This window comes from Glycomyces sp. MUSA5-2 (genome assembly GCF_037034145.1).
In the GTDB taxonomy this organism is placed as follows: Bacteria; Actinomycetota; Actinomycetes; order Mycobacteriales; family Micromonosporaceae; genus Glycomyces; species Glycomyces artemisiae.
Genome location: NZ_JBAGKG010000001.1, coordinates 1,083,714 through 1,196,703, shown reverse-complemented (window position 1 = coordinate 1,196,703; position 112,990 = coordinate 1,083,714). Strand labels below are relative to the sequence as shown.

At 71.0% G+C, this 112,990-nt stretch carries 110 protein-coding genes and 1 pseudogene (1 of these 111 running past the window's edge); 67 read left to right on the top strand and 44 right to left on the bottom strand.

Features of this window, described 5'->3' with window-relative positions; translation table 11 throughout:
- From WA640_RS05650 to WA640_RS05530, 25 genes are all read left to right on the top strand, one after another.
- On the top strand, positions 1 to 251 hold the end of the coding sequence (locus WA640_RS05650; protein ID WP_335986523.1) for a hypothetical protein. Its footprint begins 262 nt before the window's first position; the window shows 251 of its 513 coding nt (coding positions 263-513); the start codon falls outside the window, past its left edge; its stop codon occupies positions 249 to 251.
- Entirely contained in the window at positions 251 to 484 is a 234-nt protein-coding gene (locus tag WA640_RS05645) for a hypothetical protein (protein ID WP_335986522.1), read from the top strand. The genes WA640_RS05650 and WA640_RS05645 overlap by 1 nt, the downstream gene beginning before the upstream one ends.
- 86 nt (positions 485 to 570) lie before the next feature.
- A complete protein-coding gene (locus tag WA640_RS05640) occupies positions 571 to 1,182 on the top strand; it encodes an NUDIX domain-containing protein (RefSeq protein ID WP_335986520.1) in 612 nt (203 codons plus the stop codon).
- Positions 1,183 to 1,279: 97 nt separating this feature from the next.
- Positions 1,280 to 1,753, top strand: a complete 474-nt coding sequence (gene ssb, locus WA640_RS05635; RefSeq protein WP_335986519.1) for a single-stranded DNA-binding protein — start codon at positions 1,280 to 1,282, stop codon at positions 1,751 to 1,753.
- 134 nt (positions 1,754 to 1,887) lie between these two features.
- Positions 1,888 to 2,394: a hypothetical protein gene (locus WA640_RS05630; RefSeq protein ID WP_335986518.1), complete on the top strand. Its 507-nt coding sequence runs from the start codon at positions 1,888 to 1,890 to the stop codon at positions 2,392 to 2,394.
- Positions 2,391 to 3,056 carry a GGDEF domain-containing protein gene (locus WA640_RS05625; RefSeq protein ID WP_335986517.1) on the top strand — a complete coding sequence of 222 codons (666 nt, stop codon included), beginning with the start codon at positions 2,391 to 2,393 and terminating at the stop codon, positions 3,054 to 3,056. Before WA640_RS05630 ends, WA640_RS05625 begins: the two co-directional genes overlap by 4 nt.
- On the top strand, positions 3,057 to 3,641 hold the full coding sequence (locus WA640_RS05620) for an RRQRL motif-containing zinc-binding protein (protein WP_335986516.1): 585 nt from the start codon (positions 3,057 to 3,059) through the stop codon (positions 3,639 to 3,641).
- Positions 3,638 to 3,823: a hypothetical protein gene (locus WA640_RS05615; protein WP_335986514.1), complete on the top strand. Its 186-nt coding sequence runs from the start codon at positions 3,638 to 3,640 to the stop codon at positions 3,821 to 3,823. Before WA640_RS05620 ends, WA640_RS05615 begins: the two co-directional genes overlap by 4 nt.
- Positions 3,823 to 4,365, top strand: coding sequence for a hypothetical protein (locus tag WA640_RS05610; RefSeq protein WP_335986513.1), 543 nt, complete (start codon positions 3,823 to 3,825; stop codon positions 4,363 to 4,365). The genes WA640_RS05615 and WA640_RS05610 overlap by 1 nt, the downstream gene beginning before the upstream one ends.
- A complete protein-coding gene (locus WA640_RS05605; RefSeq protein ID WP_335986512.1) occupies positions 4,362 to 5,648 on the top strand; it encodes a DUF2637 domain-containing protein in 1,287 nt (428 codons plus the stop codon). Before WA640_RS05610 ends, WA640_RS05605 begins: the two co-directional genes overlap by 4 nt.
- A 92-nt stretch (positions 5,649 to 5,740) precedes the next feature.
- Positions 5,741 to 5,947, top strand: coding sequence for a hypothetical protein (locus WA640_RS05600; RefSeq protein WP_335986511.1), 207 nt, complete (start codon positions 5,741 to 5,743; stop codon positions 5,945 to 5,947).
- A 12-nt stretch (positions 5,948 to 5,959) separates the two neighbouring features.
- Entirely contained in the window at positions 5,960 to 7,855 is a 1,896-nt protein-coding gene (locus WA640_RS05595) for a hypothetical protein (RefSeq protein WP_335986510.1), read from the top strand.
- Positions 7,856 to 7,948: 93 nt separating this feature from the next.
- Entirely contained in the window at positions 7,949 to 10,093 is a 2,145-nt protein-coding gene (locus WA640_RS05590) for a hypothetical protein (RefSeq protein ID WP_335986509.1), read from the top strand.
- 216 nt (positions 10,094 to 10,309) lie between these two features.
- Complete coding sequence (locus WA640_RS05585) at positions 10,310 to 10,474, top strand: hypothetical protein (protein ID WP_335986508.1); 165 nt, start codon at positions 10,310 to 10,312, stop codon at positions 10,472 to 10,474.
- 312 nt (positions 10,475 to 10,786) lie between these two features.
- The gene (locus tag WA640_RS05580; protein WP_335986507.1) at positions 10,787 to 10,924 is read left to right on the top strand and encodes a hypothetical protein; all 138 of its coding nucleotides are present in this window, start codon (positions 10,787 to 10,789) and stop codon (positions 10,922 to 10,924) included.
- Positions 10,925 to 10,980: 56 nt separating this feature from the next.
- Positions 10,981 to 11,148, top strand: a complete 168-nt coding sequence (locus tag WA640_RS05575) for a hypothetical protein (protein ID WP_335986506.1) — start codon at positions 10,981 to 10,983, stop codon at positions 11,146 to 11,148.
- Between the two features lie 25 nt (positions 11,149 to 11,173).
- The gene (locus WA640_RS05570; RefSeq protein WP_335986504.1) at positions 11,174 to 11,392 is read left to right on the top strand and encodes a hypothetical protein; all 219 of its coding nucleotides are present in this window, start codon (positions 11,174 to 11,176) and stop codon (positions 11,390 to 11,392) included.
- Positions 11,393 to 11,421: 29 nt separating this feature from the next.
- Positions 11,422 to 11,883: a Pycsar system effector family protein gene (locus tag WA640_RS05565; protein WP_335986503.1), complete on the top strand. Its 462-nt coding sequence runs from the start codon at positions 11,422 to 11,424 to the stop codon at positions 11,881 to 11,883.
- Positions 11,884 to 11,903: 20 nt separating this feature from the next.
- Positions 11,904 to 12,086, top strand: a complete 183-nt coding sequence (locus tag WA640_RS05560; RefSeq protein WP_335986502.1) for a hypothetical protein — start codon at positions 11,904 to 11,906, stop codon at positions 12,084 to 12,086.
- Positions 12,087 to 12,143: 57 nt separating this feature from the next.
- Positions 12,144 to 12,380: a hypothetical protein gene (locus tag WA640_RS05555; RefSeq protein WP_335986501.1), complete on the top strand. Its 237-nt coding sequence runs from the start codon at positions 12,144 to 12,146 to the stop codon at positions 12,378 to 12,380.
- A 17-nt stretch (positions 12,381 to 12,397) separates the two neighbouring features.
- Positions 12,398 to 13,300, top strand: coding sequence for a bifunctional DNA primase/polymerase (locus tag WA640_RS05550; RefSeq protein WP_335986500.1), 903 nt, complete (start codon positions 12,398 to 12,400; stop codon positions 13,298 to 13,300).
- 53 nt (positions 13,301 to 13,353) lie between these two features.
- A complete protein-coding gene (locus WA640_RS05545; RefSeq protein ID WP_335986499.1) occupies positions 13,354 to 14,367 on the top strand; it encodes an AAA family ATPase in 1,014 nt (337 codons plus the stop codon).
- 163 nt (positions 14,368 to 14,530) lie between these two features.
- Complete coding sequence (locus WA640_RS05540; RefSeq protein WP_335986498.1) at positions 14,531 to 14,785, top strand: helix-turn-helix transcriptional regulator; 255 nt, start codon at positions 14,531 to 14,533, stop codon at positions 14,783 to 14,785.
- A 14-nt stretch (positions 14,786 to 14,799) separates the two neighbouring features.
- Positions 14,800 to 16,248: a tyrosine-type recombinase/integrase gene (locus tag WA640_RS05535; protein ID WP_335986497.1), complete on the top strand. Its 1,449-nt coding sequence runs from the start codon at positions 14,800 to 14,802 to the stop codon at positions 16,246 to 16,248.
- A 541-nt stretch (positions 16,249 to 16,789) separates the two neighbouring features.
- Positions 16,790 to 17,005, top strand: a complete 216-nt coding sequence (locus WA640_RS05530) for a hypothetical protein (protein WP_106364115.1) — start codon at positions 16,790 to 16,792, stop codon at positions 17,003 to 17,005.
- Between the two features lie 54 nt (positions 17,006 to 17,059).
- Here the strand turns inward: WA640_RS05530 and WA640_RS05525 are convergent, their stop codons facing one another.
- The 3 genes from WA640_RS05525 to acs all read right to left on the bottom strand — a co-directional run bounded on the left by WA640_RS05525 (position 17,060) and on the right by acs (position 21,334).
- Complete coding sequence (locus WA640_RS05525; RefSeq protein ID WP_335986495.1) at positions 17,060 to 18,202, bottom strand: amidohydrolase; 1,143 nt, start codon at positions 18,200 to 18,202, stop codon at positions 17,060 to 17,062.
- A gap of 141 nt (positions 18,203 to 18,343) precedes the next feature.
- Positions 18,344 to 19,264, bottom strand: coding sequence for an alpha/beta fold hydrolase (locus WA640_RS05520; RefSeq protein ID WP_106364114.1), 921 nt, complete (start codon positions 19,262 to 19,264; stop codon positions 18,344 to 18,346).
- A 111-nt stretch (positions 19,265 to 19,375) separates the two neighbouring features.
- A complete protein-coding gene (acs, locus tag WA640_RS05515) occupies positions 19,376 to 21,334 on the bottom strand; it encodes an acetate--CoA ligase (protein ID WP_335986494.1) in 1,959 nt (652 codons plus the stop codon).
- 353 nt (positions 21,335 to 21,687) lie between these two features.
- Here acs and WA640_RS05510 point away from each other — a divergent pair, with 353 nt between their 5' ends.
- Positions 21,688 to 22,449 (top strand): oxidoreductase, encoded by a 762-nt coding sequence (locus WA640_RS05510; RefSeq protein ID WP_106364112.1) that lies wholly within the window; start codon positions 21,688 to 21,690, stop codon positions 22,447 to 22,449.
- 81 nt (positions 22,450 to 22,530) lie between these two features.
- Here the strand turns inward: WA640_RS05510 and WA640_RS05505 are convergent, their stop codons facing one another.
- The 4 genes from WA640_RS05505 to tnpB form a co-directional block, all read right to left on the bottom strand.
- The gene (locus tag WA640_RS05505) at positions 22,531 to 22,770 is read right to left on the bottom strand and encodes a DUF4229 domain-containing protein (protein ID WP_335986493.1); all 240 of its coding nucleotides are present in this window, start codon (positions 22,768 to 22,770) and stop codon (positions 22,531 to 22,533) included.
- Positions 22,767 to 23,174, bottom strand: a complete 408-nt coding sequence (locus WA640_RS05500) for a hypothetical protein (RefSeq protein ID WP_335986492.1) — start codon at positions 23,172 to 23,174, stop codon at positions 22,767 to 22,769. Before WA640_RS05500 ends, WA640_RS05505 begins: the two co-directional genes overlap by 4 nt.
- Before the next feature lie 20 nt (positions 23,175 to 23,194).
- Positions 23,195 to 24,370, bottom strand: coding sequence for an aminofutalosine synthase MqnE (gene mqnE, locus WA640_RS05495; RefSeq protein ID WP_106364109.1), 1,176 nt, complete (start codon positions 24,368 to 24,370; stop codon positions 23,195 to 23,197).
- Between the two features lie 152 nt (positions 24,371 to 24,522).
- Positions 24,523 to 25,851, bottom strand: coding sequence for an IS607 family element RNA-guided endonuclease TnpB (tnpB, locus tag WA640_RS05490; RefSeq protein ID WP_335986490.1), 1,329 nt, complete (start codon positions 25,849 to 25,851; stop codon positions 24,523 to 24,525).
- Between the two features lie 244 nt (positions 25,852 to 26,095).
- Here tnpB and WA640_RS05485 point away from each other — a divergent pair, with 244 nt between their 5' ends.
- From WA640_RS05485 to mqnC, 6 genes are all read left to right on the top strand, one after another.
- Positions 26,096 to 27,454 (top strand): C40 family peptidase, encoded by a 1,359-nt coding sequence (locus WA640_RS05485; protein WP_335986489.1) that lies wholly within the window; start codon positions 26,096 to 26,098, stop codon positions 27,452 to 27,454.
- 108 nt (positions 27,455 to 27,562) lie between these two features.
- Entirely contained in the window at positions 27,563 to 29,824 is a 2,262-nt protein-coding gene (locus WA640_RS05480; protein ID WP_335986487.1) for a hypothetical protein, read from the top strand.
- Between the two features lie 138 nt (positions 29,825 to 29,962).
- The gene (locus WA640_RS05475; RefSeq protein WP_335986486.1) at positions 29,963 to 30,265 is read left to right on the top strand and encodes an HPr family phosphocarrier protein; all 303 of its coding nucleotides are present in this window, start codon (positions 29,963 to 29,965) and stop codon (positions 30,263 to 30,265) included.
- Between the two features lie 76 nt (positions 30,266 to 30,341).
- On the top strand, positions 30,342 to 31,193 hold the full coding sequence (locus WA640_RS05470) for a menaquinone biosynthetic enzyme MqnA/MqnD family protein (RefSeq protein ID WP_335986485.1): 852 nt from the start codon (positions 30,342 to 30,344) through the stop codon (positions 31,191 to 31,193).
- Between the two features lie 42 nt (positions 31,194 to 31,235).
- Complete coding sequence (locus WA640_RS05465) at positions 31,236 to 32,006, top strand: FAD-binding oxidoreductase (RefSeq protein WP_335986484.1); 771 nt, start codon at positions 31,236 to 31,238, stop codon at positions 32,004 to 32,006.
- Positions 32,007 to 32,086: 80 nt separating this feature from the next.
- Positions 32,087 to 33,238: a cyclic dehypoxanthinyl futalosine synthase gene (gene mqnC / locus WA640_RS05460; protein ID WP_106364104.1), complete on the top strand. Its 1,152-nt coding sequence runs from the start codon at positions 32,087 to 32,089 to the stop codon at positions 33,236 to 33,238.
- A 51-nt stretch (positions 33,239 to 33,289) separates the two neighbouring features.
- Here the strand turns inward: mqnC and WA640_RS05455 are convergent, their stop codons facing one another.
- The 4 genes from WA640_RS05455 to WA640_RS05440 form a co-directional block, all read right to left on the bottom strand.
- Positions 33,290 to 34,558: a trypsin-like serine peptidase gene (locus tag WA640_RS05455; RefSeq protein ID WP_335986483.1), complete on the bottom strand. Its 1,269-nt coding sequence runs from the start codon at positions 34,556 to 34,558 to the stop codon at positions 33,290 to 33,292.
- Between the two features lie 196 nt (positions 34,559 to 34,754).
- Positions 34,755 to 36,566: a potassium channel family protein gene (locus tag WA640_RS05450; RefSeq protein ID WP_335986482.1), complete on the bottom strand. Its 1,812-nt coding sequence runs from the start codon at positions 36,564 to 36,566 to the stop codon at positions 34,755 to 34,757.
- Positions 36,567 to 36,650: 84 nt separating this feature from the next.
- Entirely contained in the window at positions 36,651 to 37,676 is a 1,026-nt protein-coding gene (locus WA640_RS05445) for a GNAT family N-acetyltransferase (protein WP_106364101.1), read from the bottom strand.
- Positions 37,677 to 37,747: 71 nt separating this feature from the next.
- Positions 37,748 to 38,602: a lytic transglycosylase domain-containing protein gene (locus WA640_RS05440; protein WP_335986481.1), complete on the bottom strand. Its 855-nt coding sequence runs from the start codon at positions 38,600 to 38,602 to the stop codon at positions 37,748 to 37,750.
- A gap of 590 nt (positions 38,603 to 39,192) precedes the next feature.
- On the opposite strand from WA640_RS05440, the gene WA640_RS05435 reads away from it, so the two are divergent.
- From WA640_RS05435 to ccsB, 8 genes are read left to right on the top strand one after another with little or no spacing between them, the layout of a single operon-like run.
- The gene (locus WA640_RS05435; RefSeq protein ID WP_335986480.1) at positions 39,193 to 40,929 is read left to right on the top strand and encodes an adenylate/guanylate cyclase domain-containing protein; all 1,737 of its coding nucleotides are present in this window, start codon (positions 39,193 to 39,195) and stop codon (positions 40,927 to 40,929) included.
- A complete protein-coding gene (hemL, locus tag WA640_RS05430; RefSeq protein ID WP_335986479.1) occupies positions 40,926 to 42,230 on the top strand; it encodes a glutamate-1-semialdehyde 2,1-aminomutase in 1,305 nt (434 codons plus the stop codon). Before WA640_RS05435 ends, hemL begins: the two co-directional genes overlap by 4 nt.
- Complete coding sequence (locus tag WA640_RS05425) at positions 42,227 to 42,880, top strand: histidine phosphatase family protein (RefSeq protein ID WP_106364097.1); 654 nt, start codon at positions 42,227 to 42,229, stop codon at positions 42,878 to 42,880. The genes hemL and WA640_RS05425 overlap by 4 nt, the downstream gene beginning before the upstream one ends.
- Positions 42,881 to 42,903: 23 nt before the next feature.
- The gene (locus WA640_RS05420) at positions 42,904 to 43,473 is read left to right on the top strand and encodes a TlpA family protein disulfide reductase (RefSeq protein WP_106364096.1); all 570 of its coding nucleotides are present in this window, start codon (positions 42,904 to 42,906) and stop codon (positions 43,471 to 43,473) included.
- Positions 43,473 to 43,682 (top strand): hypothetical protein, encoded by a 210-nt coding sequence (locus WA640_RS05415; RefSeq protein ID WP_335986476.1) that lies wholly within the window; start codon positions 43,473 to 43,475, stop codon positions 43,680 to 43,682. Before WA640_RS05420 ends, WA640_RS05415 begins: the two co-directional genes overlap by 1 nt.
- A gap of 40 nt (positions 43,683 to 43,722) precedes the next feature.
- Entirely contained in the window at positions 43,723 to 44,475 is a 753-nt protein-coding gene (locus WA640_RS05410) for a cytochrome c biogenesis CcdA family protein (protein ID WP_106364094.1), read from the top strand.
- Entirely contained in the window at positions 44,472 to 46,058 is a 1,587-nt protein-coding gene (resB, locus tag WA640_RS05405; RefSeq protein ID WP_335986474.1) for a cytochrome c biogenesis protein ResB, read from the top strand. The genes WA640_RS05410 and resB overlap by 4 nt, the downstream gene beginning before the upstream one ends.
- Positions 46,055 to 47,029, top strand: a complete 975-nt coding sequence (gene ccsB, locus WA640_RS05400) for a c-type cytochrome biogenesis protein CcsB (protein ID WP_335986473.1) — start codon at positions 46,055 to 46,057, stop codon at positions 47,027 to 47,029. The genes resB and ccsB overlap by 4 nt, the downstream gene beginning before the upstream one ends.
- A 118-nt stretch (positions 47,030 to 47,147) precedes the next feature.
- On the opposite strand, the gene WA640_RS05395 is transcribed toward ccsB, so the two are convergent.
- The 5 genes from WA640_RS05395 to WA640_RS05375 all read right to left on the bottom strand — a co-directional run bounded on the left by WA640_RS05395 (position 47,148) and on the right by WA640_RS05375 (position 51,977).
- Positions 47,148 to 48,761, bottom strand: a complete 1,614-nt coding sequence (locus WA640_RS05395) for a hypothetical protein (protein ID WP_335986472.1) — start codon at positions 48,759 to 48,761, stop codon at positions 47,148 to 47,150.
- A gap of 2 nt (positions 48,762 to 48,763) precedes the next feature.
- A complete protein-coding gene (locus WA640_RS05390) occupies positions 48,764 to 49,474 on the bottom strand; it encodes a hypothetical protein (protein WP_335986471.1) in 711 nt (236 codons plus the stop codon).
- Positions 49,475 to 49,485: 11 nt separating this feature from the next.
- Positions 49,486 to 49,815, bottom strand: a complete 330-nt coding sequence (locus tag WA640_RS05385) for a hypothetical protein (RefSeq protein ID WP_335986470.1) — start codon at positions 49,813 to 49,815, stop codon at positions 49,486 to 49,488.
- A 201-nt stretch (positions 49,816 to 50,016) separates the two neighbouring features.
- Positions 50,017 to 51,093 (bottom strand): MHYT domain-containing protein, encoded by a 1,077-nt coding sequence (locus WA640_RS05380; protein ID WP_335986469.1) that lies wholly within the window; start codon positions 51,091 to 51,093, stop codon positions 50,017 to 50,019.
- Between the two features lie 80 nt (positions 51,094 to 51,173).
- Positions 51,174 to 51,977, bottom strand: a complete 804-nt coding sequence (locus tag WA640_RS05375; RefSeq protein WP_335986468.1) for an MHYT domain-containing protein — start codon at positions 51,975 to 51,977, stop codon at positions 51,174 to 51,176.
- Between the two features lie 637 nt (positions 51,978 to 52,614).
- Here WA640_RS05375 and WA640_RS05370 point away from each other — a divergent pair.
- From WA640_RS05370 to WA640_RS05355, 4 genes are all read left to right on the top strand, one after another.
- The gene (locus tag WA640_RS05370; RefSeq protein WP_335986467.1) at positions 52,615 to 55,737 is read left to right on the top strand and encodes a sensor histidine kinase; all 3,123 of its coding nucleotides are present in this window, start codon (positions 52,615 to 52,617) and stop codon (positions 55,735 to 55,737) included.
- A 45-nt stretch (positions 55,738 to 55,782) separates the two neighbouring features.
- Positions 55,783 to 56,181 (top strand): roadblock/LC7 domain-containing protein, encoded by a 399-nt coding sequence (locus WA640_RS05365; protein ID WP_030161947.1) that lies wholly within the window; start codon positions 55,783 to 55,785, stop codon positions 56,179 to 56,181.
- A gap of 215 nt (positions 56,182 to 56,396) precedes the next feature.
- The gene (locus WA640_RS05360) at positions 56,397 to 56,774 is read left to right on the top strand and encodes a DUF742 domain-containing protein (RefSeq protein ID WP_106364086.1); all 378 of its coding nucleotides are present in this window, start codon (positions 56,397 to 56,399) and stop codon (positions 56,772 to 56,774) included.
- A 6-nt stretch (positions 56,775 to 56,780) separates the two neighbouring features.
- Positions 56,781 to 57,368, top strand: coding sequence for a GTP-binding protein (locus tag WA640_RS05355; RefSeq protein ID WP_335986464.1), 588 nt, complete (start codon positions 56,781 to 56,783; stop codon positions 57,366 to 57,368).
- Positions 57,369 to 57,531: 163 nt separating this feature from the next.
- Here the strand turns inward: WA640_RS05355 and WA640_RS05350 are convergent, their stop codons facing one another.
- From WA640_RS05350 to deoC, 8 genes are all read right to left on the bottom strand, one after another.
- Positions 57,532 to 58,101: a hypothetical protein gene (locus tag WA640_RS05350; protein WP_335986463.1), complete on the bottom strand. Its 570-nt coding sequence runs from the start codon at positions 58,099 to 58,101 to the stop codon at positions 57,532 to 57,534.
- 387 nt (positions 58,102 to 58,488) lie between these two features.
- Positions 58,489 to 60,096: an HNH endonuclease signature motif containing protein gene (locus tag WA640_RS05345; protein ID WP_335986462.1), complete on the bottom strand. Its 1,608-nt coding sequence runs from the start codon at positions 60,094 to 60,096 to the stop codon at positions 58,489 to 58,491.
- 315 nt (positions 60,097 to 60,411) lie between these two features.
- A complete protein-coding gene (locus tag WA640_RS05340; RefSeq protein ID WP_091048495.1) occupies positions 60,412 to 60,837 on the bottom strand; it encodes a roadblock/LC7 domain-containing protein in 426 nt (141 codons plus the stop codon).
- The gene (locus WA640_RS05335; RefSeq protein WP_335986459.1) at positions 60,834 to 62,369 is read right to left on the bottom strand and encodes a hypothetical protein; all 1,536 of its coding nucleotides are present in this window, start codon (positions 62,367 to 62,369) and stop codon (positions 60,834 to 60,836) included. Before WA640_RS05335 ends, WA640_RS05340 begins: the two co-directional genes overlap by 4 nt.
- 310 nt (positions 62,370 to 62,679) lie before the next feature.
- Entirely contained in the window at positions 62,680 to 63,513 is an 834-nt protein-coding gene (locus tag WA640_RS05330) for a hypothetical protein (protein WP_335986458.1), read from the bottom strand.
- Positions 63,514 to 63,654: 141 nt separating this feature from the next.
- A complete protein-coding gene (locus tag WA640_RS05325) occupies positions 63,655 to 64,527 on the bottom strand; it encodes an aldehyde dehydrogenase family protein (protein ID WP_335986457.1) in 873 nt (290 codons plus the stop codon).
- Positions 64,520 to 65,938 (bottom strand): aldehyde dehydrogenase family protein, encoded by a 1,419-nt coding sequence (locus WA640_RS05320; protein ID WP_335986455.1) that lies wholly within the window; start codon positions 65,936 to 65,938, stop codon positions 64,520 to 64,522. The genes WA640_RS05325 and WA640_RS05320 overlap by 8 nt, the downstream gene beginning before the upstream one ends.
- Positions 65,939 to 65,940: 2 nt before the next feature.
- Complete coding sequence (deoC, locus tag WA640_RS05315; protein WP_106364079.1) at positions 65,941 to 66,855, bottom strand: deoxyribose-phosphate aldolase; 915 nt, start codon at positions 66,853 to 66,855, stop codon at positions 65,941 to 65,943.
- A gap of 94 nt (positions 66,856 to 66,949) precedes the next feature.
- On the opposite strand from deoC, the gene upp reads away from it, so the two are divergent.
- Positions 66,950 to 67,582, top strand: a complete 633-nt coding sequence (gene upp, locus WA640_RS05310) for a uracil phosphoribosyltransferase (protein ID WP_106364078.1) — start codon at positions 66,950 to 66,952, stop codon at positions 67,580 to 67,582.
- Positions 67,583 to 67,629: 47 nt separating this feature from the next.
- Here upp and WA640_RS05305 read toward each other — a convergent pair whose 3' ends face one another.
- Together WA640_RS05305 and WA640_RS05300 are read right to left on the bottom strand one after the other, a co-directional pair.
- Positions 67,630 to 69,303 (bottom strand): phospho-sugar mutase, encoded by a 1,674-nt coding sequence (locus WA640_RS05305; protein WP_335986454.1) that lies wholly within the window; start codon positions 69,301 to 69,303, stop codon positions 67,630 to 67,632.
- A 56-nt stretch (positions 69,304 to 69,359) separates the two neighbouring features.
- Entirely contained in the window at positions 69,360 to 71,306 is a 1,947-nt protein-coding gene (locus tag WA640_RS05300; protein ID WP_335986453.1) for a serine/threonine-protein kinase, read from the bottom strand.
- Positions 71,307 to 71,482: 176 nt separating this feature from the next.
- On the opposite strand from WA640_RS05300, the gene WA640_RS05295 reads away from it, so the two are divergent.
- Positions 71,483 to 73,069 carry an acyl-CoA mutase large subunit family protein gene (locus WA640_RS05295; protein WP_335986452.1) on the top strand — a complete coding sequence of 529 codons (1,587 nt, stop codon included), beginning with the start codon at positions 71,483 to 71,485 and terminating at the stop codon, positions 73,067 to 73,069.
- Between the two features lie 551 nt (positions 73,070 to 73,620).
- Positions 73,621 to 74,811, top strand: a complete 1,191-nt coding sequence (locus tag WA640_RS05290; RefSeq protein ID WP_106364075.1) for an amidohydrolase — start codon at positions 73,621 to 73,623, stop codon at positions 74,809 to 74,811.
- A gap of 170 nt (positions 74,812 to 74,981) precedes the next feature.
- On the opposite strand, the pseudogene WA640_RS28780 reads toward WA640_RS05290, so the two are convergent.
- A pseudogene (locus WA640_RS28780) lies at positions 74,982 to 75,371 on the bottom strand (gamma-glutamylcyclotransferase); the annotation flags it as partial.
- Positions 75,372 to 75,479: 108 nt separating this feature from the next.
- Here WA640_RS28780 and WA640_RS05280 point away from each other — a divergent pair.
- Positions 75,480 to 76,865: an NAD(P)H-quinone dehydrogenase gene (locus WA640_RS05280; protein ID WP_335986449.1), complete on the top strand. Its 1,386-nt coding sequence runs from the start codon at positions 75,480 to 75,482 to the stop codon at positions 76,863 to 76,865.
- A gap of 62 nt (positions 76,866 to 76,927) precedes the next feature.
- Here WA640_RS05280 and WA640_RS05275 read toward each other — a convergent pair whose 3' ends face one another.
- From WA640_RS05275 to WA640_RS05265, 3 genes are all read right to left on the bottom strand, one after another.
- The gene (locus WA640_RS05275) at positions 76,928 to 77,938 is read right to left on the bottom strand and encodes a hypothetical protein (protein ID WP_442904663.1); all 1,011 of its coding nucleotides are present in this window, start codon (positions 77,936 to 77,938) and stop codon (positions 76,928 to 76,930) included.
- Between the two features lie 152 nt (positions 77,939 to 78,090).
- Positions 78,091 to 78,846, bottom strand: coding sequence for a hypothetical protein (locus tag WA640_RS05270; RefSeq protein ID WP_335986448.1), 756 nt, complete (start codon positions 78,844 to 78,846; stop codon positions 78,091 to 78,093).
- Entirely contained in the window at positions 78,843 to 79,574 is a 732-nt protein-coding gene (locus tag WA640_RS05265) for an ABC transporter ATP-binding protein (protein ID WP_335986447.1), read from the bottom strand. The genes WA640_RS05270 and WA640_RS05265 overlap by 4 nt, the downstream gene beginning before the upstream one ends.
- Positions 79,575 to 79,683: 109 nt before the next feature.
- On the opposite strand from WA640_RS05265, the gene WA640_RS05260 reads away from it, so the two are divergent.
- On the top strand, positions 79,684 to 80,547 hold the full coding sequence (locus tag WA640_RS05260; RefSeq protein ID WP_335986446.1) for a sensor histidine kinase: 864 nt from the start codon (positions 79,684 to 79,686) through the stop codon (positions 80,545 to 80,547).
- On the top strand, positions 80,544 to 81,188 hold the full coding sequence (locus tag WA640_RS05255) for a response regulator transcription factor (RefSeq protein ID WP_335986444.1): 645 nt from the start codon (positions 80,544 to 80,546) through the stop codon (positions 81,186 to 81,188). Before WA640_RS05260 ends, WA640_RS05255 begins: the two co-directional genes overlap by 4 nt.
- On the opposite strand, the gene WA640_RS05250 is transcribed toward WA640_RS05255, so the two are convergent.
- From WA640_RS05250 to WA640_RS05235, 4 genes are all read right to left on the bottom strand, one after another.
- Positions 81,183 to 82,598, bottom strand: coding sequence for an ATP-binding protein (locus tag WA640_RS05250; RefSeq protein ID WP_335986443.1), 1,416 nt, complete (start codon positions 82,596 to 82,598; stop codon positions 81,183 to 81,185). The two genes, WA640_RS05255 and WA640_RS05250, sit on opposite strands and share 6 nt — an antisense overlap.
- 143 nt (positions 82,599 to 82,741) lie before the next feature.
- Positions 82,742 to 84,178, bottom strand: coding sequence for a GuaB1 family IMP dehydrogenase-related protein (locus WA640_RS05245; protein WP_106364067.1), 1,437 nt, complete (start codon positions 84,176 to 84,178; stop codon positions 82,742 to 82,744).
- Between the two features lie 186 nt (positions 84,179 to 84,364).
- Entirely contained in the window at positions 84,365 to 86,107 is a 1,743-nt protein-coding gene (locus WA640_RS05240; protein WP_335986442.1) for an acetyl/propionyl/methylcrotonyl-CoA carboxylase subunit alpha, read from the bottom strand.
- Positions 86,108 to 86,260: 153 nt separating this feature from the next.
- Positions 86,261 to 86,935: a PadR family transcriptional regulator gene (locus WA640_RS05235; protein WP_335986441.1), complete on the bottom strand. Its 675-nt coding sequence runs from the start codon at positions 86,933 to 86,935 to the stop codon at positions 86,261 to 86,263.
- A gap of 151 nt (positions 86,936 to 87,086) precedes the next feature.
- On the opposite strand from WA640_RS05235, the gene WA640_RS05230 reads away from it, so the two are divergent.
- The gene (locus WA640_RS05230) at positions 87,087 to 88,055 is read left to right on the top strand and encodes an ATP-binding cassette domain-containing protein (RefSeq protein WP_335986440.1); all 969 of its coding nucleotides are present in this window, start codon (positions 87,087 to 87,089) and stop codon (positions 88,053 to 88,055) included.
- A gap of 2 nt (positions 88,056 to 88,057) precedes the next feature.
- On the top strand, positions 88,058 to 88,819 hold the full coding sequence (locus WA640_RS05225) for an ABC transporter permease (RefSeq protein ID WP_106364063.1): 762 nt from the start codon (positions 88,058 to 88,060) through the stop codon (positions 88,817 to 88,819).
- A gap of 59 nt (positions 88,820 to 88,878) precedes the next feature.
- On the opposite strand, the gene WA640_RS05220 is transcribed toward WA640_RS05225, so the two are convergent.
- Entirely contained in the window at positions 88,879 to 90,165 is a 1,287-nt protein-coding gene (locus WA640_RS05220; RefSeq protein ID WP_335986438.1) for a nucleotide sugar dehydrogenase, read from the bottom strand.
- A 338-nt stretch (positions 90,166 to 90,503) separates the two neighbouring features.
- Between WA640_RS05220 and WA640_RS05215 the strand changes: the two genes are divergently transcribed.
- Positions 90,504 to 91,607: a glycosyltransferase family 2 protein gene (locus WA640_RS05215; RefSeq protein WP_335986437.1), complete on the top strand. Its 1,104-nt coding sequence runs from the start codon at positions 90,504 to 90,506 to the stop codon at positions 91,605 to 91,607.
- Here the strand turns inward: WA640_RS05215 and WA640_RS05210 are convergent.
- Positions 91,524 to 92,948, bottom strand: coding sequence for a glycosyltransferase family 2 protein (locus tag WA640_RS05210; protein ID WP_335986435.1), 1,425 nt, complete (start codon positions 92,946 to 92,948; stop codon positions 91,524 to 91,526). The genes WA640_RS05215 and WA640_RS05210 overlap by 84 nt on opposite strands.
- 9 nt (positions 92,949 to 92,957) lie before the next feature.
- Complete coding sequence (locus WA640_RS05205) at positions 92,958 to 94,457, bottom strand: glycosyltransferase (protein WP_335986434.1); 1,500 nt, start codon at positions 94,455 to 94,457, stop codon at positions 92,958 to 92,960.
- Between the two features lie 163 nt (positions 94,458 to 94,620).
- Between WA640_RS05205 and WA640_RS05200 the strand changes: the two genes are divergently transcribed.
- From WA640_RS05200 to WA640_RS05180, 5 genes are all read left to right on the top strand, one after another.
- The gene (locus WA640_RS05200; protein ID WP_335986432.1) at positions 94,621 to 97,083 is read left to right on the top strand and encodes a glycosyltransferase; all 2,463 of its coding nucleotides are present in this window, start codon (positions 94,621 to 94,623) and stop codon (positions 97,081 to 97,083) included.
- A 14-nt stretch (positions 97,084 to 97,097) separates the two neighbouring features.
- Positions 97,098 to 97,427, top strand: a complete 330-nt coding sequence (locus tag WA640_RS05195) for a hypothetical protein (protein ID WP_106364056.1) — start codon at positions 97,098 to 97,100, stop codon at positions 97,425 to 97,427.
- A gap of 130 nt (positions 97,428 to 97,557) precedes the next feature.
- Entirely contained in the window at positions 97,558 to 98,412 is an 855-nt protein-coding gene (locus WA640_RS05190) for an ABC transporter ATP-binding protein (protein WP_106364055.1), read from the top strand.
- Positions 98,409 to 100,391: a CDP-alcohol phosphatidyltransferase family protein gene (locus WA640_RS05185; RefSeq protein ID WP_335986431.1), complete on the top strand. Its 1,983-nt coding sequence runs from the start codon at positions 98,409 to 98,411 to the stop codon at positions 100,389 to 100,391. The genes WA640_RS05190 and WA640_RS05185 overlap by 4 nt, the downstream gene beginning before the upstream one ends.
- A gap of 106 nt (positions 100,392 to 100,497) precedes the next feature.
- Complete coding sequence (locus WA640_RS05180) at positions 100,498 to 100,938, top strand: hypothetical protein (RefSeq protein WP_146148060.1); 441 nt, start codon at positions 100,498 to 100,500, stop codon at positions 100,936 to 100,938.
- Position 100,939: 1 nt separating this feature from the next.
- Here the strand turns inward: WA640_RS05180 and WA640_RS05175 are convergent, their stop codons facing one another.
- Positions 100,940 to 101,845: a polysaccharide deacetylase family protein gene (locus tag WA640_RS05175; protein WP_335986430.1), complete on the bottom strand. Its 906-nt coding sequence runs from the start codon at positions 101,843 to 101,845 to the stop codon at positions 100,940 to 100,942.
- A 52-nt stretch (positions 101,846 to 101,897) separates the two neighbouring features.
- Here WA640_RS05175 and WA640_RS05170 point away from each other — a divergent pair, with 52 nt between their 5' ends.
- Together WA640_RS05170 and WA640_RS05165 are read left to right on the top strand one after the other, a co-directional pair.
- Entirely contained in the window at positions 101,898 to 102,515 is a 618-nt protein-coding gene (locus WA640_RS05170) for a UbiX family flavin prenyltransferase (RefSeq protein ID WP_335986429.1), read from the top strand.
- Between the two features lie 3 nt (positions 102,516 to 102,518).
- The gene (locus tag WA640_RS05165) at positions 102,519 to 102,770 is read left to right on the top strand and encodes a hypothetical protein (protein WP_335986427.1); all 252 of its coding nucleotides are present in this window, start codon (positions 102,519 to 102,521) and stop codon (positions 102,768 to 102,770) included.
- Here WA640_RS05165 and WA640_RS05160 read toward each other — a convergent pair.
- On the bottom strand, positions 102,767 to 104,161 hold the full coding sequence (locus tag WA640_RS05160) for a UDP-glucose dehydrogenase family protein (protein WP_219926722.1): 1,395 nt from the start codon (positions 104,159 to 104,161) through the stop codon (positions 102,767 to 102,769). The two genes, WA640_RS05165 and WA640_RS05160, sit on opposite strands and share 4 nt — an antisense overlap.
- 306 nt (positions 104,162 to 104,467) lie before the next feature.
- Here WA640_RS05160 and WA640_RS05155 point away from each other — a divergent pair, with 306 nt between their 5' ends.
- Positions 104,468 to 105,634, top strand: a complete 1,167-nt coding sequence (locus WA640_RS05155) for an acyl-CoA dehydrogenase family protein (RefSeq protein WP_106364049.1) — start codon at positions 104,468 to 104,470, stop codon at positions 105,632 to 105,634.
- A gap of 47 nt (positions 105,635 to 105,681) precedes the next feature.
- Here the strand turns inward: WA640_RS05155 and WA640_RS05150 are convergent, their stop codons facing one another.
- Positions 105,682 to 106,578 carry a sulfite exporter TauE/SafE family protein gene (locus WA640_RS05150; RefSeq protein ID WP_335986425.1) on the bottom strand — a complete coding sequence of 299 codons (897 nt, stop codon included), beginning with the start codon at positions 106,576 to 106,578 and terminating at the stop codon, positions 105,682 to 105,684.
- Positions 106,579 to 106,843: 265 nt separating this feature from the next.
- Between WA640_RS05150 and mdh the strand changes: the two genes are divergently transcribed.
- On the top strand, positions 106,844 to 107,794 hold the full coding sequence (mdh, locus tag WA640_RS05145) for a malate dehydrogenase (protein WP_335986423.1): 951 nt from the start codon (positions 106,844 to 106,846) through the stop codon (positions 107,792 to 107,794).
- A 66-nt stretch (positions 107,795 to 107,860) separates the two neighbouring features.
- On the opposite strand, the gene WA640_RS05140 is transcribed toward mdh, so the two are convergent.
- On the bottom strand, positions 107,861 to 108,034 hold the full coding sequence (locus WA640_RS05140; protein WP_335986422.1) for a DUF397 domain-containing protein: 174 nt from the start codon (positions 108,032 to 108,034) through the stop codon (positions 107,861 to 107,863).
- 4 nt (positions 108,035 to 108,038) lie between these two features.
- Positions 108,039 to 108,809, bottom strand: coding sequence for a helix-turn-helix domain-containing protein (locus tag WA640_RS05135; protein WP_335986420.1), 771 nt, complete (start codon positions 108,807 to 108,809; stop codon positions 108,039 to 108,041).
- Positions 108,810 to 109,055: 246 nt separating this feature from the next.
- Between WA640_RS05135 and WA640_RS05130 the strand changes: the two genes are divergently transcribed.
- The 5 genes from WA640_RS05130 (at position 109,056) to WA640_RS05110 (ending at position 111,924) form a co-directional block, all read left to right on the top strand.
- Positions 109,056 to 109,256 carry a hypothetical protein gene (locus WA640_RS05130; RefSeq protein ID WP_335986419.1) on the top strand — a complete coding sequence of 67 codons (201 nt, stop codon included), beginning with the start codon at positions 109,056 to 109,058 and terminating at the stop codon, positions 109,254 to 109,256.
- A gap of 182 nt (positions 109,257 to 109,438) precedes the next feature.
- Complete coding sequence (locus WA640_RS05125) at positions 109,439 to 109,705, top strand: hypothetical protein (protein WP_335986418.1); 267 nt, start codon at positions 109,439 to 109,441, stop codon at positions 109,703 to 109,705.
- 113 nt (positions 109,706 to 109,818) lie between these two features.
- A complete protein-coding gene (locus WA640_RS05120) occupies positions 109,819 to 110,073 on the top strand; it encodes a hypothetical protein (protein WP_335986417.1) in 255 nt (84 codons plus the stop codon).
- Entirely contained in the window at positions 110,070 to 110,237 is a 168-nt protein-coding gene (locus tag WA640_RS05115; RefSeq protein ID WP_335986416.1) for a hypothetical protein, read from the top strand. Before WA640_RS05120 ends, WA640_RS05115 begins: the two co-directional genes overlap by 4 nt.
- Before the next feature lie 133 nt (positions 110,238 to 110,370).
- Positions 110,371 to 111,924, top strand: a complete 1,554-nt coding sequence (locus WA640_RS05110) for an AAA family ATPase (RefSeq protein WP_335986414.1) — start codon at positions 110,371 to 110,373, stop codon at positions 111,922 to 111,924.
- 287 nt (positions 111,925 to 112,211) lie between these two features.
- On the opposite strand, the gene WA640_RS05105 is transcribed toward WA640_RS05110, so the two are convergent.
- Positions 112,212 to 112,523: a hypothetical protein gene (locus WA640_RS05105; protein WP_335986413.1), complete on the bottom strand. Its 312-nt coding sequence runs from the start codon at positions 112,521 to 112,523 to the stop codon at positions 112,212 to 112,214.
- Between the two features lie 127 nt (positions 112,524 to 112,650).
- Positions 112,651 to 112,830, bottom strand: a complete 180-nt coding sequence (locus WA640_RS05100; protein WP_335986412.1) for a hypothetical protein — start codon at positions 112,828 to 112,830, stop codon at positions 112,651 to 112,653.
- Positions 112,831 to 112,990 lie beyond the last annotated feature (160 nt).

The window sequence follows — 112,990 nt, the reverse complement described above, 5'->3', positions numbered from 1 at the left end:
AGGTCGCGGTGATGCGTCGCCGCGGCGTCTCAGCGACTCGCGCCCGGCGCCTGCTGTCGCGGCACGTGACCGTGATCGACGCCCTCGGCGCCCCCATCGAATCTCCCCTGCTGGCTGCGGTTGTCGCCGGACACGTGTCCAGCCCCGCCCGCGTCGTCGCCCTCGCCGCCTCGCGGCGCCTGCGCCGCCGGAGCGAGCGCCGGGCGGCGTTCTTCGCCGCCGCCGGGGCCGCTGGGGAGCTGGTGGCGTGATGGCGGCCGGTATCTGGATGTCCTCCGAGGACCTTGCCGAGATCGACGCGCAGGCCGAGGAGACCGGCAGGGAGATCGAGCGTCTCGCCGCCCAGGTCGAGCGGCTCGAAAGCGGGATCGTCTCCGCTGCGGCCCTGTTCAACCACCTCATCATGACCGGCCAAGTCGCCGACGAAGCGACCGTCGCCGAGGTCGACAACTGGCTGAGCCTCTACGAGATCGACTCCGACTGAGGGCGAAACGCAGGCGTCGCCTGCGTCCGGTGCCGGGTGGCCCCCGGCCCGCTGACGAGCCAAGCCGCAGACCACGAGGAGCTTGCATGTACAACACCACCTGCCACGGCGGCCCCGACGCCACCGACCCGGCCGCGATCGACTGGGACCTGCGCCGCCGCCGCGCGGTCATCGGGTTCAGCCTCGACGCGAACGGCCTGCCGGTCAACCCGATCCAGCCCGACCTCCCCGAGGGCCGCGGCGAGCTGTGGCACTGGGGCGAGGCCGCCGCCTCCGACGCCGTCGTGACCCTCATCGACGCCGACGGGCGCCGCTGGCTCCTGGTCATCGAGCGCGACGACGACTACGGCGTCGGCGTCCCCGGCGGCGGCCTGGAGCCCGACGAGACCCCCGAGGCCGCCGTGGTCCGCGAGCTGTGGGAGGAGACCAACCTCGACCTCACCGAGGCCGCGTTCACCCGCCAGCGGGCCCGCTACGTCCCCGACCCCAGGGCCGGGCGCAACGCCTGGATGGTCACCGTCCCGTTCACCGCGGTCCTGCACACCTCCACCTTCCCCGAGGTCGAGGGCCGCGACGACGCGCGGCAGGCGCTGTGGCTGCGCGCCGACACCTACGCCGACTTCGCCGCCGCCGTCTCGGCCCGCGGCGAACACGTCTTCCCCGCGCACGTCGACATGCTCCGCGACCTCCTGTCCTGACCGGCGAAACGCGCGCCCTCCGGGGCCGCGTCCGGTGCCGGGTGGCTCCCGGCCCGCTGACGAGCCAAGCCGAACGTGCAGAAGGGAAGTGGTGCCCGTGACGGCGGGAACCAGCGAAGTCACCGTGGCCGGGAACCTGACGGCCGACCCCGAGCTGAAGTACGCCGCGTCCGGGAAGGCGTGGGCGCGGTTCACCGTGGCGCAGACCCCGCGCCGGTACGACCAGGCCGCCGGGCGGTGGATGGACGGCGACACGCTGTTCATGCGCTGCACCGCCTTCGGGCAGATCGCCGAGAACACGGCGAACTCGCTGTCGAAGGGGCAGCGGGTGATCGTGGCCGGGAAGCTGCGCCAGTCGGAGTGGGAGACCGCCGAGGGGCAGAAGCGCTCGGCGATCGAGCTGGTCGCCGATGAGGTCGGCGCCTCGCTCCAGTGGACCACCGTGCAGCTGTCCAAGACCTCCCGCGGCAGCGGCGCCGCGCCCGCGGAGGACCCGTGGTCCCAGCAGGCCCCGCGCGAGAGCGTCGGCGCCGCCGCGGGCGGCGGCTTCGACGTAGAGCCCCCGTTCTAGCCCCCAGTGAGCGGGGCTCCGTCCCCCATCGCCCGGCACGGGGCGCGCGATGGGGGAGCGGTGGCCGCTCACGACCGACGAGCGAACCAATCGAGTCAGAACGCAAGCGCAGCAAGGGAAAGCGAGGTGAGGCAGTGAGCGACTACGAGGAGCGCGAGCCGCTGGAGCAGGCCGCGAGCCGCCTGCGGGCCGGAGACCAGGTCTTCACCCCGGCGCACCGCTGGGAGACCGTCGACACCGCCGAGCACGTCGGTGACCGGATGTATGTCCAGGTCGCCACGCGATTCGGCCGCAAGACGTGCCGGTGGCGCTTCGAGTCGTGGAAGGCGTACCCGGTCCTCCCTGCCTCGTACACCGCCCGCGAGCCCAAGGCCCGCCTGTGGGACGGCGGACGGCACCTCAAGAACGTGGTTGCCGCGGTGTGGGACTGGGAGTACAGCGTCCACCAGGGCTACCACCTCGCCGCCGCGTTCGGCAAGACCGGCGCGGGCTGGGAGGTCTACGACTACGGCGCGGGCGTCCCCGCCGCCCTGGTCGCCCAGGGCCTGACGAAGGCGCAGGCCGTCTCGCAGGTCAAGCGGATCGCCCGCGAGCGGGCCAAGGAACTCGGCGTCGCCGTCGACTTCGGAGGCGCGCAGTGAAGCCCTCCTCGCGCCTCCTTACCGCCGCGTCGGCGGGTCTGCTCGCCGCCGCGGCGACCGCCGGGCCGCTGGGCTGGAAGCTCGCCGTCCAGCACCGGGCCGCGCATCGCGACGCGCTGACCGGCCTGCACAACCGCGCCGGATTCGCCCGGGCCCTGCGCCGCGTCTCCGGCTCGGCGGTGTGGCTGGTGGCCGCGGACTGCAACCGGTTCAAGGCCGTCAACGACGCCCTCGGCCACGCCGCCGGGGACGCGGTGCTCCAGGCCCTCGCCGCCCGGATGCGCCGCCTGGTCGCGCCCTCCGGGGCCGCGGCCCGCTTCGGCGGCGATGAGTTCGTGCTCGCCTGCACCTCAGAGCAGCTCGCCGCCATCGGCGCCGGAATCCTCGCCGTCACCGCCACCGGGCCCGACGGGCAGTCCCTGCCGGTGACCATGGCGGCCGGAGCGGTCGGCTACGACCCCGCCGCGCCCTTCGGGGCGCAGCTGGCGCGCGCCGACGCGGCCTCCTACCGCGCGAAGTCGACCGGCGCGCCGCTCGCGGTGTTCGACCCCGCCGCCGACGACCACCCCGCCGCCCCCGCGAACACGCGCCCGGCCGTGCGGGTGCGCGACCTCGACCGGTGGGGCGCGGCCGATTCCCAGACCCGGGAGGCGGTGGCGTAGATGGGCTACCTGGCGCGCTTCGACGACCCGACCGGAGAGCGGCACGGCGGACTGCCGACGTTCAACTACCGGCACGCCCCGAAGGGCCTGTCGACCCGCCGCCAGCTCGCCGCCCGCGGCTTGACGCCCGGCCGCCAGCCGATCGCCGCCCAGATCCGGTGGCGCTGCGGGCGCCGCTTCGCCTACCTCTACCGCGACGACCTCGCGCAGGCCAAGCGCCCCGCGACGGACGCGCAGCTCGCCGCGCTCCTAAAAGCGCATGTCGCGCAGTGCATCTGCCCGACGTGCGGGCGCGAGTACCCCCACTACATCCCCCGCAGCCTGGGTGAATGCCTCGCCTGCCACGAGAACGGAGGACCCATGTCCAGCTACCCCACCGCCGACGGCGAGTACGTCGGCTACGGCGACGCGGTCTACCTCGACGGCGGCCGATACGCCGTCATCGAGGACGTCAGCGCCGACGAACCCATGGTCCTGATCGCCGACCCCGAGACCGGCGAACAGGAATGGGTCTGGGCCGCCGACTGCTACGCCGACCCCGACAACGACCCCGACTACATCAACACCGCCGAGGAGGACCAGTGACCAGCGGATACACCGACTGCGCCTGCCGCGACTGCTTCGACATCGCGGTCTCGGCGGACACCGACTACCCCGAGCTGTGCGGGCTGTGCGACGACGCCGGATGCGACCCGGGCTACAGCGAGTGCTACCGACCCGACGCCTACGACCCCGACTACTGCGAAGACTGCGAGGACTACGCCTGATGCACATCGACATCCACAACAGCAAGGTGTCCGTGAACGGCGGGACGCCGTTCACCATGGCGCCGGGCACCAGCGTGACCGTCGGCGCCGCGACGCTGCACTGCGACGCGCACGGCATGGTCAGCGTGGTCGGCGGCGGCGAGGGCGTGTCGGTCTCCTCCCGGATCGACCACGTGCCGCCGGGCGCGAACATCGTCGGCCTTGTCATCGGCACCGACACGCCCCGGGTTCCCCGGCAGCGCCAGCCGGTCACCGAGCCGGACATGGACGAGGTCTACCGCGCCGTGCGCGACGGGAATGTCAGCGAGGCGCACTCGCGGGTGATCGCCCGCGACTACCCGCACCTGGCGGCCCTGACCGCCTCGGACTGGGTCCGGCTGGTCGCGGCGATGGACGCCGCCGACGCCGACACCGAGGCCGGGGAAGGCGCCGAGGCGCTCGGCCGCGTCCTGCGCGTGGCCGACGACCTCGGCGCCGGGACCGACTTCCTGCGGTTCCTGCTCGCCATGCTCCGCACCGACACCGCCGGGGAGGGCCGATGAGCACCGCGACCCCCGCCCCCGAGCCCGGCCCCGTCGACTGGGACGCCCTCAACGACGAGGTGTTCGGCAACGACACTGAGGCCACCGCGACCGGCACCGAGCCCGCCGGGCAGGCCGAGGAAGCCGCGCCCGCGACGGGCCGCGCCGAGGCCGACCGCCAGTACGACGAGTGGAGCGCGGCCAACTCCCTCGCCACCCGAATGGGCCTGTACGGCGCCGACCGCGACTCGATCGCGCGAGCGGTGAACGCGGCCTACCCGGACGTGCGCCTACCCGGCTACGAGCTTCCCGAGGGCGACTCCGAGCCCGTTGCGGCGCCGTCCGAGGACGCCGGGCCGCGCCCGCTGTCGCTGGGCATGTGGGTCGTGGTCAGCCTGGTCATCGGCGCCGTCGGCGCCCTCGCGGTGCTCGGGTTCATCATCTCGTTCGGCACCCAGGTGGCGGCGCTGTCGCCGTTCTTCGGCGACACAGCTTGGATGATCCCGGTCGGCATCGATGTGGGGATCGTGGCGTTCGCCGCGCTCAACCTGGTGCTGGCGCGCATCAACATCTCGATGCCGTGGCTGCGGGCCGTCCCGGCGGTGCTGACGGCGGCGACGCTGTACATCAACGTCAACGCCCATGACGAGACGCTGGCACGCATCGCGCACGTGGTCCTGCCGGGCCTGTGGGTCATCGCCTCCGAGGTCGGCACGCACGTGGTCAAGGTCCGCGCCGGACTCGCCGCGGGCACCCGCACCGAGTCCCTGGGCCTGGCGCGGTGGCTGCTGGCGCCGGTCACGACGGCGCGGCTGTGGCGGCACATGCGCCTGTGGGGCGTGCGCACCGCCGATGCGGCCCGCGAGGTCGAGTCGACCCGCCTGGAAGCCAAAGCGGCCCTGCGGTTCCGCTACGGCCCGGCCTGGCGCCTCAAGGCCCCGATCCAGCTCCGCGCGGCCTACCGGCTCCGCAAGCTCACCGACACCGCCGTCTACACGTTCGTGCCGCCCCAGATCGCCGACGAGGCCACTGCGGACGAGACCGTCACCGAGGCGGCCCCGGTCGCGCCCGTCGCGCCGGTCAAGCCGCGCAAGGCGCCCGCGAAGGCCGCCAAGCGCACCGGCCGCGCCGCCGCCCGGCTGGACGACGCCGAGGCCCTGTCCCTGCTCAAGGGCCTGGAGCGCGACGAGGCGGGGCACGTCTCGATCAAGCGGGCCCGCCTGGCGCTGCGCTGCGGCTCCGACCGCGCCAAGCGCCTGCTGGGCGACGCCGGGCTCCTCGCCCCCGAACCCTCCACCGACTGACCCTCCGGTGGGGCCGGGCTGCTGCTCGACCGGCCCCACCACCTCGACACCGAAACACCAACGCACGCAACCACATCAAAGGAGACACCCTCATGAACACCGCTCTGATCATCATGGTTTCGATCGGCCTGCTCGCGATCGGCCTGTTCACCCTGCGCCGCTACTTCTGGGCGGGCCAGATCCTGTTCACCCTCGGCGTCGTCGGCTTCATGGCTGCCATCCCCGGCTTCGGCGACTTCTCCACCGACGTCGTCTACGGCCTCGCCTCCGGCGTCACCGCGTTCATCGCCCAGTTCTAGAGGGGCCCCAACATGACTGACGAGAACACCAGCCAGCCCGCCCCGGCTGACGCCGCCGGGGCCCCGGGGCCCGAGCGCCCCAATGCCGCGCCCGCGCCGGGTGCGACCCCGACCGGCCCGGCGGCCGGTCCCCGCGGCACCGCCGCCGCACCGAGCAAGCCGGGCGCGAAGCCGAAGCCCTCGCCGCTGCGGCGGTGGGCTGCGCCGCTGGCGCTCGCCGGGACCCTGGTCCTGATCGGGCTCGTGCAGGCCGGGATGTCGTGGTGGCTGGCGGCCCTGGTCGTCGCCGCCCTCGGCATCCCCGCCCTGGTCGCGCTCATCGCCCGCACCCGCCAGCACCGCAAGGCCCTCCGCGAGGCCCGCCCCGGCGGGCCCGGCGGCCCGGGGCCGGGCGGGCTGCGCGGTCGCCGCGCCGGAGTCCCCGGCGGTGCCGGTGGCCCCGGCGCCCGCCCGGGAGGCCCCCGCGGCGGCATGGCCGCCGGAGCGGGACGCGGGCCGGTGCCCGCTGGCGCCAAGGGCAAAGGCGCGGGCCCCGGCGGCAAGCCCGGCATGGCCGCCGCCTCCCCGGGAGTGGGCGGCAGGCCCGGGGCCAAGCCCGGGGGTCGCCCCGGCGTGCCGGGTGCGGGCCGCAAGGGAGGCCCGGCCGGGGCCGGTGGCGCGGGCCGGGCCGGGCTGATGGGCCGCCTCATGCCCGGCCGGGGCAAGCGGGCCGGTGGACCGGGCCCGGCCGGTGCGGGCACCCCCGGAGGGCCCGGCCGTGCCGGTGCCCGCCCCGGGGCCGGTGGGGCCCGGCCGGGCGCGCGCCCGGGAGCCGGTGGCGGCCCGGCCGGACCCGGGGCACCGGGGCGGCCCGGGGCGGCCGGGGGCGCGAGGCCGGGCCGAGGCAACCTCTTCAGCCGGTTCACCCGCCGGGGCCGCCAGACCCCGCCCGGCGGGCCGGGTGCGCCCGGCCCCGGTGCGGGAGGGCCCGCGGGCCGCCCGCACCCCGGCGCGGCCGGTCGGCCCGGCCCGCAGCCGGGGGCGGCGCGCGGCAACCGCGACACGGGCGCCGCACCCGGGCCCGGCGAGCGGAAGAACCGGTACGGCGTGTCCGACCCCGAAGGCAACATCCCCACGGACGGGGAGCGGCGGCGGTACAAGGCCCGGAAGTTCGCTGAGGGGTTCGCGATGTTCAGCGCCCGCACCGCCGGGCGCACCTGGCGGGCCGCCCGGCAGGAGGCATCCGACACCGGCCGCGCCGGAGCCTGGGTCGCGGGCGCCTTCGGCGACTGGCTCGGAGACCGCAGGCGCCGCCACGACGCCAGCAGCGAAGCGCCGCCCGCCCCGGCCGCTCCCGCCCCGCCGCGGACGCCGGACCCGATCGTCCTGGATGCCGCCCCCGTCGCGTCGACGGGGCCCGCCCCGGCGGGCCTGGGCTCGCCGCCGCCGCGCCCGGCGCCGCGGCAGGCGACGCCGGGCCCGTCCATGGGGCCGATCGCCACGCCGCGCCCGGCCGCCCGCCCGATCCCCGCACCCCGATCGAATGTCCAACCCGCACAACGAGAAAGGCACCACAAGATGAGCAACTACCACCCCGTCGTCCAGGGCGCGTCCGAGTCGGTCGCGAGTCTGGGTGGCTACCAGTTCCGCAACTACCTCGACATCAAGGGCATGGTCAACGCCACGCCGGGCATGTTCGCGAACTTCGCGGCCTCGTTCAACGCCGTCGCCGAGCAGATGGAGCAGACCCCGGCCGGGGCCGAGACCGCCGCGAACTACCGGGCCATGGCCGCGCAGCTCCAGTCGCTGTCCCAGGGCGCCGAGACCACGGCGCAGATCTTCGCGGCCGTCCACGCCGAGGACGACAAGCGCCTGTCCAACCCGCGCCCGAACGAGCAGATGGCCGACTTCTCCGCCAACCAGGACTGACCGACCGGCCCGGCCGTCACTTGGCGGCCGGGCCCCGCCACCCGGCACGGCGGCACCCCGCAGATCCACCACTGAGCAAGGGAGACAACCACTATGAGCACCACCAGCAGCGGCAGCGGGACGCGCGAATGGGATGTCGCGGCCTGGTCCAACCCCGTGACCGGCGTCCTGGTCCTGTACATCGTCGGCATCATCCTCTACGTCGCCGGGCTCCCCTGGCTCATCATCGCCGCGATCGGCGCCGTCGCCGGGGCGACGCTCACCTGGGCTGTCCGCAAGGCCGGGTTCCGGCCGCTGGGCGTCGCCTACACCGCCGCGTGCTCAGCGGTCGCGACCGCGTGGTCCGCGTACGCCTCGACCACGCTGACGTTCGACATCTTCCAGATGCAGCAGACCCTGACCCACCTGGGTGTCCTCGCCGGGGCGTGCCTGCCGCTCGCGATCGTCTACGCCCTGCTGCTGGCAGGCGAGGCCCGGTCCCACCAGGTCCGCTACGTCGCGCAGCAGACCGTGACCGACCGGCGCTCGACCACCGCCGTCGCCGTCGCGAAGGCCGGGATTAAGGCGTGGACCATGGTCGGCGAGGACGCGAACGCCGACCGCATGGTCTGCGACTTCGAGATCGCTCCCGGCGGTACCACGTTCCGTCAGGCCCTGGGCCTCATCGAGCCGTTGGAGATCGCCCTTCGCGCCCCGTTCCGCGGCGCGGTCCGCCTGGAGCAGCCCAAGGGCTACCACGTCGGGCGCGTCCGCTTGACCTGCGCCCGCCGCTCGATCCTCGCCGACGTGCTCCCCATGCCGCCGGTCCCGGCCGACCCGCGCTCCATCCTCGACCCGCTTGCGACCGGGAAGTTTGAGGACGGCGAGGACGCCGCCGAGGTTTACGCCTACCAGACCAGCTCCGCCATCGGGCAGCGCGACGCAGGCAAGACGGGCCTTCAGAACGTCATGATCGACAACTACGCCTCCTGCGCCGACTGCCTGGTCTGGATCATCGATTTCAAGGAAGGCAGCGTGGTCCGCCACTGGCTGGAGCCCTTCGCGCGCGGGCAGGTCCCTGCGCCCGTGTTCGACTGGGTCGGGTTCACGCCCGCCGACGTGCTCGCCATGGCCTTCGAACTCGACCGCATCGCCGCCATCCGCGCGCGCGGGCGCCGCGGCGACAAGATCCAGCCCTCGATGGAGCTGCCCGCGATCCGGCTCATGATCGATGAGATCGCCGACCTCACCGCCGAGGCCATGACCGACCCCCTCAAGGCCAAAGCCGTCGACCTGCTTATTCGCGTGGTCCGCAAGCACCGCTCCGAGGGCCTGGACGTGGACTTCTACTCCCAGCGGGCGACCATGTCGTTCCTCGGCCCCCGCGCCCGCGACCTGCTCTCCCAGACCGGGATCAAGAACATCCTGCGCGTCGACTCCTCCTCGGAGGTGTTCAACACCCTCACCATCGCGTCGGGAGACCTCGGCGGCGTCGACCCGGCCGCGTTCACCGAGCCCGGGTCGGTCCTCACCCTCGCCCGCGGCTCCCGCAAGGCCGCCCGCCGGACCTTCTACCTGCCCACCGAGGACATCCCCGAGCGCGCCCGCCACTACGCGATGTTCCGGCCCGCCCTGGAGGACTCGGCTGCGGCCGGGGCGACCCGCGCCTACCGCGACCGCTGGTCCAACCCGCGCATGGCCGCATTCCTGAACGCCATCCGCGACGGTGCCGCGTTCACCCTCGACCACCCGGCCGACGCCGCGGCCGACGACCAGCCGCACCAGGCCCCGGCCGCTCCCGCCGAGGCGACGGCCGCGACCGGGGCTGCGGTCGCGGTCGCCGCCCCCGGCGGGCCCGGCAACGACCTGCTGCGGCTGCGCGCGGTCTTCCACACCCGCTTCGGCACCGAGGACGGCGAGGCCCGCTACCACCTCGCCCGCGGCAAGGTCGCGCTGCGCGTCATGACCAACCACATCCGCGCCACCGGGCACGACGCCGCCCCGACCCGCGACCTCCTCGCCGTCCTCGACGCCGCCGACACCGCCTTCGCCGGGCTCGACTCCCGCGGCCTCGCCGCACTCGCCGCGCCCTACGGCGTCGAACCCGTCCAGCTCGGCCGCGCCTGGGAGGGCAACCCCCGCGGCTACCGACTCGCCGACATCGCCGCCGGACTCGACCGCGAACCCGCCGCCGACACCGGCCAGGCCGACCCCGACGCGGCCGAGACCGCGCCGCGAAAGGAGGCGCTGACCCGGTAGCAGCAGGCGGTAGCAGCACCCGTAGCAGCAGATAGCAGCACGGACCCGCTACCAGCCGCTACCAGCATCCGCTACCGCCCCCGACCTGGGGTGTAGCAGCAAACCCGACCAGACAGCACAGACCCCGAACCCGGGGCCTGGAGCCCTCTGCGCCCAAAAACAGGGGCCCCGGAGCCATCCGCTACCAGACCCCACCCGACCCGAACGGAGACACCGATGGACGACATCTGCCCTGACTGCGGCTGGCCCTACTTCGACAACGGCTCGTGCAACTGCTGCCCGATCTGCGGGGGCTTCCTCTCCGACCACACCCCTGATGAGTACAACGCCTGCGACGTGCTCGACGACCTCGACGAGGCCCTAGACGACGACGGCTACTAGCCACCCCGCCCGGCCCGATGAGGGCCGGGCCCCATCCGAGAGGAGCACCGACATCGACTACGACACCGACCCGGCCGAGGACGACGACACCTGCACGGTCTGCGGCGAGCTTCGCGACAGCGCCGAGTGCTGCGGGCTGTGCCTGTCGTGCCAGCTCGACACCGCCGACTACAACGGCGACTTCTGCCAGCCCTGCCACGACCTGTACGGCCTCGGCAACGACGAGGAGTACCGCTACAGCCCCGACCTCGACTAGCCACACCGCCCAGCCCCAACACCGGGGCCGGGCCCGATCCGAAAGGAAGCGCCCGCATGGACGACGAATTCCTCACCGACGACGAAGGCCCCATCTGCCACTGGTGCCGGTGCGAGATCTACCCGCCCGACGGGGAGTGCGGCTGCGGCTGCTGCTCGATCCACGACGAACTCGACTGCGACTGCGACTACTAGCCACCCCGGGCCCGGCCCCGCGAGGGGCCGGGCCCGAACCGAGGGGAGACACCCGCGTGGACGGCACCTATACCGACACCTGCACCGAGTGCGGTTTCTACTTCGAACCCTCCGGTCGCTGCTACTGCTGCATCCTCTGCTACCGCCCCTACGACGACCACACCGCCGACGAACTCGCCGCCTGCAACGAACACTGCGCCTGGCTCTACGCCGACGAGGACTAGCCAGCACGACCAGCGAAGGAGACCCATGGACTACTGCGAGAACGGCTGCGACACCCAGACCAACGCCCTCGGCCTGTGCCTGCAATGCGGGCACCTCAACACCGGATACGGCCCCGACCCGGACGACGACGAACCCGTCTGCCCCGACTGCGGCGACCTCCCCGCGCCCGGAGTCTTCTGCGACGGCGGCGGGGGCTTCCACCACGGCACCGACTGCGAGTGCGACTGGTGCCTCTACAGCTAGCCCACAACGACCCGAACGGAGCGACCGCCTTGGACCCCACCGCGATCGACACCGAGCTGCGCGAGCGCCGGGCGCACGCCCGCACCCAGACCCAGCAGGCCGACACGAAAGCCGCCGCCCTCGCCGGGGCCGTCGTCCCCGGGCTCGCCGCCGCCATCGCCGCCGGAGCCCTCGTCGGCCTCCCCGGACCCGTCGCCGCCGTCGGCTGGGCCGCCGCCGCACTCGGGTTCGCCGTCCTCGGCGAACTCGGCGCGGTCCTGTGGCCCCGCCGCGGCACCGCCCCGGGCAAGCGCCACCGCGACAGCGATGCCCTCCTGGACTTCCTGGAAGGCAACGACCCCCGCGTCCTGCGCGCCTCCCTCGCCGCCGAAGTCTGCGACCTCGCCGCGATCCTCGACCGCAAGTACAGGTGGCTGCGCCGCGCCCTCACCACCGCGACCGCCGCCGCGGCCCTCGCCGCCCTCACCCTCATCCTCGCCGCCACCACCTGACACACCGAAGGAGCACACCCATGACCACACCCATCGCCACGACCGACGAGTGCCCCGTCTGCGGGACCACCGAGGACTGCCGCTGCTGCCTCGACTGCGGCGGGACCTTCGAGCACGGCGGCGGCACCTACGGGTGCGTCTGCTGGGACGAAGGCGACCACAGCCCCTCGTGCGACTGCGACGACTGCACCGGCTGGTACTAGGCCCGACCGGCCCGGCCCCGCGAGGGGCCGGGCCCCAACCCGAGAGGAGACACCGCCGTGATGGCCTTCTGCGCTGAATGCCAGCTCGTCTACGACCCCTTCGCCGAGGCGTGCCCGCACTGCCACCCGTCGGCCCGCACCTGCCCCCGGTGCCTGACCGACCTCGACCCGGACGGCGAATGCGACTGCTGCCCCTGGTGCCTCGACCTCACCTGGGGCGAGTGCGGCTGCGCCGACGACCTCGCCTACGCCGCCTACGAACGCGACCTCCGCGACCCCGACGACGACTACTAAATCGAGGGAGCACACCCATGACGACCAACGGACTGCTCGACGCCGCGCTCGACCTCGCCGCCCGCGGCTGGCCCGTCTTCCCCCTCGCCGAAGGCGGCAAGCGCCCCGCAATCAAGCAGTGGGAGACCCGCGCGACCACCGACCCCGACCGCATCGAACGGTGCTGGCGCGCCGGGGCGTGGAACATCGGCCTCGCCACCGGCCCCGCCGGACTGCTCGTGATCGACCTCGACCGGCCCAAGCCCGGACAGCAGCGCTACAACCCCGACGGCTCGATCTACACCGGCGCCGTCGGCTATGACGCCCTCGCCGCCGAAGCGGGCGGCGAGACCGGCTTCGGCGAGACCTTCACCGTCCGCACGCCCTCCGGCGGCTGGCACCTGTACTTCGCGCGCCCCGACGACCTCGCCGCCCGCAACACCGCCTCGAAGCTCGCCTACCTGGTCGACACGAGGGCAGGCGGCGGGTACGTCGTCGCGCCCGGGTCAGCCACCGACACCGGCACCTACGACACCGTCAACGGCGGCGAGCCCGCGCCGCTCCCGGCCTGGCTCGCCGACCGCCTCACCCCTGCCGACCGGCCCGCCCCCGCGGCGGCGAGGACCGTGCCGGCGCCCGCGCGACTGGCCCGCCGCGAGCGTCGCTCGGCCCGCCTCGCGGCCTACCTCGCTGCCGCGATCAACCGCGAGACGACCGCCGTCGCCACCACTGCCGAAGGCGGGCGCAACCACCGCCTCTACTGCGCCGCGGTTGCTCTCGGCCAGCTCGCCGCCTCCGGCTACCTCACCGACACCGAGGCCGCCGAGCCGCTCACCGCCGCCGCCCGCGCCGCGGGCCTCACCGAGCTGGAGACCGCCCGCACCATCACCTCCGGCCTCACCGCCGGAGCGAAGAACCCGCGCGTCTTCGACCTCGACTGAGCACCGCACGGCAGCAAAGCACTTAGGTATCTGCGACACCGAAGGAGCGCACGATGTTCGAATCCGGCCCCGACGGCCTCCCGCCCGACGACCCGGGCGTCTTCGCACCGCCCAAGCGCCAGACCTCCTGGAGCGCCGCCGAACTCGCCGCCGCGGTGTTCCCCGAACCGAAATGGGCCGTGCCCGGCATGATCTGCGAGGGCGTCAACCTGCTGTGCGGGCCCCCGAAGGTCGGCAAGTCCTGGGCGGGCTTCGGGCTCGCCCTCGCCATCGCCCGCGGCGACGACGCCTTCGGGTCCATCCCCGTCGAACAAGGCGAAGTCCTCTACCTCGCATTGGAAGACACCGCGCGCAGGCTTCAGGCCCGGATGCGGACCATCCTCGCGGGCTCGGCCGCTCCCGAGGACCTCACCATCGTCACCGAGTGCCCGCGCCTCGACCACGGCGGCGCCGACGCGATCGACGCCTGGCTGACCAACCACCCCCGGGCCCGCCTGGTCGTGGTCGACGTGTTCGCCAAGATCCGACCCGCCGCCGCGGGCCCGGGCACGAACGCCTACGACGCCGACTACGCCGCGATCGGCGCCATCAAGCGCCTCGCCGACAAGCACGCCGTCGCCTTCGTAGTCGTCCACCACGTTCGCAAGGCCGGGTCCGACGACTTCCTCTCCGAGGTCTCCGGCACCAACGGCATTGCAGGCGCCGCCGACGCAACCCTGGTCCTCAAGCGAGGCCGCGGCAAAGCCGACGGGCTCCTGCACATCACCGGCCGCGATGTGGAGGAAGTGGAGCACGGGTTCGCGTTCGACCCCACCCGCGGCGCCTGGACCCTCCTCGACGGCGACCCCCGCCGCCTCACCCAGACCGACAACCACACCACCGTCTACGACTGGCTGCTGGAGAACCCCGAGTCTGGGCCCGGCGCCATCGCGACCGGTACCGGGCTCAATCCCGAGTCGGTCAAGACCGCGCTGCGCCGCGGCGCCAAGGATGGCTGGTTCACGCCCAAGGAGCGTGGGCGGTGGGTCGCTGTCGAGTCCGGCGTTGACGCCGAGGGACTGTTCTGAACCCCTTTGAAACTTTGAACCCTTTGAACCCTTTACCGGTATAAGCCCAGCTAGATGCGGGTTCATCGAAAGGGTTCAAAAGGGTTCAACCCGAGAACGACACAGGCCCCGGCGCGAGTTGGAAGCCCGCCGAGGCCCGATCTAGAAAGGTTGTGACCCCAGCATGACACAGAGGAGCGCAAGGGAGATCGGCGCCCGGCGTCGCGCCGCCCGCAGAGAGCACTACCGGGCCCGGCTGCTCGGAGTCTCCGAGATGCTCGAACTGCTCGGCGTCTCCCGCCGCACCTGGCAGGAGTGGCGCGCCTGCGGCAAAGGGCCCGACTGCTACAAGCTCCCGAACGGTCGCGTCGTCTGCCGAGAGGACGACTTCGACCGCTGGCTGGAGAGCCTGCGCGAGGAAGCGGAGGTCCGCGCGTGAGCACCACCCGAGACGTGGTCATCTTCAAGACGAGGATCGTCAAGCGCGCTACCCGGCGCCCCCACAATGTCCGCTGGCGCACCGGCAAGGGCACCAAACCGCACAGCGAGTACTACGCGACCCCAGGCCAGGCAAAGGGTCAAGTCGCGATGCTGGAGTTCTGGCGCGGCAAGGGCGTCGAGTTTGACATGGAGACCGGACTGCCCCTGCCGGTCCTGGAAGAACGCAAGGCGAAGGAACAGGCGCAGGCCGAACTAGAGGCGCGCACTGCGCGGATGAGCGTCTACGAGCATCTGGAGGAGTTCGCACAGTACAAGTGGGGCAAGCGGTCCGGGAACTACCACACAGCCATCTCGGACTACGCCCGGGACATCATGGTTGCGCTGCTGCCACCGAGACCCGATTGGATCACGCCGAAAGCCCTCAACCTCGCGTTGCGGAACTGGGCGTTCAACCCGTCCAAGAACCTCGATGACGCCGATGACCTCACCATCGACATCCTCGGCTGGGTCGAAGAGTCCAGTCCGCCAATCGACATCCTGTCCGACCTCGACGTGCTCTCCGCGCTCCTGGACGAGATGACCATGAAGTACGAGGACCGCTCGTACACCGTCCGCATCCGAGCCTCCCCCAAGACCTTCGAGAAGCGCAAGACGCTCCTGCTCGGCGCGCTCAATTACGCGGTGATCAAAGACCGACTCGACGCCAACCCGCTGCACCACCCGAAGCTTGACTGGGAACGACCGACCGGGTTTCGGGTCGTGGACGAGTTGGACGAACGCGAGGTCGGCGACATTGAGCAAGCCGAATCGATGTTCGCGGCCGTCAGCTATGTGTGGCCGACCGGGCTGCGGTACGTTGCGGCCTTCGCCTGCGAGTACTACTCGGTCATGCGCCCCGAGGAGGTCGCCAACCTCCGCGACTACCAGTGCATCTTCCCGCCCGACGAGGCCGGTCCTGACGCCTGGGGAGACCTCGACCTCGACGGGGCACTGACCTACGTCGGCAAGGACTGGACCGACGACGGGCAGGCGCACGAGGCGCGGCCACTCAAGGGTCGCGCGATCGGACAGGTCCGGCATGGCATCATGCCGCCGCCGCTCGTGCGGTACCTGAAGTGGCACATCGCGACCTTCGGCGTGCAGCCGGACGGCCGCCTCTTCGCCACGCCTTCAGGCGGGCCCATCGTGCCGGGCACCATGTGGCTGCTATGGACGCTCGCCAGGGCCTACGGGCTCGGTCCGGTTGAGCAGAAGCGGAAGGTCCTGAAGTCGCCCTACATGCTCCGGAAGTCGGGCATCTGCCTACTGCTGTACCTTGGCGTGCCGCCTGCTGAGGTCGCCGAGATCGCCGGGCACACCGTGGAGATGCTCCACCGGGTCTACGACAAGGTCATTCGCAAGCTCCAGAACAAGTGGCGCGAGCGGGTCGGCAGGTTCTTCAAGACCAGGGATCTTGGGTAGAACACCACCCCTGTGGATACCCCGTGGATACACTCCGCGGGGTATCTGCATTCATGCAGGTCAAGCCCTATTTTTGAAATCGTAGGTTCTCGGTTCGAGTCCGAGGGGGCCCACCATCTTGGACGGTGCGGGGCCGCGGCCCGCGCCGTTCTTTTTCGTTGTCAGGGCCGGATGCCGTTGAGCAGGAGGTCCAGGAATCCCGCGGCGCCGCCAGAGACCGGTTCGGGGATCAGCGAGCGGTAGGGCATCGTCCCTGGGATCGCGTCGGTCGCCGCGAGTCGAGGGCGACGCGGCGGTCTCGCGTAAGTACCGGGCGCTGGCGGTGATGAGCGGGTTTCCCGCGGCCTCGGAGCTGTGACGTGGGGCATGATCGGCACCTTGGTGTTCACGAGGCTTGCCCGAGGGTTTGCTGGGGCGTAATGAGCCGGTGACACCGGACGGGCAGAGTAGTCGGCGAGGCCCCGGGGGACCGCGATCCGGTCGGGCCTCATGCCGCACCGGCGCGGCACGCATCGTGCATCACCGCCCGGAAGGAAACACCATGGACCACTACGCCATGCTCGCGATCCAGATGCTCAAGACCGAGGCCGAGTCGGCCCTGCCGAACGCGCCAGTGGTCGAGGACCGGCCCACGCTGCTCGACCGCATCGTCGGCGGCTTCGCCGCCGCACGGCACGGCTTCATCGCCCGCGACCTGCGCGTCCGCGGCGAGCTCGCGGCCCTGCCGTCGCGCGCCGACGTCCGCCGCGCCGCATAGCGCGAACACGGTCAGGGCCCGGGAGGCATGCCTCCCGGGCCCTTGTCGTGTCGCTTAGTTGACCTGCACGCCGTCGATGTACGCGCGCTCCACCGTCGAGTAGTAGTCGAGCGGGTCGCCCGACCACACGCAGAAGTCCGCGTCCTTGCCCGCTTCGAGCGAGCCGAGCCGGTCGGCCACGCCCAGGACCTCCGCGGGGTTGATCGTCACGGCCCGCAGCGCGGTCTCGCGGTCCAGGCCCGCCTTCACGCACTCCATGACCTGCACGATCAGGTACTGGATCGGCACGACCGGGTGGTCGGTCATGATGACGAGCTTGACGCCCGCCTCGGCCATCTTCACGGCGTTCGCGGGGAACCGCTTCGCGGTCTCGACCTTCGCGCGCGCGGTCAGCAAGGGCCCGAACAGGACCGGGATGCCCTTCTCGGCGATGACGTCGGCGAGCAGGTGCGCCTCGGTCCCGTGGTCGAGCACCAGCTGGTACCCGAACTCGTCGGCGACGCGGATCGCCGTGGCGATGTCGTCGGCGCGGTGGCAGTGCTGGCGCCAGGGGATCTCGCGGTCGAGGACCTTGACGAGGTTCTCCAGCTTCAGGTCCCGGTCGGGGTTCTCGGAGGCGCGGTGCTTCTCGGCGGCGATGAACGCCGACCGGAGCACGCCCGCGGTCCCCATGCGGGTCTTGGGGGTTTGGCCCTTCTCGCCGTACACGCGCTTCGGGTTCTCGCCGAGCGCCGACTTGATCCCGGCGGGGGAGCGGACCACGAGGTCGTCGACGCGCCGGCCCCCGGCGGTCTTGACGACGACGCACTCGCCGCCGATGACGTTCCCGGACCCGGGGTTGACGCACGCGGTGAGGACGCCGCCGGTGAGCGCGTCGGCGAAGCCGGGCTCGCTCGGGTTGATGCCGTCCAGGGCCCGCACGTGCGCGGTGTTCGGGTCGGTCATCTCGTTGGTGTCGTCGCCCGCCCAGCCCTCGCCGGTCTCGTGGACGCCGAGGTGGGTGTGGGCGTCGATGAGGCCCGGGACGATCCACTTGCCGGAAGCGTCGATGACTTCGGTGCCCGCGGGGACGGCGAGGTCGGGGCCGCCGACGGCGCTGATGCGGCCGTCCTCGACGATGATGACGCCCTGCTCGATCGGAGCCGACGTGATGGGGACGATCGTCGCGCCGGTGAGCGCGTACGCGGCATGGGACATGGACCCGCCTTCGGAATTCGACAGCAGCTTGCCGCCCAATCCTGCCGCATCAACTAGCCGAGCGGCTAATTGTTGACCGTATTGTGACCGGCCCTCACCCGAATCAGCGACCGCGGTTCACGACGCTGCTCGCGGTGCAGCTCAAGACGCCCACCGGATGATCTCCTTCGTCACCGTCTCCGGCGCCTCCTGCTGCGGGAAGTGCCCCACCCCGTCGAGGAGCTTCCACTCGTACCGCCCGTGCACGTACCGCCCCGACCCCTGCGCCGTCCGCGGCAGCACGCACGTGTCGAGCGCCCCGTGCAGCTGGAGCACCGGCACCGGCGTCGGCCGCTGGAGCAGCTTCACGAACCGCCGCCCCGCCAGCCCCACCGACGTGCGGAACGGCCACCGGAACGCCTCCAGCGCGCAGAACGCCGCCTGCGGGATCTGGATGACGTCCCTGCACGCCCGCACGTACTCCTGGAAGTCCCGCGTCCCCCGCCATCCCGGCCCCGACCACGCGTACATCAGGTCCGCGACTTTCCTTGCGTCCCAAGCCGTCAGCTTGTGCTCGTAGCGGGGCATCTGGAACGCGAACAGGTGCCGGGACGCCGACAGCTGCCCCTTCGGGTCCACCGCGAGCGCCGCGCGCTGGCGCAGCGGGTGCGCCGCGCCGAGGACCACGAGGGACTTGAACTGCCTGGGGTGGAACGCCGCCGCCGCGAACGCGAGGATCCCGCCGAGGTCGTGCCCGACCACGGTCGCCTCGCGCTCGCCGAGGGCCCGGACGAGCCCGACGACGTCGGCGGCCATCGTGTACGCGTCGTAGCCCTTCGGGGGCTTGTCGGAGGCGCCGTAGCCGCGCAGGTCGGCGGCGACGACGCGGAAGCCCGCGTCGGCGAGCGCGGGCATCTGGTGGCGCCACGCCCACCAGAACTCGGGGAAGCCGTGCAGGAGCAGGATGAGCGGGCCTTCTCCGGCCTCGGCCACGTGGAAGCGCGAGCCGTTGGCGTCGACTTGCCGGTGCGTCCAGGGGCCCTGCTTCAGGGCGGCGCTGTCGGCGAAGGTCTTGCGGGTCACGCGGACAGCGTACGAGGTGACGGAAGGGTCACGGCGGGCCGCCGGGCGCGGCCGTGGCCCGGATCGTAGATCCTATTTCCCATAGGAAACAGGATCTACGATCCGGAGCCCTCAGTCTTCCTTGCCGCCTTGCAGGCCGGTCTTGATGCGGCTCATGACGGTGTTGTCGGCGAGGGTCGTGACGTCGCCGATCTCGCGGTCCTCGGCGATGTCGCGCAGCAGCCGCCGCATGATCTTGCCCGAGCGGGTCTTCGGCAGCTCCGCCACGATGATGACCTGGCGGGGCTTCGCGATGGCGCCCAGCGTCTTCGCGACGTGCGCGCGCAGCTCCGCGAGGTGCTCGGGGCTCGACTCCGACTGCCCGCGCAGGATCACGAACGCGACGATGCCCTGGCCCGTCACCGGGTCCGACGCCCCCACGACAGCCGCCTCCGCCACGGTCTCATGGCTCACCAGCGCCGACTCCACTTCGGTCGTGGAGATGTTGTGCCCCGACACCAGCATGATGTCGTCGACCCGGCCGAGGAGCCACAGGTCCCCGTCGTCGTCCTTCTTCGCGCCGTCCCCGGCGAAGTACATGCCGTCGAAGTGCGCCCAGTACGTGTCGAGGAACCGCTGGTCGTCGCCCCAGATCGTGCGGAGCATCGACGGCCACGGCTCGCGGATCACCAGGAACCCGCCGCCGCCGTCCGGCACCGACTCGCCCTGCTCGTCGACGACGTCGACGCTGATCCCCGGGAGCGGCCGCTGCGCCGAGCCCGGCTTCGTCGCCGTCACGCCCGGCAGCGGCGACACCATGATCGCGCCGGTCTCGGTCTGCCACCACGTGTCCACCACGGGCGTCGACCCGCCGCCGATGTGCTCGCGGTACCACACCCACGCCTCGGGGTTGATCGGCTCGCCGACCGAACCGAGGACCCGCAGGCTCGACAGGTCGAACTTGGCGGGCACGTCGTCGCCCCACTTCATGAACGTGCGGATCGCCGTCGGCGCCGTGTACAGGATCGTCACCCCGTACTTCTGCACGATCTCCCAGAACCGGCCCGTGTGCGGCGTGTCCGGGGTGCCCTCGTACATGACCTGCGTGGCGCCGTTCGACATGGGCCCGTAGACGATGTACGAGTGCCCGGTGACCCAGCCGATGTCGGCGGTGCACCAGTACACGTCGGTCTCGGGCTTCAGGTCGAACACGGCGTGGTGCGTGAACGACGCCTGCGTCAGGTACCCGCCCGACGTGTGCAGGATGCCCTTCGGCTTCCCCGTCGTCCCCGACGTGTACAGGATGAACAGCGGGTGCTCCGCGTCGAACGGCTGCGCCTCGTGCTCATTGGACGCCCCGCCGACGGCGTCCTCCCACTTGACGTCGCGGTCGTTCCACGCGACCTCCTGCCCCGTGCGGGTCACCACGAGGACCTGCTCCACCGACGGGCACGATTCGAGCGCCTCGTCCACGGTGGGCTTGAGCGCGAACGCCTTCCCCTTGCGGAACCCGCCGTCGGCGCAGATCACGAGCTTCGCGCCCGCGTCGTCGATGCGGCTCGACAGCGCCGCGGCGCTGAACCCGCCGAACACCACCGAGTGCGGGGCGCCGATGCGCGCGCACGCCAGCATCGCCACCGCGGCCTCGGGGATCATCGGCATGTAGATGACGACCCGGTCGCCCGCCTCCACACCCAGATCGGTGAGCGCGTTCGCGGCCCGCTTGACCTCGTCGAGCAGCTCCGCGTACGTGACCGCGCGCGTGTCGCCCGGCTCGCCCTCGAAGTGGATCGCCACCCGGTCGCCGAGGCCGTTCGCCACGTGCCGGTCGAGGCAGTTCGCGCTGACGTTCAGCTCGCCGCCGGTGAACCACTTCGCGAACGGCGGGTCGTCCCAGTCCAGGACCCGGTCCCAGTCCTTCGACCAGTCGAGCCGGCGGGCCTGGGCCTCCCAGAACGCGAGGCGGTCGGCGGCGGCTTCGTCGTAGGCGGCCGCCGTGACGTTCGCCGCCTGAGTGAACTCGGGGGACGGCGGGAAGGTCCGGTCCTCCGACAGGAGATTGGCAAGCGTCTCTTGCGGGGTATCTGCCACTGGTATTGGCTCCTTACAGATCTACGCGCCAATGCGCGACTGTGAGGCGGGTCTATGTCCGGTAACACTACCGCGCATTCGGCGACACGGAACGTGCCCCTGAGGCGGGCACCGGCATCTGGGACCTGCCGTCGCCGAACGGCCCGTGGACGGGCGTCGGGCGGCCGCCGAGCGGCCCGCCCCCCGTCGGGTCCGCCCGGCCGGTTCGCTCTCCTCGGGGACCCTTGCACGCCGATTCGCCGGGTATCGTCGGAGCGGTGTCGACCCGCGAAGTCCGATACTGTTCTGTGACTGCCCTCTAGCCCGCCCGGTGCGCCGTTTGCGTGCTCCGCACTAAAGGTAAGGTTCCGCCCGTGGATCCTCTCGCGCCTCTCCTCGAACTCTCCGAGGTCGCCGACGCCCTGGAGAACGCCCGAGCCGGTGTCGACCGCATGCTCTGGCACGAGGCCCTGCGCGGCGGCGAAGCGGCCGAGGCCCTCGTCGGGACCGAGGTCGCACTGCACTCGGCCTCCGCGACCCTCGCCCTCGACGGGTACGACTGCGACGTGGAGCGCCTGCGCGCCGGGGACTTCGACGACCCGGTCGTCTCCGGCGTCCTCGCCGTCACCGACGCCCTCCCGTCCCTCGCGGGCGTCTGGCCCGTCTCCCCGCGGTACGTCCTCGCGAAGCTCCACCTGCTCGCCACCCGCGACCTCCCCGACGCCGGCGTCGACTTCGAGCCCGGCCGCATCGAGGTCGACGAGTCCGGGTCTGCGCGCATCAACGCCCTGTGCGCCCTGGTCACCAACCCCACCAAGGAGATCCCGGCCGCGATGGCCGCCGCCGTCGTCCACGGCGAGCTGTTGTCGGTGCGCCCGTTCCCCGTCGCCAACAACGTGGTCGCCCGCGCGGCGGCCCGGCTCGCGCTGGCCAGCAAGGGACTCGACCCGAAGCTGCTCATCACCGTCGACGCCGGGCACCTGGAGCGACAGCCCGAGTACGTGGGCGCGCAGCGTGCCTGGTCGACCGGCACACCCGACGGGGTCCGGTCCTGGCTCAAGCACTACGGCAAGGCCCTGGAGGCCGGGGCGGCCGAGACGCTCCAGATCTGCTCGGAGCTCATGAAGGACGCGTAAGACGCGGAAGGCGCCTCATGAGGTAAGACCCTTACCCCATAAGGCGCCCTTCGGTTCCTTAGTTCACTGAGCCCTTACGGCTTACTCGCCTGCGAGTTCGGCGCGCAGCTGCTCCTTCTCCTCGCGGCGGCGCTTCACTCCGGCGTCGATGTGCTCGATCATGGCCTCGCGCTGCTTGCGCAGCAGCACGAAGCCCAGGACCATCGACACGAGCAGGCCCGCGGCGAGCGCGAGCAGCGCGTTGATGAAGAACATCAAGGGGACGGCGACGACGGCGACGAGCGCCACGCGCGCGAGGTAGAACTTGGCGACCGGGTTCATGCGGGCCGCTCCTCTCCGAAGGTGCGGACCCCTGCGTACCACAGGGGCGCGTAGACGAGTGCTGCGGTGAGTCCGGCGAGGCCGCCGGCGAGCATCGGCGGCCACGTCGGGGGCAGGAGCACCCCGACGGCGAGCCCGGCCCCGAGGCCGAGCATCACGCCGACGAGCATGACGCCCCAGCGGGCCGCGCCGCCGTAGCGCCGGAACTGCTCGGTGTACGCCCACACGGTCGGCAGCGCGGCGATCCACCCGGAGGTCTCGCCGAACGGCCGCCCGCTCGGGAACACGAACAGCAGGTCGATGACGACGAGGACGACCGCGCCCATCACGAAGTACGCGAGCGCGGTCCCCAGCAGCTGGCCGAGGGTCCCGGCCGCGGGCGTCTCCGGTTTCGACTGTGCCATGGCAGGTTCGAGGGGCGCCGCTAGAACTTCACGGACTGCGGCTCGGCCCGGCGCTCGGCGATCGTCTGGGGCCCTTCGTACTCGCGCACCACGTCGTAGCGGGTGTTGCGCTCGACGGGCCGGAACCCGGCGTCGCGGATGAGCTCCAGGAGGTCGTCGCGGGTCATCTTGTCAGGCGTGCCGTACTCGTCGGCGTCGTGGGTGATCTTGTACTCCACGACCGAGCCGTCGAGGTCGTCGGCGCCGAAGGAGAGGGACAGCTGCGCGACGTCGAGGCCGTGCATGACCCAGAAGCACTTGACGTGGTCGAAGTTGTCGAGCAGGAGCCGCGAGACCGCGAAGACCTTGAGGGACTCGGCCGGGCTCGCCATCGTGGTGCGCGCCTGGAGCTTGTTGCGGATCTTCCCGTCCCGGGAGTCGTGGAAGTCGTGCTGGTAGCGCAGGGGGATGAACACGGCGAAGCCGCCGGTCTCGTCCTGGAGCTCGCGCAGGCGCAGCACGTGGTCGACGCGGTGGCGGGGCTCCTCGATGTGGCCGTACAGCATCGTGGCGGGGGTGCGCAGGCCCTTGGAGTGGGCGAGGCGGTGGATGCGCGACCAGTCCTCCCAGTGGCAGTCGTGGTCGACGATGTGCTGGCGGATCTCCCAGTCGAAGATCTCGGCGCCGCCGCCGGTGAGCGACTCCAGGCCGGCCTCGATGAGCTCGTCGAGGATCTCGTCGGCGCTCAGGCCGGAGATCTTCTCGAACCACTGGACCTCGGTGGCGGTGAACGCCTTCAGGTTCACCTCGGGGAGGGTCTCCTTGAGGGCCTTGAGGACCCGCGGGTAGTAGCGCCACGGGAGGGTCGGGTGGAGGCCGTTGACGATGTGCAGCTCGGTGGGGGCGTCGCCCTTCATCTGCTCGGCGAGGGCCACTGCCTGCTCGACGCGCATCGTGTACGCGTCGGCCTCGCCGGGCTTGCGCTGGAACGAGCAGTACGCGCAGGACGCGGAGCACACGTTGGTGAGGTTGAGGTGGCGGTTGACGTTGAACATGGTCCGGTCGCCGTTCTTGGCGGTGCGGACCCCGTGCGCGAGGCGGCCGAGCCAGGCGAGGTCGTCGACCTCGTACAGCCCGACGCCGTCCTCGAAGCTCAGCCGCTCGCCCGCGGCGAGCTTCTCCTCGATCCCGGCCTTGAACCTGGCGGTGTCGTCCATGGCGCTCCCAACGTTGTCGCGTTCGGTGCCAGCGTAGCGCCGCGGCCACGCCGCGGCCGCCGCGCACGATTCGCTTGTGAGGCCGTGAACGCGCCTACAGTATCCGTGGCTTCCGTCCGGATCCCGTCCGCTGATGCTGTGTGATCCGATCCTCAAGAGGATTGACCGGCGTCTGCGGCCGGTCTTCCCGCGGCGATACCGCTGCCGGCAGGGCCGGTCTTGCGCGGTTTCCGTCGGGCTGTTTTCACGTGGCCCGGCGACTCCAGGTCCACGGCGGTCTTCTGCGCGAGGTTCCGCAGGTTAAGCGCGGCGTTGAGGTCGCGGTCGATGACCGCGCCGCACTGCTCGCAGGCGAAGGTCCGCTCGGACAGGCGCAGTTTGGTTTTCACCGCGCCGCAGGACGAGCAGGTTTTCGAAGTCGGCGACCAGCGGTCGGCGGTCACCAGGACGCCGCCGTTCCAGGCGGTCTTGTATTCGAGCCGGCGACGGATCTCACCGAGCGAGGCGTCCGCGATCCGCCTCGCGAGAGGTCTGTTGCGGAGCATCCCTGCGACATGGAGGTCTTCGACCACGATGGTGCCGTAGCTCCGTGCGAGGCGGCCGGTGAGCTTGTGTACGGCGTCTCCGCGCTGTGCGGCGACCTTTCGATGCAGCCGCGAGATCCGCTGCCGTGCTTTCTGCCACCGATGCGACGGCGCCTTTCCCGGGGCCGGCCCCTCCCTGCGGGCCAGAACACGGTTCGCCCTGCGCAGCCGCTGCTGTGCCGCCTCCAGCCGACGCGGGTTGGGAACGAACTCACCGGTCGAGAGCACCGCGAGGTGTTTGACCCCCAGATCGATGCCGACCACAGCTTCCGGCTGCTCCGGCGTTCGTTCCCGGTGCTCGATCTCGCAGGTGAATGACACGAACCAGCGGCCCGAGCGCTCCATCGCGAGCGTGGCAGAGAGGATCCGACCGGTCCCGCGGAGCAGGTGCCGATGCAGCTTCGCCGTGTTCTCGAAGGTACGGATCGTGCCGATTCGCGGCAGGGTGATGTGTCGGCGATCCGCCTCGGCTCGGATCGCGCCGGTGGTGAAGGAGCACGAGAGCCGGGACCTGCGTAGTTTGGGCCGCGGGAAGCCCACCGGCTTCCCCTTACGGCTCCCGAGCTTGGAGGCGCGCCAGTTCTCCAGTGCGGCGGCGAGGTCGGCGCACCCGGAGGCGTACGCCTCTTTGGAGTTCGCCGCCCACCAGGGCGCGACTTGCTCCTTCCGGGTGTTCCAGGCCTTGCGCAGCCTGTACGCCGACCAGTCGAGGACCGGAGTGAGCGCTGCCTCCGCGATGCCGTAGGACCGCTCGGCCCGCCGCTGGTCGAGGTTCGCCTTCACCAGGCCGAGCATGTGGTTGTAGGCGAACCGCCGCCCGCCGCAGTGGGACAGGAACGCCGTGACCTGATCGGGCCGGGGGTCGAGCGCGAAGCGGTATGCCTTCACCACCTTCATGCGCTCACCCCGAATCGATCAAGCTGCTGGGTTTCGGACACCAGGACTAACGAGTGACGGCCATGAAGGTGACGGTATCGCGGAAGAAATTCTTCTCGACCGGTTCGGATGCCGATATGCAGGCCATCAGGGGCGTGCACCTCTCAACAGGGCCGAGCGGCCGCGATACGCGTCGGGAGTTCTTTTTCGGGTGGAATCGACGCGGTACTATTTCGACGCGACCCCCCACAGAAGGACACCTCACATGCGCGTTTCACGGTTCGGTGCCCGCATGATCGCCGCCGCGAGTGCCGCGGCCGTCGTCTTCGGCGGGGCGCTGCCCGCGTTCGCCGAGCCCGGCGTGACGGTCCCCGACGACGGCTCCAGGCCCCTCGGCGGGGCGGGCGACGACACGCCCGTCACCAACCCCGAGACCGCCGACGGCCCGCTCGGCGACCAGATCACCGCCGCGTCGATCGACCTCGCGCAGCTCGCCGAGGAGACCACCGACGCGCAGCAGGAGTGGACCGCCCGCGAGACCCGCCTCGCCACCGCGCAGACCGAGTGGACCGCCACCACCGCCGAGCTCGCGGCCGCGCAGGAGGCCCTCGACTACGCTGCGGGCGAGGCCTACGCCGACACCGCGGGCGTCCCCGACACCGAGCTGCCCGACCTGTCCGGGCTCGCGCCCCTCGGCGGCGAGTGGGACCTGCCCGCGCTCTCCTCCGACCTCGACGAGGCCGCCACCGCCGAGCAGGTCGCCCGCGCCGCCTACGACGCCGCCGTCCTCTCCGCCGACCGCGCCGAGACCCGCTACCTCGCCCTCGACACCGAGTTCGACGCCGCCCAGGCCGCGCTCGACGCGCTCGTCGAGGAGAACCGCGAGGCCCTGGAGCAGCTCGAACGCGAGCGCGAGGCCGCCGCCGCCCAGTACTCCGACGACTTCTCGTCCGAAGTCGACGGCTGGGACGCCGCCCCCGAGGCGAAGAAGGCCGTCGAGTACGCGCTGGCGCAGCTCGGCGACCCGTACGTGTGGGGCGCCGAAGGGCCCGACTCGTTCGACTGCTCCGGCCTCGTCCAGTCCGCGTACGCCTATGCGGGCGTGAGCCTCCCGCGCGTCGCCGCCGACCAGTACAACGCGACCCGCGACAAGCCCGTCGACGTCGAGAAGCTCCTCCCCGGCGACCTCCTCTACTGGTGGGACGACCCCGGGAACTGGCAGTCCGTCTACCACACCGGCATGTACCTCGGCGACGGCAAGATGATCCAGGCCCCGCGCACCGGCGACGTCGTGAAGATCTCCTCGATCTGGTTCACGAACTTCGCGGGCGCCCACCGGGTCGTCGACGCCATCCAGACCGACCCCGACGCGGGCGACCCGACGCAGACCCCCGGCGAGCCCAGCTCGCCCGACGACGACCCGACCACGCGCGACCCCCGGCCCACGCCCAGCGAGACCGAGTCGCCCGACCCGGAGCCCACCGACAGCGAGACGCCGTCCGAGTCGCCCTCGCCGAGCCCCAGCGACGACCCGCAGACGCCCACCGAGGACGAGGGCGAGTCGCCCACCCCGACGCTGGCCGACACCGTCGCGGGGGCGCTCACGCGCGAGACCGAGTCCTGAGAGGCGTCCCCGGGTAGTGGGAAGGCGTGCACGCGACGCGACCGGATGATGGCACGATGGTGATCTGAAGTGCCCGATTGACGACGCTCCAGCCCCGAGGAGGCTTCCGTGGACGGAAACAGCTGTAGCTCCTGCGGCCAGCGGCTCACGTCCGGGCAGCGCCGCTGCCCCCAGTGCGGCGCCCCCCTGCCGCCCCCGCTCGGCGGCTTCCCGGCGGAGCCGAACTACCCGCCGCCCGCCGGGTACGGCACGCCGTCCTACGCGCCTCCCGGTGCGCCCCAGGCATACGGCGCGGCCGCGGTCCCCCAGTACGCCCCGCCCGGCGAACCCCAGGGCTACGCGGCCCCGCCCGAACCCCAGTACGCGCCGCCCGGCGCCTACCAGCCCACCGCACAGCCGCAAGGGGCACCGCCCCAAGGCGTCGCACAGCCCCCGCAGCCCGCACCGCCCCTGAACCAGGGCTACGCCGCCGTCCCGTCCCCGAACCAGCCGTACGGCGCCCCGCAGCAGCAGTGGGGCCCGCCGCCCGCCCAGGGCTCGGCCGCCGTCCCGCAGCCCGTCCCCCCGCAGGGCCAGGCCGCCGTGCCCCAGTACGGCTCCGCCTCCGTGCCGCCGCCCGCGCCCGCCTACGGCGCCGCGCAGGTCCCCGCGTACCCGCCGCCGCACCCGCAGGGCCAGTACCCGCCCTACCAGCCGCCGCAGCCGCCCGGCCAGCCCTACCAGTCGGCCCCGCCGCCGTACCAGTCCTCGCAGTCGCTGCCGCCCGTCGCGGCCGCCCCGGCGACGGTCCCGCCGGTCTCCCCGCCGCCCCCGGCCTTCCCGCCGCCGAGCGCGAACCCGGCGTTCACCGACTCGCCCTCGGCGTCCTCCCCGGTCACCGGCGCGCCCTACGCGCCCCCCGCGGGCAGCGGCTTCAGCCTGCCCTCGGCCGAATCCGGCATGTTCGCGCCCCCCGGCGCCCCGCCCGCGCCGGACCTCCCGGCCCCGGCCCCGGACGGCACGCAGATCCTGCGCCGCACGCCCCCGCCCGTCGACGCGCCCTTCGCCGACCCGGGCCCGACCGCGCCCGCCGTCCCCGAAGCCGCCCCGCCCGGATTCAGCGTGCCCTCCTCCGAGAGCAGCCCCGGCGCCGCCTACGCGCCCGGCTTCACCGTCCCCGCGGCCGAACCCGCCGAACCGGCCGTCAGCTTCAGCAGCCCCGCGTCCGCGAGCCCGGCCGCCGCGAGCCCCGCCCCCGAGCCCGAACCCGCGCCGCCCTCCGCGACCCCGGCCCCCGAGCCGCTCGCCGAAGACGACGACGAGGACGCCGCCTGGGACACCCTCCCCGACCCCGAGGACCCCGACGACGACGCCGAGCTCACCGAGGACGACGAGTCCGCGCTGGCGGGCCTCGGCGACGACGTGCCCGGCGAGTCCCTGCCGCCCGCGCCCGACGACGCGCCGGGCCTGGGGGACGACCCCGAATCCGTCGTGGAGCCCGAGCTGGAGGAGGCCCTTGCCGTCGCGGCGGTCGTGGACGCCCCGAGCCCCGGCGCCGACCTGGTCGAGACCGCGGACGCCGCGGCCGACCTCGCAAGCGCACCTGTGGAGGACGTCCCCGAGCCGGTGATCGGCCTGGGCGCCAAGGCGTTCAGCGACGCCGTGCTCGGCGATGCCGTCGAGAAGGCCTCCGCGGACCTCGAATCCGGGGTCACCGTCAACGAGCGCACCGGCAACGAGCGCACCGACGGTCCCGACGCGACCGGCCCGGCCGAGTCCGCCGCGGTCGACCCGACCCCCGAGCCGACGCCGCCCCCGGAGCCGACCCCGCCGGTCCCCACACCGCCGGTGCCCGACCCGCTGCCGGAACCGACGCCGGTCCCGGAGCCGGAACCGGTCCCGCACCCCGAGCCGACGCCGCCGCAGCCGCCCGCGCCGGGCCCCGTGCCGGACCCCGAGCCTGTGCCGCGCCCTGAGCCCACACCGCCGCCGTCGTACCTGTACGCCGACGACAGCCCGTTCTCCGACGCCGCCCCGTACGAGGAGCCGCTCCCCACGCCGACGCCCGCCGCCGCGCAGGAGGACGCCCCGGTCGAGGCCGACACGCCGCCGTCCGGGGCCCCCGAGGAGGGCCCGCAGACCGAGGTCGAGTCGTCGCGCAAGAAGATCGTGAACGCGCCCGACATCAGCCTGTTCGAGGAGCCGAGCACCAAGACCGGCGCGCACAAGCTGCCGCCCGCGTCCTGGCCGCCCGCCGACGAGGACGGCTACCGGCGCGGCCTCGCCCGCGTCAAGAACCACCTCGACCGCTCCGAGCTGCCCGAGCACATCCCGCTCCCGCGGCCCACCGTCTACGGCGCCAAGCCCGAGGACGGCGACGCCGAAGCTTGACCCGTCCGCGCCGCGGCCTGACCACTCTGTGCCTCGTCCTGCTGCAATAGCCCGAAAACGCGTCCGCCGTCCCCGCGCCCGGTCCATCCTGGTCCTGACGGGCCGCCCGGCGGCCCTGCGAACGGGGAGGGGAGCAGCATGGCCGAGCGCCGTGTGAAAGTGAGCACAGAGGTCGGGATCCAGGCGCGGCCCGCGACGGTCTTCGTGGAGACCGCGGCCTCGACGCCCGGCGAGGTGACCATCGCGAAGAGCGGTGAGGGCCAGACGCACGATGCGAAGTCGATCCTCCAGGTCCTCGTCCTCGACGTGCGCCCCGGCGACGAGATCGTCCTGACCGGCGATGACGAGGAGGTCCTCGACCGGCTCGTCGCGCTCGTCACCGACGACGAGACCGCGGGCGCCGACGGCGGGAAGGACCTCGCGGACATCGACGAACGCTGAAGCGTCCGTGACGCCGGCGACGCCGCCGCCCTCTCGGGACGGTCCTAGGACCCGGGAGGGGGCTACCGTCGGAAGCGTGAACAACGCGCGACGCCCGAGGGTCGGCCACATCGCCTTCCTCAACTGCATGCCCATCTACTGGGGACTGGCCCGCACGGGCGCGCTGCTCGAATTCGAGCTGCGCCGCGACGCGCCCGACGAATTGAGCCGCCTCCTCGTCGAAGGCGACCTCGACATCGGCCCGATCACCCTCGTCGAGTACCTGAAGCACAGCGACGACCTGCTGCTCATCCCCGACCCGGCGGTCGCCGCCGACGGCCCGGTCCTCAGCGTCAACCTCGTGTCGAAGGTCCCGCTCGCCGACCTGCCCGCCGAGCCGCGCGTCTCGCTCGCGTCGTTCTCGCGCACCGGCGTGCTCCTCGGCAAGATGCTCCTGGAGGACCGCTACGGCCGCAGGCCCGTCTACCGGGTCACCGCGCCCGACGTCGAGTCCGCGCTCGACGGCGCCGATGCCGCCGTCCTCATCGGCGACGAGGCCCTCCGCGTCCACCACGACCCGCAGGGCGCGCATGTGCTCGACCTGGCCGCGGAGTGGAAGGACTGGACCGGCCTGCCGATGGTCTTCGCCGTATGGGCCGTGCGCCGCGACTACGCCGAGGCCCACCCCGGGCTCGTCAAGGACGTGCACCTCGCGTTCCGCGACTCCGTGCGCCTCAGCCGCGCCGAGATCGACGCGGTCGTCGCCTCCGCGGCCCGCTGGGAGCCCTTCGCGCCCGCCGCGCTCGCCGAGTACTTCGACCGGCTCCAGTTCGGCCTCAGTGAGCGGCACCTCGCGGGCCTGCGGGAATTCGCCTCCCGCGCCGCCCGTTACACGGAAGTGAAGGACCTTTCGCCCGAAGGGCCCGAATTCTTCGACAGCGACATCTAGGTAGCCCGAACGAACACCCCCGGAAGACGAGAGGACCGCCCCGTGGCCATCGAGCTGAAGCAGCCCCGCAAGAACCGCCCCGCGTGGCACAAGCTCACCGTCAGCGCCGTCCGGGCCCTCACCGGCGACGCCGTCGAAGTCACCCTCGCCGTCCCCGAGCACCTGCGGCCCGCGTTCGACTTCAAGCCCGGCCAGCACCTCACGTTCCAGCGCGTCGAGCCCGACGGCTCCGAGGTCCGCCGCTCGTACTCGCTCGCGTCGACGCCGCGCGAGCTCGCCGAGCGCGGCACGCTGCGCCTGGGCATCCGCTCGATCCCCAAGGGCTCCTTCTCCGGGTACGCGAACCGGAGCCTCCAGCCCGGCGACGTCCTCGAAGTGCTCCCGCCGCTGGGGCACTTCTGCACCGACATCCGGTCCGACCGCCACTACGGCTCGGTCGTCGCCGGGTCCGGGATTACGCCGATCATCGCGATCGCCACCGCCGCGCTCGAATCCGGTGCGACCGTGACCCTCCTGTACTCCAACCGGACCGAGGACACCACGATGTTCCTGCCCGAGCTGCGGGAGCTCGAACGCGTCCACGGCGACCGCCTGCGCCTCCACCACGTGCGCACCCGCACCGAGGGGCCCACGCCGCTGCTCACCGGCCGCCTCACGCCCGAGCGGCTCCGCGAGGTCCTCGCGACCGTGGTCGACGCGGGCGAGGTCGACGAGTGGTTCCTGTGCGGGCCGTACGAGATGGTCCTCGGCGTCAAGGAGGTCCTCGAAGAGGCCGGGACCGGGGAGATCCACACCGAGCTGTACACGGTGTAGCGCGAACCCGCGAGTAACCCACGAGTCAATCCGTTCGGGCGCACTGTCCCGGAGGGCCCCCGGGCGGATACGCTTCGTGCATGGCCGAGATTGACGACGTCCTCGCCCGCGCCGCCGACGGCGGCGCCATCAGCGCCGAGGAAGCCCTGCTGCTCTACACCGAAGCGCCCTTCCACCCGCTGGCGGAGGCCGCGGACGCGGCCCGGCGGCGCGTCGTCGGCGACAACATCGTCACGTACATCATCGACCGCAACATCAACTACACGAACGTGTGCGTCACCGCGTGCAAGTTCTGCGCGTTCTACCGCGCCCCCAAGCACGACGAGGGCTGGGCCCACCCGATGGAGGAGGTCCTGCGCCGCTGCGGGGAGGCCGTGAGCCTCGGCGCCACGCAGGTCATGCTCCAGGGCGGGCACCACCCCGACTTCGGCGTCGAGTACTACGAGGAGCTGTTCTCCTCCGTCAAGCGCGAGTACCCGCAGCTGATGATCCACTCCATCGGGCCCTCGGAGATCGCCCACATGTCGAAGGTCTCCGGCGTGGAGATCGACGAGTCGATCCGCCGCATCAAGGCCGCCGGGCTCGACTCCATCGCCGGTGCGGGCGCCGAGATGCTCCCAGCGCGGCCGCGGACCGCGCTCGCGCCGCTCAAGGAGTCGGGCGAGCGGTGGCTGGAGATCATGGAGGCCGCGCACGGGCAGGGCCTCGAATCGACCGCGACGATGATGATGGGCACGGGCGAGACCGCGGCCGAGCGGATCGAGCACCTGCGGATGATCCGCGACGTGCAGGACCGCACGGGCGGGTTCCGCTCGTTCATCCCGTGGACGTACCAGCCGGAGAACAACCACCTGAAGGGCCGCACGCAGGCGACGACCCTGGAGTACCTGCGGCTCTTGGCGACCGCGCGGCTGTTCTTCCACAACGTGAAGCACCTCCAGTCGTCGTGGCTGACGACCGGGAAGGCCTCCGGGCAGCTGAGCCTCCACCTCGGCGTCGATGACCTCGGCTCGATCATGCTGGAGGAGAACGTGATCTCCTCGGCGGGCGCCCGCCACCAGTCGCGCCTCTCGGAGCTCATCGGCCTGATCCGCTCCGCCGACCGCATTCCGGCGCAGCGGAACACGCTGTACGAGCGCATGGCGATCCACTGGACCCCGGAGGACGACCCGACCGACGACCGCATCCGGTCGCATTACTCGACGATCGTCGCCGAGTTGCAGGTGAAGTGACATGAAACGCGAAACGCCCCGGGCATCGCCCGGGGCGTTTCGCTTGCGCTGCTAGAGCAGGTGGCCTATCTCGGCCTTGATGAGCTGGGCGTTGACGCCGGAGTTGGGGCAGCCGCCGAAGTGGTGGAGGGCGACGACCTCGTGGGTGTCGCGGGAGATGACCGGGGAGCCGGAGGAGCCGAACTCGGTGTCGCAGTAGTAGGAGACGTCGCTCCCGGCGATGTAGCCGTCGTAGACGGCGTTCTTCACGACGCAGTTGCCGCCGTCCACCGAGGACTCCATGGCGATCTCGGTGGGCCGCCCGGCCGGGTGCTGCGGGATGTAGATCGCCTCGCCCGCCTTCGCGGGCTCGTCGGCGAGCTCCAGGTAGCCGAACTGGTCGATCCGCTTGAAGTCGTCCACGGTGAACAGGGTGTAGTCCAGGGGCTTCGAGGTCTTCAGGACCTGCTGGCCGCCGACCTTCACTGGGATGTTCGCGGCGTCCGCCCCGCACGCGACGCAGTCGTACCCGAACCAGACCTCCGTCTGCTGGGCCTCCCACGTCTCGGTGAAGCAGTGGTGGTTCGTGAGCATCCGGTTGTCCTCGCCGACGCGGAACGCCGTGCACAGCACCGTCCCGTCGATGAGCAGGCGCGCCACCGGTTCCGCGTGCTCCACGACCTCCGGGTACGAGGACCGGTAGCAAGCCGAGGACTTCTTCTCGTCGCTCGCAGAGCAGACGCTCTCCTCCGGGCGGGCCGCGTCGGCCTGCTCGGCCACGAGCGCGTCGACCACGTCGGAGGCGAACCCGTACGCGGCCCGGTCGATGAGGACCCCGAGCGCGTCCGAGGCCGGGCTCGACTCGGCCCGGTGCAGCTCCACGATCGCGGTGTCGCCGGTGATCGAGGTCGCCCACTGGTCGACCATGGACTCCTCGTACCGGTACGACTCGGCGCCGTCGGGGCTCGACACCGTCACGTAGTCGCCCTCGTTCAGCAGCAGCCGCTCGAAGTGGACCTTCACGTACCCGGCGTCGGGCCCGGAGACCGTGACCGCGTCCTGGGAGTCCGCGTACGTCAGCGACTCGGTCAGCTCCTCGACCTCGCCGACGTCGACCAGGCCAAGCAGCGAGTCGTCCACCGGGAGGATCTCCGCAGCGCCCGCGAGGGCCTCCGACACCGGGTCGTCGGCGAACGCCGTGGGGACCACGACCGCCGCGCCGCCCAGCGCCAGGGCGCCCGCGGTCGCCGCCAGGACAACCTTGCGGCGCTTGCGCTTCCCGCTCCCGACGCCTCCGGCGCCGTCCCGATCCGCCCGCGGTCTCCGCTCGCTCGCCGCCACTGCCGGCCCCTTCCGTGAGAGATGTTTCCACGGTTGAAACGAGTGAGCGGCCCGGAAGTTGCGCGTACTCACGCGAACCAGTGAGCGTCACAGGCAGCGGATGCGGCCCGGTCCCTCTGGCCGGGGCAGGGTGCGCGCTCGCGTGGACCGGTGAGCGTCACAGGCGGAGCGTCGCAGAAGGAGAGAGCGCGGCGGCTCAGACCTCGTACCGGTGGCGTCCCGCGGCCGCCTCCGGCGGCCTGCACGCGCCGTGGACCTCGTTGAGGCCCCTGCGGGTCACCAGGACCAGGAGCTTGTCGCCGTGGGCGATCTGGAAGCCCGCGTCGGGGTTCCAGCGGATGTTCCCGGTCGGGCGGCGCACCGCCAGCAGCCGGTGCGAGCCGGGCACGGTCGCCTTGTGCGCGGGCACGTCGTCGAGCCACGCGCCCTCCTCCACGGTGACCTCGGCGATGTACGCGATCTGGCCGCGCACCGGGATGGTCTCCAGGATCTCGTCCTCGGTCAGCTCGCGCGCGAACGACCCGGCCGCGACCTGCGGTGCGCTGTACGACGAGTGCTGCGACGCCTCGTGCAGGGACCGGTTCTTGTTCAGGTTGCGGCGGATGAGCGCCGCGAACTCGGGGTCGTAGATGCGCATGACCGTGCGCAGGTCCGGTTTGCACTCCAGGCCCGACAGCGCCGTCTCCAGGTTCGCGGAGTCCTGCTTCGCCATCGCCACCAGAGACCGCGAGTACTTGACCTCGGCCTCCTGGAGCGTCGCGGGGCGGCTCGCGTCCCCGAGGAGCACCTGCGCGCCCGCGGCCCGCGCCGCCCGCACCCCGATCGCGTCGCGGTCCTTCTCGATGGCCACCACCGGAATCCGCCGCTCCCGCAGCGTCTCCACGACCCGGGTCCCCATGTTGCCCAGGCCGACGACGATCACGTGGTCGCGGACCGCGCGCACCATGCGGCCCTCCGCGAGCGCGTACCGGCGCTCCACGACGGCCTGCACGATCGCACCGGTGACGACCGGGATGAGCAGCGCGCCCGAGACGACCACGACGACGTGCGTCAGCCGCAGCTCCCAGTGGTCGGTCGTGTCCGGGTCGGCGCCGCCCGCGGCCATCATCGCGAGCATGTACAGGGCGTCCCAGAAGTCGCCGTTCACTTCGCGGCTCGCGTTGAGGCTGTTCACCGTCAGCAGCGTCGTCATGCCGCCGAGCATCACGACCATGAGGACGGCCGCGGCCATCCACAGGCCCTTGGAGAACGTGCGCCGCAGCGTGTGCAGCGACTGCCGGAACCACTGCGCGACCCGCCCCAGCATCGGCTTGACCCATCGCCGCGCGGCGACCGGCTCCAGGCACAGCAGCCGCACCGCCTCGTCGGCGTCCTCGGGGTTGTCGGGGTCCGGGGGGATCATGTCGACGCCGAACTCGTTGCCGGTGGCGACGACCCACTGCGCCTGGGCGCGCGGGTCGGCGGCGCGCGCGAGATACAGGCGCCGGTCCCAGATGACGATGTCGCCGGGAGGGATCTGCTCTAGGGCCGCGGCCGCGTAGGTGCGGGCGACCATGTCGGCGTCGGACTTGACGAACACGCCGTCGTCGCCGAGGAGCTTCTGCATGTGGGCGCGCAGGCCGCTGTTGTACATGCGGATGACCAGGCGCGGGAGGGTGTCGTCGTTGAGGTAGCGGGACATCTCGCGCAGCTTCAGGGCGAGGTGGAGGTTCCCGACGTCGTTCTGGTCCATGAGGGCCACGGCGTACGCGTCGGTGAGGCCGGCGTCGCGGATGACGTCGGCGTCGACGGTGCGGGCCTCGCGCACGGTGAGGCGGGGGTTGTGCTCGGCGGCGCGGCGGATCTCGTCGCGCTGGCCGCCGGGGCCGGAGGGGATGACGGCGACGACGTGGAACGCGAAGTTGTCGACGAGGTTCCTGATGAACCTGAGGGTGAGCCCGTTGTCGCCGACGACGATGACGCGGCGCTCGTGGCGCGCGTCGTCGAAGCCGTCCTGCCGGGGGTGCATGACTGTCAGTGTAAGGAATGTTCGCAAACGGTTGCGGTACAGGCGTTCACGGAATCTTCACAAGTGGCCGGTCCGGCGGGCCGGTCAGGCCGGGCGGGCGAGGCGGGACAGGAGCTTGTCGACGTCGGTCTCGTAGTCGTACCAGTCGACGTCGTGGACGAAGCCGAGCTCGCCGTTGATCCAGCGGACGTCGTCGGCGGTGTCGAGGGTCCAGGTCTGGACGTCGACGAGCTGCGGTTCGGCGCGGCGCAGCTCGGTGAGGAGGCGGGCCTTCATGGTCATGGCGAGCCCGTAGGAGCGGTGGGCGGGGGCGACGACGGTGTCGTACTGGTCGGCGCGGGTGGGCCGCTGCGCGGAGACGACGAGCTCGGTGAGGCCGACGACGTTCCCGAAGGGCTCGGAGACGGCGACGGCGATGTGGGACCGCATGCCGCGGCGCGCGAGGGTCTGGAACGAGTCGCGCAGGGCCGGGGCGTAGGCCGAGCCGCGCCACTCGGGCACGAACGCGACGTTCCCGGGCGCGGACCGCAGGTTCGCCTTGACGTCGGCGTAGGAGTCCATGAGGCGGTCGGGGACGCCCCCGGCGTGGTATTCGAGGCGGTACCCGGCGGCGAGGCGCCCGGCGGCGTGCTCGATCTTCTCCCAGTCGATCTCGGCCCAGCGCAGGAGGTGGCGCTGCTCGACGGTGGAGCGCGCGAAGCCGTGCCGGTCGTAGAACCCGACCGCGGGGGTGGTGGCGATGACCTCGACGGAGAGGGTCCGGCAGCCGCCCGCCTTCGCGCATTCGGCGACGGCGCGGAGCAGGCGCGTGCCCACGCCCTTGCCGCGCGCGGAGGGCCGGGTGGACATCTCGACGACGCCGGTCCCGGCCTGCTCGCCGCCGAAGACGATGAGGCTGGCGTGGCCGACGAGGTCGCCGTCGGCGTCGCGGTCGAGGAAGAGGTGCCGCTCGTCCTCGGGGAGGGTCGCTTCGAGGTAGTCGCGGAGGCGGTCGGTGCGCCAGCGCGGTTCGGCCGGCATGTCCGCGGCGGTCATGTCGTTGAGCACCGAGCACCAGTCGCGGAGGTCGTCGTCCGTCATCTCGCCGGGGGCGAGCTGCTTCAGGGGCATCTCTTATCCTTACCCGAAATCGTCACCGAACGGAACCCCCGGCTCACGGAAAGCAGCGGTCGGGGGCCCTGTCAGGCGGTGCTCGTCCGGCCGTACTGGTCGGCGCGGTCGAACACCTTCTGCACGTAGTCGTCCCTGGGGTTGTAGGAGTGGACGGCGGCCTGCCAGCCGTCCGGGGTCGCGAGGTTCCGGTCGCCGTGGCACAGGTAGTTGGCGGCGGCGGTGACGGCGTCGTCGATGTCGTCGGGGTTGTACAGGCCGTCCTTGTCGCCGTCGGCCTTCCAGTTCTCCCAGGTGCTGGGGAGGAACTGCATGGGGCCCATCTCGTCGTACTCGGCGCCGCGGATGGGGGTGAGGGTGGTGCCGTCGGCCTGGACGCGGTTGCCGCCGGTGGTGCCGTGGTTGGTCTCGGTGGCGCCGATCCCGGCGAGGGTGGTCCAGGAGAGGTTGCAGCCGGGGTTCTCGACGGCGGAGACGAGCTCGGCGCGGCCGTAGGCGACGAGGACGCGCTCGGGGATGCCGAGGTGGGCGAGGCTCTGCGCCCACGAGTCGAGATCGGTGGCGCCCGCCTGGGTGGTGGTGCCGTCGGTGGGGGCCCCGGTGCTGGACTCTTCGAGGTCGTCGGTCTCGGCGGGGAGCCCTGCGGCGGGGGCGTCCTCGGGGGTGAGGACGAGCGGGGCCTCCTCTTCCTCGGGGCTGGGCTCGGTGCCGAACGACCAGGCGGGCCCGGCGCCGGGTACGACGAACCATCCGGCGGCGAGCGCCCCGGCGACCGCGAGGACCGTGAGCGCCACCTGGACGCCGAGGCGGCCCGCGGGCGCGCGCAGGGCGCGGTAGCAGGCGCGGACGCCCCTGCCGGCGGCCTTGAGGGCGCGCCAGGGGAGGAGTGCGAGGCGGCGTGCGAGGCGTCGGAGGAGGAGCAGCACGGGAGCGGGTCGTCCTTTCTCGATCGTGGCGGCCGGGGCGGGAGGCGGGGTGGCGGGAGTGCGCGGGCGGTGCGGCGCGCCCAGTATGCACCCGCGGGGCGGCGCGCGTGCGGCGCCGCGGCGGGACCGGACTGAATGCGAGTATTCCCTAGTTTCGTTCCCGCGGGCAACGCCTGAGACGCAACAATTCTCTCCACTGCCCGCTACCGGCGGGCGGCCGGATCGTTCTCCCATATCGGAACGGTGGTTGCCACGAGCAAACCCGCGTCGAGAACGCCTCGCGTCCGCGAAAGGGCAGGAGACACGGCCATGCGGAGTGCCAGTTCCCATCACGGCAGGTAACCGACTGAGATGGGGGTGACACTGTGAGGCCGCTGGGCATTTGTGCCCGCGCACCAGCGCGCCACAGCCCGGCATACGGGGGCTGAACGAAAGTTGACCGACACGTGGATACGACAACGGCATCGCACGCCGCACTGGCTTCCCTTCCGATGCTCGGCACCGAGCGACCGGATCGCCCGAACCCTTGTGAAAGGGACGGGGTCCGGCCGCTCGCGAATGCGGCACCGGCATATCCGGCCCAGTCCGATGTGGCCGGACTTCCGGCCGCGGCCGGGCGCGCCGACGAGGGGGCCGGCGGCCCGATCGATCCGGCCCAGCTGCCCGCAGGGGACGTCACGTTCCTGTTCACCGACATCGAGGGCTCGACCCGCCTGGCCTCGGGGCTCGGCGCCGAACGCTACCGGGTGGTCCTCCACCGCCACCGCGCGCTCGTGCGCGAGGTCTTGAAGGAGCACGGCGGCGTGGAGATCGACACCGAGGGCGACTCGTTCTTCGTGGCGTTCCACGACGCGGCCTCGGCCTGCGCCGCCGCGTCCGGGATACAGGCGGCGCTCCACGGCGCGCACTGGCCCGACCACGGCTCGGGGCCGCTGCGGCCCCGCGTCCGCATGGGACTGCACACCGGCGAGGCCTGGCCCTCCGCGGGCGGGTACGCCACGCCGGAGGTGCACAAGACCGCCCGCATCTGCTCTGCGGCCCACGGCGACCAGATCCTCGCGTCTGCGGCGTGCGCGGCCGCCGCGGGCCTGCCGCCGACCCGGGTGCGCCGCCTCGGCGACTTCGAGCTGCGGGGCCTGCCCGGCGCCACCGAACTGGTCCAGATCGACACGCCCGGCCTCCCCGAGTCGTTCCCGCCGCCGGCCTCGCGGCCCCGCAGGCACAACCTGCCGCACGTGCTGAAGCCGCCCGTGGAGCGGCCCGAGGACGCGCGCGAACTGGACCGGGCGTTCGCCGTCAGCCGCATGGTCGCCCTCTCCGGGCTCCCCGGCTGCGGCAAGACCGTGTTCGCGAAGGCCTGGGCCCGCAAGCGGCTCGCCTGCTACGAGCACGGCGTCTGGTACTCCGACACCGGGCCCGACCTCGGCCGGGCCCTGCTGGACGCGCTCGACCTTCGCTCGGAGCCGCTGCGCGACCCGATGGCCACGGTGACCGACCACTTCCGCGACCGCCGCGCGCTCCTGGTCGTCGACGGCGCCGACCGGCTCGGCGCCGAACGCCGCGCCGAGCTGCTCGTCCTCCTGGAGTCCTGCCCCGAGCTGCACCTGCTCGCGGTCGGCCGCAGGCCCGTGGACCTGCCCGGCGCCGTCAAGCGCTCCCTGGACCTGCCCGCCGGGACCGTGGGCGCCTCGATGCTCGCCGGGTTCTGCGAGGACCGCGGCGCGCCGTGGACCGCGGCCGACTGCCGCGGCCTCGCCGCGGCCGTCGAGAACTTCCCGCCCGCGCTCCTCGCGCTCGCCGACCTCGTCGCGCTCGCCTCCCCGCAGGCGGCGCTGCGGCGGCTGCGCGACGACCCGGTCGCGGTCCTCGACGCGGGCGGGCGGTTCCGCGCCGCCATCGACGACGCGGTCGCCGCGATCTCCGGCCCCGCCCGCGCGGTGCTCCTCGAACTGGCCGCGCGCGAGCGCGGCGCGAGCGTCGACGAGGTCCTCGACCTGTGCCGCCAGCGGGACGGGAGCCTCGAAGCGCTCGTCGAGCTCGTCGACGCCGCCCTCGTCGTGATCGAGCGGCCCGCCATGGACCAGGCCGTGTACCGGGTCCCCGCGCCGCTGCGCTGGCTCCTCGCGGGTCCGGACGCCGCGCCGGGCCCGGTGAACGACCCGGCCCCCGCGGCCCCGCTCGACCTCGCCGAGCGCCTGGTCCACCCGGTCCCGTTCAACGCCCCGCGCCTGCGCGCGGTCGCCTTACACCGCTGCGGCGGCGGGGTCCACACCCGCCGCCGCCGCTCCCGCGGCCCGCGCGGGGCGTGTGCGATGCTGGGCCCGTGACTGACAGGCAACCGGAGCCGCTCGACCGCTCCCGCTCGAAGGCCGCCGCCGAACGGGCGGCCCGCGTCATCCCCGGCGGCGTGAACTCGCCGGTCAGGGCCTTCCGGGGCGTCGGCGGGGACCCCGTCTTCATCAAGGAGGCCAAGGGCGCCCGCATGACCGACGTCGACGGGAACACCTACGTCGACCTCGTCGGCTCCTGGGGCCCGCTCATCCTCGGCCACGCCCACCCCGACGTCGTCGAGGCCCTCGCGCAGGCCGCCGCCCGCGGCACCTCCTACGGGGCGCCCACCGTCGGCGAGATCGAGCTCGCCGAGCTCATCACCGACCGCACTCCGTGCGAGATGGTCCGCCTCGTGTCCTCCGGCACCGAGGCCACCATGAGCGCCGTGCGCCTCGCCCGCGCCGCCACCGGCCGCGACAAGATCGTCAAGTTCGCGGGCTGCTACCACGGCCACGCCGACTACTTCCTCGCCGAAGCCGGGTCCGGCGTCGCCACCCTCGGCCACCCCGACTCGCCCGGCGTCCCCGCCGCCGCCGCGGCCGACACGATCGTCGTGCCCTACAACGACCTCGACGCCGTCGAAGCCGCGTTCGCCGCCCACCCCGGCCAGATCGCCGCGGTCATCGCCGAAGCCGTCCCCGGCAACATGGGCGCCATCGCGCCCCTCGACGGCTTCAACGAGAAGCTCTACTCCGTGGCGCACGCCCGCGGCGCGCTCCTCATCTCCGACGAGGTCATGACCGGCTTCCGCGTCGCCCCCGGCGGCCTCGCCGCCCCCGCCGACCTCTACACGTACGGGAAGGTCATGGGCGGGGGCCTGCCCGCCGCCGCGTTCGGCGGCCGCGCCGACCTCATGTCGCAGATCAGCCCCGCCGGACCCGTCTACCAGGCCGGGACGCTCTCGGGGAACCCCCTCGCCGTCGCCGCCGGGCTCGCGACCCTCCGCGCCTGCGACGACGCCGTCTACCGCACGCTCGACGACACCGCCGCCGAGATCCAGCGCCTCGCCGCCGAAGCCCTCGCGAAAGCCGGAGTCCCGCACTACGTCTCCGCGCCCTCGAACCTGTTCTCGATCTTCTTCGCCGACGGGCCCGTCACGAACTTCACCGAGGCGAAGGCCCAGGACACGGCCGCGTTCGGCGCATTCCACAACGCGATGCTCGAACACGGCGTGTACCTGCCGCCCAGCGCGTTCGAATGCTGGTTCACCTCCGCCGCGATCGACGAGGAAGCCCTGTCACACATCGAACAGGCGCTGCAACCCGCCGCCGAAGCCGCGGCTAAGGTGCGCTCATGAGCGGCTCCAAGACCATCGTCCACCTGCTGCGCCACGGCGAGGTCCACAACCCGGAAGGCATCCTCTACGGGCGCCTGCCCGGATACGGCCTGTCCGAGCTCGGCAAGGAGATGGCCGTCGCCGCCGCCGAACGGCTCGCCAAGCGGGACATCGTCCACGTCGGCGCCTCCCCGCTCCAGCGCGCCCAGGAGACCGCCGAGCCCGTCGCCGCCTCCCACCGCCTCCACACCGTCACCTACGACGGCATCGTCGAGGCCGGGAACTCCTTCGAAGGACTCAAGGTCGGCGTCGGCGACGGCGCCCTCCGCGAGCCCCGCTACTGGTGGCGCCTGCGCGACCCCTTCCGGCCCTCCTGGGGCGAGGCGTACCTCGACATCGCCCGCCGCATGATGGACGCCGTCGACAAGGCCCGCGCCGCCGCCGACGGCGCCGAAGCCGTCCTCGTCTCCCACCAGCTCCCCATCTGGACGGTCCGCCGCTTCGCCGAGCGCAAGCGCCTCTGGCACGACCCGCGCAAACGCGAATGCGCCCTCGCCTCGGTCACCAGCTTCGTCTACGAGGACGAGACGCTCGCCCGCATCGAGTACTCCGAGCCGGCCGCGCACCTCGTGCTCAGGTCCGCGTCGGCCCGGCGGGCCAAGGGCGCCTGACCGTGGGGCTGCGGCGGAGGACCATGCTGGCTGCGGCGCCGCTGCTGGCCCTCGCGGCCTGCGGCGAGTCCGGCGCGAACACCGACCGGGTCAACGAGATCAACCGCGACCGGTTCGTCTCCGGCGACGGCTCGAACTACCGGTGGGAGGACCCGGAGGACCGCTTCGACGCGCCCCGCCTCCAGGGCACCGACCTCGACGGGAACCCCGTCGACACCGACGACTGGGCCGGCAGCGTCCTCGTCGTCAACTTCTGGGGCTCCTGGTGCCCGCCCTGCGTCGCCGAAGCCCCCTACCTCGTCGAGGCCGCAGCGGCCCTCGAAGGCGAGCCGGTGCAGTTCCTCGGCGTCAACATCCGCGACACCGGCGACGCCGCCAAGGCCTTCGAGCAGCGCTGGGGCGTCCAGTACCCGTCCATCGAAGACGAGGCTGGCCGCATCGCCGACCAGTTCGTCGACTACGGCCTCTCCCCGAACGACATCCCCGCGACGATCGTCATCGACGCCGAGCACCGCGTGTTCTCCATCTGGCGCGGCGGCCTCGACGACGCCGAGACGATCACCGCCGACGTGACCAAAGCCCTGGAGTCCTGATGAGCGCCAACCCTTCCGGCAACCCGGCCCTCCGCAAGGCCGCCAAGCGCGCCGTCATGGCCGGGACCGCCGCCCTCGCCGCCGTCGCCGTCACCTCCCTCGTCAAGCGCCGCCTCAACCCGACCGAGCCGTCGTCGGCGAGGAAGCAGGCGCCGTTCTCGCCCGCAGACGCACCGGCCGAGCCCCGCCCCGGCGAGGAGGCAGCGTGACCCGCCCCGAGACCACCCGGCCCGCGACGAAGGGGGCCCCGTGAACCCCGCCGAGACCGCCGCCTCCGGGCCGCTGCTCCTCGCCTTCGGCGTCGCCGCGCTCGCCGGGCTCGTCTCCTTCGCGTCCCCGTGCACCCTCCCCCTCATGCCCGGGTACGTCTCCTACGTGACCGGCATGAGCGGCACCGAACTCCGAGGCGACCGCCCCGCCGACCGCCGCATCGGACGCGTCCTCACCGGCGCGCTCCTCTTCGTCGCCGGATTCACCGCCGTCTACACCGTCCTCGTCTTCGCCCTCCAGAGCGCCGGACGCGCCCTCCTCCAGAACACCTCCGTCCTGGAGACCGTCGCCGGGATCGTCATGATCGCCATGGGCCTCATGTTCATCGGCCTCATCCCCACCCGCGGCGGCTTCGCCCCCACCTGGCGGCCCGCCGTCGGCCTCGCCGGGGCGCCCCTCTTCGGCGCCGTCTTCGCGCTCTCCTGGATCCCCTGCACCTCACCGGTCCTCGCCGCGATCACCAGCCTCGCCGTCGTCCAGGACGGCACCGCCCGCGGCGTCGGCCTCATGATCGCCTACTGCGCCGGGCTCGGCGCCCCCTTCGTGCTCTTCGCCGTCGGCATGCACCGCCTCGCCCGCGCCCTCGACTTCCTCAAGCGCCACGGCCGCGCCATCTCCATCGCGGGCGGCGTCATGCTCGTCGCCGTCGGCCTCATGCTCGCCACCGGCGCCTGGGGCGACTTCACCAACTGGCTCAGGGCCACCGTCGGCACCGGGGTGAGCGCCCTGTGACCGCCACCCTCACCTCCCTGCCGCGCAAACCCAAGGCCGCCAAGCGCTTCCGCGCGTTCTGGCGCCGCTGGTGGCACCAGCTCACCGCCATGCGCACCGCGCTCATCCTCCTTCTCGCGCTCGCGCTCGCCGCGATCCCCGGGTCCACATTCCCGCAGCGGTCCATCAGCACCGTCGACGTCACCGCCTACTTCGACGAGCACCCCGACCTCGCGCCGTGGCTCGACCGCCTGTGGGCCTTCGACGTCTACACCTCGCCGTGGTTCTCCGCGATCTACCTGCTGCTCATGATCAGCCTCGTCGGCTGCATCGTCCCGCGCCTCGGCGTCCACTGGAAAGCCCTGCGCGCCAAGGTCCCCGACGCCCCGCAGCGCATGTCGATCCTCCCGTACCACCGCGTCCTCGACCCCGGGACCGACGCCAACCAGGGCCGGGCCCGCGCCGTCCTCAAGCAGCGGCGCTGGCGCACCGAGGTGCGCGAGCACGAGGACGGCACCGTCGTCATCGCCGCGGAGAAGGGCTACCTGCGCGAGACCGGGAACCTGCTGTTCCACACCTCGATCATCTTCGTGCTCGTCGGCGTCGCCGCCGGGAGCCTCATGAGCTGGTACGGCAACCGCATCCTCTCCGAGGACAAGGCGTACTGCAACAACCTCCAGCAGTACGACGAGTACGGGCTCGGCGCGTGGGTCGACGAGACCGACCTCCCGCAGTTCTGCGTCACCCTCGACGAGTTCGACGCCGAGTTCACCAACGGCGGGCCCACCGCCTTCGACGCCGACGTCACCTACGAGACCGGCGGGGAGAGCGGCGAGTACGACCTGAAGGTCAACCACCCGCTGAACATCGACGGCACCAACGTCTTCCTCATCGGCCACGGCTACACCGCCGTCGTCACCTACACCGACCGCTACGGGCAGACCCAGACGCTCCACCAGGAGTTCCTGTCGATGGACGCGGCCCTGAACTCCGAGGGCGCGTTCAAGTTCCCCGACGTGAACGTCGACCCCGAGACCGGCGCCGTCGACCCGGACGCCGAAGTCGGCTTCGACGCGATCCTCGTCCCCACCTTCGACGACTCGACCGCGATGCTCCTGGGCTCCGACCCCGAGCTGAACAACCCGGTGCTCGCGCTCACCGCGTACACCGGCGACCTGGGCCTGGGCGACGGCCTGCCCGAGTCGGTGTACTCGATCAACGAGGACCAGATCGCCTCGGGCGAACTGGAGCAGGTCAACGACGACGTCGAGGTCATCGGCGTCGGCGACGCCATGACCCTGCCCGACGGGACGACCCTCACCTTCGACGGCGTGGAGCAGTACGCGGTCCTCCAGGTCCGCCACGACCCCGGTGGGCCCGTCGTCCTCGCGGGCGCGGTCCTGCTGCTCCTCGGCCTCCTGCCGGGGCTCGCCGTGCGCCGCAGGCGCTACTGGATCCGGTGGAACCCCGACGGCACCGTCGAGACCGCCGGCCTCAACCGCAACGACTTCGACGGCCTCGACGAGGAGTGCGACGAGCTCACCGCCGCGATCGCTCCCGACTACGAGCCGCCGGGACCAAGTACCGACAGGAGTGACCAATGACCGGTGCCGAAGTCGCGAACGCCCTGTTCGTCGCGACCATCGTCGTCTACGCGGCGGCGATGTTCTCCTACGCCGTCGAATACGCCTTCGACAAGCGCGCCCCCAAGCGCGCCAAGACCCTCGTCGCTTCCGGCGGCGGCGGTATCGACGCTGACGCCGACGCCTCCGACGAGGCGCCGACCGAAGCCCCCATCAGCCCCGCGGCCGCCCGCGGCGCGGGCCGACTCGGCCTCGTCCTGACGTTCCTCGGCACCGCGGCCCTTCTCGCGAGCATCGTCGTCCGGGTCGTCTACACCGGACGGTGGCCGTGGGGCAACATGTTCGAGTACACCGTCGGCGTCGCCCTGGCGGGCATGACGACCTGGCTGATCCTCGTCACCCGCGGCTCGGTCCCGCGCCGCCTCGGCCTCTTCGCGACCTTCGCCGTCACGATGGTCCTCGGCACCTCGGTCCGCGTCTACACCGAGGCCGGACCGCTGGTCCCCGCCCTCGACTCGTACTGGATCATCATCCACGTCACCGCCGCCATCTGCGCCTCCGGCATCCTCCTCATCGGCTGCGTCTTCGCGATCCTCCACCTCCTCAAGCGCGCCCACGACCGCCGCGTCTCCGACGGCAAGCCGGTCCGCTTCCCCATCAACATCGCCGAGCGCCTCCCCGACGCGACCGCCTTGGAGCGCTTGACGTTCAAGATCCACGTCTTCGCGTTCCCGCTCCTCACCTTCGGCATCATCGCCGGATCGGTGTGGGCCCACCTCGCGTGGGGCCGCTACTGGAACTGGGACCCCAAGGAGGTCTGGGCCTTCATCGCCTGGGTCGTCTACGCCGCCTACCTGCACGCGCGCGTCTCCGGCCGCTCCGCCAAGGCCAACGCCCCCTGGATCGCGATCCTCGGCTACGCGGTCATGCTGTTCAACCTGACCGCCGTGAACCTCGTGTTCGGCGGCCTGCACTCGTACGCGGGAGTCTGAGGACTTCTCCGCCTGACACCGATCGGGCCCTCTTGCGCGCCAGTGCAAGGGGGCCCGATCGCATCATGAGGTCGCACAGCATCAGGTCATGCGGTCATGCGGTCAAGTGGTTGTGCGGTCACGCGAGCGGGTCGTTCTCGTCCTCGAACCGGGCCAGACCCCAGACGTCCTCGTCCTCGGTCAGCCACGTCTCCTGACCCTCGCCGTCCTCATCGCCTGCGGCACCAGGCCTTCCGCCCGCACCGCCGGCCATCATCCCGGCGCCGCCCGCGGTCTTCCCGAACAGCCCCTGGCCCTTCCCGAGCCCGGCCCCACCGGCCTTCGCGCCAGCACCGGTCCCGGCACCGCCTCCGGCCGCGGGCCCGAACAGCCCCATCCCGGAACCGATCCCACCGCCGACGCCGCCACCGGCACCGCCGCCACCCGGCAGCCCGCCACCGGCACCGCCCCCGGGCAACCCGCCCGACCCCAGCCCGCCACCGGCGAGACCGCCCGACGGGTCGTCATCGCTCCCGGCGTCGTCGGGGGACCAGGACGGCACGGTCGAAGTGGTCGTCCCCTCCCCGAACTTGGTCGAGGTCGGCGGCGGGGTCATCCCGCTCGACCCGGAACTGGTCGGCGAACCGTTGAAGTCCCCGCCAGAAGGCGGGGAGTAACCGCCGCTGTCGAGGTCGGCACCGGACTCGCGGAACGTGGTGTCCTGCACGGTCTCGACGGCGGGCGTGAACTCCTGGCCCGCGATCTCCGCGTCCTCCCAACGCGCCAGGACAGTGTCGTTCTGCTCGGCCGCGCGGTCCTGGTAGTCCTGGGAGCCCGAGTCGTAGTCGCGCTTGGCGCGGGTGTCGCCGTCGGCCTGCGCGAGCTGCTCCGCCTGCGGCCGCAGCTCCTCCTCGGGGGCCTCCGGGTTCTCTCGCTTGAGCCGCGCGAGGTGGCGCTCGGTCTGGTCGGTCACGTACTGGCCCAGCTCGTTTGCGTAGTCACCGTCGAACCCGCCGAGCTCCATGGCGCGCGTGGCCGAGTCGTCTTCGCCGTCCCAGGCGCACCCGTCGGTGACTTCGCAGTCTCCGTCGGTGAACGGGACCCGATGGTGCACAGTCGGATCGGAGAAGATGCTGCCCTCGTCCTCCACCCAGTACTGGGGCGCGGGGTAAGGGAGCTCGTGCGAGTCGCCGCCCTGGAGGGCATAGATCTCGTCGCCTTTCAGCTCCAGGAGGCCGATCAGCCCCGAGCTGTTGTCGCCGATGTCGGCCTGGATCTGCTCGCAATTGGTGAAGACGGTCTCCATCTGCTCGGCGAACGCGTCGAAGTCCTCGCCCTGCCAGCCGTTGGACAGCTCGGTGAGCTTCTGTTCGAGGACCTTGGCGACGCCTTCGTTCTCGTCGAGCGCGAACTGCTGGTTGAACTCGAACCAGTGGCGGGAGATCTCCTTGAGGGCGAGCTGGTCGCCGTTCGCGGGACGGACCTCCATTACGAGCGACTGGACCTCTTCCGGCGTGGGGGCGGCGGTGCCGACGGCGACGCAGGTGAAGCGCTCGACTTGGCCCGCCACAGGGATCGCGGACACGAGCTTGATCCACGCCTCCTCGAAGGTCGTGTCGGTGTTGGTGCAGCTGGAGTTCGAGCACGGCGTCTTGCCGCGGTAGACGGTGTCCGCCGCGGCGTCCTGGCCGCTGATCGCCTCCTGGCCGGTGACGCCCCCGTATTCCTCTCCGGCGAATTCGATGTCGCCCATGGTCACTGCACCTCCGCTATCTTCGCGTTCACGGTCTGCTCGACCTCTGCCGCATACGTTCCGGCGAACCACTCTTCGAGTTCGTCACTGGTGAACGAGTAGGCGGGTTCGCCGTCCTCCTCGCCGAAGTTGTGGTCGTAGTCCAACTGGATGTGGAGGACCCACTGGCCGCTCAGGCCGATGACCTCCAGGTAGTGGGCGTTGGCGCTGCCGGTCCACCCGTAGAGCACGCCCTGGTCCCAGCCGCCTTCGAGCGGCAGTTCGGTGAGTCCTTCACCCGCGGACCCGTCCGACTGGGCGGCGCTCGCGCGTTCCTCGTAGGCCGTGGCGGCCTGGTCGGCGTTCTCGGTGGGCACGATCTTGACGTTGAGTTCGCCGCCGCCCCCGAAGTTCACGTAGTCGCCGCCGCTGAGGATGTTGAGCATGCCGTTGCAGCCGAGAGCGCCCGGGTCGAAGGTGTTGCCGAGTGCGGAGGGTCCAGGCGCGCCGCCTTCGGCGTTGATGCCGCCCCAGCCCTCGATGTGCATTTCGTCGGCGATCGGCTGGAGGTTGTCGAGGATCTCGCAGGCGTCCCACGTGGACATCTCGGCGTACACCGGGTCCTCGGCGGCGGCGTCCGTTTCCCCGTCCGAACCGCCGCTCGCGAGGTTGCAGGCGGACAGCATGATTCCTGCTGCGGCAGTGGCGGTGCAGGTCTTGACGAATCGGTTCATCGCGTGGGTCCCTAGCTGCTCTCGGTGGATCCGGCGGTGTTCAGGTTGTTGACGTTCAACTCCTCGGACTCCATGTGGAGTCCCATGGCGTCGTTGAGCGTCACGATCGCGCCGTACAGGTCCTGCCGGAGCTTCTGGAGGTTGTTCCAGACCTCCTCGTGCGCGTCCTTGTAGTAGCGCCTGGCGTCCTGCGACGATTCGAGCAGTCCGAAGCCGGGCTCGTAACCGAGCACTTGGCCGGGCAGCAGCATCTCGGTCAAGGTCGTCACATGGTTGAGCCGGTTCACCAGCTCGTCTCGGAAGGCTTCCAGGTATGCGGGATCGAGGATCCGTTGGGCCACGACGGGACCTCCGGGGGTGAATCGGGATCATTTGCACTGAACCTCATGGTATCGGCTCGTCACTGATCGTGTGGTACACCGAAACCCGGTCGGGCGCAGGAAATCGACGGTGCGTAGCCGCGCATATATATAAGGTGTAGCGCGCGACGGCCCCCGCTCGGATGAGCGGGGGCCGTCGCGCTGCTTGACGTGGTGCGGGGGTCAGTGGCCGCGGCCGTTGTTGCGGGCAGCTCCGTAGCGTTCGGCGGTGACGTCGAGGTCGGCCTGCTGGAAGGAGCGCTGCGGGCGCGGGTGGTCGGGGACGATGCGCGGGATGTCGTCGTGGCCTTGGGGAGCGGGGATCGGGGCGGTGGCGGGGCGCTGGTCGGGGACGTAGCCCGCGGTGCGCTCGGTGCGGTTGCGGACGCGGCCCGGGGCGCGGGGGCGCTGCTGTTGCTGCTGGGCGCGCATGCGGTCGACCTGGATGGCGCCGGTGGCGGTGGGGAGGGGCTCGTCGTCGTCGACGTGGATGCCGAGCTGCTCGCGGCGGCTGACGGTCTTCGGCGTGGTCCCCATGAGCGCGAACAGGAGCACGATGATGCCGAGGGTCGCGACGCCGAGGATCGGGAGGATCAGCATGATCGGGTCGATGCCCTCGACGGTGTCGCGGCCCTGGTTGTAGAGCGTGACGCGGACGCCGGCCATGCCCGTGTAGTGCATGCCGCACACCGCGATCGCCATGACCACGGCCGCGGCGGTGTGCCACTTCCAGCCTTCGAGGTACATGCCGCAGAACAGGGCCGCGGTCGCGGCGACGACCGCGATGACGACCGAGGCGATGAAGTAGGTCTGGTCGTGGGTGATGTGGCCGGAGACGTTGATCGCGGCCATGCCCGAGTAGTGCATGACGACGACGCCGAGGCCGGTGAGCGGCCCGGCGATGAGGATCTTGCCGACGGTGCCGCGGCTGCCGGTGCCCGCGACCAGGAGGCCGAAGAACACGGAGCCGACGGAGGCGACGAGGCTCAGGAAGGTCTTGAGGGGGTCGTAGGCGATGTCGGACTCGACGACCTTGAAGCCGATCATGGCCGTGAAGTGCATCATCCAGATCGCCGTGGCGCCCAAGGAGAACGAGGCGAGGGCGATCCACTGGACGCGCTTGCGGGCCGCCTTCACCGTGCCGTCCTGGCGGCGCGCCTGCGTCATGCACATCAGCGCGAGGATCGATCCCGCGAAGGCGAACCCGAACGACATGATCGGGTTGATCCACCCATAAGTGAAGTGACTCACATGTTCCATCAGTGGTCTTCCTCCTCAGGCAGATGCCCGTATCCGGAATGTTGCGCGATTGGGATCTGCGCGGTTTGAAACCTATACGACTACTGTCCGGCTGCATCCGCAAGACGGACAGTTGCACTAGGACGGTCATTTCGGTCGACGCGGTCGAGGTTCGGCGAGGCCAGGACGCCGAACACCATGCCCACGATCGCGATGAGCGCCAACAGCATGATGGGAAGCAGGAGGATCAGCGGGCTGATCCCCGCGACGTTCCCCCGCGCCGGGCCCTCGACCTCGACGGCGGCCATGCCGGTGTAGTGCATGCCGACGACGGCGACGCTCATGACGGCCGCGGCCAGCGCCATCGAGCCGCGGCGGTCCACGACCGCCGTGAAGCGCAGCGCCACCGTGGACGCCACCACCGCGACGGCGGCGGAGGCCGCGACGAGGACCGGGTCGTAGACGACCCGCCCGCCCGTCGCGACCGCCGCCATGCCGGTGTAGTGCATCCCGACCACGCCGGCGCCGCAGAGCAGCCCGCCGAGCAGCAGGCGCGGCCAGCCAGCGCGCCTGCCGCCCGAGACGGACAGCCCGGTCCCCACGGCGAGCACCGCGAGCCCGAAGGACAGGGCGGTGAGCGCGGGGTCGTACGCGATGTCCGCACCGGTGACGGTGAAGCCGATCATCGCGATGAAGTGCATCATCCAGATGCCGATCCCGCCGATGGCCAAGGAGGCCATGAGGATCCAGCGCAGCCGCGACCCCCGCGTCGCGGCGGCGCGGGCGTAGCGGGAGGCGGTCAGTCCGAGAAAGGACCCGGCGGCGGCGAAGGCGAGGCCCATCGCCGGATTGAGCCAGCCGTACGTGAAGTGGTGGTGCTCTAGGGTGACCGCGAGCGGGTCCATGGGGTTACCTCCTGGAAGGCGTTGTGGGTCAACGGTGCCTCAACGGGGGGTGGAGTCTGTCGCACAAGAAGTGCGAGTTGTCCGGGAAGCGGCGGCGGATATGGAGGATCTGTCCGGAAGGCGTGCTCGCATGGACGCGGTGGGTGAGTGGACTAAGGTGGCGAAACGGTCGCTACCGAACGTGCTCGCACTGACGCGCAATGTATCGACGGCGGTGATTTTCTGTGGACGGGGCCGTTGGTCTGAGCCTCATCGTCCGAGTAGTCGCTTTTCTTGGCCGGACGGCCGAATACGGAGTAGGCGTGTGTCCGAAATACCAGGCTTTCTTGAGATTCGCCCGGTAACTCGGTGCGAAACGGGGCCGAGTTCAGTACTCCGGTACGCCCCTGGATTTCGCCGCCCTGATTCGTCATGATGGAATCTGCTGGGCTTCACATGCCGAACCCCCGCCGCCCCCGGCGGCAGGACGGCAGCCGGCGCGCGCCGTCGGCCCGAGACCGAGCCCGGCCCGGCACGGGCCCGTCGGTCTGACACAGAGGACCACCCCAGGAGGCTAGACAAGGTGAGCAAGCGCAGCTCGAACCGTGCGGGTTCAGCGGCTCGACGAGGACCGCTCGGCCTGCCCCGCATCGCCGACATGCGAATCCGGTCCAAGCTGGGACTGATCCTCCTCGTGCCCCTCATCGTCCTGGTGGCGGTCGCCGGCCTCCGCCTGTACGACCTCGCCGACCGGGTGTTCGAGTCCGACGACATGGTGAATCTCGTCGAGTTCAACGCCGTGACCGCCGAACTCCGCTACGACCTCCAGGTCGAGCGGTCCCTGCTGGTCACGCACCTCCGCATCGGCGACGACCACGTCGCGGACATCGACCCCGCCCAGTACGACGAGGCGGCCGTGGCCGCCCAGCAGGCCGAGACCGACGACGCCCTCGCCCAGTTCAACGAGAAGGCCGACGGGCTCCCCGACGTCTCCGACGACATCTCCAACCGGATCGACGCGGTCCGGACCCAGTACGAGACGCTCGTCCAGATCCGCCAGGCCGCCGCCGACAGCCCCGACGGCGTCTCCATCGACCAGACCTCCCGCGTCTACCAGCGCCTCGTCGCCGAGCTCGTGACGATCACCGACATCTCCTCGCGCATCGTCAACGACCCCGAGATCGCCCGGAACCTCCAGGCCATCGCCGCCGCCACCACCGTCCTGGAGACGCTGGAGGAGGAGCGGTCGATCGCGATCAACGTCGGCAACGGCAAGAACTTCATCAACAACACCCGCTGGCAGAACTTCATCGCCTTCGCGAAGCTCCGCGAGACCGCCGAGGACGAGTTCAAGACCGTCGCCGACCGCGACGAGCAGCTCGCGTTCTTCTTCAGCCCCGGCGGCCTGAACACCGGCGAGGCCGAGGCGGCCCTGACGTTCGAGAACGCCGCGGTCAACGCGGGCACCGCGAAGCCCCTCGAAGTGAACGCGGCGGTCATCGACTCGTACAACGCGATCCTCGAAAACGGCCTCGACTACATCAACGACGAGTCCGAGCAGGTCCTCGAAGACGCCCGCGCCGACCTGAACGCGCAGATTTTCCAGCTCCTGCTCGAAGCCGTGCTCATCCTCGCGGCGTTCGTCATCGCGACCGTGGTCGCCCTGCTCATCGCCCGCAACATGGCGACCGGGCTGCGGCGCCTGCGCGAGGGCGCGCTCGACGTGGCGCACGTGTCGCTGCCGCAGGCGGTGGCGCAGATGCGCGACGCGGAGACGATCGGCAACCGGACACCGGACGAAGTCGCCGCCGACACGGGCGCGGTCATCGACATCGACCAGCGCGACGAGATCGGCAACGTGGCGCACTCGTTCAACATCGTCCACACCGAGGCGATCCGCATCGCGGCCGAGCAGGCCGCCCTGCGCGCCAACGTCTCCCAGATGTTCATCAACCTGGCCCGCCGGTCCCAGAACCTGGTCGACCGGCTCATCGGCCACCTCGACCACCTGGAGCGCGGCGAGGAGAACCCGGACCGCCTGGCCGAGCTGTTCCAGCTCGACCACCTCGCGACCCGCATGCGCCGCAACGACGAGAACCTCCTGGTGCTCGCCGGCGCGGACTCCACCCGCCAGGAGCGGTACCCGGCCCCGGTCGGCGACATCCTCCAGGCCGCCCAGTCCGAGGTCGAGCAGTACACCCGCATCGAGTTCGGGTCCCTGGAGGCCGAGCGGGAGATCCGCCCGGCCGCCGTCAACGACCTCGTGCACCTCATCGCCGAGCTCATGGACAACGCGACCGCGTTCTCCCCGCCGGAGTCCCCGGTCCTGGTCGAGGCCGAGCAGCTGCGCACCGCGGAGAGCCCGCAGGGCGCCATCCGGGTCCGCATCCACGACGTCGGCATCGGCATGCCGCCCGCGCAGATCGAGGACATCAACCGGCAGCTCTCCGAGTCCGCCGACGTCATCGACCTCGCGTCCTCGCGCATGATGGGCCTGGTCGTGGTCGCGCGCCTCGCGAAGCGCCACGAGGTCCACGTGGAGCTGCGCCCCGGCGAGCACCGCGGCACGGTCGCGGAGGTCATCCTCGGCGAGGCCGTCCTCACCGAGGCGAAGCTCCCCGAGCGCGGCCTGCGCTCCGGCGTGCCGCTCAACGGCTCCGCGCCGCGCGGCGAGCTCCTGTCGGGCATGGAGTCCACCGGCGCCCTGCCGCGGGTCCCCGAGAGCCCCGCGGGCCTGTTCGACACGGCCGCGCCCCAGGCGCCGCACTCCCCGCCGCCGCCGCAGCCCACGCCCCCCGCGTGGCAGCCGAGCGCGCCGCCGATGCCCTCGCGCCCGAACAACGCGCCGCCGCCGGTCGAGCCCGTCACGGGCGAGTACCCGACCCAGCGCCAGCCGCAGCAGTCGTTCCAGCCGCCTTTCCCGCAGTCCGCGCCCGCGGACGAGGAGCCGGGCTTCATGTTCCGGCCCGGCGGCCTCGCCGACGAGCGCAAGGCCAACGGCAAGGTCATGGAGGTGACCGGGGAGATCGTGTCCTCGGAGCACGTCGCCCTGCCGAAGATCCAGCTCGAAGCGTGGACCCCCGAGCCCGAGCCGGCGCCCCCGTCGTGGCCCGACGTGGCCGCGGCCCCCTCCGGCACGGAGGCGCCCCGCGCCGCCCGCCGGGACCGCGTGTCCGCTCTGGACGCGACGACGGAGCTCCCGATCTTCCGCGAGGTGGAGTCCGCCTGGTTCAAGGCGGTCACACCGGCGCCCAAGAAGGTCGAGGAGGGCGCCGCCCGGGTCGAGGACGCCCCCGAGTCGTCCCTGCGGCCCGCCCCGGCCGCGGAGGTGGCGGACGCAACCTCGCCGCGCTACGCTGACCAGTCAGGTGCGGCCGAGTCCCCCGCCCCGGCTTGGGACGCGGCGCCGCCCTCCCCTCCGCAGCCCACGGAAGGCCCGACCATGCAGCACACCCCCGCCGCCGACGAGTCGCCGGCCGCTGCCCCGGGCCCGGAGCGCCGCCGCCTGACCTCCCCCGAGACCGACACCGGTTCCTACGCCTGGCGCACCGCCGCCGACGACGGGTGGTCGCGCGTCGACGACGCCTTCGCGGAGACCATCGAGGAGACGACCACGGTCGGTCTTCCCAAGCGCCGCCCCATGGAACGCCTCGTTCCCGGCGCGGTGGAGGAATCTCAGGAGACCGTCAGCGCGCAGAAGCGCAACCCCGAGGGCATTCGGGGCCTGCTGTCGGCCTATCACCGTGGGGTGCAGCGAGGACGTGGCAATGACGGCAACTGAGTCGCTGATCCGCAACACGGCAGACGCTACTAAGGAGCGCAAACGATGAGCACTGGTGGAACCTCGGTCCAGGACCTGGGCTGGCTGCTGGCCGGCTTCGCCGAACGCGTGCCGGGCGTGGCCCACGCCGTGGCGGTCAGCGCCGACGGTCTGCTGCTGGCGTCCTCCCGGGACCTCCCCAGGGACCGCGCCGACCAGCTGTCGGCGGTGACCTCGGGTCTGGTGAGCCTGACCCAGGGCGCGTCCCGCTGCTTCGAGGGCGGCGCCGTCCTCCAGACGGTGGTCGAGATGGACCGTGGCTTCCTGTTCCTGATGTCCATCAGCGACGGTTCCTCGTTCGCGGTGCTGGCGTCGAAGAACTGCGACGTGGGCCAGGTCGGCTACGAGATGGCCCTCCTGGTCGACCGGGTCGGCCAGGCGCTCACGCCTTCGGCCCGAAGCTGATCCGGGCCGCATCCGGTGCACGCTTGGCGCAACGGGTTGCGGCACGGTAGGCTCCATTCGAGCGAAGCGCTAAAGAGTGGGACGAACTGAACAACGACCCCTCCGTCGCATCCCCAGGCGACGGGCCGGTGCCTCCCCGGGCACCCGGTACATGGATAACTGACAAGACTGCGGCACAAGGGTTGTGGGATCCGAGGCCGTGGTTGGAGGTAACAATGGTCCTCGGTGGTGATGAGCCTACCGGCTCACTCGTCAGACCGTACGCGGTCACGCGCGGCCGTACGCGGCCCCAATTGGAGATCGCCCTCGAAGCGCTGGTGGAGACCACCGCGCGCGGCCGGTCCGGGCAGTTCCTCGGCGGCAGGGAGCAGAAGGTGATCGTCGACCTGTGCGGCGGCCGCCTCCAGTCCCTCGCGGAGATCGCCGCACGCATGGAGGTGCCCCTCGGCGTCGCCCGCGTGCTGGTCGCCGACATGGCAGCGGACGGCTTGCTGGCAGTGCACGAACCCACCGGCTTCGACGCGGACGGCGGCGACGAATCGGTCGGAACCGAGCTCCTTGAGCGCGTTCTCAGTGGACTCAGGAGGCTATAGACCCTAATGAACTCACCCGCAGACACCTCTCGTGTGACCTCTGCCAAGATCGTCATCGCCGGTGGCTTCGGCGTCGGCAAGACGACCTTGGTCGGCTCGGTCTCCGAGATCACCCCGTTGACGACCGAGGCGATCATGACCTCCGCCTCCGAGGGCGTCGACGACAACAACCTTGTGCCCGACAAGGCGACGACCACGGTCGCGATGGACTTCGGCCGCATCACGATCGACCAGGACCTGATTCTGTACCTGTTCGGCACCCCCGGCCAGACCCGCTTCTGGTTCATGTGGGACGAGCTGGTCCGCGGCGCCATCGGCGCCATCGTCCTGGTCGACACCCGCCGCCTCGCCGACTGCTTCTCGGTCATCGACTTCTTCGAGCACCGGAAGCTCCCGTATCTGGTGGCGGTGAACTGCTTCGACGGCAAGCAGCTCCACGAGATCCAGGACATCCGCGACGCGCTCCAGATCTCTCAGGAGGTCCCGGTGCTCTACACCGACGCGCGCAACCGGGAGTCCACCAAGCAGGTGCTCATCAAGCTCGTCGAGTACGTGCTGTCGATGCGGCGCACCCGCACCGTCGGCGTCCACTAAGTGCCCACAAACGGACGCACGGCGACAACCGCGAACCGCGCCTGACCCGCGCGGCGACCGTCTAGGCTGACCCAACCACCTGGACCATAGCGAAAAGGGGCGCAAGGCAACTCATCTGCCTTGCGCCCCTTTCGCGCGCTGCCCGGGCCGACCGCCGGACCGCTCAGCGCGCGATCCGGGAGACGAACCGCCACGACAAGCTGACTGCGACGAACAGGCACGCGTAGAGGGTCCCCGCGAGTAGTACAGGCGCCTCGCGCCACCCGGATTCTTGCGCGGCGACGATGAGCGCGTAACCGGTGAACACGACCATCACCGCGCCGATCCCGCCGTAGGCGACGGCGGCTTGCAGCTTGAGGAGCGGTGGCTGGTAGTCGGCGTAGTGCACCATCGCTCCCGCCTTGTTGCCGATCAGCGGTCGCAGATCCGAAGGCAGCCCACTGCGGTCGTAAATAGCCTGCTCAAGCAGGTTGATCGAGCGGGTGCGGACGATGCTCAGCGCCACCAGCACCAGGTGATAGGAGTGGATGAACCACAACGGGAACGCCGAGAACGCCGCTCCCCAAACCCCGCCCGGCAGCGAGTCGCTGCCGAGGGCGATCACCGCCAGGCCGAGGTAGGTGATCTGCAAGGCCAGCAAAGCGAGGCGCTCGTTTCCCAGATTGGTGGCGCTGGATCGCTCTGCGCTGTAGAGCGCTGCGAGTGCTTCGATCTGCTCGGATGGCGAGGGCACTGCCGATACCTCATCCGACTGCCGAGGGGGTAGCGGGGACATGCCAGCGATTATGCCCGGCCGTGGACGACTCCGGGGTTCACGGGATTCCGATGCAGGGGACCGATGTCTGCGCGAGGCGGCTCTCATGAGCGGGATCTGAACGGGCCGAATTCTGCGGCTTTCCGTGCCGTGGTGGCTGCGGTCTTTTCGGCGGCGACAGCGGGGTGGGTGGGAGGGTGGGGTCGGGTGCTGTGGCTGGCGGGGTGTGATGGGGCGTGGGTTCTTTGGCGGCGACGGAGAGATGTGGGAGGCGGCCCAAGGTGGGGTGCCGGGCCTGGAGTCTTGATGTGCCTGTGCCTTCCCTTCCTTCTCCCGCCCTGGTTGGCTGGCCCGGGGCGGGCAGGTTCAGAAGGGCGGGTCTCCTGGGCTGCCGGCCGGGATCGGTTCCCGATGGCTGGGCGAGGGTGAGGGCGAAGGCGGGGACGAGGGCGGTCCGGTCGGCCCGCTTGCCTTGGTCGGTGCGGGCTCTTTGGCGTGGGGTGTGAAGCGTGTTCGGCATTTGGCTCTGGCTGTCCGGATAGCGGCGAGGGCTCTTTGCTGTTCGGCTGCTTCGGCTCTGGAGTCGAGGTTGGGTTTGAGGGTGGGGGACCATTCGGTGCGGTAGAGCCCGGTCGGGAAGACATCGTTCGCTTCATCGGTGGCGTGCTCGGCATCCATGTCCGCATCGGTGCGCCAGTCGGAGCATCCGCATTCCCTGGCCTGCCCGGCCTGCCCGGCCTGGGGGTCGGTCCCGGGGTGGTCGTGGTGGGTGATGAGGGCTTGGCCGGGGCCGGTCTTCTCGACGCTCCAGCCGGAAGTATGTATGCGGCCGTGGTGGAAGCGGCAAAGGAGGATCAGGTTGTCCGCGTTCGTTTCGCCGCCGTCGGCCCAGTGGGTGATGTGGTGGGCTTCGGTCCAGGCGACCGGCCTGGAGCAGCCGGACCAGGCGCACCCTTCGCGCTGCTCAAGCTCCAGCTTGCGGCGAAGCGCCTGGTTCGGGAGGCGGGCGGCTCTGCCGAGTTCGATCGCTTCGCCGGTTTCGTAGTTGAAGACGCCGGGGATGATCCCGGCTTCGCAGGCGAGGTGGCGGGCTTTGGCGACCGAGATGGGCTGGCCCTCCAGGAGCGGGGTGCGGCCGGTCTCCTTGCCCTGCAATGTCTGGATGTCGACCATGAGGTCCAGGGTGGCGGTGTGGCCGTGGCGCTTGACCGCGTCGGGGCTGGTGCCGTATCCGGCGAGGAGCTGGTGGAGGGCTTCGGCGTGCCGGTTCGGCTGGGCCGGAAGCACACCCTCACTATCGGCCTCGTCTTGGCGCGGGGGCGGGCAGGCGGTCTTCAGGTACTTGTCGAGGAGTCTGCCCGTGTCGGAGGAGAGTTCCCCTGAGAGGGCCCACATGCCGTTGTCCTGCTCGGCCAGTTCGATCCATTGGAGGGACTGCTCGCCGAGGGAGTCGAGGAGTTCGGACTCCTCGGCCAGGTTGGCGGCCAGTTCGTCGAGGTGCCTTTGGAGGTCTTTGAAGGGGGCGTGGGTGCAGTACTGGGCGATGAGGTGTTCCGGTGTCGCGCAGAGGGTGTCCGCATCGAAGGGGGAGGGGACCGGGGTTCGGAAGGGGGTGAGTGCGAACAGGCGTACCGCGGGAGTGCGGTCGAGTTGCCTGACTGCGTAGGCGACCTGGTCGATCCTCGCTGAACCTGAGACGGCTGCTTCGACCAGTGCCCGGAACTTGGAGGAGAGGCGGGCGATGGCCGCGATGTCGGCGGCGGTGCGGTGGGTGAAGTCGAACTGGGACAGCAGGAGGTCCCTCAAGGCGGAGTAGCCGAAGGCGGTGCGGTGGAGGTTCTGTTCCTTCATCGCGATGACCGAGGACAGGACCGCCGCGTGGTGGGTGTTGATCGCGGCGGCGGCGGTGTCGAGGAGGGTCCGGATGGTCTGGGCCTGGTCACTGCTGCGGGCCTGGATCGTGTTGGTCGCCATCGGGATCACCCCCTCGCCTGTCACTGTTCTCGAATGTATTGCCTGGTTCCGTCTGCCTGTTCGATGCTCGTGCTTCAATTGTGACTCTGTGTGCTAAAGTGCGTCAACACCCAGAAGGGTGATCTTTGGTGAGGAAGTTTCATCCAGGCCCACCCGCACCACCACTCGCCTGCCTGCCCACCCACCCACCCTCGAACCCCATGGCCGCCAACCAACCTCAGCAACAGGTCGACCTCTTCGTCGCTGCCCGCTCTAACCCAAAAACAAAACGGCCCCAAGGCAGCAGAGCTGCCTCAGGGCCGTGTCAGCGCTTGCTCAGACGACCTTCGGAATCGAACCCGTATTGGTCAGAGCCTCGTTCAACAACGGCCCAACCTGCATCGTGAACTGTCCCAGCTCGTACCCCAGCTGCTCCCGATCGCACTGCGACACAGCCAAAAGCGTCAAACAAATCTGCGGCCCGACCGGAGCCGCCAGGAGCACGCCCTCGGCCATCTCCACGATCACCTGCTGCGCCGGACCGTGGTCCATGGACCGCCCAGCGCCTTCGCCAATCGAAAGCAGGCCGGAACCGATGCCCGCCAACTGATCCGCGCGCTCCTTCGGAAGGCCGGCGGACACCGCCAGCGGCAGGCCGTCGACGCTCACGAGCACCGCATGGGACAGCCCAGGCGTACGCGCCACCAGCGACCCGAGCAGCATGCTCAGGGAGCGCTCGTAGACGCCGAGATTGGCGCTCATCGGGCGGCCATCCTCTCCGTCCTCGCGGGGCTGCCCGGACGCCCGCCGCGGGCGCGGCCCCAGCCGCGGAAGTAACCGGCGGTGTTCTGCGCCAGCAGCTCCGGGTCGCGGTCGATGGGCTCGTCGAAGCGCGGGTGCTCGTCGGCGACGACCGCGCCGGGGACCAGGTTGGCCTGCGGCTTGCGGCGGGGGAGGCCGGCCGCGGTGGTGGGCTCCTCGGTCGCGGGGGTCTCGGTGGCCGTGCGGGCGGTGCGCCAGCCGTCGTCGCCGGGGAGGTTCCACGACTCCGACTCGGGCTCTTCGCTTTCGGGCCGCTTGAACCAGGCGCTCTTGGCCTGGCCGAAGATCAGGAGGCCGTCGTCGTCGGCTGCGAGGCTCGCGACGTCGACCATCGCGATGTCCTCCCTGGGCTGCCAAGGGTGGCGGCGCACCGGCTCCTCGGTGTGGGGGAGCTCGGCGGGCTCGGCGCGGCGGCGGCGGATCGAGCGGGTCTGGCCGCCCTCGCTGTCCACCGGCTGCTGCATCGACGGCGAGGAGAACGAGTCCGGGATGACCTGCGTCGCTTCGAGGTCCGGCATGACCACCGAGTGGAGCTGCGACGCGGGGTCGAGGGCGCGCAGGCTCTGGCGGTCGGGGAGGTCGCCGGGGAGGCGCACGGTCCGGTGCGTGTCGGAGTCGTGCCCGCGGCCGCGGCGGCGCGTGGCGCGGTCCTCGTCGAGGGGCGGCGAGACGTGGTGGGGGAGCGCGGACTCGGGCTTGGGGCGCTTGGCCTGGAGGAGGCCGATGAGTCCTTCGAGCGAGCGGTCCCAGGCCGAGACGGCCTCGGCAGTGGCGGACACGGAAGGCGCGACGGACGGGTCGTCGCCGCCGCCGATCTCGCGGATCGCCTCGGTGAGCGCGCCGGCCATGGCCGCGACCTGTCCCGGGTCGGCCACGGTCGCCAGGTCGGCGGCGAGCTCCTCGGTGGAGATGGACTGGAGGGCGCCGGGCTGGGGGAGCCGGGTGAGGATCGCGACGGCGTTGGCCTCGCTCGGGTCGTCCCATGCGGCGAGGGCCGCCGGGAAGACGGCCCGCAGGAGGCACGTGAGCGCCTCTGCCGCGTCGTGGCGGGCCCTGGCGGCCGAGGCCACCGTGTCCAGGATCGGGCGCAGAGCGGCGACCTCAGGGCGTGCGGCGAGGGGCTGCCCGGCGACCTCGCCGGTGGCGAGTCCGCGGGCGATGGCGATGGCGTCGTCGAGGGCGTCCTTGGAGCGGAGCGCCCGGGCGTCGGCGCGGACGACGAGCTGTCCGGCGGCGGCCGCGAACTCGGCGAGCTGGACGACGTCTCCGGCGACGGAGATCGAGACGGACTGGCCCGGGGCCGACCTGGCGAGGAGCCCGTTGAAGCGGACCCAGCCGCGGGGATCGTCGCCGAAGGTGTCGGTGGCGATGAGGCCGCCTCCGGCGGCCACGAGGGCGACGGCGCACGCAGTGTCGCCGTGCCCGGCGCCGGACGCCTGCTGGTCGGTGGTGATGCCGCAGAACACTTGCACCCGCGGAGCTCCTCTCGTAGGGCGCGCAGCCGGCGCAGTCCCCTGTCGCCGGGGCTGGTGCCCGGCCCGTTTTTACCAGTCCGTTATCAGTTTTCCGCAGAATACTCGGTTCTGCAAGCGGACTGCCTGTGCGGGTTCGCCTACGGAGCGAAGGCCATAGCACACATATCCGTCAATTCACTGGCAGCCGCCACCTGGTCATTCCCTTGTGGAATAACGCAGCGAAGCCGCCGCGGGACTCCCGCGGCGGCTTCGGAAATCGGACTCGGCGGCCATCGGAGTGTGGCCGTTCGGCTGAGTGGGGCGCGCGCTATCCGCGCCATTCCACATGGTCGTTGATCTTGGCGATGACGCCGCGCCAGGCGATGGCCGCCTGCTGCGCGTCGTTGCGCTTCAGGCGCCGCTTCGCGAGCTTGCCCTTGAAGCCGCCGTCGACGACGACGCGGAACGTCTCGTCGAGGTCGTCGAGGGGGGACCCGGGCGCCAGCGCGGCGATCACGGAGTCGTTCTTGAGGGCGTAGCCCAGGTCGCGGCCGACTTCGGCGGCCTTGATGAGCAGCTCGGGCTCCCACGTGTCGTGGCCGCCGCGGAGGTTCGCGACGACGAGGTCGAGCTCGTAGGTGTCGGCTTCGTCACAGACGATGTCGTCCTCGGTCACGCGGTCCTTGAGGTCGGCCCACTCGTCGATGGCGGCGAGGTCGTGGTCGTCGCTCTCCTTGACGTAGGCGACGAGCGCGGCGGGCTCGCGGAAGACGAGGAGCTTCCCCTTGCGGGTCAGGAAGACCGGGACCTCTTCGGGCTCGGCGTCGAGGGCGTCCTCCTCGGGCTCGTCGTCCTCGAAGTCCTTGGGGTCGGGCTCCTCGGACTCCTCGTCCTCGTCGCCGTCCTTGTCCTCGCCGTCATCGCCGTCGACGGGTGCGCCCTCGGCGACCATCTCCTCTTCGGCGAGTTCCTCGTCCGACTCCTCCGACTCCTCGGAGGGCTCGTCGTCCTTCTGCCCCGGCAGGGTGTCCGACATCCGGTAGGCGCGGAGGGTGTACCCCGAGTCCTTGCCCAGGTGGAGTTCCACCGGGTCAACCCCGGTCTCGTTCCAGAGCTTCTCGGTGTCGGCACCGCGCTCCGGCGCGTCAGATTCGGCCGCCATGTCGCGTCCCTCCCGTAAGTCGTCTAGCTGGGGAACAGCCTACGACGCAAGCGCGCGCCGCATCGCATCCGGTGTGCGCTTTTCTTTGTGGATAGCGACAGGGCCCTTTCCGTCGCTACGGAAAGGGCCCCGGATCGATCACTAGTACGCGCCCCCGGCGCCCGCGGCCATCCCGGCCGGGTGCCACACGGTCTTGTACTCGGTCCACTGCCGCAGCAGGTCGAGCGCGCTCCCGCTCTTCCCGGGGCGGCGCACGACCTTGAGGGTCTCGGCCGCGGCGGCCTCCAGGGAGGCGGCCAGGTCCGGGTCGGCCCCGGTGAGGTCGAGCCCGTTGACGTCGGCGTGGGACGCCAGGTGCGGCGCGACCTCGGCGGCCTTGCCGCTCAACAGGTTCACCACGCCACCGGGCAGGTCGGAGGTCGCGAGCACTTCGCCGAAGCTCAACGCGGGCAAGGGCTTCGCCTCGCTGGCGAGGACGACCACGGTGTTCCCGGTCGCGATGGCGGGCGCGACGGCCTCGACGAGGCCCAGCAGCGGGTCGTCCTGCGGGGCGATCACCGCGATCACGCCGAGCGGTTCGGGGGTCGTGTGGTTGAAGTACGGCCCGGCCACGGGGTTCGCGCCGCCGAGGACGGAGGTGTACTTGTCGGTCCAGCCCGCGTAGTGGACGAGCCGGTCGATCGCGGCCTCGACGGTGCCGAGCGCGTCGTGCGGGTCGGCGCCAGTCGCATCCGCCAGCTCCTCGGCGAACTGCCCGGCGCGGCCTTCGAGCATCTCGGCGGCCCGGTACAGGATCTGCCCGCGCAGGTACGCGGTCTGCCCCGCCCACGGCCGCTGGGCCTTGCGCGCGGCGGCCACGGCGTCGCGGGCGTCCTTGCGGCTGGCGAGCGCGGCGTTCGCCAGCTCGGTCCCGTCGGGGCTGCTCACCGGGTAGCTCCTTCCGGACTCGGAGCGGGGGAACTTCCCGCCGACGTACAGCTTGTAGGTCTTCTTCACCCGCAGTCGCTCAGACATCGAGGTACGCCTCCAGTCCCTGGCGGCCGCCTTCGCGGCCGTATCCGGACTCCTTCAGGCCGCCGAAGGGGCTGGCGGCGTCGAACTGGTTGAACGTGTTGGCCCACACGACGCCCGCGCGCAGCCGCTCGGCGGCCCACAGGATCTTCGACCCCTTCTCGGTCCACACCCCTGCCGACAACCCGTACGGCGTGTTGTTGGCCTTGGCGATCGCCTCGTCAGGGGTGCGGAACGTGAGGACGCTGAGCACGGGCCCGAAGATCTCCTCCTGGGCGATCCGCATGGACTGCTGGACACCGGTGAACACGGTGGGGCGGAACCAGAACCCGTTCTCGGGGAGGTCGCAGGCGGGCTGCCACACGTCGGCGCCCTCGCCGCGCCCGGCCTCGGTGAGGGCGGTGATGCGGGCGAGCTGCTCGGCGGAGTTGATCGCGCCGATGTCGGTGTTCTTGTCGAGCGGGTCGCCGACCCGCAACGTCGACACCCGCTCCTTGAGCCGCGCGAGCACCTCGTCGGCGACGGACTCCTGGACGAGGAGTCGCGACCCGGCGCAGCACACGTGGCCCTGGTTGAAGAAGATGCCGTTGACGATGCCCTCGACGGCCTGGTCGATCGGGGCGTCGTCGAAGACGATGTTCGCGGCCTTGCCGCCCAGCTCCAGGGTGACCTTCTTCTTGGAGCCCGCGACGGCCTTCGCGATGGCGCGGCCCACGGCCGTGGAACCGGTGAAGGCGACCTTGTCCACAGGGCTGTTGACGACGGCCGCACCGGCAGCGCCCGCGCCGGGGAGGATGTTGACGACGCCCGCGGGCAGGTCGGCCTCCTGGCACAGCTCGGCGAACATGAGCGCGGTCAGCGGCGTGGTCTCGGCGGGCTTGAGCACCACCGTGTTCCCGCACGCGAGCGCAGGCGCGATCTTCCACGCCAGCATGAGGAGCGGGAAGTTCCAGGGGATGACCTGGCCGACGACGCCGAGCGGTTTCGGATCGGAACCGAGCCCCGCGTACGCGAGCTTGTCGGCCCACCCCGCGTGGTAGAAGAAGTGCTGCGCCGCGGTGGGCACGTCGAAGTCGCGGGTCTCCTTGATGGGCTTGCCGTTGTCGAGGGATTCGGCGACGGCGAACTCGCGGGCCCGCTCCTGGAGGAGCCGGGCGATGCGGAACAGGTACTTGCCGCGCTCGGTGCCGCTCATGGGCCCCCACACGGTCTCCTGGGCGCGGCGGGCCGCGGCGACGGCGCGCGCGACGTCCGCTTCGCCCGCCTCGGCGACGGTGAAGAGGACCTCCTCGGTCGCGGGGTTGACGGACTTGAACACGTCCTGGCCGTCGGCGAACTCGCCGTCGATGAAGAGCCCGTAGTGCTCTTTGATGTCGGGCCGCACCGACTCGGGCGCGGGGGCGTACTCGAACATGGCTAGTCCACCGTCACGTAGTCGGGGCCGGAGTAGTGGCCGGTCTTGAGCTTCTGGCGCTGCATGAGCAGGTCGTTGAGGAGGCTGGACGCGCCGAAGCGGAACCAGTGGTTCGAGAGCCAGTCGTCGCCGAGGACCTCGTTCACGGTGACGAGGTACTTGATCGCGTCCTTGGTGTTGCGGATGCCGCCCGCGGGCTTGACGCCGACCTGGATCCCGGTGGCGGCCCGGTAGTCGCGCACGGCCTGCATCATCAGCAGGGTCACGGGGAGGGTCGCGTTGACGCCGACCTTGCCCGTGGAGGTCTTGATGAAGTCGGCGCCCGCGTACATCGCGAGCCAGGAGGCCTGCCGCACCGCGTCGTAGGTGGCGAGCTCGCCGGTCTCCAGGATCACCTTGAGCCGGGCGTCGCCGCTGGCGGCCTTGACGGCCTTGATCTCGTGGAAGACCCGTTCGAGGTCCCCGGCGAGGAACGCGCCGCGGTTGATGACCATGTCGATCTCGTCGGCCCCGGCACGCACCGCGGACTCGGTGTCGGCGAGGCGCACGTCGAGCGGGACCTGCCCGGCGGGGAAGCCCGTGGCGACCGAGGCGACGAGCACGCCGCTGCCCTGAAGCGCTTCTTTAGCGGTGGCGACCATCGACGGGTAGACGCAGACGGCGGCGGTGGCGGGCGCGTCGCCGTCGGGGCGCATCGCCTTCGCGGCGAGCGAGCGGACCTTGCCGGGGGTGTCGGCCCCTTCGAGGGTGGTGAGGTCGATCATGCTGATGGCGAGGTCGATGGCGTGCGCTTTCGACGTCGTCTTGACCGAGCGGGTGGAGAGCCCCGCCGCGCGCGCTTCGAGGCCGACCGCGTCGACGCCCGGGAGGGCGCGGACGAGGGACGCGGCCTCGGCGCCGCTCAGAATTGATCCCATGACCCGATCGTATCCGTCTCTCGGTGACGCTTGAACCAGACTGTGGTGACCAGCTCACATTAGCGCGGCGAACTGGGCGTTAAGGTTATGAACCGTGGATGTCAAGATCGTCGAACACCCGCTCGCCGCCGCCAGGCTCACCGCCATGCGCGACGAGCGCTCGGACTCACCGCGGTTCCGGGCCGCCCTGCACGAGCTCACCATGATGCTCGTCTACGAGGCCACGCGCGGCGTGGCCGTCACCGAATACGGGATCAGGACGCCCGTGGCGGCCGCGACGGGCTACCGGCTGGGGAACCCGCCGGTCCTGGTCCCGGTGCTGCGCGCGGGGCTCGGCATGGCCGACGCCGCGCAGGCCATGATCCCCGACGCCTCCATGGGCTTCGTCGGCCTCGCCCGCGACGAGGAGACGCACGAGCCCTACGCCTACATGGAGTCCCTCCCCGACGACCTGGCCGGGCGCCACGTCATCGTCCTCGACCCCATGGTCGCCACCGGCGGCTCGCTCCTGCGCTGCTGCGAGATGATCGCCGCGCGCGGCTGCACCGACATCGACCTGGTCAGCGTGCTGTGCGCGCCCGACGGGATCGCGAAGCTCGAATCCTCCGGGATCGCCATGCGCATGACCACCGCCGCGGTCGACCCGGAGCTCAACGACAAGGCCTACATCGTCCCCGGCCTCGGCGACGCGGGCGACCGCCAGTTCGGCGCCTACCGCCGCTTCTAGGAACGGGAAAAGGGGGCCGCTCGGCGCGGCCCCCTTCTTCGTGTCGTCTAGTGCGGCACGCCGAGGATCCCGGCGACTTCAGCGCGCAGGGCCTCGACGCCCGCGCGGGCGCGCTCGCGCGCCGCGGTCAGGTCGCCGCCGGTGTCCTCGCGGACCTCCAGGTACGCCTTGAGCTTCGGCTCGGTCCCGGACGGGCGGCACACGACGCGCGCGTTCGCCGTCGTCACCGTGACCACGTCGGCTTCGGGGAGCCGGTCGAGGTAGTCGGTCACGGGCTCGTCCAGCAGCGAAGCGGGCTTGTTGGCGCGCAGGCGCTTCATGCACGCGGCGATCTCGCTCAGGTCCTCGACGCGCACCGACAGCTGGCCCGTCTCGTACACGCCGAACTCCTCGGCGAGCTCGTCCAGGCGGTCCTGGAGCGTCGCGAACCGGGCGGCCTGCCCGGCGGCGATCTCGGCGACCACGAGCGACGCGGAGATGCCGTCCTTGTCGCGCAGGAACTCCGGCGCCACGCAGTACCCGAGGGCCTCCTCGAACGCGAACGCCAGGTCGGGGCTGGTGCGCGCCAGCCACTTGAAGCCCGTGAGGGTCTCCATGTACTTCAGCCCGCGCTTCTCGCACATGGCCTTGAGCTGCGTCGTGGACACGATCGTGGTCGCGTAGGTCCCGGTGCGGCCCTTGCGCATCCAGTGGTCGGCGAGGAGCACGCCCACCTCGTTGCCCGAGAGCTGCCGCCACCCGCCGTCGCCGGTGGGGACGGCGACCGAGCAGCGGTCGGCGTCCGGGTCGAGCGCGAGCGCCACATCCGCGCCCTCCTCGGCAGCGAGGGCCTTGAGCAGGTCGATCGCGCCGGGCTCCTCCGGATTCGGAAACGCCACGGTCGGGAAGTCCGCGTCGGGCTCGGCCTGCTCGGGCACGAGCGTCGGCGAGGGGAACCCGGCCCGCTCCATGGCCTTCACGAGCGTCGCGCCGCCGACGCCGTGCATCGGCGTCGCGACCGAGGCGAGGCGCTTGGGGTCGTCGGGGTCCACGACTGAAGCGATGGCGGCGAGGTACTCGTCCAGGACGGACCCGTCGAGGGTCTCGCCCTCGTCGCCGAGCGGGATCTCCGAGAGCGGTCCGAGCGCTTCGATCGCGGCCTCGATCTCGGTGTCGGCGGGCGGCACGATCTGCGCGCCCGCGCCGAGGTCACCGCCGAGCGCGCGGCCCAGGTACACCTTGTACCCGTTGTCCTGCGGCGGGTTGTGGCTCGCGGTCACCTGCACCGCGGCGGCGCCGTCCAGGTGCGTCACCGCGAACGCGGTCACCGGGGTCGGCAGCGGGCCGGGCATGAGCAGGGCCCGGCGGCCCGAGCCGGTGACGACGCGGGCGGTCTCGACGGCGAAGTCCCGGGACCCGTGGCGCGCGTCGTAGCCGATGACGACCGGGCCCTCGGCCCCCTTGGCGTCCAGCCAGTTGGAGAGCCCGGCGGCGGCGGCCCGGACGACGGCGAGGTTCATCCCGTTGGGGCCCGCGCGGAGCGGGCCGCGCAGGCCCGCCGTCCCGAACTTCAAGCGGCCCGAGAACCGGTCGGCCAGTTCGGCCGCGGTCCCGGGGAGGCCGTCGAGGAGCCGGTACAGCTCGTCGCGGCCGGCCTTGTCGGGGTCGTCGGTGATCCACTGGAGCGCTTCGGCGCGCAGGGCGTCGAGGTTCGCGTCGATGGCGGGCGCAGAGTCGGTCATGGGGAAATGGTCGCATATCCGCTGCCTGGGAGACCGGTGTTGCGGACGGTGTGGCCTCAGCCGGTAGCGAACGACGCCGCCGCGGTGTCGTACACCCCTCGTGATAGATCCCATGTATCCGCGTCGCCGGAGATGAAGATCCCGAACGTGGACCCGTCGCCCGCGTCCACCACGGCCCACACCGAGTGCCGCTCGGCGCCGACCTCGTCGAGGTTCGTCCCGGTGTACTCCAGGACCGAGCCGCTCAGGCCGCCGATCTCGGTGTCCTCCAACCGGACCTGCTCCAGGTCGGTCATCTCGGAGCCGAGGCCGTCGAAGTACTCCGAGAGGTAGCCCTCGGGGTCGCCCGCGCCGCGGTCGGACTGGGAGTAGAACCGCACCCACTGGGTGTCGTCCTCGGGGTTGAAGAACGACACGAAGTCGTCGCCGCTCTCCCCTTCGGACCAGTCCTTCGGGTACGCGACCGAGAAGCCGTCCCCCTCATAGGTGCTCGTCTCGAACGGGGCCGCGCCGTCGCTCTCGTCGGGGGACTCGCCCCCGTCCGAGGGGGACTCCCCGCCGTCGGACGCGCCCTCGCTGGCACCGGGGTCCGCGCCGCCCTCGCCGCCGCCGCCGTCACCGGTGAGGAGCTTGTAAGCGCCCCAGCCGAGGACGAGCACGAGCATGATGCAGATCGCGATGACCGCGCCGGACTTCCACGGGTTGCCGCGCTCGGGTTCGGACTCGACGTCGCGCACCCGCGGGCGCGGGCCCGTCGTCGCGGGCGGCCCCTCCTGGTACGCCTCATTGCCGCGGTAGGGCGGCGACTGGTGGCCGGCGGGGCCCGCGAACTGCCCGGCGAGCAGCGTCTGGAGTTCATGGCGCACTTCGGGAAGCTGCATGCGCTGGTTCGGGTCCTTCGCGAGCATCCCGCCCAGCAGCGGCGTCAGCGGCCCGGCGTTGCGCGGGCTCTCCGGCGGCTCCTGCACGACCGCGCGCATCGTCGAGACCGCGTCGCCCCGGTCGAACGGCGGGCGCCCCTCGACGGCCGCGTACAGGGTCACGCCGAGGCTGAACACGTCCGAGGCGGGCTCGGCCGGGTGCCCCACGGCCCGCTCGGGCGCGATGTAGTGCGCCGAGCCGAGCACTTTCCCCGGGGTCGTGCCGCCCGAGACCTGGTGCAGCTGCGCGGCACCGAAGTCGGAGAGCACGCAGCGCCCGTCGGTGGAGATGAGGACGTTCCCGGGCTTGACGTCGCGGTGGATGATCCCCGCGTCGTGCGCCGCCTGGAGCGCCCCCACGAGCGCGAGGCCGATCTTCGCGGCCACGCGCGGCTGGAGCGGCCCGTCCTGCGAGAGGATCTCGGCGAGGCTCCGCGACTGGAGCAGCTCCATGACGATCCACGGCAGGCCGCCGTGCTCGACGACGTCGAACACGCGGATCACCGACGGGTGCGACAGCCCCGCCGCGATCTGCGCCTCGCGCCGCGACCGGTCGATGAGCTGGACCCGCTCGTGCGGCGGGAGGTCCGGCGGCAGGAACACCTCTTTGAGGGCCACCTCGCGGCGCAGCACCGTGTCGGTCGCGCGCCACACGGACCCGTTGCCGCCCTTGCCGACCAGGTCTTCGAGCCGGTACCGGTCGCCCACCAGGTCGCCGGGCCGGGCCCGGTTCCCCGGGCCGCCGGGCCCGGGCGGGCGCTGGCCCTGCTCGGGGCCGACCGCGAAGCTCTGCCCGAGGTTCCCGTAGTTGCCGTACGAGGAGCTGTGCCGGTACGAGGAGTCGCCGTAGGAGTCGCCGCCGTACGGGTCGCGGTTGTAGCCCTGCTGGCCCGAGGGGTACGGGTCCGATCCCGTGAAGCGTCCGCCGAAGGAGGGGTGCGGGTCGCGCCGCGGCTCCGATCCGTACGGATCGCCTTGGGGCGCTTGGGGTTCGGGGGGATACCGAGGGGACGGCACCGGGCCGGATCGGGGGTCCTCATAGGCGCCGGGACCACCGCGACCGTAGTCAGATGAGTACGTCATGCAACCACTCCTCGCGAGGGATCCCTCCTAGTCTGCCGCGTCCCGGCCACCGGTGCGGTACCGGGGATACACAAGTGATCCTCGGTCACGGCGGGACGCCGTCCCAGGTGCGCGAAGGCGCCGCCGGGAGGCGCGCTGCTTCCCGGAGGCGCGGTTCACCACCTAGGATGGCAGCCATGCAGTCGTCACCGCAAGGCCGAGACGGGATCGAGATCCGGCCCGTCTACGGTCCCGGCGACGCCGCGGAGGATCTGGCGGAGCGGCTCGGCGAACCCGGGTCCTTCCCCTACACGCGCGGCGTCCACCCGACCATGTACACGTCCCGCCCCTGGACCATGCGCCAGTACGCGGGCTTCGCCACGGCCGCCGAGTCGAACCGCCGCTACCGGGACCTCCTGGCCGCGGGCACCACCGGCCTGTCCGTCGCGTTCGACCTGCCCACCCAGATGGGCTACGACTCCGACGCCCCCGAGGCCGCCGGAGAGGTCGGCAAGGTCGGCGTCGCCGTCGACTCCCTCGCCGACATGCGGACCCTCTTCGCGGACATCCCGCTCGGCGAGGTCTCCACGTCGATGACGATCAACGCGCCCGCCGCCGTCCTCCTGCTGCTCTACCAGCTGGTCGCCGAGGAGCAGGGCGTCGACCCGGGCTCCTTGCGCGGCACGATCCAGAACGACATCCTCAAGGAGTACATCGCCCGCGGGACCTACATCTTCCCGCCCGCGCCGTCCCTGCGGCTCGTCGCCGACACGTTCGCGTACTGCGCCGCCGAGCTCCCGCAGTGGAACACCATCTCCATCTCCGGCTACCACATGGCCGAAGCCGGGGCCACTCCCGCGCAGGAGCTGGCGTTCACGCTCGCCGACGGCATCGAGTACGTCAACTGCGCCCTCGACGCCGGGCTCGACGTCGACGCGTTCGCGCCGCGCCTGTCCTTCTTCTTCGTCGCCCGCTCCACCCTCCTCACCGAGGTCGCGAAGTTCCGCGCCGCCCGCCGCATCTGGGCCCACGTCATGCGCGACCGCTTCGGCGCGAAGGACCCCCGCTCGATGCGCCTGCGGTTCCACACCCAGACCGCCGGGGTCGAGCTCACCGCGCAGCAGCCCGAGGTCAACCTCGCGCGCGTCACCGTCCAGGCCATCGCCGCCGTGCTCGGCGGCACCCAGTCGCTCCACACCAACGCCTACGACGAGGCCATCGCGCTGCCCACCGACACCTCCGCGCGCCTGGCCCTGCGCACCCAGCAGGTCATCGCCGCCGAGACCGACCTGACCGCCACCGTCGACCCGTTCGCCGGGTCCTACGCCGTCGAGGCCCTCACCGACGAGGTCGAGGCCGAGGCCCTGCGCCTCATCGACGCGGTCTTCGCGCACGGCTCGGCCGTCGCCGCCATCGAGGAGGGCTTCCAGAAGGGCGAGATCGAGCGCAGCGCCTACGAGACGGCCAAGCGCATCGACTCGGGGGAGCAGACCGTCGTCGGCGTCAACAAATACGTCCTCAATGGGGACGAAGCGCCCTATTCACCGCTCAAAGTGGACCCCGCTATCGAAGCGGCGCAGGTCGAGCGCCTCGCCGCCCACCGCGCCGGACGCGACGCCGCCGAGCTGGAGGCCGCGCTCGCCGAGGTCACGGCCGCCGCCGCCGGGACCGCGAACGTGCTGTACCCGCTCAAGCGGGCGCTCAAGGCCGGGGCGACCGTGGGCGAGGTGTGCACGGCGCTCGCCGCCGAATGGGGCCGCCACGTGCCCGCCGAGACCTGGTGAGCGGCGCCCGGCCGACGGATCGGCCCGGACCGGTGAACGCACACCGCGTCTGTCGCCGGAAACCTCTTGCGGGGAAAGACTCGACCGCGGACGCGTCATCGAACGGCGACGCGTCCACGGTCCGTTCAAAAGTCGGATCTCAGCCGTAACTTATCGGCTCGGCAAGCGTTATGCCTTATGACGGCAGGTTCGGCCCGCAGGGCCGTGACCGGCTGTCGCGCGGCCGTGACCCCGGGCTCGCCGTGATGCACCCGGACGCGGCCGCCGGGCGTCGCAAATCACGGCGCTAGCCGCAACGGAGTGCGATCGGATTAAGCTTGCCGGATCGCCCTCCATTGGCTTTGATCCTCGAACGCGAATTGCGAGGCGCGAAGGAAATGTACACGCTCACTGCGGAGAAAGTCGTCGAGATGGGTACCGCCACGAAATCCAATGAGCCGCTGCCGAGTGCCGTCGCACCGGAGTCGTGTCTCGTGGTACCCGCCGCCTTGCCCTCGTTCGACACCGCAGCCGGGAGCGCTGTTTCCGGCACCACCGCTTCGGAGCAGGTCATGTCCACATCGCTGCCGGACTTCCTCGACGCCTGGCTCGCCGCCCACGCGGACGAGGTCGTCGCGGCCCGCCGCCACATCCACGCGAACCCGCGCCTGTCGCGCCAGGAGCACGACACGGCCGACTACGTGGCCGCGCGGCTCCTCGAAGCCGGGCTCCAGCCGCAGATCATCCCCGACGGCACGGGCCTGACCTGCGATATCGGCACCGGCGACCGGGTCATCGCGATCCGCGCCGACATGGACGCGCTGCCGATCCACGACCCGAAGCAGGTCCCGTACCGCTCGACGGTCGACGGCGTCTGCCACGCGTGCGGCCACGACGCGCACACCGCGATGCTCCTCGGCGTCGGCCGCGTCCTCCGCGAGCTGGAGGCCCGCGAGGGCCTGCCCGGGCGGTTCCGCCTGGTGTTCCAGCCGTCCGAGGAGCAGTTCCCGTCCGGCGCGCCCACGATGATCAAGTACGGGGCGCTCACCGACGTCGACGCGATCTTCGCGTTCCACTGCGACCCGCAGTTCCAGGCCGGGAAGATCGGCGTCCGCAACGGGCCGCTGACGGCCGCGTGCGACGTCATGGAGGTCCGCATGAAGGGCCGCGGCGGCCACACGTCCCGCCCGCACCTGACCACCGACCTCGTGAACGCCATCGGGCGCGTCGTCGTCGACGTCCCCGCCCTGGTCAACCGCCGCCTCGACCCGCGGCAGTCCGTCGCGATCGTCTTCGGCGCGGTGCAGGCCGGGGAGGCCGCGAACGCGATCCCGCAGGAGGCGCTCGCGCGCGCCACGGTGCGCGTCCACGGCCGCGAGACCTGGGACATGATCCCGGACCTGGTCCAGGAGATCACGCGCTCCGTCGCGCGGGCCTCGGGCGTCGAGTGCGAGATCGACTACCGCCGCGGCGTGCCGCCGGTCGTCAACGACCGCGCCGCCTCGGCGATGTTCGCGGGCGCCGCGGCCGCGGCGCTCGGCCCGGACGCCGTGGTCGAGGCGCCGATGTCCATGGGCGGCGAGGACTTCGCGTACTACCTGGAGCAGATCCCCGGCGCGATGGCGCGGCTCGGGGTCGGGCGGCCGGGGGAGCGGCTCGACATCCACCAGGGCAACTTCGACATCGACGAGGTCGCGCTCTCGCACGGCGTGCGGGTCATGGTCCACACGGTCCTCGCCGCGGCCCAGAGCCCGGCGTTCTAGAGGCATAGGCAGAGCGGGGCGGGCGCGAAGCGCCCGCCCCGCTGCCGTGTCCGGGCTGCGGTGCGGGCGAAACGTGAACGGAGGGTCCGGGCAAAACGGACATCCGAAGCGCCCCTATCCGAACCGTATCCGGTAGGGGCGACATGCGGGTTGAGCTGCGGTAATTCCGCGGTGGGGCGTTTGCGGAGGGCTTCGACGTAGTCCTGGGGCGCGCCTGCGGCTTCGGCGGCGCGGAGGATCTCGTCGAGGTACCACTGGGAGGGCAGGCCGCCCTCGAAGCCCTCGAAGACGTAGAGCCACACGGGGCGGTTCGCCTCCAGGGTCGCGGCCTGGGAGTGCATCTTGCGGTAGAGCTTCGAGTTGAAGCCCTCCAGCTCGTCGAGGACCTGGCGGTCGGCCGGGTCGAGGTCGTAGAGCGACACGAAGACCCGCTCGCCGGGCGCCTCGACGACGGTGGCGACCGCGGACTCCCAGCCGAGGTCGGCGCCGCCGAACGTCAGGCGCCAGCCCTCCAGCCAGCCCGTGCCGACCAGCGGCGACCGCGGGCAGGTCGCGCGCATGCGGGCAGGGTCGAGATTCGAGCCATACGCGGCATAGAGATGCACGACTCGAAGATACCCTTAAACCTGCCCGCACTGAAGCATCCCGAACACCGAAAGGCGCGCCCCGTGGCACGAGTAGCGATCATCGGCGGAGGCCCGGCCGGGTACGAGGCCGCCCTCGTGGCGGCCCAGCTCGGCGCCGACGTCACCCTCATCGAGGCCACGGGGGCCGGCGGGGCCTGCGTCCTCTCCGACTGCGTCCCCTCGAAGACCTTCATCGCGGCCTCCAACGTGCTCACCGAGATCCACGAATCCTCCGAGCTCGGCGTGGCGGCCAAAGAGGCCACCACCGACCCCGTCGCGGTCAACGGCCGGGTGCGCCGCCTCGCCACCCAGCAGTCCGCCGACATCGCGCAGAAGCTCGTCAACGCGGGCGTCAACATCGTCTACGGGCGCGGCGCCCTGCGCGTCGACAAGGGCTACAACTACGTCCACGAGCTCCACGTGGTCCCCCTCGAAGGCGAGCCGTACGACGCCGACGCCGACGTCGTCCTCATCGCCACCGGCGCCACCCCCCGCACCCTCACCTCCGCCCCCGTCGACGGCGAGCGCATCCTCACCTGGCGCCAGCTCTACGACCTCAAGGAACTCCCCGAGCACCTCATCGTCGTCGGCTCCGGCGTCACCGGCGCCGAGTTCGCCTCCGCGTACCTGTCCATGGGCTCCGCGGTCACCCTCATCTCCTCCCGCGACCGCGTCATGCCCCACGAGGACGCCGAGGCCGCCGAGACCGTCGGCCGCGTGTTCGTGCGCCGCGGCATGGACGTGCGCAACCACTCCCGCGCCGCCGCGGCCCGCCGCACCGACAACGGCGTCGAGGTCGAGCTCGACGACGGCACCGTCATCGAGGGCTCCCACGCGCTCATCTGCGTCGGCTCGATCCCCAACTCCGACAACCTGGGCCTGCACGCGTACGGGATCACCGTCGACGAGCGCGGGTTCATCCCCGTCGACAAGGTCTCCCGCACCAACGTGCCCGGCGTGTACGCCGCGGGCGACGTCACCGGCGTCCACGCGCTCGCCTCCGTCGCGGCCATGCAAGGCCGCATCGCGATCTGGCACGCGCTCGGCGAGGCCGTGCGCCCCATCAAGCTCGCCCACGTCGCCGCGAACGTGTTCACCGACCCGGAGCTGGCCTCCGTCGGCGTCACGCAGGCCGATGTGGACTCCGGGAAGGCCGACTGCCGCGGGGTGCTGCTGCCGTTCGCGTCGAACCCGCGCGCGAAGATGGTCGACCGCACCGAGGGCTTCGTGAAGCTGTTCGCGTGGAACTCGTCGGGGATCGTCGCGGGCGGCATCGTCGTCGGCTCGCGCGCCTCCGAGCTCATCACGCCGATCGCGCTCGCGGTGGAGCAGCGGCTCACAGTGGAGCAGGTCGCGCGGACGTTCACGATCTACCCGTCGCTGTCGGGCTCGGTCGCCGAGGCCGCCCGCCAGCTCATGGAGTTCTAGCGGCAGCAGACATGAAAGGGGCCCGCGCCTTCCCGGCGCGGGCCCCTCTTTTCCTGGTTCCCCTATTCGACGAAGGTCTCCACCCGCAGGTGGCGGATCAGGTGGACGTCGGTCGCGCCGCCGGTGGAGGCCGCGAAGCCGATCTTGAAGGTGTCGGGCGCCGCGAACGGCACTTCGGACTCCAGGACCCGGACCCAGCCCGCGCCGTCCTGGAAGTCGATGTCGACGGTGACCTTGGGGTGCTCGCCGTCGCCGACCTTCAGCTTCACCAGCCGCTTGCCGTCCGCGAGCGAGTCGCCTCGCAGGCTCTCGGGGAACGTCGTTCCGTAGACGTCGCCGTTGTTGTACTCGCCGATCTTCTCGTCGGTCGCGGTGGTCGCAAGCAGGCAGTACCCGTTCATGCCGTCGCCGGGGCCGCGCAGGGCCACGTTGTCAGGCGCCTTGTTGAACGGAATCTGGAGGTGCGCCGGGGCCCGGTAGTCCTCGGGGCAGCCGGTGCCGCGGCCCTCGGTGTCGGCCGAGAAGTTTCCCCAGGCGTCCAGGCCCAGGCCCAGGTAGCCGCCTTCGATGCCGGGCGTGTTCGTGTGCTGCGCGTAGCCCAGGCTCCCGCCGTAGGCTCCCACGGAGGTCAGGTCCGTGTCGCCGTCGACGAGGAAGAACGAGATGCCGTCGGCGCCGGTGCCCCCGTACTGCCACTGGGCGAACGTGACCTCGATGCCGCCCTTGTTCGGGAGTGCGTGGTTGTAGATGGCGGCGCCCGTGTCGTAGAGGCCGGCGTCGGTGAGTTGGAGGTACCCGGGGGATTTGCCCGACTCGGGTACAGGGCCGATGTTCTGGTCGGCGCAGGAACCGAATTCGTTGGCGCCCTTGATCTCGGTGGCGGCGGTGAGGCACGCGTCGAGTGAGATCGCGTCGGGCGGCAGGTTGTCGCCCTTGCCGGTGAACGGGGCGTTCACCAGGAGTTTCTTGGTGAGTTCTTCCGCTCCCTGGGCACCCGCGGCGGTCGCGGGGATCGCGGCGAGGGCGGCGGCGAGCAGCATCGAGCCCGCGCCGAGGATGGCCATGCGTTTCACAAGTGCTCCTTCGTTCCAGTCGCGCGACCTCGCTGTGACGGGTCGACTACAGAGCGAAGTTATATGAGAACGGTCCGCGAAGTGTGGATCTTCCCTCAATTGGGGACGGTCCACAGGGGTGCGGGACGGCCCGGCCGTCCCGCACCCGTCCGTCAGGCGTCCCTGCGGCGCATGGCGATCCAGCCGCCGACGAGCGCGGCCGCGGTCCACAGGACGAGGATCGCGATGCCCTCCCAGGGGCCGTAGTCGCGGCCGAAGCGCTCGTCGCCGGGCACCGTCAAGTGCATGATGACCATGCCGACCTGGTCCGGCAGGTACTGCGCCACCGGCCGGATCGCGTCGATGTTCCCCAGGCCCTGCGAGCCGAGGAACAGGATAGGCAGCAGCACCGACAGCGCGACCACGGTGCTGCGCAGCATGACCGCCACGGCCGCGGTGAACAGGCTCAGCAGCGTCAGGTGGATCCAGCCGCCCAGGAGCGCCTGGATCGTCCACCACTCGGTCAGCGGCGCGGCCGCGTCGCCGATGACGAGCCGGACCGCGGTGTACGAGGCGAGCTCCACCACGAGCGAGGCCGCGGCGAGGGTCAGGCCGACCGCGGTCATCTTCGCGGCGTAGAACCGGCCGCGCGAGGGCACCGCCGCGAGGGAGGTGCGGATCGTGCCGGTGGAGAACTCCGCCCCCACGGTCGCCACGGCGAACGTGACGAGCACGAGCTGCCCGGTGAGCAGTCCGAAGAAGATCGGGAGGACCGCGTCCTCCTTCGGGCCGCCGGACTCGAAGCCGCGGGCGATGAGCAGGCCCAGGCCGAGCGCGACGAACGCGAACAGGCCCAGGGTGATCGCGGTGGACCGCACGGAGCGGATCTTGACCCATTCGGCGGCGGCGGCCTGCGCGAAGCCGTTCATCGGGCGCCTCCCGCGCGGTACTGGACCGCGTCGCTCGTCAGGCGCATGAACGCCTCCTCCAGGTTCGATCCGGAGTGCGCGGCCACGAACTCCTCGGTGGACAGGTCGGCGAGCAGGCGCCCGCGGCCGATGACGACCAGGTGCGAGGCCGTCAGGGCCATCTCCGACATGAGGTGGCTGGAGACGAGGACCGTGCGGCCCTCGCCCGCGAGGCGCTTCGCGAGGGTGCGGATCCAGATGACGCCCTCGGGGTCGAGGCCGTTCACCGGCTCGTCGAGGATGAGCACCTCCGGGTCGCCGAGCAGGGCCGCGGCGATGCCGAGGCGCTGCTTCATGCCCAGGGAGTACGTGCGGGCGCGCTTGCCCGCGACCTCCGTCAAGCCGGTCTCCTCCAGGACCTTCGCGACGCGGGCGCGCCCGAGCCCGTTGGTGCAGGCGATCCACGTCAGGTGCTCGCGGGCCGAGCGGCCCGAGTGCAGGTCGCCCGCTTCAAGGAGCGCGCCGACGACGGTGAGGGGCCGCTCCAGGGCGGCGTACGGGCGGCCGCCGACGCGCGCGGTTCCCTCGGTGGGCCGGTCCAGGCCCAGGATCATGCGGATGGTGGTGGACTTGCCCGCGCCGTTGGGTCCGAGGAAGCCGGTGACGCGGCCCGGCTCCACGGTGAAGGTGAGACCGTCGACGGCCGTGCCGCCGCGGTACCGCTTGGTCAGGTTGTGGACTTCGATCACGCGGCCAACGTACGGACGCCGAAGGGGGACAGGGGAGTCCCCGAACGTCGCTTCTCTGCGCGACGAAAGCGGACGGCCGGGCCCGGCCGCGGGTGCGTACCCTGGCCGCATGAGAGGTCTCCTCGCGGCGGTCGCGGTCGTCCTGGTCGAGTTCGCGGTGTTCGCCATGATGCCGACCGGCCCCGTCCCCGCGGGCGTCCTCGCCCTGCTCGCCGCCGCGGTCGTCGTCGCGCTCTGGCAGAGGTACCGGCGTGCCGAGCGCGAGCAGGAGGCCGCAGTGAACCGCGAGCGGCTGCGCCTGGCCCGCGACATGCACGACCGCATCGGCCGCCGCCTCGGCCTCGCCGCGGTCCAGGCCGCGGCCCTCGAAGTCCGCGAGACCGACCCGGAGCGGCGCGCCGCGGCCCGCCGCGTCGGCGACTCGCTGCGCGGCGCCGTCGAGGACCTGCACGGCCTCGTGGCGGTCCTACGCGGAGGTGAAGCAGCAGCGGAGGTCGACTTCGACCACGCCGCCGCCGCATCGCTGGCAGCCCGCTTCATCGAGGCCGGTGCGCAGGTCGAGCTGCGCCAGCGCGGCGAACCCGGCCCGTTCACCGCGGCCGGGTCCCGCGCGGCCTACGCGGTCCTGGAGGAGGGCCTCGCGAACGCCGCGAAGCACGCCCCCGGGACCCTCGCGGTCGCGACGGTGACATGGGAGGAGGACACCCTGCTCGTGACGGTGGAGAACCCGCTCCCGGACACGGCGGCCGAGACGTTCGCGGGCGGCCACGGCCTGACGGGCCTGCGTGAACGGGTCGACGCCGCCGGGGGCCTGCTCGACCACCGCGCCGAGGAGGGCCGGTTCCGGTTGAGCGCCATGCTGCCCCGCGTCCGGGAGCCGAAGGTGGCGCGGCGCGTCAAGGCCGCGGCGTTCGCGACGCTCGTGCTCCTGCTGGTGCTGGTGCCGCTCACATCCGTTGCGGGGGTCCAGTGACCACTGTGCTCATCGCCGATGACGAACCGCTCGTGGTCGAAGGGGTCCGCACGGTCCTCGAAGCGGCCGGGTTCCGGGCCGTGGCCACCGCGCACGACGGCCGGGCCGCGATCGCCGCGGCCGAGCGGCACCGGCCCGACGTGGCGCTCCTCGACCTCCACATGCCCGGCCTCGGCGGCCTCGCGGTCGCCGAGCGCCTCGCCGCCGCCTCCCCGCTGACGCGGGCCCTGGTCCTCACCTCGTTCGGCGACCAGGCGAACGTGCTCGCCGCGGTGGAGCGCGGCGCGGCCGGGTTCGTGCTGAAGTCGTGCACCCCGGAGGAGCTGGTGACCGCGGTCCGCGCGGTCGCCGCGGGGGAGGCGTACCTCTCGCCCGCGGTCACGCGCATGGTCCTGGGCCTGGTCGCGCCCGAGTCGGCGCCGCGCCGCCGGGACGCCCTGGCCCGCGTCGACCGACTCGCCGCGCGCGAGCGCGAGGTCCTCGACCTCCTCGCCGAGGGCCTCTCGAACGCCGAGATCGCCGCCCGCGCCCACATGAGCGAGGCCACGGTGAAGACCTACGTCAGCCGCGTCCTCGCGAAACTCGGCTGCGCCAACCGCGTCCAGGCGGCCCTCCTCGCGAGGGACGCCCGGTCCTCATGACCGCCAGGCGGCGAGAAGGTCCTCGGGTCCGTAGGCACCGTCGACGCGCTTGGCGGTCACGCCGCTGCGGCTGACCGCGATGAGCGGGAGCGGCCCGTCGGTGAGCGCCGAGCGCTGATTCTCCAGCCTCGTCAGGTCGCGGACGTCGAACGGCGCCTCGTCGCGCCACTTGATCGAACCGATCGCCCTGACCTCCTTGGCGATCGGGCCCCGGTCGGCGACGACGACGTCGATCTCCACGTCGTTCGTGCGGGTCCAGTAGGCGCCGACCGCGCCGGGGGCGACGTCGATCCGCTCGTCGGGGAGCAGCCGCCAGAGCGCTTCCCGGACCAGCGGCTCGACGGCCCGTCCCCTCCAGGCGCTCCAGCTCGCCTTGATCCGGTCGAGGACCAGGTCGGGGCGCTGGCGTTCGAGCTCGGTCATGTTGGGGCCGATGAACGACAGCCAGAACCGCAGGTACGGGTCGGCGATCGAGTAGCGGCGGTCCTTCGACGCCTTCAGCGAGAGCGGCAGTTCGGCGTTGACTAGACGCTTCGACTCCAGCGTCTTCAGCGCGGCGTTGAGCGAGGAGAGCGCGATGTGCTCCCCCGACCGCTGGATGTTGGTGAAGGTCCGCTCGCCGTTGCCGATCGCGGTCAGCACCTTGCGGGCCTGCGCGGCGGGAGGGAACTCCGACGACAGCGACCGCTCCGCCGAGACCTGGAGCGCGGAGACCGGGCTGTCGAGTGCGCCGCCGAGGTAGTCCCACACGGTGCCGCCGCGCGGCCATTCGCCGCACAGCAGCGGCAGCCCTCCCGTGACCAGTGCAGCGTCGAAGGCGTCGGCGGGTTCGAGCCCGGCCATGTCGCCGATGTCCGCGGGGGTCAGCGGGCCGACCACCATCTCGGTACCGCGCTGGTGGAACGGCCGTTCGTAGTCGTTGAGCGCCTCCATCATCGCCAGGTCCGAGCCGATGAGCAGCAGGAGTACCGGGTGTCGGCTGAGGAACCGGTCCCAGGCCCGTTGCAGATAGCCCTCGAAGCCGGGGACGTCGCGCATGAGGTAGGGGACCTCGTCGAGGACGACGATCGAGGGCTCGTCGAGCGGCAGTGCGTCCGCGAGGGCGTCGAGCGCCCCGCTCCATGAGGCCGGCGGGTGCTCGGTGTAGACCTCACTGTCAGGCAGGCTCGACGCGGCGATGTCCTCCCTCAGCCGCCCGAGGTGGTCGGAAGGCTGCCCGTCCGCCGCGGAGAAGAAGAGAGCGGGCAGGCCGGAGCGCTGGATGAACTCCTCGGCGAGCATGGACTTGCCGATCCGGCGCCGCCCTCTGATGAGCAGACAGCGTCCCGGCCGGTCTTCGCCGACGCCGTCGGCGACCTGGCGCAGCAGTGCCGACAGGACGCCGAGTTCGCGATCGCGTCCGATGAACATGATTCACCAATCTGAAGCCTACGAGTGCCTACTTCAAGTTACTGAAGTACAGTCGACTGTACTTCAGTCTATCTGAAGTCTTCTTCGGCGCCAGAACGAAGGGCCCGCGCTTCGGCGCGGGCCCTACTTGTCGACGATCGGGTTCACCAGCTGGAGGGGACGGGGGCGCCTTCGGTGTAGCCGGCGGCGGACTGGACGCCGACGGCGGCGCGCTCGTGGAACTCCTCCAGGTTGGTGGCGCCCGCGTAGGTGGCGGCGGAGCGGATGCCCGCGACGATGGAGTCGAGGAGGTCCTCGACGCCGGGGCGCTGCGGGTCGAGGTACATGCGGCCGGTGGAGATGCCCTCCTCGAACAGGGCCTTGCGGGCCTGGTCGAAGGAGGTCTCGCCGGCGCTGCGGGCCTTGACGGCGCGGGCCGAGGCCATGCCGAAGGACTCCTTGTAGGGCTTCCCGTTCGCGTCGTAGTGCATGTCGCCGGGGGACTCGTGGGTCCCGGCGAACCAGGAGCCGATCATGACGTTCGAGGCGCCCGCGGCGAGCGCGAGGGCGACGTCGCGGGGGTGGCGGACCCCGCCGTCGGCCCACACGTGGCGGCCCATGCGGCGCGCGGTGGCGGCGCATTCGAGGACCGCGGAGAACTGGGGGCGGCCGACGCCGGTCATCATGCGGGTGGTGCACATGGCGCCGGGGCCGACGCCGACCTTGACGATGTCGGCGCCCGCGTTGATGAGGTCCATGGCGCCTTCGGCGGTGACGACGTTCCCGGCGGCGACCGGCAGGTGCGGGGCGGCGTCGCGCACGAGCTTGAGCGCGTCGAGCATCTTCTCCTGGTGGCCGTGCGCGGTGTCGACGACGATGGTGTCGGCGCCGGCCTCGACGAGGGCCGCGGCCTTGCCGGTGACGTCGCCGTTGATGCCGATGGCGACGGCGACGCGGAGCTTCCCGTCGGCGTCGGTGTTCGGCCGGTAGATGGTGTTGCGCAGGGCGCCGGCGCGGGTGATGACGCCGTGGAGGCGCCCGTCCGCATCGAGCACGGGCGCGAGCTTCACGTTCGACTCTTCGAGGACCCGGAACGCCTCGGCCTCGCTCGTCCCGATCTGGAGGGTCACGAGCCGGTCGGACGCGACCTGCTCCAGCTGCGTGAACCGGTCGACGCCGCGGCAGTCGGCCTCGGTGACCACGCCGAGCGGGCGGCGCTCGGAGTCGGTGACGATGACCGCGCCGTGCGCGCGCTTCGGGAACAGCGCGATGGCCTCCGCGACCGTGGCGGTCGGCGGGAGGGTCAGGGCCGCGTCGCAGTCGAGCGGGCGGGACTTGACGCGGGCGATGACGTCGGCGACGACGTCGACGGGGATGTCCTGGGGGATCACGGCGAGCGCGCCGCGGCGGGCGAGCGTCTCGGCCATGCGCCGGCCCGAGACCGCGGTCATGTTCGCGGCGATGATCGGGATCGAGTTGCCGGTGCCGTCGTTCGTCGAGAGGTCGACGTCGAGGCGGGACGCCACGTTCGACCGGTTGGGGACCATGAACACGTCGGAGTAGGTGAGGTCGTGCTCGGGCTGGCGGTCGATGAAGCGCATGGCGAGGCCCCCTGTAGGGAGTGGTCGAGGTCCGGCGGCAGAGTAGCCGCCGCCGGGTACCCTAACCCGTTTTCGGTCGTGATCCGCAGTGCTTGTGGTGCTACGCACAGCACTGACCATTGTCCCCCGGGAAATGCCGGGTTGTAAGTCTTGCACCCGACAGATCGGTTACGCCTTCGCGGCGCGCTACTCGGAGATGCGGCAGATCGGGGCGCCCGCGGCGACGACGTCGCCGATGCCGATCTCCAGGCCGGAGACCGTCCCGGACTTGTGCGCCTCGATGGGCTGCTCCATCTTCATGGCCTCCAGGACCACGATCGTGTCGCCCTTGACCACGGACTGGCCCTCGGTCACCGCCACCTTCACGATGGTGCCCTGCATCGGCGAGGGCAGCGCGTCGCCGCCGATCGCGGGACCGCCGTCGGCCTGCTTCTTCGCGGCGCGCTTCTTCGGCTTGCTGGAGGCGACGGGGTTGAGCAGCCCGGCGGGGATCGACACTTCGAGGCGCTTGCCGCCGACCTCGACGACGAGGCTGGTGCGCTCCTCGGCCTCGCCGTTCCCGGCGCCGCCCGCGGTGTACGGCTCCAGCGTGTTGTCCCACTCGGTCTCGATCCAGCGGGTGTGGACCGTGAAGTCCTCGGCGAACGCCGGGTCCTCGACGACGAGGCGGTGGAACGGGAGCACCGTCGCGATGCCCTCGACCTCCATCTCGGCGAGGGCGCGCGCGGAGCGGCGCAGGGCCTCCTCGCGGGTGGCGCCGGTGACGATGACCTTCGCGAGCAGCGAGTCGAAGTTCCCGTCGATGACGGACCCCTCCTCGATGCCGGTGTCGACGCGCACGCCCGGCCCGGCCGGGAGGCGCAGCTTCGTGACGGCCCCGGGCGCGGGCAGGAACCCGCGGCCGGGGTCCTCGCCGTTGATGCGGAACTCGATGGAGTGGCCGCGCGGCTCGGGGTCCTCCAGGAGCGGGACGGCCTCGCCGGAGGCGATGCGGAACTGCTCGCGCACCAGGTCGAGGCCGCTGGTCTCCTCGGAGACGGGGTGCTCGACCTGGAGGCGGGTGTTCACTTCGAGGAAGGAGATGGTGCCGTCGACGGCCACGAGGAACTCGACGGTGCCCGCCCCGTGGTACTCGGCCTCCTTGCAGATGGCCTTGGCGGCGTTGTGGATCACGGCGCGCTGGTCGTCGGTGAGGAACGGCGCGGGGGCCTCCTCGACGAGCTTCTGGTGGCGGCGCTGGAGGGAGCAGTCGCGGGTGCCCACGACGATGACGTTCCCGTGCGTGTCGGCGAGGACCTGCGCCTCGACGTGGCGGGGCCGGTCGAGGTAGCGCTCGACGAAGCACTCGCCGCGCCCGAACGCGGCCTCGGCCTCGCGGACCGCGGACTCGTACAGGTCGGGGATCTCCTCGCGGGTGCGCGCGACCTTGAGGCCGCGCCCGCCGCCGCCGAACGCGGCCTTGATCGCGACGGGCAGGCCGTGCTCGTCGGCGAACGCGAGGATCTCGGAGGCGTCCGAGACGGGGTCCTTGGTGCCGGGCACCAGCGGCACGTCCGCCTTCATGGCGAGGTGCCTGGCGGTGACCTTGTCGCCGAGGTCCCTGATGGACTGCGGGGTCGGGCCGATCCAGGTCAGCCCGGCGTCGATGACGGCCTGGGCGAACTCGGCGTTCTCCGAGAGGAACCCGTACCCGGGGTGCACGGCGTCGGCCTCGGACCGCTCCGCGATCCGCAGGAGCTTGTCGATCCGCAGGTAGGTGTCGGCGGCCGTGAGGCCGTCGAGGGCGAACGCCTCGTCGGCCAGGAGGGTGTGGGGGGCATCGCGGTCGCCGTCGGCGTAGACGGCGACGGACTCGAAGCCGGCGTCACGGCAGGCCCGGATGACTCTCACTGCGATCTCGCCGCGGTTGGCGATCAAAACCTTGCGCACGTCCCGCAGTGTAGTTGCCGGGTATCCGGGACCGGGGGCGCGCCGAGACGCAGGGCCCGGAAGAACCGGCACGAACCGGACTGTTTTTAGAGGGTCTCCATAAGACGGGTTGTGGATTTTTTAGCGTGATCTATTAAACGATCGTTCAGGGGTTTACTTTCCGATCCCCTCGCGCCACATCTGGACCTGCTCCACGAACCTGTCGCTCTGGATGGCCTCGCGCCAGTAGCGCGCCTGCTCCTCGTCGAGGTCCGAGCCGATGTCGAGGTCGCCGGACTCGATGCGCGCGGCCGTGTTCTCGCACCACTCGGCGTCCACGGCCCACAGGTCGGCCTGGCGGCGGATCATCGCCCGCGCGTGGGCGGGCACGAACGCGTCCCCGTTGGCCTCCTTGAAGTCCGAGGTCGTCGCCGCGAGCACCTGGGTGACCATCTCGACGCGCTCGTAGAGCGTCTCGGCCCGCTGCCTGAGCATCGCCACGTTCTCGGCGGGGCTGAGGACCTGCGCGAACGTCCACGCCGTGTGGAACGGGTCCTCTGAGGACGAGACCTCCCACAGCTTCTCGCGCAGCGTCCGCTGGAAATCGGTCTCGCCCTTCGCGGTGATCCGGTACGTCGTGCGCGCGGGGCGCGCGTCGACCGACTCGGTGCCGACGACCTCGATGCTCCCGTCGGCGGTGAGGCGCTTGAGCGCGTGGTAGATCGAGCCCGCGCCGACCTCCGACACCCCGGGCAGCCGCCAGGAGTCGAGCTCCCGGCGCACGAGGTAGCCGTGGACGGGGCCGAGCCACCTGACCAGGCCGAGGACAAGCAAGCGCGTGCTCCACATGCCGTCGATATTACTCCAGCGTTGACTATGGCGCTACGGACCCGGAATCCGAGTTGCGGGCGTCTCAGGGGTGTGGTTATAGTCAAACTTGAACAAGGAAACAGGTTCACAGAAACACCGTTCCATCGATCCGTCCACCCGTGAGGTACCCATGCTCATCGAGACCAAGGGGCTGAAGAAGACCTTCAAGTCCCGCGGCAAGGAGGTCGAGGCCGTGCGCGGCGTCGACCTCGCCGTGAAGGAAGGGGAGGTCTTCGGCCTCCTCGGCCCGAACGGCGCCGGCAAGACCACCACCATGCGGATGCTCTCGACCCTCATCGAGCCCACCGAGGGGCAGGCCGTCGTCTGCGGCCACGACCTCGCCCGCGAGGCCGGGAAGGTCCGCCGCGACATCGGGTACGTCGGCCAGGCCGGCGGCACCTGGGGCGAGGTGACCGCCCGCGAGGAGCTCGTCATGCAGGGCCGCCTGTACGGCATGTCGAAGAAGCGCTCGCAGGTCCGCGCCGTCGAGGTCCTGGAGGCGTTCCAGCTCGGCGAGTACGCCGACCGCAACGTCAAGACCTACTCCGGCGGCCAGAAGCGCCGCCTCGACATCGCGCTCGGCATCATGCACGAGCCGAAGCTCCTGTTCCTCGACGAGCCGACCACGGGCCTCGACCCGCAGTCGCGCGCCCACATGTGGGACGAGGTGCGGGCCCTGCGCGAGCGCGGCACCGCGATCTTCCTGACCACGCACTACCTCGACGAGGCCGACGCCCTGTGCGACCGGCTCGCGATCATCGACCACGGCGAGATCGTCGCCGAGGGCACCCCGATCGCCCTCAAGAAGGAGGTCGCCGGGGACGTCGTCGCCGTCGGCGTCGCCGACCGCGCCGCCGAGGCCCACGACCTGTTCGCCGCCAAGGACTTCGTGCGCGAGGTCGAGACGGGCGAGGCCGACCCGGCCACCGGGATCGCGGTCCTGCGCCTCTACGTCGACGACGGCGCGGCCGCGCTCCCCGAGCTGCTCCGCGCCCTCGACGGCGCCGACCTCTCCCCGGCCTCCATCGAGCTCCACCGGCCGAGCCTCGACGACGTCTTCCTGAAGCAGACCGGCCGGTCCCTGCGAGAGGAGAAGTAGCCGTGAAGGTCTTCCGCGACACCTGGCTCGTGTACTCCCGGGCCATGAAGCTCAACCTGAAGCAGCCGGTCTGGCTCATCGTCATGCTGGTCCAGCCGATCTACTTCCTGTTCCTGTTCGCCCCGCTCCTCGAACCCATGGACGGCATGCCCGGGTTCGAGAACGGCGCGATGGAGACGTTCGTGCCCGGCCTCATCATCATGATGGCGCTCTTCGGGTCCGCGTTCGTCGGCTTCGGCCTCATCGCCGAGCTGCGCCAGGGCGTCATCGAGCGCATGCGCGTCACCCCGGTCAGCCGCATCGCCCTCATGCTCGGGCGCACCCTGTCCACGGTGACCACCACGGTGTTCCAGTCGCTCGCGCTGGTGCTCCTGGCCGCCGCGACCGGGAAGCTCGACGTCTACTGGCCCGGCGTGGCCCTGATGCTGCTCATCGTCATGCTCACCGCGTTCATGCTCGCGGCCGTCTCCCTCGGCCTCGCGATCATCCTCAAGAGCGAGGACGCGATGGCGCCGACGATCAACACGCTCGTCCAGCCGATCATGCTCATCTCCGGCATCATGCTCCCGATGGTCATGGCCCCCGCCTGGCTCCAGAACGTCGCCGACTTCAACCCGTTCTACTACGCCGTCCAGGCCTCCCGCGAACTCTTCGCCGGCAACCTCGACTCCAGCTTCGTCTGGGAGGCGCCCGTCATCCTCGGCGCCCTCACCATCGTCCTCGTCTGGTGGGCGACCCGAAAGTTCGCCCGCGCCGTGGCATAGCACCAGGAAACCGGAAACCGCCGCGAACCGAACGGTTCGCGGCGGTTTTTCCTTGCGCGCTAGAGGGTCTCGACGCCGTCGGTGCCTCGGAGGGCGCCCCTGGTGTCGAGGACCGGGACGCCTGCGGGGAGGGCGTCGGGCCGGTACTCGCCGTGGTTGGTGAGGAGGACGATGAGGTCGGCCTTGGCGGTGGCGAGGTCGGCGACGCGCTCGACCTCGTGGCCGCCGACGGTCCAGGTCGTCACGTGCGGGTCGTGGTAAGCGACCTCGGCGCCCGCTTCGATGAGCTTGCGGCCCACCGGGGTCGCGGGGGACTCGCGCTGGTCGGCGATGTCGGGCTTGTAGGTGACGCCGAGGAGGAGGACCCGGGCGCGCGAGAGCGCGATGCCGTTGCCGTTGAGCTTCGCCATGGCCCGGTTGACCACGTACTCGGGCATCCGGTTGTTGATCTCCTGCGCCAGCTCCACGAACCGGAACGGGTAGCCGAGGGTCCGCACCTTGTACGACAGGTAGTTCGGGTCGATCGGGATGCAGTGCCCGCCGACGCCCGGGCCCGGGTAGAACGCCTGGTACCCGAACGGCTTGGTCTTCGCGAGGCCGATCGCGTCCCACAGGTCCACGCCGAGCTCGCGGCAGAACACCGCCATCTCGTTCACGAGTGCGATGTTGACGTGCCGGTAGGTGTTCTCCAGGAGCTTCGCCATCTCGGCCTCGCGCGGGCCCTTGGCCTCCACGATGGTGTCGATGAACCGCGAGTACAGCGCCTTCGCCGCGGCGGTGCACTCAGGCGTGAGGCCGCCGACCACCTTGGGGGTGTTGACGATCCCGTACACCGGGTTGCCCGGGTCGACCCGCTCGGGGGAGAACGCGAGGCAGAAGTCCGCGCCCGGCTCCAGGCCCGACTCCTCCTTGAGGATCGGGGCCACGACCTCCTCGGTCGTGCCCGGGTAGGTGGTGGACTCCAGGACCACGAGCGCGCCGCGCCGCAGGTGCTGCCCGGCGGAGCGGGACGCGCCGATGACGGCGGCCAGATCGGGGCCGCCCGCCTCGCCCAGCGGCGTGGGCACGCAGATGACGATCGCCTTGGCGCGCGACTGAACGGAGGCGTCGGTCGTCGCGGTGTAGCCCTGCCCGAGCATCACGGCCAGTTCGGCGTCGGCGATGTCGTCGATGTGGCTGGAGCCCGCGTTGAGCGCGTCGACCACGGTCTGCGAGCGGTCGAGGCCGACCACGGTCAGGCCCCGGGCGGCCGCGGCCTGCGCGAGGGGCAGGCCCACATAGCCCTGGCCGACGACGACCAGGTCGACGTCGAAGGCCGGCTCGTTCGGTGCCGCGTCGTTAACCACAGTGGAGTCCTTTGCGAATCGACAGGGTGGGATCGAAGGGGTGAATCGAGATTAGCAACGGCAACGTCCAGGGGGCCAACCAGGGCAAACATCAATTCCCGTTGGCTGCTCGTTCATCCATTGGTCATGTAATGTGCGCGAAATCGTCGATCGGTGAGTCTGTTCACCGATTGATAGGCGAATGTTCACCATTCCCCGAAGGCGTCTGCGGCCGCGCGGACCTGCGCGAACCGCTCCCTGAAATCTGCCGTTCACATGCGGTTTCACCCGGTGCGCGGCGTGACCGCGGCCCCATTCTCCGGCCGGTCCGAAGTGCCGCCTGGCGCTACGATCGGTCCATGCCCGCACTGAGCATTGTCATCCCCGTCTACGAGGCCGAGGCGTACCTCGCCGGGTGCCTCCGGACGATCACCGGCGGGGGCGACCGGCTCGAAGTGGTCGTCGTCGACGACTGCTCGCCCGACGGCTCCCGCGCCGTCGCCGAGGCCTTCGCCGCCGAGGACCCGCGCATCCGCGTCGTCGCGACCCCGCAGAACGCGGGCTCGGGCCCGGCCCGGAACTTCGGCCTCACGCAGGCGAAGGGCGACTACGTGTGGTTCGTCGACGGCGACGACGAGCTCAAGCCCGGCGCCGTCGAGCGCGTGCTCGCCGCCGTCGAGGCACCCGAGCGGCCCGACGTGGTCCTCGTGCAGCACGAGAAGGTCCGCGACACCGGCGTCGTCGAGATCGGCGAGCTCGCCGACCTCGCCGCGCACTGCCCCGCCGACCCGGCCTCGTTCACGCTCGCCGAGTGGCCGCAGATCGTCGACTACACGCACACCCCGTGGACGAAGGTCTCCCGCCGCGAGTTCCTCACCGGCATCGACCTCGGCTTCCCCGCAGGCTGGTACACCGACATCCCCTGGACGTACGGGCTGCTGCGCCGCGCCGAGCGGATCAGCGTCGTCACCGAATGCTGCTACCAGTGGCGCCAGCGCGCCGGGTCCTCGATCACGCGGACCCGCGACGACCGCCACTTCGACGTGTTCACCCAGTGGCAGCGCGTCTGGGACGACTTCGAGGGCGTCACCGACCAGGGCGTGCGCGTCGCCCTGTTCAACCACATGGTCTGGCACCTGCTCCTCGTCATCGGGAACACCGAGCGCGTCGACCCGAAGAAGCGCCGCGAGTTCTTCCGCCGCACCTCCGGGCTCTACCGCCGCTACCACCCCGGTCCCGACGCGTGGCACCCCGCCGAGGGCGTCACCGGCCTCAAGCAGCGGCTCCTCGCCGCCCGCGCCTACCTCGGGTACGAGGCCCTGCGCCAGGTGTACCGGCTCGCCCAGCGGCTCAAGCACACCGACGTGAGCGGCCGCGACTCAGCGGCCGAGCCCGCGCCTGACGGCCCGGCGCAGCGGGCCGAAGCCGCGCTCCCGACCCCCACCCGCGTCACCGGCCACTGAGGCCGGGGCGAACGCCTCCACTAGAGGGCCTTCGCTGACTCGCTCCGCACCCCAGACGTCTGCAATGGACACGTTGAGGTGCGCTGCGCGCGCTACGGCCGCGGCGCGTTCCAAGCGCACGATTCCCTGGGGTAGTACGACTTCCAGCAGTCCAAGTCGGTGCTCGTTCGCATAGTCCACGAGGACCCTGACGGCCTCCGGGCCGGGCTCGGCGTCGGCGGGCACCTCGACGCGGTACGGCACGCGCCGGTCCGGTTCGAACGCCTCGGCGAACCGCACCCGGGCCTCGCCCTTGAACGCCTCCAGCAGGTTCCGGGCCGCGAAGTGCGGGTCGTCCAGGGGCGCATGGCGGCCGGTGTGCGGCTCGGGCCACTCGCCCGTGACGGTGACGCGCACGTCCCGCACCGAACCGCCCAGGATCGCGTCCACACAGGACTCTGTGCCGTCCCCGGCCGCGACCGCGACGTCGGCGAGCGGCGTGTCCCAGGACCGGTTCGCCCTGGGCCGCTTCAAGTCCACCTCCGGGACCCGGTTCGCGATCTGGGGCCGCCGGTACGCCTTCGCGAGGTCGCCCCGCGAGGCGATCTGCCGCGGGCCCAGGTGCCACGCCGAGGAGTCCTCGTCGGGCACGAACAGCGCGCCGGCCTGGTGCAGCCGGTACCCGAAGATCGTGTCCGAGCCGAGCAGCACGTCCGCGTCCATCCCGCCAGAGGCGTTGAACATGGTGCGCGCCACCGAGAACGACGCGCCCACGAGCACCCGGAACGCCCGGTGGTCGGCCTCGCGCAGACCCGCGGTGGCGCCGATGATCTGCTCGATCCACTGCGGCTCGGCCCGGTCGTACAGCGACGCGGCCTTCCCGGCCCGCACCGCCTCGAACACGTCCACGGGGTCGAGGTCACCGGCCCGGTAGTCCACGAACCGCTTGTGCCCCAGCACCGCCAGGTAGTCGGCGGCGTGGTGCCACCGCAGCTGCGACTCCACGTGGTCGTCGAAGACCAGCATGTCCGAGTCCAGACGCAGCACCACATCGCCGTCCGACTGCGCCGCACCGGAGTTCGTGGCGTGCGCGGAGGCCCACCCGCCCGGCAGCGGCTTGACGATCCGCGTCGACTCGGGCCGCAGCTCCGGCAGGCGCAGCGGCGGCTCCGTGCCGTCGTCGACCACGACCACTTCCACGAGCGGCGACGGATACGACTGCGCCGCAAGGGAAGCGAGCGTGACATCCAGTTTGTCCTGGTGGCCGTGTGCGGGGATCACGACGCTCACGCTGAGCTTCGGCCGCCAGCCCGCGCCCGGCCGGTCGAGGGGGCCGTAATCGTTGCGGCGCAGGACGGTCACTGCTGGCTCCTAGCGTTTGAGCATGGCGCGCAGGCGGGCGCGCTGGCGGGCGTTGAAGTACTTGCGGGCGAAGCGGCGCGCGATGTCCGCCGGGGGCGGGCTGAAGACGGTGCCCTCGGGTTCATCGGCGGCGAGGTCGTCGAAGGTGGTGACGCCCCAGATCCCGGCGACGACCTGGTCGAGGCCGGTGCCGCCGGTGATGTGGCGGGCGCGCGCGAACGCGGCGGTGCGCTCCAGGCGGGCGGGCGGGCCGCCGGGGAGCTCGGCGAGCACGAGGCCGGCGTCGACGCGCTCCATGAGGTGCAGCATCCGGCCGAGCCCCTTGGCGCGCATGGGGACCGGTTTGGGCAGCAGCAGCCGGTAGGGGACGGCCGGGTCGGCCTCGGGGGCCTGCTGGGTGATCCGCACGCGGGCCTCGGCGTCGTACAGCTCCTCGATGAGGCGCAGCTGCGCGCCGTCCCCGGCGAGGATCGACGCGCGGTCCTGCGGGGCCGGGCCCTGGCCGGTGACCAGCGTGATCCGCACGTCCCCGTCAGGGCCGCCGAGGACGGGCGCGACGGCCGCGTCCACTTCGGCCGCGGTCGCGTCGGCGATGTCGACCACCATGTCCACCAAGGGGACCCGCCACGCGCGGGGCGCGGCGGTGCGGCGCCAGCCGTGCAGCGGCACGCGCTGCGCGATGTACGGCACGCGCTGCTGGCGGCCCTCGTCCCCGCGCTCCAGCATCTGCGGCATCCCCAGATGCCATGCGGAGGAACGGGTCTCGGGGACGAACACGGCCCCGGCCTGCGCGAGCCGGTACGCGAACTCGGTGTCCGAGCCCAGGCGCAGGTCGGTGTCGAGGCCGCCGACGGTCTTGAAGAAGTCGCGGTGCAGCGACCCGGTGGCGCCGATGAACACCCGGTAGTTCGTGGGGTGGTGCGCGGTCAGGCCGTCGGTGTCGGCGATGACCGTCTCGATCCAGTGCGAGGTCGAGTCCTCGATCGCGAACAGGGCCGCGCCCTCGCCGACGAGGACCTTCTCGTGGACTTGCTCGGGCGTCAGGCGCCCCGGCTCCCACGCGGTGAACCGCTTGTGGCCCAGCACGGCCAGGTAGTCGGCGGTGTGGTGCCAGCGCATCTGCTGCTCGACGTGGTCGCGGTAGGCGACCATGTCGGAGTCCAGGCGCAGGACCACCTGCCCGTCGGCGTGCGCGACGCCGGTGTTCACGCCGTGCGCCGAGCCCCACGAGTCGGGGGTGGTGGTGACCAGGCGGGTGTGCTCGGGGCGCAGCTCGGGCAGGCGCAGGGGCGGGGACGAGTTGTCGTCGACGACGACGACCTCGGTCAGCTCGGCCGGGTACGTCTGGGCGGCGAGGGCGGCCAGCGTGAGGTCCAGCTTCTCCTGCGCCCCGTAAGCTGGGATGACGACGCTCACCGCGAGACTCGGCTTCCAGGTGTCGCCTTGCGGCGGGTGGAGGGCCCTATAGTCGTTGCGGACGATGCGCGGGCGTTTCGGTGAGTCGCTCATTTCGCGCCCACGATATCCCGGCAGCGGCGGAGGACATTGACCGGCTTCCCAGTTCAACATCTGTTTACGCAGGTGAGGGGGACCGTTCGTTTTCAATTCAGCTTCGCGGCCTTTGAGTCCGCGAAGATCTCAGTCGAAAGCGACGCAGAGATGAACGGACGAGATGACTCCAGCTAGCGAGGACGCGCGCTACCCGGCCCGCCTGATCGACGACCAGCTCAGGCAGTCGAGGGCCCGCAGGCGCGGCTCGCTTGTGTCGACCGCGCTGCGGACCCGCTCGCCGGGCGGCAGATACCTGCTCGCCGCGGCCGCGACCAGGTCGATGACGCTGCACGAACTGCTCGCCGCCGCCCGCGAGGGACGCCGTGTGGACGCCGACCCCGAGGCCCTCGCGGACCTCGCCCGCGTCGTCGGCCTCCAGTTCGGGACCGCGGAGGACCGCGCGGACGCGCTCGCCCTGTTCGACCTGGCGCTGGAGCTCGGCGGCCCGAAGCGGATCGGCCCGCGCAGCGCCGCGGTCCACGCGCAGCTCGCGTACGCGGCGGGCGACGCCGAGGCGGTCCGGCGGCTGCTGCGCCGCTACCGGCACCTGCCCGCGCTGGAGCGCGACGCGCTCGCGGCGGACCTGGAGCACCCGGACGCGGGCGGCGACGAGCGCGCCTGGATCAAGTGCCTCGGGGCGCTGTGCGGGCACCCTGAACTCCGACTCGACCCCGACCGCTCGCTGCCGTGGTTCGACCGGCTCCGCGCCGAGGCCGCGCCCGGGAGCGTCGACGGTCCGAAGGTCTCGGTCGTCATGACCGCGTACCGGCCCGACCGGGCGCTGCTCACCGCCGTCGGATCGCTGCTCGACGGCACGTGGGCGAACCTCGAAGTGCTCGTCGTCGACGACGCCTCCGGACCCGAGTACGACCCGGTCCTGGACGCCGCCGCGGCTCTGGATGCGCGGGTCCGCGTGATCCGCAAGGACGTCAACGGCGGCACGTTCGCGGCCCGCAACACCGCCTTCGATGCGGCCACAGGCGATTTCATCACCGGCCTTGACTCCGACGACTGGGCCGCGCCCGGCCGCATCGCGCGCTCGATCGCCCCGCTCCTCGCCGACCCGGCGCTGCAACTCACCTACGGCGACGCGTTCCTGTGCAACGAGGACCTCACCGCGACCCGCCCCGGCCGGGTCCTCACCACCGCTTCGACGGCGTCGATGACGTTCCGCCGCAGCGCACTCGACCGCCTCGGCTACTACGACGAGATCCGCAAGGGCGCCGACACCGAACTCCTGCACCGCTTCTCGGCCGCCTACGGCGAGCACGCCGTCAAGCGCCTCCAGGTCACCGACACGATCATGCGCCAGGCGCCCGGGTCGCTGTCGCGCGAGGAGTTCGGGCCCGGCTGGAAGCACCCGTCCCGCCGCGCCTACCAGTCCTCCTATCCCTTGTGGCACAAGCAGATCGCCGCGGATGAAGCCGACCCGTACCTGCCGCGCCGCCCCGAGCCGCGCCCGTTCTGGGCCCCGTACCACGCGGCCGTCGCCCGCGCCGAGCAGCGGCGGCGGCGCTTCGACGTCGTGTTCTGCCTCGACTGGCGGCCCTTCGGCGGCCCCCAGAAGTCCACCATCGAGGAGATCAAAGCGCTTCGGGCCGAAGGCATGTCGGTCGCGGTCATGCACCTCGAATCGTGGCGGCACATGACCACCGAGGACCGGCCCATGTGCGAGCCGATCCAGCGGATGGTCAACGACGGCACGGTCGACCAGGTCCTGGTCACCGACGACGTCGCCTGCGACCTCCTCGTGCTGCGCTACCCGCCGATCCTCCAGTTCCGCTCCGGCGAGCGCTCCAGCGTGCGCCCCGACCGGATGATCGTGCTCGCCAACCAGGCCCCGGCCGAGCGCGACGGCAGCGACGTCCGCTACGACCCGGACGGCTGCCACGCCAACGCGACCGACATGTTCGGCACCGAGCCGCTGTGGGTCCCGCAGGGGCCGCAGGTCAGGGAGGCGCTGAGCGGCCTGACCGCGGGCCGCCTCGCCGAGTTCGACATGCCCGGCATCCTCGACACCGCCGACATCGCCCCCGCCCGCACCGGGTTCCGCTCCGTCCTGCCCGTGGTCGGGCGCCACTCCCGCGACGACCGCACCAAATGGCCCGCCGCGGAGGACCTGCCGCTCGTCTACCCGGGCGACGGCCGCTGGGACGTGCGCATCATGGGCGGCGTCAAGTCCATCCCGCAGATCACCGGCGAGCCCGTCCCGCCCGAGTGGACCTGTTACGGCTTCAACGAGACCGACGTGGACTCGTTCCTGTACCAGCTGGACTTCTGGATCTACTTCCCGCACCCGATGCAGTACGAGGCGTTCGGCCGCGCCGTCCTCGAAGCGCTCGCCGCCGGGTGCGTCGCCGTCCTCCCGCCGCGGTTCGAACCGGTCTTCGGCGACGCGGCCCTGTACTGCGAGCCCTCCGAAGTGGTCCCATTGGTGGACGGCCTGTACGCCGACCCCGAGCGGTACCTGGACCGCAGCGCCCTCGCCCAGCAGCGGGTGCGCGAGCGGTTCAGCCACGACTCCTACCGAAAGCTCGTGTCGGACCTGCTGGCCGACAGCCCCGTCCGAACCGCGTCAGCCTGACCGAGAGTGCGCCGATGAAGAAACTGCTCAAGGCCGTCCACCGCCGCCTCGGCCGGCCCTCGCCCGCCCGCGTCCTCGCCGTGCTCGCCGTCCTGGCCGCGGCGGGGCTCATGGCCGTCGCGCTGCTCGGGCCGCAGCGGCTCGTGTGGGCCGCGTCATTCGCGATGAGCCTCATCACCCTCGGCGGGCTGGCGCTGGTGTGGCGCGAGGCGAGGCAGGCCCGGCTCGAAGCCCGCGCCTCCGCCGAGCGCGCCGAAGTCACCTACCGCCGCATCCTCGCCGCGTTCGAGGTCGAGCGGCTCGCGGCCGAGCGCCGCCGGGCGGGGACCGACCGCGCTGCGTAACCTTCCGACCTGCGGGAGTACTGATCCGGAGGCATGACATTCCTCTCGGATCGGGCGAGGGTCAGCCTCTGCGACCGGACGGTAGTATTGGCGCGCCGTGTAATTCACCTGTTCCGGGAGGGCCGCCCCCATGGAGGAGCCGATCATTCAGGCTCGTGACCTCGGGATCTGCTTTGCGAAAGGCAAGCAGAAGAAAGGCCGGGTCAAGGACCTGTTCGTGCGGCGCGCCGCCAACAAGCAGGGTGCCCAGCAGCAGGACTTCTGGCCGCTGCGCCACGTCAACTTCGACATCTTCCCCGGCGACGCCGTCGGCATCATCGGACGCAACGGCACCGGCAAGTCGACGCTGCTGCGCCTCATCACCGGGGTCCTCATCCCCGACGAGGGCTACGTGCGCCGCGAAGGCCGCGTCGCGCCCCTCATCGCCCTGTCCGCCGGGTTCTCCGGCGAGCTCACCGGCCGCGAGAACGTCAACCTGGTGGCCGCCCTCCACGGCATGACCACCAAGGAGATCAAGGCGAAGTTCGACGAGATCGTCGACTTCTCCGAGCTCGAAGACTTCATCGACACGCCCGTCAAGTACTACTCCTCGGGCATGAAGGTCCGCCTCGGCTTCGGCGTCATCACGCAGCTCCCGCACCCGATCCTCCTGGTCGACGAGGCCCTCGCCGTCGGCGACGCCGCGTTCAAGCGCAAGTGCCAGCAGGTCATCGCCGGGCTCCTCAAGGAGGGCCGGACCCTCGTGTTCGTGTCCCACTCCGAAGGCGACCTGAAGAAGTACTGCGAGCGCGGCATCTTCCTCGACGCCGGGACCCTGGAGACCGACGGCACGGTCGAAGAGGCCCTCGCCGCCTACAAGGAGGCCGAGGCCCGCGACGCCAAGGCCAAGGAGGAGCGCAAGGCCCGCCGCGCCGCCGCGGCGGCGAAGGCCGCCGAGCAGGCCGCCCCCGTCCCGGCCCTCGTACCGGGAGCGGGCGAGGCGTGAGCCGGGCCGTCATCCTGCCGGCCCCGGGCGGCTTCGCCGACATCGATGAGGACCGCACGGTCCTCGACCGGCTCATCGCCCAGATCCGCGAGGCCGGCTGCGACGACGTCACCGTCCTCACCAGGCCCGGCACGGACCGGCCCGTCAAGGCGACCCAGCTCCCGTCGGCCGACGCCGACGCGGACCTGGCCCACCTCGGGGAGATCGCGTTCTCCGGCGACGGGCCCCTGTTCGTCGCCTGCGCCGACCTCGTGGCCTCCCAGACGACCGTCGCCGCCGTGCTCTCCGACTCCTCGCGCCGCTCCGGCGTCCTCGTCGGCGCCGACGACCCGACCGCGGCCACCGTCCTCGTCGAGCGCGGCCTCGTCACCGGCCCCGGCCCCGGGCAGACCCGCCTCGGCGGCCTCGCGAAGGTCTCCGCGGCGCACCTCGCCCGCCTGGAGCGGCACTGGCCGCGCCAGGCACGAGGGGACGCCTTCGAAGGCGTCCTCGCCGCGCTCCACGCCCGCGCCGTCCCCGTCAACGCCTACCGCACCTCGGGCCTGGAGCACCGCCAGGTCGCGACCGGCGAGGAGGCCCGCGAGGTCATCGCCGCGTTCGAGGCCGTCGACATGGACGCGTGGCGGCTCAAGAACGCCGTCAAGCACGACGACGACTTCTTCGCGACCTACGCCGTCTCGTCCTGGTCCCCGAAGCTCGTGAAGCTCTCGGCGCGCCTCGGCTGGACCCCGACGCCGATCACGTGGGTGTCGATCACGCTCGCCGTCGCCGCCGCCGGGATCTTCGCCACCGGCTGGTCCTGGTGGTACGTCGCCGCGGCGGCGCTCATGTACTTCAGCTTCGTCTTCGACTGCGTCGACGGCCAGCTGGCCCGGTACACCCAGAACTTCTCCTCGTTCGGCGGCTGGCTCGACATGATGGCCGACCGCTCGAAGGAGTTCCTCATCTACGCGGGCCTCGCCGCGGGCGCCGTCGCGGGCGGCGCCTCCGCTCCGGCCGCGTGGGGACTCGCCATCGCCGCCATGGCGACCCAGACCGTCAGGCACACCGCCGACACCTGGTACGCCGTGCTCCTCGACACCGCCGTGGTCCGCCAGGCCCGCAAGCGCGAGTCGGCGCCGCCCTCGGGCCGCGCCGCGCACCTCGGCGAACGCCTCGGCTCCGCTTCCGAGCAGGTCATGGGCGCGCACCGCTCGGTCCTGTACTGGGCCAAGCGGACCATCGTGGCGCCCGTCGGCGAGCGGTGGCTGCTGCTCGCCGTCGCCGCCGTCGCGTTCGGGCCGCAGACCGCCATCGCGGCGCTCCTGTGCTGGCAGCTCCTCGCCCTCGGGTACACGACCGCGGGCCGCACGCTCCGGTCCCTCGCGGCCCGGACCGCGGCCCTGCGCCGCCCCGACCGGTCCGCGCACCGCGACGACGGGCCGATCGCCCGCCTCGCCCCGCGCGCCCGCTTCGGCGGCGACATGACGCCGTTCGCCGCGACCGCCGCCGCCGTCCTCGCCGCCGGTGCCGCCGTGCTCGCCGCGGCCCTCGGGACGCCCCCGTGGGTCCCGTTCGGGCTCGCCGCGCTCGCGCTGGTCCTGGCCGGGTCGGTGGCCCGCACCGACCACGAGGGCATCCTCGACTGGTACATCCCGGCCGGGCTGCGCGCCGTCGAGCTCGGCGCGATCTGCGCCGCCGGGATCGCCGCCGAGGTCGCCTGGCCGGTCCTGTACCTGCTGCTCACCGTGATCGCCCTGTACTTCTACGACCTCGCCGCGGGCCTCGACAAGGCCGCCTCGCCGGTGGCCCGCCGGGACCTCGGCCTCGGCTGGCCCGTGCGCAGCCTCATCGCGCTCGTCGCCGCGGCCGTCGCCGTCGCGACCGGGCCCGTAGTGGCCACAGTGGTCTACGGAGTGCTCGCGGTGTACGTCGCGTCGGTGTTCGTCGGCGCGGTCGTGGCCGGCACGGTCCGCGCCTCGCGCGCCGCGGCCGCCTGAGGCGAACCCGCTTCCGCCCGCACCTCATTGACTTCCAAGCGAACTCGTTCGGCGTACATGTCCGTACGGGCGGGCGGCGCTCGCTTTGCGCGACTAAGGTGTACGTGTGCGCAAGTGTGGGCTCCGGCGTCTGGTGCTCGTCGCGTCCGTGATCGGGGCGGTGGGCGTGCTCTCCCTGCCCTGGTACGGCGCCGGAACCGGACCCGAAGGCGAATCCATATCCCATGTGGACTGGGTGAACGCCGACGAGACCAACCCGTGGCCGCCCGGCACCGACCTCACCGAGAGCCCCAGCTACGACGGCGACGGCACCGCCGACGGCGATGACGACGGCACCGACGGTGACGGGGAGCCCGGCGGCGACGGCCCCACAGGCGAGGCGGGCGAGCCCGGCTCGGGCCCCGTGGACGGCGGCTCCGGCGACGCGAAGGACGGCGGCCTCCTCGGCCTCTCGTTCCCCGTGCAGGCCGGCATGAGCGTCGGCCTCCTCGCGCTCGCGTTCCTGGCGCTGCTGCCGGGCCGCAGGATGCCCGCGGACCTCCGCTGAGCTACAGCGCCGAGTACGTGTAGCCGCGCCGCTCGAACTCGGCGAGGATCGATTCGAGGGCCCCGCACATGTCCTTCTGGTTCGACGCGCCGTCGTGCAGCAGGATGATCGCGCCGGGCTTCGAGGCGTCGAGCACGCGGGTCTTGATCTGCGACTCGGTCGTCGCGTTGTCCCAGTCCGAGGGGTCCACGGCCCAGTGCAACGACTCCATGCCCATGTCGGCGGCCACGCCGATCGCCCGCTCGGTCCACTGGCCGCCCGGGTGGCGGAAGTACTCGATGGTCGCGCCGGGCGCGGCCTTCGTGATGGCGTCATTGGTGCGCTGAAGGTTCGCGCGGATCTCCTCCTCGCTCCACGTGCCGAGGTCGAACTCGTGGTACCAGGAGTGGTTGCACAGCGTGTGGCCCTCGCGCACGATGTCGGCGACGAGCTCGGGGTAGGCCTCCGCGTAGGCGCCGATGAGGCAGAACGTGGCCTTGATGCCGCGCTCGCGGAGCATGTCGAGGACCTTCGGCGTCCATTCGGGGGACGGCCCGTCGTCGAAGGTGAGGGCGACCGAGTCGTCGCCGGTGTGGTTGCGGGTCCCCAGGGGCCCGTCGTACGTGTTCGACGCGGGCTCGGCGGCAGGGGCCGAGGAGGGCGCGCCGGGGGCCTCGGAGGACGGCGACGGCGAGGCGCTGGTCTCGGCAGGGTCCTCGGCGGCGGTCGTCTCGGAGGCCGGGTCGGAGTCGTCCGCGGTGTCGGGGGACTCCCCGTCGTCCTCGGCGGGGGACGAGGGGGCCTCGCTGCCGGTAGGCTCGGTCGCGGTCAGGGTCCCCGCGGGCGGCGCGTCGCCCTCGGGCCACATCCAGGCGAGCAGGAGCAGCGCGAGCAGCGCTGCCGCGATGCCGAACTTGTGGCGTCCCATGCGGAGATTGTAGGCGTCCCGGGCCATCTGTCCGGTGATTCGAGGAGTGGCGATGCGACTGGTCGTGGGAATGACGGGTGCGACGGGCGCGGTGTTCGGGGTGCGCCTGCTCGAAGCGCTCCGCGCGACCGGCACGGTCGAGACGCACCTGGTGATGAGCCGCTGGGCGCGCACCACGCTGCGGCTGGAGACGGACTACGAGCCCGCCGACGTCGCGGCGCTCGCGGACTTCACATGGGGCCCCGCGGAGCAGGCCGCGCCGATCTCCTCGGGGTCGTTCCGCACCGACGGCATGGTCATCGCGCCGTGCTCGATGAAGACCGTCGCGGCGGTGCGCACCGGCTACACGGAGGGGCTCATCGGGCGGGCCGCCGACGTGACGCTGAAGGAGCGGCGCCGCCTCGTGCTCCTCGCGCGCGAGTCGCCGCTCTCGGAGATCCACCTGGAGAACCTGCTCGCGCTCTCGCGGATGGGCGCGGTCGTGCTCCCGCCGGTCCCCGCGTTCTACAACCGGCCCGAGACGATCGACGACATCGTGGACCACGTGGTGGCCCGCACCCTCGACCAGTTCGGGCTCGACTACGCCAAGGCGCGGCGCTGGGACGGCTTGGGCGACAATGGTTCCAATGCACCCTTGGACGACGATGCCCCCTTGGGGGACGAGGAGTAGCCGGTGGACACCCTGATGTGGGAGGCCAAGGCCGCCGAGGGCCGCGGCGCGGAACTGCTGCGCTGGGTCCTCGACGAGGGCGTGCGCGCGATCGCCGACCCCGCGGTCCGCACCGAAGTGTTCGTCGCGGGCGACCGCGTCGTCGTGATCGCGGTCGCCGACGAGCCTCCGCGCCGCCTCCCGGACCCGCCGGAGGAGCTCATCGCGCGGGCCCCGCACGCGTGGCCGTTCACGCGGGTGAACATCGCGACTTAGCGGCCGATGCCCTGGTATGTCCAGCCGTGCTTGCGCCACTGCTCCGGGTCGTAGGCGTTCATGCCGTCGAGGAGGCGGCGCTCGGCGACCTGGCGGCCCAGGGCCTCGGGGTCGAGGGTGCGGAACTCCTCCCACGGGACCATCGCGCACACCACGTCGGCGCCCGCCACGGCCTCGGCGAGGGTCTTCACGAACGACAGCTCCGGCGCGAACGCCTTCGCGTTCTCCAGGCCCTCCGGGTCGTAGACCACGACGTCGGCGCGCGCCGCGCGCAGGCGGCGGGCGATGTCGAGGGCGGGGGAGTCGCGGATGTCGTCGGTGTCGGGCTTGAACGTCGCGCCCAGGTAGGCGATGCGCACGCCCGACAGGTCCGGCCCGTTCGGGCCCGGCGTGCGCCCCACGAGATTCGCCACGGACCGCACGGTGTGCGCGCGGCGGCGGGTGTTCACGGCGTCGACCTCGTCGAGGAACCGGAACGACTCGCCCACGCCGAGCTCGCCCGCGCGCGCCGAGAGCGCCCGGATGTCCTTCGGCAGGCAGCCGCCGCCGAAGCCGATGCCGGCGCGCAGGAACTTGTTGCCGATGCGCTGGTCGTAGCCGATGGCCTTCGCCAGGTCGGCGACGTCGCCGCCGGTGACCTCGCACAGGTCGGCCATCGCGTTGATGAAGGAGATCTTGGTCGACAGGAACGCGTTCGCCGCGACCTTCACCAGCTCCGCGGTCGCCAGGTCGGTCTCGACGACCGGCACTTCGCGGTCCTCGACCGCGGCGAGCTCCAGGAGGCCGCGGTGGACGTCCTTGAGCAGGTCGGAGGCCCACTCGGACTGGGCGGCGTAGACGATCCGGTTGGGGCGCAGCACGTCGTGCATCGCGTTCGACTCCTGGAGGAACTCCGGGCTCCACCCGACCTCGACGCCCAGGCCCTCGGGGGCGTGGCGGTCGACGAGCTCCTGGACCCACTGCGCGGTGCCCACGGGCACGGTCGACTTGCCGACGATGAGGACCTTGCGCGTCAGGTGCTGCGCGAGGTCGACCACCGAGGACTCGATGTAGGACAGGTCCGCGCGGTGCTCGCCCTTGAGCTGGGGGGTGCCGACGCAGATGAAGTGGACGTCGGCGAAGTCGGCGACGGCCTTGATGTCCGTGGTGAACCGCAGGCGCCCCGTGTCGAGGTTCTTCTTCAGCAGCTCGGGCAGGCCCGGCTCGTGGATCGGGAGGACTCCGGAGGCCAGGGCCTCGATCTTCGGGGAGTCGACGTCGTACCCGATCACCTCGTAGCCCAGTTCCGCGAAGCAGATCGCGTAGGTCGCCCCGAGGTAGCCGCAGCCCAGGAAGGAGATGCGGGGACGGGTCGTCGGGTTCTGCGAGGGGGTCTGGTTCGCGTTGGCCATCAGATGCGTGCCCTGTCTGTAGATCGGTGCAGTGCTGGTCGGTGCGGGTCCGGGGTGCTGCGGCGCCCGTACACATGATCCCGCATCGCGCGGCGACCTCGAATTGTACGTGAACGTCCCTATGGCCTGCGCCATCGTATATTCAGCTCCACGCTTGAACTTCCGATGACGTTGCGGGGAAGCCGCGGATAATTCACGGTGTCGGCCGTCACCGGTCGGACGGTCCATGGGCTACACTCGGCGGGTATTACCGACGAGTAACAATTACGCAGGGACACTGCGCAGAGACACTGCCGGGAGCCATCGATGTCCACCGGGTTCAGCCCCTATCAGCTGCCAGAAGAGTACGACGACATCCGCGCCGCGACCCGCTCGGTCTGCGACGCCGGGGTCGCCCCGCACGCCGCCGAGGCCGACGAGACCGCGACGTTCCCCGAGCAGTCCTACGAGGCCCTCAAGTCCGCCGACCTCCACGCCCCGCACATCCCCGCCGAGTACGGCGGCGCGGGCATCGACGCGCTCGGCACCGCCATCGTCATCGAAGAGGTCGCCCGCGCGTGCGCGTCCTCCTCGCTCATCCCCGCGGTCAACAAGCTCGGGTCCCTCCCGGTCCTCCTCGACGGCTCCGAAGACCTCAAGCGCCGCTACCTGCCGCCCGTCGCGGCCGGGGACGCGATGTTCTCCTACTGCCTCTCCGAGCCCGAGGCGGGCTCCGACGCCGCCTCGATGACGACCCGGGCCGTCAAGGACGGCGACGGGTGGGTCCTCGACGGCGTCAAGCGCTGGATCACCAACGCGGGCGTCAGCGAGTACTACACGGTCTTCGCCGTCACCGAGCCCGGCAAGGGCCCCAAGGGGATCTCCGCGTTCGTGGTCGAGAAGAACGACGCGGGCGTGTCCTTCGGCAAGCCCGAGAAGAAGCTCGGTATCAAGGGCTCCCCGACCGCGGAGGTCTACTTCGACGGCGTGCGCCTGCCCGCCGACCGGCTCATCGGCCAAGAGGGCCAGGGGTTCTCGCTCGCCATGCGCACCCTCGACCACACCCGCGTCACCATCGCCGCGCAGGCCCTCGGCATCGCCCAGGGCGCCCTCGACGCGGCCACCGCCTACGCCGCCGAGCGGGAGCAGTTCGGCAAGCCGATCGCCGCGTTCCAGGGCGTCCAGTTCCTCCTCGCCGACGCCGCCATGAAGATCAGCGCCGCAAGGGAGCTCACCTACGCCGCCGCCGCCCGCTCCGAGCGCAGCGACGCCGACCTCACCTACTTCGGCGCCGCCGCCAAGTGCTTCGCCTCCGACGCCGCCATGCAGATCACCACCGACATGGTCCAGGTCCTCGGCGGATACGGCTACACCCGCGACTTCCCCCTGGAGCGCATGATGCGCGACGCCAAGATCACCCAGATCTACGAGGGCACCAACCAGGTCCAGCGCATCGTCATCGCCCGGGAGCTCCAGCGCGGCAACGCGTTCTAGACCGATCGAGGGAGCAGCAGGCGGGTCCGTTCAGGGCCCGCCTCTTTCTATGCCTCGGCTTCGATGCGTTCGGCGCGCTGCTCGGGGAGTTCGGGGGCGGGGCGCTTGCGGGGGCCGGTGAGGGCGACGGCCCAGACGGCGGCGAGGGCGAGGTAGGCGGCGGCGACGAGCGGCCAGGGGAGGGCGAGGCCCGCGAGGAGGGCGCGGAGGTGGAGGGCGACGGCGAGCATGCCGATCGTGGCCGTGAGCTTCGCGGGCGGGATGCGGCCGGTGAGCCACGCGGCGAACGGGGCCGCGACGGCGCCGCCGAGCGCGAGGCCCTCGGCGAGGGGCATGCCCACGGAAAGAGACTGCGGGGCGAAGATCCAGAAGCCGAGGAGCGCGGCCGCGGCGGCGGAGGTCTGGCCGACCGCGGCCGAGCCGACCGCGCGGCGCGGTTCGAGGCGGGAGACGGCGAGGAGGACGGGCACCGTGACCGGGCCCCAGCCGCCGGAGACCGCTCCGGCGAAGCCGCCGACGAGGCCCGCGGGGAGCGTGAAGCCGGTGCGGGCCGGACCGAGGGGGAGCCGCCCGTGGTAGCCGCGCCAGGCGAGGACCGCGCCGACCGCGATGAGGGCGGCGCTGGCGACGGGGGTGGCGCCGTCGAGTCCGGCGAGGGACGCCAGCGCCCAGGCCCCGGCGAAGCCGCCGACAGCGCCGGCGGCGGCGAGGCGGATCGCGGTGGGCCAGTGGACGTTCCCGAAGCGGGTGTGCGCGGCCGCGGCCATCACGCCGGAGACCAGGGAGGCGGAGGCGAGCGCGGCGGCGGCCACGACGGGCGCGAGGCCGATCCCGGTGAGCATCGCGGCCGCGACGGTGCCGAAGCCCATGCCCAGGGCGCCGTCGACGAGCTGGGCGACGAGGCCCGCCGCCGCGGCGGAGGCGACGGCGATCGAGACGGGCACGTGCGGCTCCCTCCGGTTCGGACGGCACCAGGATAGAACGGCGCCGCGAGTGCTCCCGCGGGCGTCCGGCGGGGCCGGCGCGGGCGTCCCCGCGCGCCTCCGGCATGCCGGATCAGAGGCGCCCGCCACCCGGTGAGGGGCCGGATGCGCTGGGCGAGACCAGGGTCATAGCGTGGGGGAACGGTCCTGGTTACGCTCGCGTAGCCCCTACCGGCAACCAGCCTGCGCGACACACAGGCTTTCGAGCAATGCAGAGGAGCATTCGATGGGTAAGAAGGTCACGGTCGTCGGCGCCGGTTTCTACGGCTCCACCACCGCCCAGCGCCTGGCCGAGTACGACGTCTTCGACGAGGTCGTCCTCACCGACATCGTCGACGGCAAGCCCGAGGGCATCGCCCTGGACATGAACCAGTCCCGCACCATCGAGGGCTTCGAGACCAAGGTCGTCGGGGCCACGACCGACAACGACGGCAACGGCTACGAGAAGACCGCCGGGTCCGACGTCATCGTCATCACCGCGGGCCTCCCGCGCAAGCCCGGCATGAGCCGCATGGACCTCCTCGAAGTGAACGCCCGCATCGTCCGCGGCGTCACCGAGAACCTCGTCAAGCACTCCCCGAACGCCGTCATCATCGTGGTCTCGAACCCGCTCGACGAGATGACCGCCCTCGCGCAGCTCGCCTCCGGCTTCCCCAAGCACCGGGTCCTGGGCCAGGCGGGCATGCTCGACACCGCCCGCTTCACGAACTTCGTGGCCGAGGAGCTCCAGGTCCCCGTCAAGTCGGTGACGACCCTGACGCTCGGCTCGCACGGCGACACCATGGTGCCCGTCCCCTCGCAGTCGTCGGTCGACGGCAAGCCGCTCGCCGAGCTCCTCCCGGCCGACAAGGTCGAGGAGCTGGTGACCAAGACCCGCAACGGCGGCGCCGAGATCGTGGCGCTGCTCAAGACCGGCTCGGCGTACTACGCGCCGTCGGCCGCGGCAGCCCGCATGGCGAAGGCCGTCGCCGAGGACTCCGGCGCGGTCATGCCCGTGTGCGCGTGGGTCGACGGCGAGTACGGGATCTCCGGCGTCTACCTGGGCGTCAACGCGAAGATCGGCGCCGAGGGCGTCAAGGAGGTCGTCGAGACCCCGCTGACGGACGGCGAGCTGGCGAACCTGAAGGAGGCCGCCGAGGCCGTCCGCGCCAAGCAGGCCGACGTCGCCGAATTGTGATTTGGCGTCGCAGGTAGATAGCTAAATGCCCCCGGCCACACGGTCGGGGGCATTCGTCGTCTTGGGCTACCGCCGCTTGGCCGACGCCAGCAGGCTCGTGAAATCAGCAGGCGTCATGTCGAACACCGGAGACTCCTCGTTGAGCTTCGAGTCCCGGACTTGAAAGCCGTTCCCCTCGGAGCGGGCCTCAACGCAGTTGTTGTTAGCGCCACTCCGACTTGACTTACGCCATGTGCTCATCGCGCTACTCCTCCATCAGGATCGACAGTTGACGCGTCGCACTAAATGTACGTCGGAAGTGCGCAACCGTCGCAGGGCCCTCCTCGAACCGGATGCCGTCTCGGGACTCCAGGTAGACGACATCCGGGTCCTCCTCGTCGGGGAAGTCCAAGATCATGTAGGAGCTGTCCATGGAGGCGTGCATACCGGCATCGAACGGCAGCACGCGCACATCGACGTTAGGCCGCTCAGCCTCGCTTCTAAGGCGTTCGCGCTGGCCGGGGGTCATACCGCGCCGGAGCACGGCCTCGTTGAGCACCACGATGATCCCAGGGGCCGGGTCGCGCGCCCAGAACCGGACTTGCCGTTGCTCGCGGAGCTTCACGGCCTCGTCGGTGATGCCATCGATGCTCCTCATGTAGTCGAGCGATTGGAACCAGCCGGGGACGAGTTCGCTCGCGTAGATGAAGATCCGGTCCGACACTTGCTCAAGTTCGAGCAGCAGGGCGAAGTCCTTGACCATCGAAGTCGTGAACGGCTCCCACCAGCCAGGCTCTAGCGACTCACGGGCCATGCGGACGAGTTCGGCGACGAGGTCTTCCGGTGCTCCGTAGAGCCGGGCCAGCTCTTGAATCTCCGGCCAGGAGAGTTCGGGTTGCTTCCCGCCCTCGATGTCGTACAACTTGGACTTCCCCATGATCTTCGCGCGCAGTATGGCGTTCACGGTCTTACCGGAATCGAGGCGGAGGCGTCGAAGGTGTCGGCCGAGCTGTCGGCGCTTGAGCATGGCTCCCATGCCCGAACACATTGCCATGACTTGGGCCGCAGTGGAATGTCGCGGAGGCTCGAAACCGGTGTCCGATCTCCGGACGTTCCACAAGAGACTACTTTGAGCTTCCGCAACGCGGAAGGTGTGTCCTCGCCCCGACCTCCGTAGCGTCGATGTCATGGCCTCCGATGCTGTCCACACACCCGCCGACGACAACGGCGGCAGGTGTGGAGAGTGTCAACAAGAGTGGCCCTGTGAGGCGGTAGTGCGAACATGCAACGGCTGATGGAAGAGTGGAGCAAACCCGAGGCCATCGAGAGCGCCAAGCGCACGATGCGTCGCCACTTTCCCGACACCGAGACAGGCAAGTGCCGGGGGTGTGAGTTCGACGGGGTTCGGAACGTCGACTTCCCATGCGTGCATTACAAGATCGCCCAGGTGATAGCCGAAGGTCCCCAGCGTCCGAACTGGTAACCCAGCCCACTCGATACGGGGTGCGTGCGAGGCCACACCGGGGATATCCAACGCAAGCGGGCCCCTTAAGCATCAATTCTCCCGGCTTCACTTCAAGATGTGCCTTCTCGTCCCCGTCATGGCTCGAATCTCGCTACTTTGAGGTTGCTATGGAGGCATAGCGATCACGAAGGGATGCAGCCATGTCAGGCAACGGAGAACCAGACCTAGATGCCGAATGGGCATCAATCGCCAAGGCCGAGACTCGGAAGTACCTCGATGATGAGTATCTGGCCCTCAAGCAAATATGGCCCGAAGTCGAACGAACTTGCCAAAAGATCGAAGCCCTCCAGAGAAACATCGAAAGTGGCAAGGTTGATCGGTGGGAGTTGACGAGGATCATCAACAAGTACGACATCACGGCCGTGCCGTTGATTATCGAACCCGAAGACTCGCGGTACTTCGAATAGAACGATTCCAGCCCCGGCATCAATTGCCTGCTCCATACAGTCCTAAAGGTTAACTAAAATCATCATTGTGAGCGAGTTGACAGTGATTGATAGTTAGCATTTAGCATGGATATATGAAAGAAACACGATTCGGAAGGCAGCCAGCTCACGCCATCCTCAAATACAAAGGATACGGAGCAATCGAGAAATGCGCGGTAGACATCGAAGTCAATCGCATGTCGCTCCGTGACGCACTTCTCGGGCGGCACCGGCCCGGTATGGGCATTCGCGAACGGCTCCCCGAGTACCTCGGTGTCCCGCTCGAAGAACTTTTCACAGAGGAGTCGTTGGGCGGCCCCAACCCGCTTAAGAAAGAGACAGAAGAATGAACGGTAGGCAGGTAGATCGGGCGTACTTCGAGGAGAAGATGCGCCGTACGGACTTCTTGGAGGACATTTGGCAGCTCGGGCTCCTCACCCAGGAAGCCGCAGCCGAGATCTACGAGAAGTTGATCATGGAGATGCCGAAAGAAGAATACCGCCTCCAAGGCTAAACGATGGGGCCTCCAGAAGGCATTGGAGGCCCCATCGCAACTGCTCAACCAGAAAGGAGAATTTACACCTCGTCCGAATGACTGCCGATGCCGTAGACAAGTCAATCAATAGAAAGGATAGGTCGATCCTATCATGACGGATAACGCGCCACCCACATTTCTCGTGAGGGGGTTCAACCCAGAACGCGATGAGTGGAAAATCAATCGCAGAATCGAGCGAATCAGGTCTCTAGGAGAACTCACGCCAGAGAAAACTTTCAACATTCTAGGCTGTGGTGAGCCGGACGACTTGGACGAGTTCCTCACGCACAATCAGGCGAAGATCGTACTCGGCCGGTTGAGCGGTGACGAGTTGCGGCAGATCGACGCGCTCGGCGTTACCTTCGACCATCTCGTCGGTATCGGGCCGGACCGGTTCACGGGGATGTCGGAAGAAGCCATCAGATCGACGATAGAGACCGAGCATGCCGAATACGGGTATCCGCCCCCACCCCCGCCCGCATGGACCTTCCAGACCGCCGCAGACATCTTGGAAGGAACCGCTGCTGCGCAGGAAGATGCATGGGCGCGAAAGGCACGAGCCACACGGCGACGGTTCATGAGGCGCTTGAAGGCCATCACTAAAGCGGGCGGCACTATCGATGACTTGGACGACGAGTTCATGCCTGACGACTACGAGGTCATGCTCCAGTTGCGCGAGATTGAGAAAGCCCAGGTAGAAGACGGCTCCGAACAGGCTGGCGAAGTCGCAGAACGTCAGACTTCGTGGACGTTGAGCGAGCTCCGAAAGGCTAAGTTCGCGCCGCTCCAGTGGGTGATCCCGGGCTTGATCCCCGAGGGCGTGACGATGCTCGTCGCGGCTCCGAAGATCGGCAAGACGTGGCTCATGCTCAACATCGCTCTAGCGGTCACTGAGGGCAGTGAAGTGCTCGGGGCCAAGGCACCCCCCGGAGAGGTCCTGATGATCGCTCTAGACGACCCCTCGCAGCGCCGGATGCAGGACCGGAGCGAGCAGTTGATCGAGGCGCTCGGATCGTGGAACAAACAGCATGAGTTGCACTTTGCGCTGGAGTGGCCGACGCTCGAAGAGGGCGGAGCCGAGCAGTTGGAGGACTGGCTGGACGAGCACCCGGAGTGCCGCCTTGTCATCATCGACACCTTGAGCCGCCTGCGCGACGAGGCAAGCCGGAACCGGGAGCCAGGCAAGGCCGAGGAGAAGGCTATGGCGACGCTCAAGAAGATTGCCGACCACTACCGCATCGCGATCGTCGCTACGCATCACACCAGGAAAGCCGAGAGCGGCGATTTTGTAGCAATGGCCTCGGGCCACACCAAACTCACCGGAGGGGCTGACACGATCATCAACCTCGAGCGTAAGCGAAACGAGAGTCGTGTGGTAGCCAAGGTGACCGGCCGAGACGTGGAGGAGCAGGAGAGCGTCTGGATGTTCCAGACCCCGCTGTGGACGGCTACTAACGAGAGGCCCGCCGAGCTGGGCATGCAGAGCACTCAGAAGGCCATTGTCGACCACCTCAAGATCTGGCCTGACCACAACTCTCCCAAGGAGATTGCGGACCATACCGGCATTGATGTGAATACGGTCAGGCAGCGGTTGCTCACGATGGTGAGCAGTGCAAGCCCGCTCGTGGTGAAGGAAGGGCGAGGTCACTACCGACTGGTGGAGTAACCATCCACAATCCACTTGGTCCCGCGTGGCGGGGTTACGCCGTAACAACGTAATTTTCCCAGGTCGGCACCGGTATGGCCGTAACGATGCCGTAATTCTCGGCGTAACGATCACAATAAGTAATCACACCGATCGTGTCCTGTAATAATTACGGTCAACGTTACGATTCGTTACGGTCAATATGGCCTCTGACCTGGGATAATTACGAAGTTACGAACGTGTGTATATGGCCGTAATGATCGCGGGAACAGGTGCAATGTGGATGGTTGGCCTTGGAGGTGCAAGTCCTACTCGATCGGGAAGCCCTTCCCATCCGCGTAAACGAACTTGACCGAGTCGTCGCCTTCGGAGACGGGGAGTTCAAAGGTAGTCGCGTCGGGGAAGATCACGGTTGTACTCTCGCCAACTTCGTACCGAATTTCGAGCGGATGGCTGTTGATCAATTCAGCCTGCTCGGTGGTGATCGGAGATTCGGCCTTCAGCTCGGCCCCAAGGCGATATGGAACCTTGTCGACAATGTGGGTCTTCCACCGAACCGTAGCCCACAGGATCACGTCTTGAGTTTCTGCGTCTGATAGTGCCGCTTGAAGCTCGCTCATCGGGTGCCTCCCTTGGTGCGAGTAGTGAACTCAGCGTATATGAGTTCATTGCGGATGGTGACAGGGTCGATGGAAGACGGGCGCGAAGGGCTCTCAGATCGTCCGTGACGGGCTCACGCGGGCCGGGTCAGGCGGTGTCGTCGCGGGGGATCACGACGATGTAAGTGCGGTCTCGGGCTCCGTCAGTGACCGAGCGGATGTCGACGTGTTCGGGGAGCGAGATGACGATGCGGTCCTTCTTGCCTTGGGGGTTCTCGATCTTGATGTTTCTGCGCCACCAGTAAATGTCAGAAGGGCTGTGGGGCATGGAACTTCCTTTCGGCAGTTGCTGCCTATTGGCGGGGTTTCTTAGGATGTGGGTATTTCGGAATGCGGGGGCGGGAATGGCGACGGAACGGCGTGAGGGTGTGGAGCGGGCTACGAGGCTCATTCTACGGGCGCTCAAGGGTGGCGCGCTGCCTCACTCG

Excerpts from the sequence above, each read along its gene's own strand:
- WA640_RS05570 (WP_335986504.1), top strand. The coding sequence starts at position 11,174 with ATGGACTACTGCGAGAACGGCTGCGACACCCAGACCAACGCCCTCGGC.
- WA640_RS05230 (WP_335986440.1), top strand. The coding sequence starts at position 87,087 with ATGCTCATCGAGACCAAGGGGCTGAAGAAGACCTTCAAGTCCCGCGGC.
- mdh (WP_335986423.1), top strand. The coding sequence starts at position 106,844 with ATGGGTAAGAAGGTCACGGTCGTCGGCGCCGGTTTCTACGGCTCCACC.
- WA640_RS05525 (WP_335986495.1), bottom strand. The coding sequence starts at position 18,202 with ATGTCCCATGCCGCGTACGCGCTCACCGGCGCGACGATCGTCCCCATC.
- WA640_RS05125 (WP_335986418.1), top strand. The coding sequence starts at position 109,439 with ATGTCAGGCAACGGAGAACCAGACCTAGATGCCGAATGGGCATCAATC.
- WA640_RS05175 (WP_335986430.1), bottom strand. The coding sequence starts at position 101,845 with ATGGGACGCCACAAGTTCGGCATCGCGGCAGCGCTGCTCGCGCTGCTC.
- WA640_RS05545 (WP_335986499.1), top strand. The coding sequence starts at position 13,354 with ATGTTCGAATCCGGCCCCGACGGCCTCCCGCCCGACGACCCGGGCGTC.
- WA640_RS05560 (WP_335986502.1), top strand. The coding sequence starts at position 11,904 with ATGACCACACCCATCGCCACGACCGACGAGTGCCCCGTCTGCGGGACC.
- WA640_RS05370 (WP_335986467.1), top strand. The coding sequence starts at position 52,615 with ATGCGAATCCGGTCCAAGCTGGGACTGATCCTCCTCGTGCCCCTCATC.
- WA640_RS05270 (WP_335986448.1), bottom strand. The coding sequence starts at position 78,846 with ATGAACGGCTTCGCGCAGGCCGCCGCCGCCGAATGGGTCAAGATCCGC.
- WA640_RS05195 (WP_106364056.1), top strand. The coding sequence starts at position 97,098 with ATGAAGAAACTGCTCAAGGCCGTCCACCGCCGCCTCGGCCGGCCCTCG.
- WA640_RS05620 (WP_335986516.1), top strand. The coding sequence starts at position 3,057 with ATGGGCTACCTGGCGCGCTTCGACGACCCGACCGGAGAGCGGCACGGC.
- WA640_RS05425 (WP_106364097.1), top strand. The coding sequence starts at position 42,227 with ATGAGCGGCTCCAAGACCATCGTCCACCTGCTGCGCCACGGCGAGGTC.
- WA640_RS05610 (WP_335986513.1), top strand. The coding sequence starts at position 3,823 with ATGCACATCGACATCCACAACAGCAAGGTGTCCGTGAACGGCGGGACG.
- WA640_RS05295 (WP_335986452.1), top strand. The coding sequence starts at position 71,483 with ATGCAGTCGTCACCGCAAGGCCGAGACGGGATCGAGATCCGGCCCGTC.
- WA640_RS05105 (WP_335986413.1), bottom strand. The coding sequence starts at position 112,523 with ATGAGCGAGCTTCAAGCGGCACTATCAGACGCAGAAACTCAAGACGTG.
- WA640_RS05365 (WP_030161947.1), top strand. The coding sequence starts at position 55,783 with ATGAGCACTGGTGGAACCTCGGTCCAGGACCTGGGCTGGCTGCTGGCC.
- WA640_RS05260 (WP_335986446.1), top strand. The coding sequence starts at position 79,684 with ATGAGAGGTCTCCTCGCGGCGGTCGCGGTCGTCCTGGTCGAGTTCGCG.
- tnpB (WP_335986490.1), bottom strand. The coding sequence starts at position 25,851 with ATGAAGGTGGTGAAGGCATACCGCTTCGCGCTCGACCCCCGGCCCGAT.
- WA640_RS05605 (WP_335986512.1), top strand. The coding sequence starts at position 4,362 with ATGAGCACCGCGACCCCCGCCCCCGAGCCCGGCCCCGTCGACTGGGAC.
- WA640_RS05415 (WP_335986476.1), top strand. The coding sequence starts at position 43,473 with ATGAGCGCCAACCCTTCCGGCAACCCGGCCCTCCGCAAGGCCGCCAAG.
- WA640_RS05475 (WP_335986486.1), top strand. The coding sequence starts at position 29,963 with ATGGCCGAGCGCCGTGTGAAAGTGAGCACAGAGGTCGGGATCCAGGCG.
- WA640_RS05600 (WP_335986511.1), top strand. The coding sequence starts at position 5,741 with ATGAACACCGCTCTGATCATCATGGTTTCGATCGGCCTGCTCGCGATC.
- WA640_RS05445 (WP_106364101.1), bottom strand. The coding sequence starts at position 37,676 with ATGCCCCTGAAGCAGCTCGCCCCCGGCGAGATGACGGACGACGACCTC.
- WA640_RS05135 (WP_335986420.1), bottom strand. The coding sequence starts at position 108,809 with ATGGGAGCCATGCTCAAGCGCCGACAGCTCGGCCGACACCTTCGACGC.
- WA640_RS05375 (WP_335986468.1), bottom strand. The coding sequence starts at position 51,977 with ATGGACCCGCTCGCGGTCACCCTAGAGCACCACCACTTCACGTACGGC.
- WA640_RS05645 (WP_335986522.1), top strand. The coding sequence starts at position 251 with ATGGCGGCCGGTATCTGGATGTCCTCCGAGGACCTTGCCGAGATCGAC.
- WA640_RS05290 (WP_106364075.1), top strand. The coding sequence starts at position 73,621 with ATGTCCACATCGCTGCCGGACTTCCTCGACGCCTGGCTCGCCGCCCAC.
- deoC (WP_106364079.1), bottom strand. The coding sequence starts at position 66,855 with ATGGGATCAATTCTGAGCGGCGCCGAGGCCGCGTCCCTCGTCCGCGCC.
- WA640_RS05320 (WP_335986455.1), bottom strand. The coding sequence starts at position 65,938 with ATGTTCGAGTACGCCCCCGCGCCCGAGTCGGTGCGGCCCGACATCAAA.
- mqnC (WP_106364104.1), top strand. The coding sequence starts at position 32,087 with ATGGCCGAGATTGACGACGTCCTCGCCCGCGCCGCCGACGGCGGCGCC.
- WA640_RS05155 (WP_106364049.1), top strand. The coding sequence starts at position 104,468 with ATGTCCACCGGGTTCAGCCCCTATCAGCTGCCAGAAGAGTACGACGAC.
- WA640_RS05585 (WP_335986508.1), top strand. The coding sequence starts at position 10,310 with ATGGACGACATCTGCCCTGACTGCGGCTGGCCCTACTTCGACAACGGC.
- WA640_RS05215 (WP_335986437.1), top strand. The coding sequence starts at position 90,504 with ATGCCCGCACTGAGCATTGTCATCCCCGTCTACGAGGCCGAGGCGTAC.
- WA640_RS05245 (WP_106364067.1), bottom strand. The coding sequence starts at position 84,178 with ATGCGCTTCATCGACCGCCAGCCCGAGCACGACCTCACCTACTCCGAC.
- WA640_RS05580 (WP_335986507.1), top strand. The coding sequence starts at position 10,787 with ATGGACGACGAATTCCTCACCGACGACGAAGGCCCCATCTGCCACTGG.
- WA640_RS05250 (WP_335986443.1), bottom strand. The coding sequence starts at position 82,598 with ATGTTCATCGGACGCGATCGCGAACTCGGCGTCCTGTCGGCACTGCTG.
- WA640_RS05390 (WP_335986471.1), bottom strand. The coding sequence starts at position 49,474 with ATGAACCGATTCGTCAAGACCTGCACCGCCACTGCCGCAGCAGGAATC.
- WA640_RS05590 (WP_335986509.1), top strand. The coding sequence starts at position 7,949 with ATGAGCACCACCAGCAGCGGCAGCGGGACGCGCGAATGGGATGTCGCG.
- WA640_RS05160 (WP_219926722.1), bottom strand. The coding sequence starts at position 104,161 with ATGGCCAACGCGAACCAGACCCCCTCGCAGAACCCGACGACCCGTCCC.
- WA640_RS05360 (WP_106364086.1), top strand. The coding sequence starts at position 56,397 with ATGGTCCTCGGTGGTGATGAGCCTACCGGCTCACTCGTCAGACCGTAC.
- WA640_RS05355 (WP_335986464.1), top strand. The coding sequence starts at position 56,781 with ATGAACTCACCCGCAGACACCTCTCGTGTGACCTCTGCCAAGATCGTC.
- WA640_RS05235 (WP_335986441.1), bottom strand. The coding sequence starts at position 86,935 with ATGTGGAGCACGCGCTTGCTTGTCCTCGGCCTGGTCAGGTGGCTCGGC.
- WA640_RS05330 (WP_335986458.1), bottom strand. The coding sequence starts at position 63,513 with ATGGCGGCCGAATCTGACGCGCCGGAGCGCGGTGCCGACACCGAGAAG.
- WA640_RS05500 (WP_335986492.1), bottom strand. The coding sequence starts at position 23,174 with ATGGCACAGTCGAAACCGGAGACGCCCGCGGCCGGGACCCTCGGCCAG.
- mqnE (WP_106364109.1), bottom strand. The coding sequence starts at position 24,370 with ATGGACGACACCGCCAGGTTCAAGGCCGGGATCGAGGAGAAGCTCGCC.
- WA640_RS05640 (WP_335986520.1), top strand. The coding sequence starts at position 571 with ATGTACAACACCACCTGCCACGGCGGCCCCGACGCCACCGACCCGGCC.
- WA640_RS05140 (WP_335986422.1), bottom strand. The coding sequence starts at position 108,034 with ATGAGCACATGGCGTAAGTCAAGTCGGAGTGGCGCTAACAACAACTGC.
- WA640_RS05395 (WP_335986472.1), bottom strand. The coding sequence starts at position 48,761 with ATGGGCGACATCGAATTCGCCGGAGAGGAATACGGGGGCGTCACCGGC.
- WA640_RS05450 (WP_335986482.1), bottom strand. The coding sequence starts at position 36,566 with ATGCACCCCCGGCAGGACGGCTTCGACGACGCGCGCCACGAGCGCCGC.
- WA640_RS05380 (WP_335986469.1), bottom strand. The coding sequence starts at position 51,093 with ATGGAACATGTGAGTCACTTCACTTATGGGTGGATCAACCCGATCATG.
- WA640_RS05100 (WP_335986412.1), bottom strand. The coding sequence starts at position 112,830 with ATGCCCCACAGCCCTTCTGACATTTACTGGTGGCGCAGAAACATCAAG.
- WA640_RS05110 (WP_335986414.1), top strand. The coding sequence starts at position 110,371 with ATGACGGATAACGCGCCACCCACATTTCTCGTGAGGGGGTTCAACCCA.
- WA640_RS05530 (WP_106364115.1), top strand. The coding sequence starts at position 16,790 with ATGGACCACTACGCCATGCTCGCGATCCAGATGCTCAAGACCGAGGCC.
- WA640_RS05540 (WP_335986498.1), top strand. The coding sequence starts at position 14,531 with ATGACACAGAGGAGCGCAAGGGAGATCGGCGCCCGGCGTCGCGCCGCC.
- WA640_RS05120 (WP_335986417.1), top strand. The coding sequence starts at position 109,819 with ATGAAAGAAACACGATTCGGAAGGCAGCCAGCTCACGCCATCCTCAAA.
- WA640_RS05595 (WP_335986510.1), top strand. The coding sequence starts at position 5,960 with ATGACTGACGAGAACACCAGCCAGCCCGCCCCGGCTGACGCCGCCGGG.
- WA640_RS05485 (WP_335986489.1), top strand. The coding sequence starts at position 26,096 with ATGCGCGTTTCACGGTTCGGTGCCCGCATGATCGCCGCCGCGAGTGCC.
- ccsB (WP_335986473.1), top strand. The coding sequence starts at position 46,055 with ATGACCGGTGCCGAAGTCGCGAACGCCCTGTTCGTCGCGACCATCGTC.
- WA640_RS05130 (WP_335986419.1), top strand. The coding sequence starts at position 109,056 with ATGCAACGGCTGATGGAAGAGTGGAGCAAACCCGAGGCCATCGAGAGC.
- WA640_RS05550 (WP_335986500.1), top strand. The coding sequence starts at position 12,398 with ATGACGACCAACGGACTGCTCGACGCCGCGCTCGACCTCGCCGCCCGC.
- WA640_RS05420 (WP_106364096.1), top strand. The coding sequence starts at position 42,904 with ATGCTGGCTGCGGCGCCGCTGCTGGCCCTCGCGGCCTGCGGCGAGTCC.
- WA640_RS05205 (WP_335986434.1), bottom strand. The coding sequence starts at position 94,457 with ATGAGCGACTCACCGAAACGCCCGCGCATCGTCCGCAACGACTATAGG.
- WA640_RS05115 (WP_335986416.1), top strand. The coding sequence starts at position 110,070 with ATGAACGGTAGGCAGGTAGATCGGGCGTACTTCGAGGAGAAGATGCGC.
- WA640_RS05340 (WP_091048495.1), bottom strand. The coding sequence starts at position 60,837 with ATGAGCGCCAATCTCGGCGTCTACGAGCGCTCCCTGAGCATGCTGCTC.
- WA640_RS05170 (WP_335986429.1), top strand. The coding sequence starts at position 101,898 with ATGCGACTGGTCGTGGGAATGACGGGTGCGACGGGCGCGGTGTTCGGG.
- WA640_RS05200 (WP_335986432.1), top strand. The coding sequence starts at position 94,621 with ATGACTCCAGCTAGCGAGGACGCGCGCTACCCGGCCCGCCTGATCGAC.
- WA640_RS05505 (WP_335986493.1), bottom strand. The coding sequence starts at position 22,770 with ATGAACCCGGTCGCCAAGTTCTACCTCGCGCGCGTGGCGCTCGTCGCC.
- WA640_RS05305 (WP_335986454.1), bottom strand. The coding sequence starts at position 69,303 with ATGACCGACTCTGCGCCCGCCATCGACGCGAACCTCGACGCCCTGCGC.
- WA640_RS05345 (WP_335986462.1), bottom strand. The coding sequence starts at position 60,096 with ATGGCGACCAACACGATCCAGGCCCGCAGCAGTGACCAGGCCCAGACC.
- WA640_RS05190 (WP_106364055.1), top strand. The coding sequence starts at position 97,558 with ATGGAGGAGCCGATCATTCAGGCTCGTGACCTCGGGATCTGCTTTGCG.
- WA640_RS05325 (WP_335986457.1), bottom strand. The coding sequence starts at position 64,527 with ATGTCTGAGCGACTGCGGGTGAAGAAGACCTACAAGCTGTACGTCGGC.
- WA640_RS05300 (WP_335986453.1), bottom strand. The coding sequence starts at position 71,306 with ATGACGTACTCATCTGACTACGGTCGCGGTGGTCCCGGCGCCTATGAG.